We start from the raw sequence: 114,126 nt of genomic DNA on the forward strand, positions 1-114,126 counted from the left end.
GGATACCGGCCCCCAGCGCCCAAAAGCATCGTCCCGATAGACCAAAGACCGACGATGCATTAACATTCAAATTGGACCACTCGATGGGGGCACATCACCAGCTCTCCCAGCTTCAGGACGAAAAAATGAAGAATTTCAGCGGATTGAGCGCGAAGGAAAATCTCTTCACCTCTGGCATCGAACAACCGGCGTGTTGCCGTGACATAAGACGCAGTGCCAATTGCAACGGACCCCGAGCCGGAATCCGACGCAGCCATCGTGCGCTGCTCAGATCCGCCCTTGCCCTTCGAGATCTCTTGCGCTGGTTCTGCTGTTGGCCTGCGCATGACAGCCCCTACTCTCCCCTGACGCTCGCTTTCGCGGGCGGGCATACCTATCGATACAACCCTAGGGAAAACTTCACTGCCATCCAACTCTTTATGCGGGAGATTCAGCATTGGTCCACCGACTTCAGAAACAGGACGTCCTCGCCGATATGGGCGCAGTAGAGTTCGTCCATGACGATCGACTGCAATGTGCGTTTCGACTTCGCCGCAATCGTGAGGCGCGCCGCCCCGACCGTAAATCCCGCAGGCAACGCCGTGGACGGAAGCAATATGCCGATGCAGGCCGGGACGGTCATATGTGTCATGACAAGCCAGCCTTCACTGCCGAGCTGCACCTGGACGTGATCGAATACCGGATTGGGGGACCGTTCGATCGAAGTCAGATCCGCCAGGGCTTCGAGTTTGATCGGTTCGACAGAGGCCTGCGTCGGAAGCGGCGCCGCCTGCATGCGTCGCTCCAGGTTCAGGACCGTGCCAAAGGTCAGCCCATTGCCCAGGGACGTGCAATACAACCAATGTGAGCTGAGCGATTGGCCCGACTGAGAGACGCCGTTCCAGCTGTAACTCGCGCCGACCTGCAAGCGCGACACGGCACAGCCCGGCTCCAGATGCAGAAGATGCATGTGGGAGTGCATGATGCGCGCGCTCGAATAGGTGCCGGAGGCATTGAGCACCACCGGCTCTGCATCGCAAACGACACCGGGAATATAGGGAAACACCTGCACGGATGTGACAGTACGGCTTTCCATCCGGGCGGGTCCTTTGGTTCATTTGCAAGGGCGCTGCGTTCAGCTGTCTTGCAGCATGCGGCTCTCCGGCGCAGATTTCCTGAAATCAAACTGAAATCGCTCTGAAATCTCGCTGTGACCGCCACGGCACCCCACGGCCGAGGGTGGGACAAAGGCCAGGGAATGTCGTGCGTTATCAGATCGCTCGCGCCGCCCTTTGCAGATTTCGCCTGCGTTTCAGGATTATCGACGGCGGTGGTTCCAGACTGGGTGCTGTCAGCGGGTCAGCCCCGCGGCGTTCATACCTCAATCAGAACCCTCCGGTCCCAACGGATCCGGCCACCTGCGGGCCGCTTCGGAACCGGCGTCACAGAAAGGAAATGACGATGTCCGCCATTCAACCCAGTGACTGCACTATCTTTGTCCAGATTTGGGTCGACACAGATGCGCTGGTCAACGGTCAGACCACCGGGGTCTATCTCGTCGACAACAACCTCAATCACGGCAGTGCCAACGAAGGCAGCGTGAACCTGATGACCGCGGTGCCGGTCGGCACCAACATCTGCTGGTCCCTGCTGAACGTCGACCCGACCTCCGACACGATTCTGAGCATTCAGAACTTTGGCAACGCGGGTGTCTTCGGTGCCAGCGGCACGCCGCAGCAGGTCAATGCCACCACCTGGACCGGAACCGTGCAGGCACAGGGCGAAGACCGCTATGCGATCAATTTCTCCGCCCAGATCCCCGGCAAGTCCGGCATCACCACGTCGGTCGATCCGACGCTCAGCGTGCATTGAAGCAAGCCTCACCTCTGGAAAAAGGAAGTCAAAATGTCTGAAGCCGTCGCACAAGTCTCCACCGGCCGGAAGAGCGGCCTGCAACCCCAAACCAGTATCACCATCGCCGTGGATACCGCCTATGTTGCCGCGCAACAGGGGCAGAATGTGTCCAAGGGCATCTACATGATGGACAACCGTCTGCGGAATGGTTCGACCGGCGAGGGGACCCTCGAATTGAGCACCGTCTGCAACAACGGCGACCTGATCGGGTTCAACGTGGTGCCCATCAATGCCCTTGGCACCTCCGGCGATGAAGTCGTCATCACCGGCTTCACCGTATCCCAAGGGTCCGTGTTCACCGCTGCGGGCCAACCCCGCCAGCAGGAATCCCCCAAGGGGGAACCCCAGGGCGCCTATTGGGTTGGTCAGGCCATGCATCAAGGCGAACAAACCTACCAGATCCAGATCGAAGTGACCGTCGGCAAGCTGCAACCGGTCTCCTACTTCATCAATTGGGATCCGTTCATCACGGCCCGCTAGGGTCCTGAAGCGGGGCCGAAAGCGGAGGATGAGAAACGCCCATGTCGGCATTTGTATCCCCGGCGCGTCCCGTCTCGGCTGCCCTCACCCCTTCTGTGAGCATTGCAATCGCGGTCGACACGGCCGCGATTGCAGCCGTGCAGGACGGCAAAATCACGAGCGGCGTGTATATGATGGACAATCAGGTCCGCAACGGCTCTGGCCATGAGGGCCGCATCGACCTCCATACGGTCTGTAACGTGGGCGCATTGATCGGGTTTCAGGTGCTTCCGATCAACGCCGCAGGCACAAGCGGCGACAGCGCCACACTGACGTCCTTTGCGCTGCAAGGCGGTGATGATGTGTTCACCGGGGCCGGGCACCCCCGGGCCGAACCTCCGCCAAAGGGACTGGCACCGGGAAGCTACTGGATCGGACAGGCAATGGCCGCCGGGACCGAAGAATATCAGATCCAGATCGAAGTGACGGTTGGCGCCCTGCAACCGACCAGCTTTTATGTCACCTGGGAGGCGACACTCACCGCGTCCTGAAACGTTCGGCTGCGCGTCGCGTCAAACACCCCTCACGACGTCAGCAATGCTCCGGCGACCCTGAGGACTTTGGCGGCGTGGGCGTTGGCCTGATGCGCGGCCGCCTGCGGATCCTGTCCAGACAGATATGCCGCGATCCAGCCTGCGTTGAAGGCGTCTCCCGCACCGGTCGCATCGACGACACCCCCCGCCAGCATGGGCGGTGCGACCTGGCATCTGTGACCCGCCACATCCATCAACACGGGGTTTTCCGCATCCTTGACCACCACGACCTCGGCCCCAGCCTGGCGATAGCGCGCCAGGGTTGCCTCTGGGGTGTCATCCCCGAACAGCGCCTGTTCGTCGCCAAAACTCGGAAGAACACACCAAGACCGTGCCGCAGCATCGGACAAGACGTCACGGCACTGCTCGGCGCTGTCCCACAAGCGCGGGCGGATGTTTGGATCAAAACAGACACGCGCCCCGGATGCCGCGATCACGGCCCATAGCCGCACCCGGGCCTCCGGGGTCAGAATCGCCAGGGTGATGCCGGACAGATACACCAGCGCCGCCCCTTCCAAGGCCCGCGCCAGTGCTGCCTCATCGTCAGCCAGGCGACGCGCGGCGGAGTGGCTGCGCCAGTAGCTGAACACCCGGTCCCCCTGCTCCTGCCCAATCAGGTAAAGGCCCGGTGATGCCCCGGGCAGGCGCTGCACGTGATCGACACCGATGCCCGAAGCGGCGATGAAGTCGCGCATCCGGGTCGATGTCGCATCATCCCCGATGGCTGTCACATAGTTGATCTGATGCTGCTCATCCAACAGACGGCGCAGGTGCCAGGCGGTGTTGAACGTGTCCCCGGCAAACCCCATCCGGTAGAGCCCGCCGTCGACAGGCGCCATTTCCACCATACACTCCCCGATCACGGCAATGCGCATCATGTCGCCTCCACAAACCAGTCGCGTGCGTTCTCGTAGCAGATGCCCCGCACCAGCTGATGTAGCAACGCCTCGTCATCCGGCAGATGGCCGGTTTCCGACCAGCGTCCGATCATGCCGCAGAGCAGGCGCCGGAAATACTCATGCCGCGGGAACGACAGGAAAGAGCGGCTGTCAGTCAGCATGCCGAGAAAGGTGGACAACAGCCCGACCTGCGCCAGACTGCGCATCTGGCTTTCCATGCCATCCAGCGTATCGTTGAACCACCAGGCCGCGCCGGCCTGCACCTTGCCGGGGACGGATCCGTCCTGGAAGGTCCCCGCCGTGGCCGCCAGCACCGGGTTACGGCCCGGATCAAGCCCATAGAGCACCATCCGTGGCAATTGCCCATCGCGATCCAGCCGGTCCAGCAACCGGTTGAGCGGCCCGGCCATGTCGGTGTCGCGCAGCGAGTCGCCGCCTGCATCGGGACCGATGCGGTGCAGCAATCTGCTGGACCCGTTGCGTACCACGTTCATGTGGCATTGCATCACCAGCCCGCGCGCCGCATAGGCCCGCCCCAAGGCATCAAACAATGCCGCCCGGTGGACCGCGGCCTGCTCCGGCGAGACCGGGCGCCCGGCCCGCGCAGTCGCAAGCGCCGCGTCGAGCGCCGCCGCGCCGGGGATCTCGGCAGCATCGAGGTGATTGATGCCATGATCGGCCGCCTTGCAGCCATGGGCGACAAAATGGTCCAGACGCAGGAGCAGCGCCGCGACCAGATCCTCAAAGCTGCGGATCGGATGGGTCAGCGCTTCGAGGCGGTCGAGATACGCAGCGAACCCGTCCGCCTCGATCTGCACAGACTTGTCGGGCCGGAAGGTCGGGACCACCCGGATATCGGCGCCAGAAAGCGCCGCGTGATGCTCCAGCGTATCCAACGGATCATCGGTGGTGCCCACCAGTTCCACCTTCATCCGGCGCAACAGCCCCTGGGCGGAAAACCCGTCCTCGCCCAACTTTGCATTGGCCTGCGCCCAGACGCGATCCGCGGTGTCCGGTGACAGCACCGTGCCGTCCAGATCGAAATAGCGCCAAAGTTCGAGGTGGGACCAATGGTGCACCGGGTTCAGAACCGCGCGCGGCATGGCGGAGGCAAAGGCATCGAATTTCTCGCGCCAACTGGCCGCCCCCGTGACGCGCGCCTCGTCGATGCCGGCCCAGCGCATCACCCGCCATTTGTAGTGATCATGCGCCAACCACATTTCACCAAGCGTGTCCCACCGCCGGTCAGCCGCGATTTCCGCCGGCGGGAGGTGGTTGTGATAGTCGATAATCGGCAAATCCTGCGCGACCTCAAAATAGAGCCGCCTTGCGGTCTCCGTATTCAGCAGGAAGGACTGGTCTAGAAATCTGGCCATGGGTTATGTCGCCTCCATCAGAGCGGACAGGACGGAAGACAGCCCCTGCGCCTCGATCCGGTCATAGGCCGCCGTCACCTCACTTTCGAATTCAGGAGAATGCGCCAGCGTCGGCGGGACCACACCGGGCACCGCCAGCACCCCGGCAACCGGCCGGTCCGAGGCGGCAGCCGCGCGCAGCGCCTCCTGCCGGGGATCGGCGATCGGGGCAAGCCTTTGCAATCCCGTGACCCAGCAGGCGATGGCCACTGCCGCCACCGGCCACGGTCGCCCCGCTGTGATCGACTGCTCAACGGGCGCAAACAGCCGTTGGGGCATCTTGTTGCTCGTGTCGGTCGCAATCTGGTCCAGACGGTGATGCAGCCGGGTATTGGTGAACCGCGCAAGCAGATCCTCGGCATAGTCCGCAACATCCACGCCCGCCGGCAAATCCAGGGTCGGCGCTTGCTCTGCCAGCATCAGGCGCCGGACCGCCGCACACAGGGGCGCGTCCGTCATCGCCTCGGCCACGGTTTCATAGCCAAGAAGCTGCCCCGCCCAGGCAAGCGTGGTATGGGCGCCGTTCAAGAGCCGTAGCTTCATGTCCTCGAACGGCTCCACATCCGGGACGAGGAGTGCTCCACCGGCAGCGAAGGGCGGCGCTTCGCCGGCGAAGTCATCTTCGATCACCCATTGGCGGAAGGGCTCGCACAGGATCGCATTGGCATCATCACGCCCGAGTGCCTCTGCAACTTCGGCACGGCTGCTGTCGGTCATGGCGGGCACGATCCGGTCCACCATCGAGGAGGGAAAGCGCACTGTGCCTTCGATCCAGGCTGCCAGCTCCGGGTCCTGCGCCCGTGCAAATCCAAGGACGGCACGGCGGGTGAGCCTGCCGTTGGCCGGTTGATTGTCGCAGGACAGGATCGTCAGCCCCCCCTGCCCCGCGGCGCGCCGCCGTGCCAGCCCGGCCACAAGGACGCCGATCGCCGTGCGCGGCGCCTCAGCCCCCTCAAGGTCGGCCCGAATTCCAGGGTGGGTCAGATCGAGCGCACCACCCGACGTGCAATAGCCTTTTTCGGTGATGGTCAGCAGGATCACCGACAAATCGCCCGAGGCAATCAGGGCCGGCAGCGCGTCGGCCCCATCGCGCGCGGGGTGACAGGTACCGCAGAGCACACCAATCTCGCGCAACTGCGTCTGATCGCCATCCGCCTCGGCCACGTGATACAGATGATCCGCCTCCGCCAGGCGATCCAGGTCGTCGACACCGGAGTTCAGGCGCGCCGCGACCACTCCCCAGGTGCCTCCTGCAGTCTCGATTCCTTCTTGCAGGTAGACCATCGGATGCGCCCGCGCAAAAGCGCCAAACCCGATATGCAGGATGCGGGGTTTGAGGCTGGCCCGGTCAAGGGTGCTGGGATGTCTGATCACGCTCACAGGTGGATCCTCCCGTCAGGTTCAGTGGGGTTGGACAAGATAAGACTGCGGCGCTCCCCCGCGGGCAGCACCACCTCGGCGAGTGGGACATTCGGGGCGCCCGGCCCCTCGCGCTGCGTTAGAAGTGTGACTTCATCGGAGTCGCTGGACATCTCCAGGTGGGTGACACACCAGACGGGATCGACCGAGACACCATCGTCTTCGTACATAAGGCTCGTCCCCACCGCGTCGCCCGCCGCCGGAAACAGGGCAAGGCTGCGGCGAAGGTCCGCGGATGGCGCGGCGCGATCAGCACCTTCCGACAAGGGGATGACACTGCCACCACGCACAAAGAGCGGGATCGTCTCAAGCGTCACGGGCACCTCAAGCCATTGGCCGCCCTGGTGCCAGATCCCGGTGTGGAAATCCCACCAGCCCCCGGCATGCTCGGGCAGATAAACGGGGCGGCTGTCGACGCCCTTGTCCAGCACCGTCGCCACCAGAAGATCCCGCCCGAGCAGGAAGCTGTCAGTCTCCTGCCAGGCCTGCGGATCATGGTCAAAGTCAAGAAACAGCGGCCGCAGCATCGGTTCGCTCTGCGCCGCCGCCTGCCAGAGACAGGTATAGAGATAGGGCAAGAGCCTGTAGCGCAAGCGGATTGCGTTCCGGATCAGATCGGTGACCTCCGGATACATCCAGGGCTCGTTCACCGTCGCGTCATCGTTCCACGAATGGATGGTAAAGCGCGGGTGGAACACCCCGTTCTGGACCCAGCGCACGAACAGCTCCGGCTCGGGGCGCGGACCGGAGAAACCGCCGACATCGTGGCCGATGTTATAAAATCCCGACAGGCTCATCCCGAGGCCGGTGCGCTGGTTCCACCGCAGGGTTTTCCAGTCCGTCCGGTTGTCGCCACTCCAGGTCTGGGCATAGCGCTGCAACCCGGGCGCCCCGGACCGGCTGATCAGATAGGGACGTTTGTCCGGCGCTTGTTCCAATTGCGCCTCCATCGAGGCACGGGTCATCAGGATCGGCATCACCGGGCGCATCAGTGCAATATCGACTTCTTCGCCAAAGCCGGCACAACGGGCGTGGCGATCCCAGATCTCGTACTCATTATTGTCGTTCCAGGTCGACCCGATGCCGCGCGCCAGAAGCGCCGAGGCCACGTTGGCCTTCCACCACGCAACCGTATCCGGGTTGGTGAAATCGAGATGAGATCCTTCGTCATCCCAGAACACCGACCGCTCTGGCCCGCAGGCGGCATCGGCCTCGGCACTCGCGCGGATGAACAGACCCGCCTCCACCACCTCGTCATAGCGGGGGTGATCTTGCAACAGGCAGGGCTTGATGTTGGCGATCAGATGGATGCCTTGATCGGCAAACTTCGCCGCCATGCTCTCAGGGTCCGGCATCTTGTCATCGTTCCAGTTGAACACATACCGTTTGGCCCCGATGGAGGTGTAGCCCGACGACATCTGGAAGCTGTCGCAGGGTATCTGATGCTCTTCGATCCTGGCCAGGAACCCTTCGAGCTGCGCCTGCGCGTCGGGCGCGTCGGTATAGGACATGGTCGAGCCGGAGTAGCCCAGGCTCCAGCGCGGTGGAAACGCGGTGCCGCCCGTCAGTTGCTCCTGCCGCTTGACCAGATCCAGCAGCTGCGGCGCCCAGGACATGTAGAAATCGAGATCGCCATCCTCGGCCCGATAGGCACGATAGGGCGCGTGGTAATTGTCCAGCTCATTGCCGAGATCGAACCAGCAGCCGGCCAGATTGTCATAGAAGATCGACCAGCATCCCGCGCCCTGCGTGCGCGTCATCGTGAAGGGCACGTGTTTGTAAAGCGGATCGGTGCTTTCGGCGTCATAGCCCATCGCATCCAGATTTCGCATCTCATAGCGCTTGCCCGCGCGGTTCAGCGGCCCGGTTTTCTCACCCAGGCCATAGACCGGCTCACCCGCGGTACGGGACAGGAAATGCGCATGAGCGTGGTCGCGCAAGCCCAGGTGGAACGCCCCCGTCGCCCGATCCGTGGCGAAAGTCTGCCAGGCACCGTTGATCTTTGCCTCCCAGACCATCTGCAGCGGCTGCAGCACACGAAGCCGCAGCGTCTCTGTCGCGATGGTCAGCACGCCCTCTGCCGCCGAAACGACCGGTGGCGGGCATGTGAAACCTGAAAGATCTTCCCGCCGCCGCCCTTCCCAGGGGGCGTTTCCTCCCGGCGCAATCGTCCATGTGCGCCCAAGCCGCCAGGCTGCATCCTTTTTCAGCGACACGCGAAACAGCGCGTCCTCCAAAACGGAGATGTGCAGGAGGTGCCGTTCTTCGACACGCAGGGTGGCACCGGAGGCCGTCTCGGCCTCCAGCACCCATGATTTCAGGCATTTCATTATTGGTATCCCAACAGAACTCGCGGCAGGAACAGGCTGATCTCAGGCACGTAGGTCACCAGCATCAACAGACCGAACAACACCGCGTAAAAGGGCAACAGGGGGCGGATCACCTTGGCGATCGACGTGCCCCCCACCGAGCAGCCGACAAAGAGCGCCGACCCTACCGGGGGCGTGCAGATGCCGATGCAAAGGTTCAAGGTCATGACAACTCCGAAATGGACCGGATCCATGCCCAACCCTTGCACCACCGGCATGAAGATCGGCGTGAAGATCAGCAGTGCAGGCGTCATGTCCATGAAAGTGCCCACCACCAGCAGCGCGATATTGATCGCCAGCAGGATCGCCAGCGGATTCTCTGACAGCCCCAGCAGGAAGTCCGAAATCGCAAATGGAATACCACCAAAGGCCATCACCCGGCTCATCGCGATGGAGGCGCCGATCATCAGCAGCACGACCGAAGTGGTCACGGCACTTTCGATCAGGATCGCGGGCAGGTCCTTGACCGTGATTTCGCGATACCACACAAGCGCCAGCAGCAGCGTGTAGATCACCGCGGCGGCAGAGGCTTCGGTGGCGGTGAAAACGCCGGTGATGATGCCGCCCATGACAATGACGATCAGCCCGAGGGGCAGCGCCGCATCGCGGGCGGACACCAGCACCTCACGCAGCGCCGGGCGCGGCGCCACCGGGTAGCCGCGACGTTTGGCGATGATGCCTGCGACGATCATCAGCCCCAGCCCCATCAGGATACCCGGCAGATATCCGGCCACAAAGAGCGCCGCGATCGAGGTTCCGCCGGTGATCAGCGAGTAGACGATCAGCGTCGCGGAGGGCGGGATCAACAGCCCCGTCGGGCAGGAGGCAATGTTCACCGCCGCCGAGAATGCCGGATCATAGCCCTCTTTCTTCTGCAACGGGGACATGACACCACCGACCGCCGCCGCGGAGGCCACGGCCGAGCCCGAGATAGAGCCAAACATCATGTTTGCAATGACGTTGCAGTGGGCCAGTGCCCCGGGCAACCGCCCGCCAAGCACCTTCGCGAAGTTGATCAAGCGCATGGCGATACCGCCACGGTTCATGATGTTGCCCGCCAGAATGAAGAACGGAATGGCGAGCAGAGTAAAGCTGTCCAGCCCGGACGCCATCTGCTGCGCCACGATGAACAACGACTGATCGAAGCCCATGAACAGCAGGAACGTCGCGGTGGTGGCGATCCCGATGGAAAAGGCGATCGGAACCCCCAGCGCCATCAAGAGGGCAAAACTGCCGAACAGCAGGATAATGGCCAGTGTCATGTCAGTTCCGCCCTCAGTCCAGTGGTCCGCCCACAGGGGCGTCAGCCCCGGGGTCCGTCGTGCCCGGCCCATTTCGCCAAAGCTCAACCAGAAAAATCACGCAGTAGAAAAAGATAATCGCCCCGGCGAAAGGGATCGCGCCGTAGACATAGCCCATCGGGATTTGCAGGGCCGGAGTGACCTGCCCCGAGGCAAAGGTCTTGAGCACCAGCTGACCGCCGCCCTTGATCATGACCAGCGCCGCAAACCCCGCGATGGCGCAGAGACTGAACCCCTCGGCCACGCTCCGCGCCCGGCCACTGAGCTTTTGAGTCAACAGATCAATGGCCAGGTGACGCCGCAATCCCATCGTGTAGGCACCGCCGATCAGCGCAAGCCACATGAACAGGAACCGCGCCAGCTCATCCGTCACCGTGCTTGGCACGCCCAGGATGTAGCGGCTTATGACCTGCCAGCTGACGCAAGCCACCAGAACGACGAAAATCGCCGTGAGGACCGTCTTGAGCAATAGATCGACCGCCCACCTCATCTGCGGCCTGCCCTGCCCCAACGGGCTGATACGCTCCACGTCATAGGTCCCCTCCCCGCGACAACCATGTGAGATCTGCGCCAGACACTCGCGCAGGAATCCAAATTGGTCAACCAATTTCTAAAAACTTCCACACCCACGTTGCGATTTCGAAGTTTTGGTTGACTGAATCGAAAAGATGGGGAAGTTTCCTCGAATATTGGTCGACCAATTCTGACAGGTCAGACCAAAGCACCTTGGGAGGAGAGACCATGACCAAGACATTGACCACGGCCCTGTCCGCACTGGCGCTGGCGGCGTCTGCTGGCGTTGGCGCTGCCGCGACATTGAAACTGAACCACAATAACCCGCCGGATCACCCGGTTCACATCTCCATGCAGGTCATGGCCGACCGCGTGGCGGAACTGACCGATGGCGAGATCAAGATCCAGATTTTCCCGAATGCCCAGCTTGGCACCCAACGCGAATCCATGGAGCTGGTGCAGAACTGCGCGCTGGAGATGGCCCGCTCCAACGCCTCCGAGCTCGAAGCCTTCGAGGAGAGCTACTCGGCGCTGAACCTGCCCTACATCTTCTCCTCCGAAGAGCATTTCAACACCGTTATCACCGGCGACATCGGGCAGGACATCCTGAACGCCTCTGTCGATCAGGGGTTCCGTGGCGTGGCCTTCTACACCGAAGGTGCCCGCTCGTTCTATGCCCAGAAGCCGATCATGTCGCCCGCCGACCTGGAAGGCGTGAAGGTGCGCGTACAGCCGAGCCCCTCTGCCATCCGCATGGTCGAGCTGCTGGGGGGCAACCCGACCCCGATCTCCTGGGGGGAACTCTACAGCGCCTTGCAGCAGGGTGTTGTCGATGCGGCAGAAAACAATCCGACCGCGCTGACCACCGCCCGTCACGGCGAGGTCGTCACCGATTTCTCCCTTGATGAGCACACCATGATCCCCTCCGTGGTGGTGATCTCCAACTGTGCCTGGGACGCAATGACCGAAGCGCAGCAGGAAGCGCTGCGCACGGCGGCGCAAGACTCCATGGCTGCGCATCGCGAAGCGTGGAATGCGGCTTCTGCCGCCGCCATCGACGAAGCCAAGGCAACACTGAACGTGAACGTGCACGAGGTGGACAAGGCCCCCTTCGCCGAAGCTGTTCTGCCGATGCACGAAGAAGTCGCGGCGAAGTCGGAGCACCTCGCCGATCTGATCGATCGCATCAAAGCGGCACAATAAGCGATAGGCACAGGCACCATGCTGGAACGATCCGAACTCGCAGACAACGCGTTGCAGGCCCTGCACGACGAGGACTATGACCGTCCCTTCAACACGCAGAACCTCAACGCCGACACCTTGATCTTCACCCGTGGCCGCCAGGGGCAGTCGCTGGACGGGGACTGGAATTTCTGCGTCGATCTTCTGGACACCGGGCTTCGGCAGAAATGGTACGCCATGCTGCCCGAGGCTCCCGAGGACCGGATCGAGCCCTGGGATTATGATCCCTATATGGGCGAGACGGTGCCTGTGCCCTCCTGCTGGCAGATGCAAAAGGAGAAGTGGTACTTCTTCGAGGGCTCTGCCTGGTACACCCGCCCCCTCCTGCACGACCCTGCCCCAGACCGGCGGCAGGTGCTGCGGATCGGTGCGGCACAGTATGATTGCAAGGTGTTCCTGAACGGCGAATTCCTGGGCAACCACTATGGCGGCTCCACGCCGTTCTGTGTGGAATTGACCCAGGCCCTGAAGCCAGGCCAGAATTGGCTGATGCTCTGCGTCAACAACACCCGCACGCTGGACCGCGTGCCCATGCGCAACACCGACTGGTTCAACTACGGCGGTGTCTACCGGGAGGTGACGCTCTATGATCTGCCGCCGGTGGTGATCCGCGACCTGTTTGTCCGGCTCGAGAACGGCGCGATCCGTGCCTCTGTCGAGGTGGATGGAGACTGTGCCTCTGCCCGGTTGGCGATTCCCGAACTAGGAGTCGATACCGAACTGCCCCTGTCCGAGGGCAAGGGCGAGATCACCTTGGATGCCGCACCAGAGCTGTGGTCACCGGACACTCCGAAACTCTACGACGTGATCCTCAGTGCCGGAGGGGATCAGGTGCAGGACCGCGTCGGGTTCCGCACCATCGCGCGCGCGGGCACTGAAATTCTGCTCAACGGTGCGCCGATCTTCCTGCGTGGCATCTCTGTCCATGAGGATGACGCGACTCAGGGCAAGGTCACGGGTGAGACCGACATCCGCCGCCGCTTTGCCCACGCCAAGGAACTGGGCTGCAATTTCCTGCGGCTGGCGCATTACCCGCATCATGAACGCGCGGCAGAGATTGCCGACGAGATGGGCCTGATGCTCTGGGAAGAGGTCCCGGTGTATTGGGCGATTGATTTTGCCAATCCGGCCACCCGGCGTGATGCCGAAAACCAGCTGCGCGAACTCATCCGCCGCGACCGCAACCGCGCCAGCGTCATTATCTGGTCGGTCGGAAACGAGAACCCCGACACCGACGCCCGTCTCGACTTCATGCGCGGTCTTGCGGATCTGGCCAAGGCCGAAGACCCGACCCGCCTGACCTCGGCTGCCTGCCTGGTGAACCACGCCAAGCTGAAGATCGAAGACCGTCTGGCCGCGCATATCGACGTGATCGGCCTCAATGAATACTACGGCTGGTACGAAGAGAACTTTGACGAGCTGGGCGAGATCGGGCGCAACTCCGCGCCGGATCGCCCGGTTGTGATCTCCGAAACCGGCGCCGATGGCGACAGCACCGAACACGGACCCGAACGCGGGCTGTTCAGCCTTGCCTATCAGGACGAAGTCTACGCCAGGCAGATCGCCACCCTGCGCGCGCTGGACTATGTGAAGGGCATGTCGCCCTGGATCCTCTATGATTTCCGGGTCGAGCGGCGTCAGGGCATTTTTCAACGGGGCTGGAACCGCAAAGGATTGATCGCCGCCGATAAAGCGACGAAAAAACCCGCCTTTCACCGGCTCGCCGCCTATTATGCCGAACGCGCGGCAGAAGAAAGCCGCGCGACGCAAACCAGCGGGGAGACAGCATGAGCCAATACAGGCGCTATCAGGATGTGGCACAGGCCCTGCGGGTCGTGATCCGGGACGAAGGTTTTGCCGTGGGGGACCGGCTGCCGCCCGAACGGCAACTGTCGGAACGGCTGTCGGTGTCGCGCTCCCTGGTGCGCGAGGCGCTGATCATGCTGGAGATCGATGGTCTGGTGGAGGTCCGCAAGGGCTCCGGCATCTATCTCGCCGCTCCGTCTGCGACCACCGCACCGCCGGTGCGCGACGATATCGGTCCGTTCGAGCTGTTGCAGGCGCGGCAGCTTCTGGAAAGCTCGATCGCAGCCTTTGCCGCGGAAATGGTCACCAAGAACGACATCACCCGCATGCGCGAAGCCCTGGAGATGGAGCGCCAGCAGATCGAATCCGGCAGCGCCGACCACTCCGGAGACGAGCTCTTTCACCGTTTGATCGCCGAAGCGACACAGAATTCGGTGATGGTGGACATGGTCGACGAACTCTGGCGCAAGCGCGAACAAAGCCCGATGTGGGCCAAGCTGCACGACCGGATCTTTGACGCGGACTATCGACGTAACTGGCTGGAGGATCACCAGAAAATCCTCGCCGCGCTGCGCACGAAGGACAGAGACGGGGCGCGCGCCGCGATGTGGCAGCACCTCGCACATGTCCGTGAAACCCTGATGGAGCTGTCGGATGTGGATGACCCCGCCTTTGACGGCTACCTGTTCCAACCCATCTCCGCGCCGGGCTGACGGCGCAGTCCGGGCCTTTCCTGCCCACGAAAACAAAGAACAAGAGGATCGCATGATCGAAACCTGGCGCTGGTTCGGCCCCGATGACCCCGTGACGCTGGAGGATGTCCGCCAGGCCGGTGCGACCGGTATTGTCACTGCCCTGCACGACCAGCCGAACGGCACCGTCTGGTCCGTGGAAGCCATCACCGAGCGTCGCGACATGATTGCTGCAGCAGGTCTCAAATGGGAGGTGGTCGAGAGCGTTCCGGTGCATGAGGACATCAAGCGCGGCGCTCCGGGCTGGGAGGACAAGGCCGACGCCTGGGCGCAGTCGCTCCGCAATCTCGCCGCCTGCGGCATCCGGACCGTGTGCTACAACTTCATGCCGCTATTGGACTGGACCCGCACCGACCTGACCCATGCGTTGCCGGATGGCGCGCTCTGCCTGCGCTATGATGCGGTGGATGCAGCGGTGTTCGACATTCATATCCTTGGCCGAGAGGCCGCCGCGGCCGACCACCATCCTGAGATTGCAGCCCGCGCGGCGACACGCCACGCCGCGATGAGCGAAGCAGACTGCCAGCAGCTGACGCGGACCATTATCGCGGGCCTCCCCGGCGCCGAAGAGAGCTTCGACCTCGACAGCTTTCGCGCTCATCTGGCGATGTACGACGGGATCGATACAGCCCGCCTGCGGTCGAATCTGGCGGCCTTCCTGCGCCGTGTCGTCCCCGTCGCCGAAGAGGAGGGCGTCACGCTTGGGATTCATCCCGATGATCCGCCGTTCCCGATCTTTGGTTTGCCACGGGTGGTCTCCACGGCAGAGGACCTTCAGGCGATCCTCGACATGGTGGACAGCCCGGCAAACGGTCTGACCTTCTGCACCGGCTCGCTCGGGGTGCGTGCGGACAATGATCTGCCGGCAATGCTGACACGGTTCGGCCCGAGCGTGGCTTTCCTCCACCTGCGCGCAACCCTGCGCGAAGCCGATGGCATCAGTTTCCATGAAGCGCCGCATCTGGCGGGGGACGTGGACATGGTGGCAATCTGCAAGGCGGCCCTGGAAGCAGAAACCGCACAAGGGCGCGCGCTTCCGTTCCGGCCCGACCATGGGCATATGCTGGCCCATGACCAACGCACGGCCAGCACACCCGGCTACCCCTATATCGGCCGTCTCCGGGGTCTGGCCGAACTGCGCGGCATCCTGCACACGCTGGCCCACAGCGCCGCGATATAAAATCGGCGGTGGGGCCAGCGGGCGCGCCCTCTGGAATATTTGCTTGCGGCGGAGGACCACTCGCAGATCCCTGAGAAGCGGGAGCCGGGCCAGTCGATCTGTCCCGGGCCTCATCGCCACGGCCAGCGGCAGCTTGCCGCCACCCCCGGAAGACGCGGCGCCCGCCAGCACATGGCATCGGCGCTGCGTTTTGTCGCGCGGGGACACGACCTCATTTCCATCTGACAGATTCGCGGCGGGCGTATTTCAGGTTGTGTGCATCACAAAAATAGGAGCACAGGATTTTGTTCGCCTGCCTCACACCGGCAGCCCATCGCCCGCGCAGCAGACAAACCGGGCGGACGGCGAAAAAATCGCATGCGACGTCCTCGCCGGTCACGCCATAAAAATATCCATAAATCGCAATATATTATCGTGATCTAGGCCCGACGGGACCTGGCTGTCCAAAGACCTGATTCACAATCTAGCCCGTCCTAGTTCATGAAATTGGACGCCCCATTTTCGGTCAGTTTGTAACGCTTTTTCAGGTCGCCCCGCATTGCGGCGACAGGAAAGAGGATCGGCCCAATGACAACCCTGTGTCACATCGCGCTGTCCCCGGACGGTGGCACAAAGATACCTCTGCAAGAGCTCGGCCCCAGTCATGGGCTGACCCCGACCTCGGCCAAGATGTATGACCGTTTTTACGGATTGCAATCCGTCACGCGTCACCGGGACGCACAGACTGGGATGCTGTCCGCGGTCCTGCAAGGCGCCATCGACAGTTTGCCAGACCGCGGCCGGTCCGCGGGGCTGGTCGTGTATTGCAAGACCCAGACACACAACACGCGCACCGACCAGAACTGGCTGCGGCAGCTGGTCGATCAGCACGGGCTGGCCCATTGGGACGTGCATGCCTTGTCGATGACCAGCTGCGCCTCCGCGCTGGCCTGTCTTCATTTCGTCACGCAGTGCGGCACTCAGACGCCCGTCATCGTGCTGACCGGGGAAAAGGCCTTCCACCCTTCGGTGTCCCGCCTGACGGTCGGCCTGCTGGCGGAGGTTCCCACCGCAGCGGTTCTGAATGCCGGTCCCGGGTCCTGGCACGTGCGCGGCACAGCGGTCCGGCACCTGCCGCGATTTCACATCAACCCCGAAGCGATGGGCCCGGAGGACCGACGTGCCCTGCAACAGGCGTATGCGCCGGGGCTCACGCAGTTTGTGGCCTCCTTTCTGGATCGCCATGCGGCGGTACTAAGCCGCGACATGATCTTTGTGCCGCATAATCTCAACCGTCCGCTGACCGATGCCCTGATCCGGGCATTCGATTGGCAGGACCGGACGTTCCAGGGCGACATCGCAGGGACCGGTCATGCCTATTGCTCAGATCCGTTCGTCAATCTGGAGGCGGTTGTCTCAGACGCTGGCCCGGTCCAGCAGGTTCTGCTGCTGGCGGCAGGAACCGGCGTGACCTTCTCCGCCTGCTTGCTGGACCGAGATCCCCCCGCCTGCCCCGCCCCCTGATCCCACTCACTGCCCGAAGCATAAGGAAGCCTTCCATGAACAAGACCATTTCCACTGCCGTTTCCGAGGTTCTCTCCGAGGTTCTGGAACGCCCTGTTACCGGCATTCGCCCTGACATGCGGTTCGACCGGGACTTCGACCTCGACAGCTACATGTTCGTGCAGTTCCTCCTGGGCCTTGAGGACAAGTTGCCGGGGCTGCGGTTCGACCCCGAGACCATTGGTCAGGCCGGGTTCAACACCATGGAAAAACTGGTGGAGCACATCGAAGCAAGCCTTGCCCGGGGAGAGCAGGCACATGCTTGATTCAGCAACCGGCTCCCTCACGGAGCAGATCTTCGAGACCGCCCGGCGCGCGCCCCCGGCGCAGGCCCTGCAATCCGCGTGCCTGCTGGTCACCGGACGGGACGGTTTCCTCGCCGGTCGCAGCCATGCGATCCATCTGCCGGATACGCCACTGGTTGATCCGGCGGAGCCGGCAGCCGACGTCGGCACCCGATCCACGCGGACGGAACATGGCATCGCCTGTTTCGGGCTGGTGCTGTCGGAGGTCGCCCCCCGGCCGTTGCACCCGCGTCCGGCCTCGGCCGCCCTGGCGACCCTGGCCCTGCGCGCCGGGATCCTCGCGCACGCCATGGACATGGCCTTTGCCCATCTCGAAACCAGAGAGAGCCTGGGGCAGAAAACACTGCATCATCAGCTGATCAAGGCACGGTTTTCCGCAAGCAGCATGTTTGTGAACCAGCTGCGCCGCAAACTCATCCTGTCGGACCCCCGGGGCGACATCGAAGGCTGTGATCGGCTGCACACCGAGATCGACACACATATGGTGCAAATCGCCAAACTCATGGGCGGCCACGGCCTGCGTGAGGGCGCCGTACATGGGCTGGAGTACCTCTCGACCCTGATCCGTGCGACCCTGGTCCCGTCGTCGCACAGCGGGGTGTGACCGGATGGCGCGTCGTCCCAGTCTCGCCGAAGTTCGGCTCTTGGCATCCGGAACCTTGCCTGATCGCGCTTCGGCGCGTCCAATCCTGTATTCCTGCGACACCGGAGAGGACAGCGCCGCCCGAGAGCATCCATTCGACCCTTGCCTTCAGCAGCGACTGGACGCCTGGAAGCGCCTCCAGTCGTCCACGGATTCTACCCCGCCGGCGATGCATCTGTTCTCCAACGCGGACGCGTTGCCCGACCTGCATTCCCAACGGCTGCGGGAAGATTGGCGGCGCCTCTGCGCCGAAACGGATACTCCGCTACTGGTCTATCTGCACTGCGGCCATCAACCCGACACCCGAAGCCCGATCCTGCAATACCTGTTGCAGACGCTGGATCACCACGGGCCGGTGCATGCGCTGCGGGTGGAGTGTCGAAAGTCGCTGCAAGATGCGATGGCCCTCGCCCGCGCGATGACCGCGAACAGCAGCCTGTCGCTGGTGTTGCGCGATCCCACCGAGCGGCTCACCCCGCGACCGCGCCACACGCGCCCCTTGCGCTATGCGCTACTCGGCACCCGGGACCGCGCCGTTGATCTCAGCCAACGCCGGGCACAGGCCGCCGTCCCCCTCGCCGCAACGCCCATCAGGAGCCAATGATGCAACCCGCAACTCCCACCGCCGACGCCCTGCTCGACGCGGCCAGACCCACGGTCTGGCAAACGCTTTCCCGCATTCTGCTGCTTGCCATTCCCTTTGCCGTTGGTGCCGCCGCCACCTCGACGCTGAATCTGGGCAAAGTTGCGCTGCTGGCCCGTGTGCCGGACACCGGCGCATTGAACACGCTGTCGCTGTTGCAACCAAGCTTTATCCTGGCCTTGGCCATCATGGAGGGCTTGGCCATCACCGCGCAGGTGTTCAGCGCCCGCTCGCGTCACAATTGGCCCCGCCGTGGCACCCAGCGCGCGGTGCTGCGCCTGTGCCGCAATGGCGTGATCCTGTTCGTGATCGTCGCCGCAGTTGGCTATGCCGCGGCCGAAACTCTGCCTGTCCAGGACCCGGAGATCCGCCTGATCCTCGCGCATTTTCCGCTGTTCATGCTGTCGCTGGTGCCCTTCGTCGTGTTCGACATCTTTTATGGCGCCATGCGCGGACAAGGGAAGGTCCTGCTGGGGCTCGTGCCCTTTCTTGGTCTTGTCGCGATCGACCTGACCACAACCTACGTGCTGGTGTCACAATACGGCTGGGGGTTCGAAGCGGTTCTGATCGGCAATCTCGTTGGCCCGATCCTGATGCTGCCGGTCATCGCCCTGTTGTTGCGGCGCGAGCTGCGCGATGGGGAAGACAGCCCGGAAGAACCCTTCCGCATCCGCATCCGGCAGCTCCAGATCGGCGTCGGCATCCCCGTGTTCAGCTCGATCGTGGTGGGGTTTGTCAGCGCCTCGGTGGTGTTCCCGATCCTGTCCAAGATAGGCGAGGACAGCGCCTCTGCCTTCTTTGTGGTGCTGCGCTATCGTATCGCCTTCATGATCCCCGCAATCGCGATCGGATCCGCCATCGCGATCCTGGTCAACCAGCTCGCCGAGCAGGGTCAAACCGCCCAGCGCCTGCGCTATCTGATCATCGGTGTGCCCTTCATGCTCTGCCTGTATGCGATCGTGACCGCGCTGTTGCCACAGTGGACAGGGGCGCTCGATCTGCTGGTTCCTGAACAGGCCGAAGCGCTGCGCGCGGCCACCAACCAGATGTTCACCGAGCTGCTGATCACCTTCTTCCTGATTTCGGGTTCCGCCATGTTGCAGGTGATCCTGGAGCAGCTGGGGCGCGGTGTTCAGGTGCTGGTCATCACCTTCCTGATTGAGGCCGGGACTTGTGCCGCTGTACTCTGGGCGATGATGCAGGGCGCGGGCATGGGGCTCATCCTTGACGTCCTGATCGCGGCAGCAGCTGGCAGCTTTGGTCTCTTCGCGGTACAGTTCCTGCTGCTTCTGCGCAGCCTGGGGCGGGCCCATGCTGTTTGAACTCGCCTATCCCGGTCTCTGTGCGCTGGCGCTGTGGCGCCGTGCCATGCGCCGCCCGACACCTGCGGGGCCCATGTTCGCCTTTCGCGCTGTGCGGGGTCGGATGCGTCGGCAGGAGCTGAATGCACTGACCGCGCTCAACCCCGAATGGGGCGCGATGCTGGCGTTGCATCGGTTTGAACGCATGACCCCGGACACCGCCCAGGAGGCCCCGGATGCCCTTACCGCAGGCTGCCTTGCCGAGCGCCGGTTCGGACCGGAAAACGGGCCGCGCGTGCTGCTTCTGCACGGTTGGAATGCCCGAAGCGCCATGATGACGCCCCTGGCGCTGGCCCTCGCGGCGAGCGGCGCGCGCGTCATTCTGCCAGACCTGCCGGGAGAGGGCTGCAACCCGGCGCGCCCGATGAGTTTCAGCGCCAAGGCCCGGATTCTGGCCGCCCAGTATCGCGAAGAGGACATCGACACGGTCATCGGGCATTCCGCCGGTGGGTTGATCGCCGCGCAGGTGATCGAGGCCGGGCTGACTGCGGCCCGTCTGGTCACGATCTGCGCGCCGTATTCGATGGAAACGCTGCTGCGAGCGTATCTGTGTCGCATCTCAGCCCCAATCGCAGTGACCGATGCGCTGCTTTCGCGGGCAGCGCGCCGTGAGGGGCGCGCCCCGCATGAAATCGGACCGGAGCTTTTTGCCCGCATGGGATCGCGGCTCATGGTCATTCATGCCCGGCGTGACTGGCAGGTTCGCCTCAGCGAGGCAGAAGACATCTGTTCCATCGCGCCCGCCGCGCGCGCGCTGGTGCTGGACGCCTGCAACCACCACAGCATCCTCGATGACCCGCGCCTGTTCGAAGGCATTGTGTGCTTTGCACTGCCCGAAACCACGCGCCACCCCGCCTCGGCGCACGTGGGAACCCCACCGACGCCACCTGTCCGATCAGGTCCCCCCCGCGGAGGGCTACCATGCTGAACCTCCTCGATCTTTCGGTGGTGTTCCCGGCGCGACAGGAAAAGCTTGCTGACCTGGCCGACGACCTGTCGCTGTCACGCAACCAGATCCGGATGTATGATCGCTTTTTCGGGTTCGAAACCTTCCATTGCGACCACGCGGAACCGCTGCACCACCTGCTCGACCAGGCGGTGGGCGCCCTGATGGATCGCAACCAGAACCGCCAAAGCGCTCTCAGCCATGCTGTGCATTGTCACACGCTGCTCTCGACGCAGGTTTTTGACACGCCGGCGTCCAGCCATCTTGCGGCACTCGCCGCCGCGGGGGTCGAGGTCTTTGACGCCACGATGAACCACTGCGCAACCGGGCTGAGCATGCTGGGCATGCTGGATCACCTGCTCGGCCCTGATGATACTGGCCTGATCCTGATCGGAGAGAAGGCCTTTCACCCGGCGATCCGCGTGATCGAGAACACCACGATCATGGGCGAGGCCGCAGCCGCCTTGCTGGTCGGTCGCACCCCGGGGCCCTTTGAGGTGGTCGACACCTTTACCCGTCATGCCCCGCAATTCTGGAAAAACACCGGTCTGCGTGGCGAGAACTACCTCGATGGGTTTGACAGCGCCTATGTCCAGCTGGCCAGCAAGACGCTGCAGGACGCGCTTCGGCACTTTGGCCGCACCCCGCAGGATCTGCGATGGGTCATGCCGCATAATGTCAATGCGCCCTCCTGGTATCAGGTGGCCGAAGACGCCGGGATCGACACGCAGAAACTGCGCCTGTCGACCATCGGCTGCTATGGCCACTGTTTTGGTGTCGATCCCTTTCTCAACCTCTGGCGCGGCGCACAGGACGATGTGCTGCAGCCCGACGACGAGGTGCTCCTGTTCAGCATCGGCCTCGGCGCGACCGCATCCTGCGCGCTGTTGCGGGTGACGGACACACCTCTGCCTCTCTCATTCCCGCAAACTGGAGTTTCCCAATGACCGACATGACAGATGCCATCCTCGCCAGCCTGAGCGACATCGGCCTTGGACCTCAACGCATCGAACGGGCCAGATCAGGCGAGGCTCTGTTCGGGACCGGCGGTTTGCTGAATTCGATCGAGCTGGTCCAGTTCATCGTTGCCCTATCGGACCGCACGGGCATGGAAAGCTTTGAGTTCATGGAGAGCTTCGAAGGCGGCACAGGCGTATTCGAAACAATCTCGGCTCTGTCTGAATTCATCGCGGCGCGCAAATCCCACGATGTGGCGGTATGACGATGACGGGGTTCGAGATCCTGCCGCAGGACGCGGCGCAGCTTCACAACCTGGCAGACGCGGTCGGCACGCCCTTCTATGTCTATGACGCCGCAGCCATTCGTGGCCGCTATCGCGCATTGACGCGGGCCTTGCCGCAGGCGCAGTTCTTCTATTCGCTCAAGGCCAATCCAAACCTGAGCCTTGTGGGCCTGCTGGTGGCCCAAGGCTCCGGAACCGAGGTCAGTTCGCGGCTGGAGCTGGAAACCGCACTGGCAGCGGGATGCCCTGCCGATCAGATCCTGATGGTCGGCCCCGGCAAGGCCGAAGACGATCTGGAGCGGGCGGTATCGCTTGGCCTCAAGGCGATCGTCGCGGAATCTCTGCCCGAGCTCGAACAGATCAACCGGATCGCTGCTCGGGCAGAACGCACCCAGCCCATTGCCATGCGGGTGAACCCCGATTTCAAAGTCAGCGGCGCCCGACTGAACATGAGTGGACGGCCGACGCAGTTCGGGATCGACGAATGCGTCTTGGACACCGCGTTGCGGCGGGTTGAGGATCTCCACAACCTGCGTCTTGCCGGTTTGCATGTCTATATGGGGACCCGCATCCTGAGCCATGACACGATCTTGGCCAATACCTGCGGCATTCTCGAACTTGCGGCGCGTGTGGCCCGCGACCTCGCCGCGCCGCTGGAGTTTGTCGACATCGGCGGCGGGTATGGCGTGCCCTATTACGAGGACGAGAGCGCACTCGACCTCAATGCCCTCGGATCGGCGATGCAGCCGCTGCTGTCAGCCTTTGCAGAGACGCATCCGGACACGCGGATCGCCATAGAGCTTGGCCGCTACATGGTGGCCGAAGCCGGGCGTTTCGTCACCTCAGTGCGGCAGGTAAAGGCCAACAAGGGAGAGAACTTCGCGGTCTGCGACGGTGGGTCCAATGTCCACAGCGCCGCCGCGGGACAGGGCTTCATGCGTCGCAACTTCCCGGTTTCGCTGGTGCCGCACCCGTCCCGGAGCAACGCTGCCGATGGCCCTGATGCCCCCTGGAGCATTACCGGCCCCCTCTGCACCCCAATGGATGTGATCGCCAAGGATGTCGCGCTCGCCCCGCCCGCACCGGGTGATCTGATCTGCATCCACCAGTCCGGCGCCTATGGTGCAACCGCGTCGCCGGTGAATTTCCTCGGATTTGGCGCGCCGGTCGAGGTCATGGTCGATGAGGGCACCGCCACCGTCGTGCGCGAACGCCCCCGGGTGCAGGGATTTCTGGACGAGCAGATCCCCCGACCGATCTCCATACTGCCCGCGGCGCCGCATATCACCTTGCCCGCGCCCTTTGACCATCCGGCGCTGGAGCGGCTCGAAGATCTCCGCACGCTGTTTGAAACCACCGGTGGAAAGCTGGCAGAAGATCCGGACGCCTGGCGGGATCTCTGGGCCGATCCGCTGGTCAAGGCCCTGACGATGATCGGCGTGCCGGAGGCCTACAACGGCTTTCCCCTGGCCGAGACCTCCCTCGGTCTGGAGCGCTGTCCGCATGATCTGCATGTCGCACTGGTCGAACGGCTGGCGCGGTTTGACGCCGGTTGCATTCTTGCGCTGCAAGGTCCGTCGCTGGCGGGGGGCGCGCTCGAAGCGGTGGGGACACCCGCGCAGCAGGAGAGGTTCTTTTCCGCCTATCGCAGCGGCCCGCAAGGCACCTTTTTTGCGGTCACGGAGCCGGATGTCGGCTCCGATGCATCGGCGGGTGCCACCGTGCTGGAAACCTCCGGCGCAGGTTACGTGCTGAGGGGCAGCAAGATGCTGATCGGCAACGTGGCCCGTGCCCGGATCGGTATTGTCTATGCCAGGTTCGCGACCTCCGGGCGCAGTGCGCTGGTGCTCATCGAACCGGAAAAGGTGGCGGATCACCTCACCATCACACGCCTGCCCACGACCGGAATGTCCGGCGCCGACCTTTGTCGGCTCGACATTCACGATGTGCCGGTCGGCCACGAAGATCTTGTTGCCGCGCAATCCGAAAAGCCCTCTTTGCGGGACGGGTTCATGGCCATCAATGGCGTGTTCGAACGTTACCGCCCGGTGGTGGCTGCGCTGGCGCTTGGCAATGCACGCGGCATGCTGGACCGGCTCAGCCAGCACGGGCAGGCCAGCGCCTTTGCGGGCGAATACCGCACCCACAGCGCCCTGATCGCGGCCCTGGCAGAGATCTGCGCCGACGGTCTGCGCGGGCGGTCGCGCGGGCACCGGATCAGCGAGGTCAAGTTTCAGGCCGTGGCCTTCTCCGATGCGCTGGCCGCCCGGATCGCCCGCGATGCGCCCGCAGCCATGCTGACGGACCCGCTGCTGCGTCGCAAGATCCGGGATGCAAAGGGCTTTGAATACATGGAGGGGACCTCCAATATCCATATGCTCAATGCCTATCGCACCTATGTTGCGGGGGTGGCATCATGACCCTGCGCCTGGACCCGGCCAAGATCGTTGGCGCCAGCTTCGGCGGACTGGAACCGCCGGTCGCGGATGCGGCGGACCAGCATGCCTATTGGGAAGACTTCAACGCCCGTTTCTTTCGATCCAATGGACAGGAATACGATCCCGCCGCACAGAGCAATGTCGAGAACTGGTTGTCCGCGCCGGATCGGGCCTCCTTTGCCGCCATGGCGGAGGAGCTGCTGAACGAGCTGCGGCAGCACGACCCGCTGGAAGACGTCGATCTGGTCCTGCTGGCCCACTGGATGCCCGACCTGCACCTAGGTACCTCGGTCACCAATTTTGCCCTGCATTGGATGGATCGGCCCGACGGGTTCGGATTTGCCATCTCGGACCGGGGGCTGTCTGCTCCGCTGTTTGCCATTGACTGCGCCGCGCGTTACCTGACCCGCCAGGGCGGCCGCGCCTTGGTGATGACCATGGATCAGAAGCATCTGCTCTATCGCTCACCAACCGCCAAACAGCTGCAACCGGAGAATTCCGCCAGCCTGTTGCTGCTGGAGTCGGAGGCGCAATCCGGGCTTTGCTATCGGGGCTATCGCCGTCACATCCAGATCGAAGAGGCAGACCTGCCCGCGGTGCTGGACACCAGCTGCCGCGATCTCGGGCTTGATCCGTCGGCAACGGTGCTGATTTCCGATGACCGTCTCAGGGGCCTCGACGAGGGGTTCGCCGACTGGCGCCCGGCTCCCTCGAGCCAGATGTGCGCTGCGCCCCTGCGCGCGCTGATGGGGATGCCTGCGACGCGCAGCAGCCTGTTGATGACTTGGCAGGACCAGGAACTTTGCGTCGTGGGCTTCGCCGCAGAGGACGGAGGCACCTGATGCGCCTTGCGACCCTCGTCAGCCATGTGCCCTCCGCGCGCCTGGGCGCCGAAGAGATCATACGCGAAGCCGGCGGCAGCCCCGCCGAAGCCCGTGTGTTCGAGCGTATGTTCGGTCTGGATCGCGTGGCCGCCGTGCCCCCCGGGGAAACGCTGGAAGCCCAGTTCGATCTGGTGGTGCGCAAGCTCGCCGCCCGTCATCGCGGGCCGCTTCCCGACGCGCTGATCTATGCGCATGGGCAGCCGCTGCAATATGCGGTCGGACGCTCTCCGGTGCATCATCTCTGCGCCGGCCAGCCCCTCCTGGCGGAGATCGAGCGACGCTATGAGGTCGATCAGTACAATTGCGGCGGCTTGTTCTGGGCGCTGGACATGGCGCGCACCTTGTTGGTGACCGGACTGGCCCGCGCCGTTGTTGTGCTGGGTGGCGACAGCCATATCGGCCTGCCGCCGGGAGATCGCTACGTGCCCGGCTGTACCCTGATGGGCGATGCCTTCTGCGGCATGATCGTGGATCGGGCAGACGGCGGATTGCAACTGGGCGAGATTGCCATGTGCACGCACCCCCAGTTTGCACGCGGCCGCGCCGGCACCGCGACGGAAATGGGTGCGTTCTTCGCCGCCCACGCCGGGATCGTCCAGCAATCGCTGTCGCGGATCGGGTTCGATTGGGCAGGCGATTGCCCGCTTCTGCCACATAACGTCAACCGACTAGCCTGGCAGATGTTCTGCCGTGAGACCGGTCTGCCCGAGACCCGGCTGAGGCTGGGGCTGCTGCCCGACATCGGCCATTGCTACACCAGCGACCCATTCCTGTTGCTGGAGCGAGAGCACGCCGATCTGCGCCCGGGCAGGTCCTGCGCCATCCTGTCGATCGGCATGGGCGGCTTTGCAGGCGCCTGCATGATCACCCAGTCCCCCGTCTCTGCGCATACCAAGGAGCGCGCCACATGTTCGCAACTCATACCCTCCTGACCCATTTCCTGTCACAGGCGGCCCGAACTTGGCCACATGCGCCTGCCGTCAGCGACGCGCGACACACCCTCAGCTATCCGGAGCTGCAAGACGCCGCGACCCGCATCGCCCGGGCCCTGCATGCCCGGGGCGTGACCGCCGGTGACCGGGTGGTTCTGTCCTGCCCGAATTCGGTCGCCTTCGTCGCCGGCTACTGGGGCATCCTGGCCAGCGGTGCAGTTGCGGTCCCGCTGAACCCCGGCACGCCGGCGAGCAAATTCGCGTTTGTCTTGCAGGATTGTACCCCGGCGGCCATTCTCGCCGACCCGTCCACCAGCGACGTCGTGGAGACTGCACTGGAACGGACCGGGGATCCCATACCGGTGCTCTGCGCGGAAATTGACGCCTCTGTCACTGCCGTCTGCGCAACGCAGAACGCCTGCGAGGACCTGCCCACACCTTCGGTTCTGGATCAGGATCTGGCCACGATCATCTACACCTCCGGCTCCACCGGCACGCCCAAAGGGGTGATGCTGTCGCATCTCAACATGACCAGCGCAGCGCGGTCGGTGGCAAGTTATCTCGGCTACCACGCAGAGGATCGAATTTTCTGCGCCGTGCCGATGACCTTTGACTACGGGCTGCACCAGATCACCATGGCCGCATTGACCGGAGCAGAGATCTTTGCCGAACCGGGGTTCGGGCAACCGCTCTTTGCGCTTCAGCATCTGGCCCAAAGCCGGGCCACCGTCTTTCCCGTGGTCCCCACGATGGTGCCGTTGATTGCGCCTTTGGCCGACCGGTTCGACCTCGGTGCGGTCCGGCTGGTCTCCTCGACGGCAGCGGCGCTGCATCCGGAACTCATCGACACACTGGAAACCGCCCTCCCCGGCGCGACGGTGTTTTCCATGTACGGTCTGACGGAGTGCCACCGCTGCACCTACTTGCCGCCCTCGCAGCTGACCCACCGCCGTGACAGCGTCGGCATCGCCATCCCCAACACCGAACTCTGGGTGGTGGATGCCGAAGGACAGGCCCGGCGCAGAAACGCCACCGGGGAACTGGTCATTCGCGGATCGACGGTGATGACGGGCTATTGGAACAATCCCGAGGCCACTGCCCAGCGCCTGCGCCCCGGCCCCCTGCCCGGCGAGCAGGTCTTGTACACCGGCGACACCTGCCGGCTTGATGCGGAGGGATACCTCTATTTCGTCGGGCGCAATGACGACATCCTGAAGATCGCTGGAGAGAAAGTCGCCCCCTCGGAGGTGGAGGCGGCGCTGATCGCCCATCCCGCCGTCGCCGAAGTCTGCGTGCTTGGCGCCGACCACCCAGTGCAGGGGCAGATCTGTCTGGCACATGTCGCGCTGGCCCCCGGGGCGGAGTGTACCAGCCAGGATCTGGTTCAATGGTGCAAATCCCGCCTCGACAGCCATGCCGTGCCCGCCCGGATCGCGATCCACGCAGAAATGCCCCGCACCCAGAATGGCAAGCTCGACAGGGCCGCGTTGCACGCGCTTGCCCCGACCGCCGCCCCCAGATCCCGCGCCCGGCCTCTGAGCCCCGCGCACTGACGCCGCCCCGCCCATTCGACAGCTGAAAGGACCCATCATGACCACGCATATCGACACTCAGATCATTGACGCCATTGTAGAGCTTCTGGACATGGATGACGGCAGTTCGATCACGCCGGACACCCGGATCGAGGATGATCTCGGCCTCGACAGCGGCTTGCTGCTGGAGCTGTTCATGGCACTGGAAGAGCGTCTCCCGGCGCTGGAGATCGACCCCTCCGAGCTGCGCCCGGAACAGTTCTCCACCATTCAAAGCCTGTCGACGCTGATCGCGTCGTTCATGAAAGAGGATGTCCCGGCATGAAACCGCAGGCGGATGATCCACACCAGCTGCTCCGCGACATTCATCGCCGGTTTGCGGGGAGCGGTGCGGAGGCCTATCGCACCACGTCCGAGACGCTCAGCTTTGATCGCCTTTACCACGCCTCCCTGGCACTGGCGGAGAAACTCGCGCGCGTGCCGGACCCGAGGTGCAGCCGGCCCGTATTGATCTGGGGGCACAAGGACCCGCGCTACCTCGTCGCGTACTGGGCCTGCCTGCTGGCGGGTCGGCCCCTGGTGCCCACCGAACAGGACACCCCAGCTGAGCGGCTGCGCCAGATCGTGCAGACATGTGATGCGTCGGTGGTCCTGGTTGCCGACGCCGATCCGAATGCGCCCACGCAATTGCACAAGACGCTGACAGGGAGCGACGTTCCGGTCTGGAGCGTGGACCTCGATGCCGCGCCTGCGCAGGATCTGCCACCGCACGACGCCGCGCCGGATGACGTGGCCTATATCATGTTCTCCTCCGGCACGCTGGGCCAGCCCAAGGGCATTCAGGTCACCTATGCCAATCTGGCGGACTTCATTCGTTGGCAGGACCAACTTCTGGCAGGGGCCAGCTTCGACGGCGTGACCGGCAACATTCGCCATTGCTTTGATGTGTCCCTGTTCGAACTCTGGAATTCCTGGCTGCGGCTGCGGCCGATCACAGCGCTCAATCACGCTGATTTTGCCAACTCCACCGGCTATATCCGGCGCCTTGAGGCCGATCAGGTCGGGCTCTGGGTCTCGACCCCTTCGATCACCCGCCTGATGCTGCGCAATCGCCGTTTCAATGGCACCACCCTGCCCGCGCTTTCGACCTTTCTGTTCTGCGGCGAGGCCCTGACCAAGCCTGTCGTGCAGAGCCTGTTCGACCGGTTTCCGGGGTGCCGCGTGCTGAATACCTATGGCCCCACCGAATGCACCGTTGCCGTCACCGCGGTCGACATCACCGCAGATCATCTGGCAGCCCCGGAGGACTTGCCGATCGGATTTGCCCGCCCGGGAACCGCGTTGGTCGCAGATCCCGGCCCGGACCAGGGCGAGATCGAGATCCGCGGCGCGTCGGTCGGGCGTGGCTACCTGAAGCTGCCGGACAAGCAGGCGCGCGCCTTTCCCGCCCCCGGCTGTTACCGTACCGGGGACCGTGGGCAGCGCCGGGCGGATGGGCTTTGGTATTTTGGCGGGCGCATCGACCGCGAGATCAAGGTGCAGGGCATGCGCGTCGATCTGGACGACATCGAGGCCCATATCCGCCGCCAGCCCGGGATCGAGGACGCCGTGGTGGAGCCCTACATGCTGCGCGGCGAAGCCCGTGCGCTCAATGCCTACATCTTCGGCGACCACACCGCAGATGTGCTGAAGCAGCTTGCCGGTCAGATGTCCCGCGAACTGCCCCCCTATCTGGTGCCGCGCTTTTGGTACGCCGGCTTCGAAGCCAGCCTCAATCGCAATTCCAAGATTGACCGCGCCTGGCTCTCCGAAGCGGCCAGAACCGCAGACCATCGCCACGTGCACAGCCAACCCGATGCAGAAACGCTCAGCTGAGAGGACTTAGAGATGACAGAACCGCAGATCCCCGTATTCGACGCCAGCTCCGAGTTCCACCAGAACCTAGGCCTGCTGAAGGTCGCCGAAACCGCCATGCGCAAACTCGGCGACGTGGTGATGATACGGGCCAGCGAAAGCCGCCAGATGCTGCTGCTGACGGGAACAGAGAGTATCCGGTACTGGAAAAACCACCAGGGACAGTTCCAAACCGAACTCGGGGACATCGCCAGCAATGCCGGGACCACGCGTATTCTCATCGGCGACGCATTGGAGCGCCCGGAGAACGCGGCGATCTGGGACGCAAGCCGGAGTGGTCTGGCAGAGGTCAACGCCCGGTGGGATGACTGGGCGCACCGGAGCCTGACAACGGCGACCCGCGCGCTGGTGCGCGATCTTGCCCTCACTGCCGAGGCGCCTGTTGATCTGCGCCCGATCTGCTCCCTCTGGGCCGTGCGGGCACTTTGTCCGACCCTGTTTGGTGACGCCCTGCCCGACCAGGACATGGTCGACGGGTTGATGCAGATCGAACAGTTCTATTTTGCCATGAGCACCAAAGACGCCGATGAGATAGCACATCCCGAGAGGCTCGCCGAATTCCAGCAGGCGCGCGGGTTCCTGGACCGCGCTGTGCGTGCAGGCCTGGCCCAACTGAACGACGAGACCTCTACGGTTCTGGCCACGATGAACAAGTGCCTGCCGGAGACCCTCAGTGAGGAACAGCGGATCGACTTTCTGCGCCCGACATTGGGGCGCCTGCTGCTGGAAAAGCTCAACATTGACGGGCTCGGGCTGCTGTGGACCCTGTGCCATCTGGCGCAAAGCCCGGATCTTGTCCCTGAAATGGCACGGGAGGTCGGCGGGTGCGCGGATCTCTACGACGCGCCGGACACCGAAACCCCGCTGTGCTACTCGGTGATCCAGGAAGCGCAGCGCCTCTACCCCGAATTGCCCTTCATCTACCGGATTACGAGCAAGGAAATGGAGGTTCAGGGCTACAATGTGCCGCCGCGTACCACCATCCTGTTCGCCCCTTGGCTGGTTCATCGCGACGGGCGCTACTGGGACACCCCAAATCGCTTTGACGGTCACCGGTTCCTGACCCCGCCCGAGGATCGCAACTCCTACCTGCCGTTCGGGATCGGCCCGCGTGTGCGCAGCCGCAGCCGGTTTTTGCAGCATCAGCTGTCCGTCGCCGTGCGCGCGGTGGTGGCAGAGTTCGACCTGCAATTGGCCCCGGACTGCAAGCGCGGCAATCTGCGACCGATCCTGCGGTCCACCCTCGCCCCCCGTGGCGCGGTTCCGGTTGCCTTCAGGTATCGCACTGCCGCGACAGAGGCCGCAACCCTGGCGCTCTAGGCCCGGACCAACGGGTCGCAGGCAGGCTGCACCCTGACAGCACGATGCCACGGGGGACGCGCGCATCACACAGTCGTCGCCGCCCCCGGCTTCACCTTCTCACTTCACCGGAGGCCCCATGACAGAGAGTTTCCTATCCAAGATCCTCGCCCACATACGTTCGCACCCGGAGGCACCGGCGCTGGTCAGTGACGGCACCGTAGTGTCGTTTGGCGCTCTGGGGCGCCACGTGCGGGCCGTCCTCGACCTGCTGGAAACGGATGCAACCTCCGGGCTGGTGATGATCCAGGGGCACAAGGAACCTGGCGTGGTGGCAGCCATGCTGGCCTGCATGTGTGCCGGGCGGGGCTTTGTGTTCGTGGATCGCTCGAACCCGCCTGACCGGCTCGCCCGGATTCAACGGGTGGCAGACGCGCGGACCCTGTTCCACGCCAACGAAGCGCCCGAGGTGCACGCTGACGTGACCTTGCATCGCATTCCGCCCGCAGCGGATCAGGCGCTCGGCGAAACCGCCGCGCAAGATCGGGACCCAGCCGATCTTCTGTATGTGATCTTCACGTCCGGCAGCACGGGCGAACCCAAGGGCGTGCCGATCAGCCATGCAAACTTTGCTGCATTCCACGACTGGTACGGCCCGATGTTGCAGGACATCCCCGGGCACACGCTTGCCCCCTGGCAGAGCGCACATGTGAATCATGCCAGTCTCGCCTTTGACATGGGCATGCTGGATCTTTGGCCCGTGCTGGCACTGGGGCGTCCGGTCGTCCTGCTCGACCACCGGCACAACATCATGCCGCACAAGAATATCGAGGCCCTGATCGCCCATCCCGATAAGGTGGCCGTGCGCTCCTGGTTCTCGACCCCGTCGCTGTTGCAGCTGATGTGCACCGATCCCCGGTTCGACGCGAACACCCTGCCCGGGTTGCAGTGTTTCTTTGTCGGCGGCGAGGCTGTGCAACACCGCTTGGTGAAGGATCTGAAACATCGCTTTCCACAGGCCGACATCCGCCACGCTTACGGTCCCTCCGAGGGCACCTGCATGAGCCATGTGCATTGCCTCTCCGATGCCGAGATCGACCGTGGAGGGATTTTGCCCCTCGGGCCGGCGCTGGCAGAGAATGTGGTGCGGATCGTCGACGCCGATGGCACCGACGTTCCAGAGGGCACGCCGGGAGAGGTGGAACTGACCGGACCGCAGATCGTGACCGGCTACCTGCCAGCCGACCACCCCGGAAATGCGGCCTTCTCCCGTCACAAGGGTCAACGCTCCTATCGGACCGGCGATCTGGGCTATGTCGATGCCGATGGCAACCTGATCCTGCTGGGTCGAGCGGACCGGCAGGTGAAATGGAATGGCAACCGCATCGAACTCGACGAGATCGAGCGGGCGGCGCATAGCCTCGCGCAGGTTCAGAAGGCGGCCTGTCTGCCGGTTCGCGAAGCCGGGCAGCTGCGGGATATCATTCTCTTTGTGCAACCGGAATGCGGGCACAGTCTCGCTGCGACGGACTGTGCCCAGGCACTGAGTGCATTGCTGCCGCAGACCATGATCCCGCGCGACATCCGGGTCCGCGACAGCCTGCCGGTGACCGTGAATGGCAAAGTCGATTCTCGGGCCCTGCTTGCAGAGGCCACGTCCAAGATATCCGCCAAAGTGTGATCCGATGCGTCTCCGGGACGACCAACATCACGCTCAACCCCTTAATAAGCGGAGCAAAACGCCGATTAGGACGTCCTTCTTTGTGATTTAGGTCTCGCGTCCCGCCCTGATGTTCCAAGCTCGATCCATCCCGTCGCCCGAGTGCGACCAATCCGTCACCGGCCTGCCCCCCCGCGAGGAAAGCGATCCGAAATGTCCAATCCCGATGATCTCGAAACCAGGCTGCGCTCTCTCTCCATCGACAGGGCAGACGCTGCCCCAAGCACAGCCTCCGGTTCAGGATCCGAGCGCCGCGGCCGGCGTTCAGCGCCATTCTGGGTTTATGGTCTGGGTCTGGTCCTGTTGGCCGGGGGGAGTGCGCTCTATCTGTCTCCGGCGCTACAGGATCGCGCAATCACGCTGGCCGCCCCCCTTTTGGAGCCGGCCAAGCAGCTGCTGGACCAAGCCGATCCGGATCAGGCCGATCCGGGCACCCCTGCGACAGGTGCAGAGCCACCGGCCGCCGAGCGACACGCCCGGGCGTCCGCAGATGATGACACCGCCTCTGCCTCTGCCGCGCCACCCAAACCGGCACCGGGGCCGCGGATTGTCGGTTCAGGCTTTGTGGTTGCGCCCACTTCCGTCATTCTGATGTCGGAGATCGGGGGGCGGGTCGACAGTGTCGACGTGACAATTGGCAGCCGTCTGGATGCGGGCACTCCGGTGTTGAGGCTGGAGGACGGCAATGCCCGATTGGCCCTCGATCTGGCGCGCGAAGACATGCGGCTGGCCCAGGCTCGGCTCGACAGTGCCCGCGCCGACCATGCCGCCGCCGCAGCCCCGCTGCGCCGTCTGGAAACGCTGGAGGCCCGTGGCATCGGCAAACGCGCCGAGCTGGAAGACGCACAGCTTCAACTGGCCAGCCTCGGCCACGACATCTCGATCGCCCGCAGCCAACTTGAAACCGCACGGCTGACCCTGCAGCGGGCACAGAGCGATCTGGAAAAACACGTGCTGCGTGCCCCTTTCGATGCGGTGGTCGTGGATCTGCCAGCGGCCCCCGGCATGGCGGTTTCCTCCGGCATCAACGGCGGTGCCGACGAAGCCGGGCTGATGGAGCTGATGGACGTCAGCCAGCTCTATGTCGATGTCGATGTCTCGGAACGCAATATCGCCACGATCCGCCGCGATCAGATCGCCGAAGTGCGTCTCGATGCCTTTCCCGACCGGATTCTTGCGGCGCAGGTGTCGGCGATTGATCCGCGCGCCTCGCGGGAAAAAGCCACGATCCGCGTGCGCCTCAAGCTGGACACCACCGATCTGGACGGCGTGCGGCCCAATATGTCTGCCAAAGCTACTTTCACCAACCTCACGGACCGGGCGCTGGCCCAACTCCGGATCAACGGGAGCAACTGACCCATGACCCCTGTCTCATACGACATCGAACTCACCAACGTCTGCAAGAGCTACCCGCTGGGCAAGTCCCGCATTCCGATCTTCGATGATCTGACCATGTCCATTCCGGATGGCGATTTTCTCGCCATCATGGGGCCGTCGGGGTCGGGGAAATCCACCATCCTCAACCTGATCGGCGGCATCGATACGGTCGACAAGGGCCATGTCAGCATTGGCGGTACCATGCTCGACAAGATGAGCACCCGCGCCCTGACGCGCTGGCGGTCCGAGGTGATCGGCTTCGTGTTCCAGTTCTACAACCTGATGCCGATGCTGAGTGCCGCGCAGAATGTCGAGCTGCCGCTCCTGCTGACCGACCTCAGCGCGTCGGAACGGCGCGAGCGGGTGCATACGATCCTGGACATCGTCGGTCTGTCGGATCGGCACGATCACCTGCCGTCACTGCTGTCCGGCGGGCAGCAGCAACGGGTCGGCATTGCACGCGCCATCGCCAGCGACCCGCGCATCCTGCTCTGCGACGAACCCACCGGCGATCTGGACCGCAAATCCGCCGACGAGATCCTGGACCTGCTGCAACTGCTGAACACCAAACTGGGCAAGACCATCATCATGGTCACCCACGACGAAAGCTCGACCCGCGTGGCCAAACGCACCGTGTTCCTCGACAAGGGGCGTTTCGTGTCGGAGGAGGTCGCGCAATGCGCCTGAGCCCGTCCCTGCTGATCCGTCAGAACCTGACGCGCAAGCTCTTGCGCAGCGTATTGCTGATCCTGTGCATCGGCGTCGCCTTCTTCATCTTTGGCGTCCTGTCGAGCTTTCGCCAGGGGTTTGAAGGGGCCGGGTCACAGACCGCGCGGCTGGTGGTCGCCTCCAAGGTTGGCGGCAACGAGACGCTGCCCTTGTCCTATCTGCCGGAGATCGAAGCACTCGATGACGTGGCCGAGGTCACCCACATCACCCGCCTGCGCGCCTTTGTCGGCAACGAGCGCAACATCGTCGGTGCCAACGCGGTCGATCTTGAAAGCTACGCCCGGGTCTATGCCGACACCTATAATTTCACGCCCGACATGCTGCGCGCCGCCGAGGCGGATCGCACCGCCATTCTGGTCGGGCGCACCCTGGCCGACCGGATGGGCTGGCATACCGGAGACAGTGTGACGCTGACCAGCTTTGTGCACGCCCGCGACGGCGGGGATCGCAACTGGCGCTTCACCATTGCCGGGATTTTCGAGGGGGCCGAGATCACCACCGACACCAGCTTTCTGCTGGCGCGGTCCGATTATTTCCACGCCGCGGTCCTGCGCAATCGCAACCGGGTCGATCTCTACGGTATCAAGCCGCAGCCGGGCGCGGACACCGACGCCCTGTCCCGCCAGATTGACGCCGCCTATGCCAATTCCGGCGCCCAGACCCGGACCCAATCCGAAACCGCCTTCATGTCGGCCTTCCTGGAGCAGTTTGCCAACATCGCACTTTTGGTCCGGCTGATCGTCGGGGTCGCCTTTGCCACCATCCTGATGATCGTCGCCAATACGATGATCTTTGCCATCCGGGAACGCACGCTGGAGATCGGCGTGTTGAAAGTCCTCGGCTTTTCCGGCGGGCGGATCATGCGCATCGTTCTGGCGGAAACACTGGTGCTGTTTGCGCTGGGGCTGTGCCTCGGGCTCAGTCTCACGGCCGCGGTGATCCCCATGTTGGCCGATGCGCTGCAAAGCGTCGTGCCCGGCCTCTACCTCACCCCGCGCGTGATTGGCACGGCGGTGGCGCTGGCGGTGGGATTTGCCCTCGCCTGCGGCGCGCTGCCCTCGATCAATGCTCTTCGCCTGCCGATCGCGGCAGCTCTCAAACACAGGTGATCCAATGTTCGGTTTTCTCCGTCAATCCCTCGCGCTCTCGACCGCCAACCTGCGCAGCCTGCCGCGCCGGGCCTGGATTTCCCTGTCGATGGTGCTGTCCGTGACCCTCGTGGTGCTGGTGCTCCTGGGCTTTCTCGCCATGGCCAACGGCTTTCGCAAGACGCTGTCGTCGACCGGCGCCGACAACGTGGCGCTGGTGCTCAGTCGCGGTGCCTTCAGCGAGGCCCTGAGCCGGATCGAGACCCAGCAGGCACATCTGGTTGAAGAGGCCCCCGGCCTTGTTCGCACCGACGATGGCACGCCTCTGATCTCGCGGGAACTGGTGGTGCCGGTGGACGCGGTCGCACTGGACAGCAACAAGAATGAAACCCTGTCGCTGCGCGGTATCGACCAAACCGGCCTGACGCTCCGCCCCCGGGTGCAGATCAGCGATGGCCGCATGATGACCCCCGGCACTGCCGAGATCGTTGTTGGTGCGCGTCTGGCATCGCGCTACCGCAATCTGGCAGTGGGCGATACGATCACCTTCGGGCGCTCGCAATGGACCGTCGTCGGGCACTTCACGGCCGGGGGCAGTGTCTTCGAGAGCGAGCTGCTGGCCGATGCGGGGCTGGTGCAGGCGCAATTCAACCGCCCCAACCAGATCCAGTCCCTGCGCGTGCAACTCTCCGATGCAGCGCAGTTTGAACAGTTTCGCGCCTATGTTGAAGACGAGCTCGACATGGGACTGGCGGCACAGACCGAAAAGGCCTTCTATGCCGCCCAGGCCAGCGACATCAGCCGCATCATCCTGTTCCTGGGATGGCCCCTGGCGATCGTCATGGCCTTCGGCGCCGCGGTGGGTGCCATGACCACCATGTACAGTTCGGTCTCCGACCGGATGATCGAGATCGCCACCGTGCGCGCATTGGGGTTCAGCCGCAGCGCGGCGTTTGTGGCCACGCTTGTCGAAGCGCTGGTTCTGACACTGATCGGCTGCGCCATCGGTGTGGCGCTGGCCTGGATCGGGCTCGATGGCTGGAGTGCCTCGACAAAGGGCGGGGCCAATGCACAGTTGGCGTTTCAGCTCGCCCTTTCCTGGCCACAGGCGGTGAGTGCTGTGGTGCTGGCTCTTGCGATCGGTGCGGTCGGCGGCGGCTTGCCCGCATTGCGCGCCACACGTGTCCCCCTGCGCGCGGCAATGACCGGACGGGCCTGAGCCGATGGCACTGCCGCAGCCCTCGACCTCCCCCCCACCGCGTGGGATGCACCCAGAGCGTCCCCGCGCGGTGGTGATCGGTGGCGGCATTGCCGGTCTTGCCGCCTGTAGCGCGCTTGCCCCCCATGCCGCGTCGATCATTCTGATCGAGCCCGACGGCCTCCCCGACGGTACCACCTACAGGCGCCGAATCCCGCAGGCCCCGCATGTCCATGCGTTGCTGGACAGCGGCCGGCAGGCGCTGGAACAATTGATGCCGGGGATCGGGGCGGCGCTGCAACGGGCCGGGAGCCTGCCTCTCAAGGTCCGGTCGCAATGGCGCACTCACGATGGGCACGAATGGTGCACGCCCGAAGACACCGGTCCGATGGTGCTGAGCCAGAGTCGGCCGCTCCTCGAACAGGCGCTGCGGCAACGGGTGCGAAGGATACCACATCTGACCCTCATGTCCGGCCGTGTCCGGGGGCTGGTGACTCAGACGGGTGAAGACCCGCATTCGGCGCGTATCACCGGGGTCCATGTGCAGGACCCAGCGCAGCCCCCCTCCGCACCGGATCGCCCGGTCCCCGCAGACATCGTCATAGATGCCTCGGGGCGGGCCGGCGACAGTCTCAAATGGCTGGCGGCGGCGTCGGGCCGCCTCCCGCCGGAAGACACCCGGACACCTGACATCCGCTACTGCAGTGCTTTCTTTGACAGGACCGCGCAGGATGGTTCCACCGCCCTCAGCGCCTGGCTCCGCCCGGCACAGGCGCCCGGAACCCGCAGCCTGGTCATGGCACCGGTGGAACACAACCGCTGGATCATCACCCTGACCGGACGTTTCGGCGCCCAGATGCCGCGAGACGAGCAAAGCTTTCGCGAGCTGTTCGAGGCCACCGCCGGCGCAGAGCTGTCCGCCCGACTGGCAGATGCGCCGATGGTCTCTCGCCTGCGTGGCTTTGCGATCAAGACGGTGCGCTTCCGGCGCTTTGATCATATCGCAGAGGACCTGCCGACCGGATATTTCCCGATCGGAGACACCATCGCGACCTTCAACCCGCTGTTTGGACAGGGCATGAGCGTTGCCACGCTTCAGGCACTGTCGCTGCATAACACACTGACCCGCCAGCCGGATCTGGCAATGGCACAAAGCGCCTATCTGCAAGATGCCTGCCGGACTGCCGGCTGGGCCTGGAAAATCGGCGGCGCTGTTGATCGCGCCTACCCGCAGATGCGGCAACAGCCGGACCCTGAGTGCGATCACCTCGCCGAGCGGTTGCGGCTCGCCTTTTCCGCCTCCGTCATGCGCCCGGCGATGCGTGGCCAGATCGACCGCGTCCTGCATCTGCTTGATCCGCCAGACAAGCTCGACGTGCTCTGCAGCGAACTGGCCGAGTGACGCGTCGCGCCGCTTTGCGATCTCCCATCTCTTTGGCAAGGAATACCAAGATGAAACTTCTGACCACCGCTCCGCCTTCTGTCCGCTACGCGCCCGGTGCCTATCTCGATGCCGTGGGAACGCTGGCGCAATGGAATGAAACCGCCGGCGTTGAGGGGATGCTGATTTATACCGACAACAGCCTGATGGACCCGTGGACCGTCGCCCAGGCGGTGATGGACCGGACCCATCGCTTTGTACCGCTGGTCGCGGTTCAACCGCTTTACATGTCTCCCCTGGCTGCCGCGCGAAAGGTGTCCTCCCTCGCCTTTCTCTATGGGCGCAAGATGGCGCTCAACATGGTGGCCGGGGGCTTCGTCCGCGATCTGGAGCAGCTGGGCGACGCAACCGAGCATGATGCCCGCTATGACCGGCTGGTGGAGTACACGCAAATTCTACAGGCGCTGCTGCGCGGAGAATCTGTGACCTTCAGCGGCACATATTATCAGGTGACCAATCTGACGCTCTCGCCAGAGCTGCCGCCGGAACTCATGCCCGAGATTTACCTCTCCGGCGCATCTGAGGCCTGCGCGGCGGCAGCGGCGACCCTGGGGGCCACCCGCCTCAGCTATACCAAGCCGCCTCACGATCTCGAACCGCTTGCCCCGCTTCCCGGAGAAGGCCAGATCGGCCTGCGCTTTGGCGTTATTGCCCGTGAAACCTCCGAGGAGGCCTGGCAGGAGGCACGCCTGCGGTTCCCGGCGGATCGGCGCGGCCAATTCGCCCACAAGATGGCCCGGGGCACCACCGACAGCATCTGGCACCAGGAAATCTCGCAAAAGGCGGATGACCTGCACGAGGCGCGCGATGGTGCGTACTGGCTGTTTCCCCTGCGCAATTACAAGACATTCTGCCCCTATCTGGTCGGCAGCTACGGCGAGGTGGCGGCCTATGTCGGCCGGTATCGGGCCCTTGGCTATACCACGCTGATCCTGGACGTGCCGGAAAGCGAGGCGGAGCTTCGGCACAGCCTTCGCGCGGTGCAGCTCGGTGGTGCGCAGGTGCTGCGTCCCGAACCCGCCTCCTTCAGCTGATCGCGAGGCACCATGTTCAATCGCACCCTCTTCGACCCCGAGCACGACGCCTGGCGCGCCGAGGTGTCCCGTTTCCTGACCTCCGAGGTCGTCCCGCAGCATGATCGCTGGGTTGCAGACAAGAAGACACCGCGTGACATCTGGCGACGGGCTGGCGCGGCCGGGTTGCTGGGACGCGGGATGCCACGGCAATATGGCGGCGCGGGGCGGGATTTTCGCGACAGCGCCATCGTGATCGAGGAACTGGCGCGGCACCGTGTCCACGGGCTGTTCACCTGCCTGCAGAGCGATATCGTCGCGCCTTTCATTCTGCGGCTTGGTACGGACGCGCAAAAAGACCGCCTGCTCCCGGCCCTGTGCCAGGGCGAAACCCTCGGCGCGCTGGCCCTGACCGAACCGCAGGGCGGCAGCGCCATGTCCGATATGGCCACCACGGCCCGCAACAGCGGTGAAAGCCTGGTTCTGAACGGATGCAAGACACATATTTCCAATGGGTCAGTCGCAGATGTGGTGATCGTTGCCGCGCAGAGCGAGCGTGGTGCGATCGGCGACCAACCCGGACTGAGCCTGGTGCTGGTGGAGACCGAACGCCCGGGTATCAGTCAGCAAGCGATCCAGAAATGCGGCATGCCGGCATTGGATACCGGTCGGATCTCGCTGGAGGACTGTATCGTTCCGCGCGGCAACCTCCTCGGTGCCGAGGGCATGGGCTTTGTCTACCTGATGAGTTTCCTCGGGGTGGAACGGCTGGTCCTGGCCATCTACGCGCAGGGGTGCTGCGAGCGGATCTTGCAGGATCTGATCCGGGATTGCGACGCACGCCGCACACCGCAGGGCAGTCTTCTCGATCATCAAACCCCCCGGTTTGCCCTGGCGGACCTGTACAGCGAATGTGCCGTGAACCGCAGTTTCATCGACCAGTGCATTCCACAGGTGCAGGACGGTCGGTTTGACCCCAAGAGCGCCTGCATTGCAAAATTGCGGACCACCGCCACCCTGAAGAAGCTCGCCGCGCTGGGGGTACAACTGCGGGGGGCCGGCGGCATCAGCGGGGATAGCGGCGCCGCAGCGAGCCAGGATCTTCTCGATGCATCGGTGCAATCCATCTGGGGCGGCACCAGCGAGATCCTTCAGGATCTGATTGGCCGCAGCATGGCCAGTGGGCTATGAGTTGCGCGTTGCCGCCACTGCCGGTCGAGGTCTGGCATGTCCGGTTGCCCGATCAGCTGCGCCCTGAGGATCTGGCCCTGCTGGATCCTGAGGAACACGCGCGGGCCACAGCTATTTCGATGCCGGCGCACCGGGTGCAATATGTCGCCGCCCATGCCGCCCTGCGCCGAATTCTGGGAGCGGCCAGCGGATGCGCACCCGACACCTTGCGGATTCTCCGCGAGGCTCATGGACGCCCGGTGCTGCAAGGTCGCAACGCCCCGCATTTCAGCCTGAGCCACTCTGGCGCAGATGCGGCGATTGCCCTGTGCCGACACGCCCCGCTTGGGGTTGACCTGGAACAGCGCCGAGCGCGCCCCCGGGCGCGACAGTTGGTAGCACGGCTCTTTGCAGAGCCTGAACGCGCGCGCCTCCTGCCGCTCCGATCTGCGGAGTTTGACGCCGCCTTTGCCCGGCTTTGGGTCCTCAAGGAAGCCTATATCAAGGCGGATGGCCGGGGTCTGGCCTGCCCCCTCGACAGTTTTGCCATCGACCCTTTTGCGCCCCGTCTTCTTTGCAGTGACATGGAGGTCCCAATCCGCCCTCAACTCTCCTATAAGGAGTTGTGTAATAATATTGATAGCGCTTTAGTGGTATGGACCGCATACCCCGTTGAAATCAAACACCGGGTTCTGGATATGCGCGTTGATATGGGAAGGGCGGCCTGAGATGGACGTGTCATACAGAGGCCCGAATATGGCGATATGTACCGGGTCAGGATCGGGGCAGCCCGCTGCGTTCTGTGCCGCCGTCCTGCTGATGCCGCATGATCCAGACGACCGCCTTCAATGACCGGAGACTGAGGCCTTGCTGTTTTTCCCCCTGCCGTTCCTGACCGCGTTCTTCCTGATCTTCGTGATCATGCAGCTTGCCCGTTTCATCGGGCGGGGGCTTGATTGGGTGGTCATGCTGACCGTCGTGGGCTTTGCGTTGCAGTCGGTGCTGCTTGGCGTGTCCTGGGGCATTCAGGACATGCCCAAGATGCCGCTGATTTCGCTGGCGATCGCCTTGCCGCCCCTGACCTGGTTGTCGCTGAATGAACTGGCAGGCCGTACCGGGCGTTTCAGCCGCCCCGTCATATTCGGCGCGATCGCGGTGTTGCTGGCGATCACCAATGGCGCGTTCCTCCTCGGCATCGAGGATATCGTCGATACGATGTCGATTCTGGTCTACCTGCTGTTTGGCGGGCATCTGATCTGGTCGGGCATGAACCTAGATCTGGACTGGATGGCAAGCCGCCCCTTGCAGAGCCTCATTCCCACCCAGCGCGCCTATATGGTCGCGGGGACTATTTTGCTGCTTTCGGCCGGCGTGGACGTGATGGTCGCGCTGGATATCCGGCTCAACGACAGTCAGATTTCACCTGCACTGGTCGGATATTCCAACCTCACCTTCCTGCTTGCGCTGATCGTGGTGTTCTTTACCCGCCATGACGGCCCTGCCCCGGCGCCGCGGCCGCAGCCCACCACGCCGCAGGCCCAGTCCCTGTCGCCGGAGGACGAGACCAGCGCCGAAAGCATCCTTGCAAAGCTGGATCAGGAGATGGAAACCAACCATCTGTACCGAAATGAAAACCTGTCGCTGAACGAAATCGCACGCAAGATCCGCGTGCCCGCCCGACAGGTGTCCAGCGCCGTGAACACGCTGCGGGCAATGAATGTTCCGAAATACGTCAATACGTTCCGCATTCGCGATGCCTGCCGCATCCTTGAAGAAACCGACATGCCGGTGACCGAGGTGATCTTTGCCGTGGGGTTCACCACCAAATCCAATTTCAATCGCGAATTCCAGCGGGTGACCGGCCTCAACCCCAGCGCCTGGCGCAGCCGTGCCTGTACCACCTCCGAACCCCGCTCCGGCTCTGACACGGTCCGGGTGCAGGAAACCGCATCGGAGACCTGAGCCCCCAGGTCCGGAAACCCGATCTCGGACGTCCTTGATCGCGCATCAGGTCGCATACAGGGGGCGGAGGGGCCACACTCCATTGCACAGAAGACGGGGACTGCTGCCCCCTTGCACAGGAGCATTGGCATGAAACGCAAGACAAAGATCACGCTCGCCTCGATCAGCGCCGCCCTGGTGGTCCTGAGCGCCGCCCCGCGTCTGGTCCAGGCCGAGGACGATCAGTCCATTCCGTTATCCGCCGCCATTCGCACGGTCATACTGCATGGAGACGGCACCGCGCTGAAGCTGACCACTCATGCTGACGACGTGCGCGAGGCAAGGATAACCACCGAGGACAATATCGGCTGTGCTATTACATCGACCATAGAAACGGTTGGCGATCAATTGAAGATCTCAGTTGAAAAAGGCCGCATGCGCGTGGGGTTCTGGTGCGACCCCGATGTGACGCTGTCGCTTCCGGCCGGGCTAAGCCTGGAGATCGGCCTGACCAACCTCGCTGCGGACATCAAAGGGACCTACGATCAGGTCCAGATCCGCACCGGCCAATCGGTAATCGATTTCGATGGTGCAGCGGAGCATTTCACACTGCATGGGCGGCGTGCGGCGGTCCGTCTGAACTTCCCGCGCGACATGCCGCGCGAGGCCGTGGAGCTCGATGTTGATACCATTCTGTCACATGTCACCTTCAACGGCGCCTGATCAGACCCTGCGGCCTCGTCACGCCCCACAGCATGTGTGACCCATCCGGAGCCAGCAGCGGCACGGGGCCACGCCGCGCCCGGTTTCCTGAACACCACCTGCGCCGCGGGGCCATCGCCCCCCCCGGTCGGCGCAGGAGGCTTATCCATCGGGTACGGTAACCGGCATTGAAAACCCTGTTTTCACCCGATCCATCACCGCGCTGGTGCGGAACCGCAGTACGTTTTCTTCGGCAAAGAACTGACGGCGGGTGAAGTCATCATAATCGGCCATATCGCGCGCCGAGATGATCAGCACAAAATCAGCGTTTCCCGTCACATAGTAGCACTGCATCACCTCCGGTGCGGCGCGCATCTGCGCCTTGAAGCGGTCCAGATCTTCCATCCGCTCGTTTTGCAGCGTCACCTCGACAATCAGCAGCAACCCGCGTCCCACCTTGTCCGGGGCGAGCACGGTGATTTCGGATTCTACCACATCTGAGGCCCGCAACCGTGCCAAGCGTTTGCGGCAGGCATCCGGCGACAGCCCCACTTGCTTGGAGAGCGCCTCGGCGGTCATGCGGGCGTCGGACTGGATGGCCTCCAGTATCAGGGCGTCGAATCTATCCATACCGGCAGAATGGCGGAAATTCGGCCTCTGGGTAAGACGCAACGGTTCTGCCGGGCGGTATTCGGACCATTATGGCTTGGTTAGTATGATTTTCAGCCAGATCCGATCCGAGAAATCCGGGATACGTCACCGCAAGAGCGCTAGGCTGGACATCAAAGAACAGGAGCCCGCTTTATGCCCGTGACATTTGCCAACCCCCACCGTGGTCGGGGTCTCGCCCTCGACGCGCCGTTTCCTTGCGATGATGCAAAAGGGGTCGCCGATTTGCTGGGGCAATGCCCTGCGCATCAGGAAACACCGCTCCTGTCCGTGCCCACACTGGCCGCGCACTGTGGCGTTGCGCAGATCCACCTCAAGGACGAGCGCAACCGCATGGGGCTAGGCAGTTTCAAAGCACTCGGGGCCGCACATGCCATTGCCCGCACCGCGTGGGATGTGGTCGAGGATGGCGATTGGTCAAAAGCGCTGGCAGGGCGCACATTCGTCACCGCAAGCGCAGGCAACCACGGACTGTCCGTTGCCGCCGGGGCGGCCCTGTTTGGGGCGCAGGCGGTGATCTACCTAGCCGAAACCGTGCCCGAGAGTTTTGCCGCCCGCCTGCGTGCCAAAGGTGCCGAGGTAGTGCGCGAGGGAAACGATTATGAGGCCAGCATGGATGCGGCAGAGACGGCGGCGGCGCGCAACGACTGGACGTTGCTCTCTGACAGCTCTTGGCCCGGATATACCGAACTCCCTTATCTGGTGATGGAGGGATACCTGCAACTCGCGGCGGAGGCCGCTCAGCAGATCCCCGCCCCCCCGACACATATCCTGCTGCAAGCCGGGGTGGGCGGATTGGCGGCTGCGGTCGCCGCCCATGCGCGCAAGGTCTGGGGTGACACCCCGCAGATCATTGTCGTTGAGCCAGAGGCTGCCCCTGCCCTCATGGAGAGCATCCAGGCTGGCAAAGTGATCGATACACAAGGGCCGGTTTCTGCGATGGGGCGACTGGACTGCAAAACGCCGTCGATGATCGCGCTGCAGGGGCTGGCGCGCGATGCGGATCTGTTTGTCACCCTCAGCGAAGAGGAGGCTGATGCCGCCGTGGTCACACTCCAAAACCAAGGACTGGCCACAACCCCCTCTGGCGGGGCCGGGATCGGTGCCTTGATCGCCGGGCTTGATCTGCCCGAAGACGCCCGCGTTCTCGCGATCTTGAGCGAAGGGCCAGAGGATGCCTGAGACGTCGCTGATCTTTCCCGCGCTTGAATATCAAAACCGCATCACCCGGTTGCAGGACCGTATGGCAATAGCCGGGGCCGATGCGCTGCTGCTGAGCACGGCGGCGGATGTGTTTTACGTCACCGGTTTCCTGACCCGGTTCTGGGAAAGCCCCGCCCGGCCCTGGTTCATCGTGGTGCCCGTCTCTGGCGCTCCGGTGGCGGTCATCCCCTCTATCGGTGCCGCCTTGATGCAGCGCACATGGATCACGCAGGTCCGGACGTGGGATGCGCCTGACCCTGTGGATGACGGACTGAGCCTCTTGGTCGACACGCTGGCGTCACTGGTCCCAGAGCAGGGAAAAATCGCTCTACCCATGGGATTGGAGACACATCTGCGGATGCCGCTTGCAGGTTATCACGCCCTTTGCGCGCAGCTGGCCCCGCGACAGGTGATGGATGGCACTGATATTTTCCAGCGGGTGCGTGAGATCAAATCCGAGGCCGAAATTGCCAAGATCCGTACCACCTGCGCCATCGCTGGGCGCGCTTTTGATCGGGTGTCAGAGATCGCGGGCGTGGGCCGCCCGCTTGATCAGGTGTTTCGCGCATTTCAGGCTCTGTTACTGGATGAGGGGGCCGATTGGGTGAGCTATCTTGCTGGCGGCGCGGGCGCGGATGGCTACGGCGATGTGATCTCTCCGGCCACCGCGCAGCCGCTGGAGAAGGGCGATATTTTGATGCTCGACACTGGTGCGGTCCGCGAGGGGTATTTCTGCGACTTTGACCGCAACTATGCCATCGGTCCGGCCTCGGATCTGGCCAAACGCACGCATTCCGCGCTCTGGTCTGCGACCGACACCTGTCTTGAGGCGCTGCGTCCGGGGATGCTGGCGCGGGATGTGCATCAGATCCTGAGCGATGCGCTGATCGCGCAAGGGGCCACACCCGGTGCTGGACGGCTGGGCCATGGGCTGGGCGTGACGTTGACGGAGTGGCCGTCGTTCACCCCGAAGGACACCACGCCCCTGCGGGCGGGCATGGTGCTGACACTCGAACCCGGCGCAATGGTGGGGCCGGGTCGCATCATGGTGCATGAGGAAAACATCGTTTTGCGCGAAAGTGGTGCTGAGCTTTTGTCGCCCCGTGCGCCCTCTGACCTGCCGGAGCTTGGATGATGACATCCTTTCCGTATGAGATCACCGAAGACCCGCGCCCGCGTCTCGGGCTGGTTGCCTTGCAGGTGGATGAAACCATCGAAGAGGACTTCCGCCAGATGTTTCCTCAGCCTGCGGCACGGCTGCACATCAGTCGCGTTCCTTCCGGTGCGGAGCTGACGCCCGACACCATCGCCGCCATGGAAGAGGATTTGCCGCAGGCCGCGCGCCTGCTGCCGCCTGCCGCCCGGTTTGAGGTCATCGCCTATGGCTGCACCTCCGGCACCAGCCTGATCGGCGCATGCAGGGTGAAAGAACTGGTCCATGCCAATGCCACAACACACGCCGTCAGCGACCCGCTCAGCGCCGCGATTGCCGCGCTCCGGGCACTGAACGTGACGCGTGTCGGGATCGTCTCGCCCTATATCGCCTCCGTGGCCGCCCCGATCCGCGCAGGATTTGAAGCAGCGGATTTTGTGGTGCCCGACATGCTTGGCTTTGGCGAGGAGGTTGAGGCCCGTGTCGCGCGGATCGCACCTGCCTCCATCCGTGCCGCGGCCCATGCGCTTGCATCACGGGCTGAACTGGATGCGGTCTTCCTGTCCTGCACCAACTTGCGCACACTTGAGGTCATCCCGACGCTCGAAGCGGAACTGGGCCTGCCGGTGCTGAGTTCCAATCAAGTCCTCGGCTGGCACATGGCAAGCTTCGCGGGCCTTACCCTGCGGGATCTGGCGGTGCCGGGACAGCTTGGAAAAAAGGCGGCGCAGCTCTGAGCCACGCCGCCTGTTTGTCCTTAGCCCTGAGGGGCTACGTGTTCAGACGCGCACCATGTCGCGCGGCATCTCGGAAAAGATCTCCGCACCGTCTTCGCGCAGGATGACGATCTCCTCCAGACGGATGCCGAACTTACCCTCAAGGTAGATGCCCGGCTCGATCGAGAACACATTGCCCTCGGCCAGCACCACGTCGGAATTGGCGGCGATATAGGGCGGTTCGTGAATGTCGATACCAAGACCATGGCCGGTGCGATGCAGGAAACGATCGCCATAGCCTGCGGCGGTGATCACATCGCGCGCGGCCTTGTCGATATCGCTGGCCACAACACCCGGCTTGGCCACCGCGAGCGCGGCCTGAACGGCCTTCTCGACCACGTCAAAGACCTCCTCATACCCCTCTTCGGGCGCACCAAAGTAGCCGCAGCGGGTCATGTCGGAGGGGTAGCCATCCAGACGGCAACCGGTGTCAATCAGCACAGCAGAGTTGCGGGTCAACTGGGTGTCACCGGGCGTGTGATGCGGGAAGGCCCCAGACGCGCCAAAGCACACGGAGCAAAACTCCAGCGTCGCTCCGGCAGCGGCATATTCGGATTTGATCAGTTCAACGATCTCGCTCTCGGTGACGCCTTCTTTGAGGGCGGCAAACGCGGCCTTGACGGCCTTGTCATTGGTCAGATGCGCGGCTTTGATCGCGTGGTACTCGCTGTCGTCCTTGGAGGCTCGCAACAGGCTCACGGTGTCATCGGCAAAGCGACGGCGCGGCGTCTCCAGCGCATCCAGAAGGCGCAGCGAGAAATCGGTGCGCATGGTCTCATCTAGAACCACCGACACATTCGGGCGCGTCGCGCCGCAGGCCTCAAGAAGTGCGGCCAGAGCGGCATCCGGGCCTTCGTCATCACGCCATGGGTGGAACGGCAGGTCCGTGTCCTTGCGCGCGGCGGCGGCATTCAGCGCCGGCATCAAAAAACCCGCATAAGACTGGCTCACCAAGAGCATTACCGGGCGCTCATCGCCGTGAGGATGCACACCAGACAGCCACGCCATATGGCTGGAAGGGCCGAGAGCGACAAGGTCGGTGCCTGTCAGCTCCATACGGGCACGCAGAGCAGCGAGGCGGGCGGCGGTCAGCGGGAATTCGGTCATCGAAGGCTCCGGGATTATAGGGGGAGATAGGGGAAGCGGGCCACCAGCGCGGGCGGCCCGATCAGTTCACAGTTACTCTTTTTCCACCAGACGGTAGAACACAAAGTCAGAGGTCGCGCCGTTGACGTAACCCGAAACCGCCTCGTTCATGGCGACCTGATAGGCGGCCTGGAACATGATCACGATGGGCGACTCGGCTTGCACCTCTTTTTGCAGTTCGCGGTACATGTCGAGACGGGCATCCGCGTCGCTCTCGGACAGCGCTGCCATGGTTTTCTTGTTCATCTCTTCCGGCACGGCCCATGCGTTGCGCCAGGTGGTGGTCGCTGCATAATTGTCGTCAGAGTTGTCGGAATTATAGGCGAAGGCCTTGGCGTTGGAGTGCGGATCCATGAAGTCCGGGCCCCAATAGAGCAGCATCGCCTCATGGCTGCGCTCGCGGTATTTGGTGATCACCTGGCTCCCGGTGCCGGGCAGGATCTCAAAGTTGATGCCCGCATCGGCAAAGCTCGCTTGCAGCGACTGCGCCATATCGGTGAAGGGTGCCGCATTGATCACATCCAGCGACACGGTGATCGGGGTCTCGATGCCGGCCTCGGACAGGATGCTCTTGGCCTTTTCCGGGTCATAAGAGAACGGGGTCTCATCATACGAACCGGGGAAGCCTTTGGGCCAGAAGGCCTGATGCACTTCCATCTGACCTTTGATGATCGTATCGGTCATGCCTTTGTAGTCGACCAGATAGCGTGCCGCTTCCCAAACAGCGGGGGGCGTCAGGCTCTCGGTTTTCTGGTTGAACGACAGGAAGTGGACAGCCGCCTGCGGGAAGGTCTCGACCTTGATCTCGCCACTGTCGAGCGAAGCCACCTGATCCGGCGTCATGTTGCGCGCCAGATCGACATCGCCTTGCTCCAGCAGCAGCTGCTGAGTGGCGCTTTCGGCAACGTGACGGATGATCACGCTGTCGATCTTGGGCGCGCCGTTGAAATAGGTCGGGTTCGCCTGCATGCGTACCATCTGACCCGCAGAATAGCGTTGCAGCGTGAAGGGACCGGAACCGGCTGCATTGGCGTTGAGCCACGCATTGCCCATGTCGCCGTCAACTTCGTTTTCCTGCACCAGCTTGCTGTCGACGATGGATGCGGGGCGCGCAGCCAGGACGTTCAGCACAAACGCCGGAGAGAAATCGCCCGCGTATTTCACGGTGACGGTGTTGCCCTCGCCCGTGACCATCTCGCCGATGTTATCTGCCGTCCAGCCCAGTTGGGTCAGGATGAACGCCGGGGTCAGGTTCAGCTTCACCACGCGGGAGAAGGAATAGACCACGTCTTCTGCGGTCACCGGGTTGCCAGAGGGAAACGTCGCGCCATCGCGCAGGGTGAAGGTGATGGTCTTGGCGTCGGGATCGGTGACCCATTCCGAGGCCAGACCTGCCGCCAGAACCGTGGTGTCTTCGGCATCGTATTGAACCAGACGATCATAGAGGTTGGTGACCAGCTCGCCAGAGGTGAACTCATAGGCCTGCGCGGGGTCGATGGCGACGATATCGTCGATGTTCTGTGCCACCACCAGCACGCCCTCGGGCGTGTCGGCCAAGACGGCAGGTGCCGCAAGCGGCAACAGCAGCGCGCTGGCCAGCAATGTTGTCTTCAGATGTTTCACGGGAGGTCTCCTTGTTGGATGAAACTTCTAGTCAGTCTGTCGCGGTTTACGCGTTCTGTTTGTGGGACAGTTCCGGAAGCTCGATGGCGCCTTTGCGGTTGAGAACTGTCAACGTCCCGGTCCAGAGCAGCCGGGCGGTGTGATCGGTTGGGTTGCTCCATGCGTGCGGGGTATTGCCGCTGTAGTGCAGGCTATCGCCCGCGGTCATGGCGAAGGACTGGCCATCCAGCGTTTGCTGGATTTCCCCCTCAAGGACAAAGATGATCTCTTCGCCCTCATGGCTCACGGTTTCCGATACATAGCCAGACGGGATGTGCAGGATGTAGGACGACATCTCAGAGCCGGGAAAATCCGCGCCCAGCGCCTCGTAGCGCAGAGAGGAATCATCCAGCGCAAACAGCGGACGTGTTCCCGCACGGGTCAAACCGTCCGAAGGCTTCGATGCCGAAATGAAATAATCCAGCCCAACATCCAGCGCCGCTGAAATCTGCGCCAAGGTCCCAAGCGAAGGTGTTGCGTTGTCGCGCTCAACCTGACTGAGATAGCCGACCGACACACCGGATTTGTCGCAGAGCGCCTGCAAGGTCAGTTTCAATTGCTTGCGGCGCTTGCGAATCGCGGGGCCGACATTGGGCTCTTGTGGTGGTTTTTCACGCGGCATTTTTGTTCTTCACACTTTGGGTTGGACCCTGCGTCTGTAGCATCAGACAGGGTCACATTCCTGGATGTTGTCTCGCTCACGCTACAAAAAAAATTTTTGTCAGGCAAAAATTTTTTTGCACATTTCGAAAATTGTTTTATGCCTGATGCACCAACCACCGCGTCAGGGGCCTCTCTGGCGCAGAGTTTTCACGATGCCAGATCTCCCGGCTGCCGGGGGCTTTGGGAGGAAAAAAGGGGACCAGACCCTTGAGTACAGCCGCGCCTTCACACGCCGGGCTGAGGAAAACCGCCAGCGCATTTGGTGGCTTTGTCATCGTCACGTTCCTGACGTTTGTCGGATTGATGGCGATCACTTTCTTCATCGGCCGCGTGATCCCGATTGACCCGGTTCTGGCCGTGGTCGGAGATCGCGCCACGCAAGAACAATACGACGCCGCCCGCATCGCCATGGGGCTGGATCAGCCTTTGGTGGTGCAGTTCATCACCTATGTGGGCGATGTGTTTCAGGGTGATCTTGGCCATTCGGTGTCCACCAACCGCCCCGTCGCAGAGGATCTGGCGCGCGTCTTCCCGGCAACGCTTGAGATGGCAACGCTCGGCATTATCATCGGCGTTGGCATGGGCGTTCCGCTGGGTGTCTGGGCCGCAGCAAGGCAAGGCACATGGGTGGATCAGTTGATCCGCGTCTTTGCACTGCTGGGTTACTCTGTTCCCGCCTTCTGGCTTGGTCTTGTGGGACTGGTCGTATTTTACGCGGGCCTTGGCTGGGTCGGTGGTCCGGGACGTGTCGATATCTTCTACGAGGGTCTGGTCGAGCCGCACACCGGCCTGCTGCTGGTCGATGCCCTCATTGCAGGCGACATGGATGTGTTCTGGAGCGCATTGGATCACCTGATCCTGCCCGCCACCATCCTTGGGTTCTTCTCGCTGGCCTATATCGCGCGCATGACCCGCAGCTTCATGCTGGATCAACTCGGCCAAGAGTACATCACCACCGCCCGTGTCAAAGGCGTGTCGGAATGGCGGGTGATCTGGACCCACGGCTTCCGCCCGATCCGGGTGCCACTGATCACGGTGATCGGCCTTTCCTATGCGGCACTGCTCGAAGGCTCGGTGATGATCGAGACGGTCTTTAGCTGGCCGGGCATCGGCAACTATCTGACCGTGGCGCTGCTCAATGCCGACATGAACGCCGTCCTTGGCGCAACTTTGGTGATCGGTTCGGTCTTCATTCTCATCAACAAGCTGTCGGATGTGCTCTACCGCATTCTCGACCCGCGCAGCCGATAGGAGGGTGCCATGACAACGATGACAAACTGGCTGCTCGACGACTCCCCCAGCTCCCGCCTGCAAGCCTCCTTGGGTCACAGCTACCGTGTGACACGGATGCTGATGCGCAATCCGCTCGCTGTGGTCGGGGCGCTGATCCTCTTGGTGTTGATCCTGGCGGCCATCTTTGCGCCGTCGATCGCGCCTCACAGCCCGCTCGGACAAAACCTCGGTCAACGCCTGCTGCCCCCCTCTGCCGCGCATTGGATGGGCACCGATGAGCTGGGCCGCGACATCTTTAGCCGCGTCATTTACGGCGCGCGTATTACCCTGTTGATCGTGGCGCTGGTGGCGGTGATCTCCGCACCGCTTGGACTGCTCATCGGGGCTGTGTCTGGCTATTTCGGTGGCTGGACGGACAAGATCATCATGGGCGTGACGGATGTGTTCCTGTCGATGCCCAAGCTGATCCTCGCGCTCGCCTTTGTGGCGGCACTCGGGCCGGGGATTGAGAACGCGATCATCGCCATCGCCATCACATCCTGGCCTGCCTATGCGCGGATCGCACGCGCCGAAACACTGACCTTCCGCAACTCGGAATTCATCTCGGCCATGCGCCTGCTTGGAGCATCGCACACGCGGATCATCACTGGCCATGTGCTGCCACTGTGTACCTCGTCGATGATCGTGCGGGTGACGCTGGATATGGCCGGTATCATCCTGACCGCTGCGGGTCTGGGCTTCCTCGGCCTTGGCGCACAACCGCCGCTGCCGGAATGGGGCGCGATGATCTCGCGCGGTCGGGCCTTCATCCTCGATCAGTGGTGGGTCGCCACCATGCCGGGCTTTGCCATCATCATCGTCTCGCTCGGTTTCTGTTTCCTCGGTGACGGTTTGCGCGATGTGCTGGACCCCAAACAAGGAGGCAAATCATGAGCGATATGCCACTTTTGGAACTGGAAAACCTGCGCGTGAGCTTCCCCACGCCACAGGGGCGCATCGAGGTGGTCAAAGGCCTGTCCTTCACCTTGGGTCGCGAACGTCTGGGCATCGTCGGCGAAAGCGGGTCGGGCAAATCCATGACGGGCCGCGCGATCCTGCGGCTTGTGCGTAAACCGGGACGCCAGCAGGCTGATCGCATGATCTTTGATGGCATCGACCTGCAAGGATTGTCGGAACGCAAGATGCGCGACCTGCGCGGCGCGCGGATCTCGATGATCATGCAAGACCCGAAGTTCTCGCTCAATCCGGTGATGACCATCGGCGCGCAGATCGCCGAGGCACTCAAGACCCACGAGAACCTTGCCCGCAGCGAGGTCAAATCCCGCGTGCTAGAGATGCTGCATTCCGTGCGCATCAACGATCCCGAACGGGTGGTGAACCTCTATCCGCATGAGGTTTCGGGCGGTATGGGCCAGCGTATCATGATCGCCATGATGCTGATCCCGCGCCCGGATCTGCTGATCGCGGATGAGCCGACCTCAGCGCTGGATGTCTCTGTGCAGGCGCAGGTTCTGGACCTCATCGACGAGCTGGTGCGCGACAAGGGCATGGGGCTGATCCTGATCTCGCATGACCTCAATCTGGTGGCGCGCTACTGCGACCGCATCCTCGTGATGCACGCAGGCGAAGTGGTCGAGAGCTGCGCCGCCGAAGACCTGCACAAGGCCACGCACCCCTATACCCAAGGGCTGCTGGCGGCGGTGCCACGGATGGAAGAAACGCGCGAGGAACTCCCCGTCCTCGACCGCAGCGCATGGAGCGGCACATGAGCGCGATCATTTTGAAAAACCTCGATATCTCCTATGGCCACACCAAGGTGGTTGAGGGGGTAAACATTGAGGTCGCCGAAGGTGAAAGCTTTGCTCTGGTCGGTGAAAGCGGCTCTGGCAAATCCACGATCCTCAAGGCCATTGCAGGCCTCGCCCCGGATTGGAGCGGCGAGATCTCGGTGCTGGGACAGCCCCGCGGGCGCAACGTGGATCAGGGCTTTGCCACCCGTTGTCAGATGGTGTTCCAAGACCCTTACGGCTCGCTGCATCCGCGCAAATCCGTGGACACGGTGCTGAGCGAGCCGCTCAAGATCCATGGGCTAGGCAATCGCGATGCCCGCGTGATCGAGATGCTCGCTGCGGTGGGCCTCGATCAGCGGTTTCGGTTCCGCTATCCGCACCAGCTTTCGGGCGGGCAACGCCAGCGGGTCGCCATCGCGCGCGCCCTGATGCTGGAACCCAAGGTGATGCTGCTTGATGAGCCCACATCGGCGCTGGATGTCTCGGTACAGGCGGAGATCCTCAACCTGCTGAAGAAACTGCGCCGCGAGCAGGGGCTGACCTATCTGATGGTCACCCACAATCTGCCTGTCGTCAGCTTCATGTGCGACCGCATGGCCGTGATGAACAAGGGCCGCATCGTCGAGATCGCGCCCGCAACAGCGCTTCACGATGGCAGTTTCACCGACCCTTACACGCAATCCCTTTACGCCGCATCGGGCGGCAATCCAGACCGCAAGGACTAAGACATGACGGACACAAACACGGCGCGCCAAGATTTTGAAAAAGCGCTGTCAGAGGCCACCACCGAAGAGCAGGCTTATGACGCGCTTTGCGCGCTGACCAAGGCCACGGTGGGGGCAAAGCTGTTCACCGTGATGACCGCTGACATGGACGCTATGCTCGCCCGTCGCGTCTACACGGATGATGCGGAAAATTACCCCACAACAGGCACCAAGGAAATCGAGATGAACCGCTGGTTCGAGCAGGTTCATGGCCGTCACGAGACCTTTGTCTCCAACACTCTGGCCGATATCGACACCGTGTTCCCAGACGCGGAACTGATCGGCAAACTGGGCTGCGGATCGGTCATCAACCTGCCGGTGATCCTTGGCGGCAAGATGGTGGCCACGGTCAACATCCTACACGAAGAGGGGTATTACACGCCCGAGCGTGTCGCACAGGCGCATGAGGTCCTTCGCTTGCCCTCCATGGCCGTTGTTGCCGCAACAACCTGAGGCTGTCGCCCACGGGAGCAGCGGCGCGCGCAGCAGCTGCTCCCACACATTGGTCAATCTGCGGAATTTCACGATGTGACCACGCATGGCTTTACGGCTTCTTAAACGCAAACATGCAGTAATCCCGGCACGACAACTTGATGCCTCGGCGCTGAAACGGGCGCTCAGAAACAGGGATGCTGACATATGGTCAAAAAATTCGTCGAAATCGACCTGAAAGGCGCTGGCGAAGCCCTGATGAACCACTCGATCATCCTCAAGGTTCAACCGGAAACGCTTGAGGTTGTCGCCGCGAGCGACACTGCGCACGACGAATTTGCCCGCCTGCGCACTTCGGAACCCAGCACATTGACGGATCTGGTGGTCGATCAGGGATGTCTGCGCCGAGATATTGCGGCGACCGCCTCTGGCGCAGGCAGCGCCTCATTCAGGGTACGCCTGGAGGACACACCAACCTCTCCGCAATTCTTTGGCATCATGCAGAAATCACATGATGACCATGTCTTCCTGACCGGGGGCGTGGTTGAGCCGGACGAGGCGATACAGGGCTATGTCGCGGCGATCGACCGCGCCCAGGCCATCGTCGAATATGACATCGACGGCACCATCATGCGGGCGAACGAGAATTTCTGCGCCCTGACCGGTTTCAAGAAGGGCGATCTGATCGGGGCCCACCACAGCATTCTGTGGCCGAAACTACAGGACAAGCCGGAGCCGTACCTGACCTTCTGGGGCGATCTGTGCAAGGGCCATGGCGTCGAAGGCGAGTACCAGCGCGTTGGTCGCAAGGGCAACCAGATCTGGGTGCGCGCGGCTTTCAATCCGATTTTTGACCGCGAAGGCAACGTGGTCCGGATCATCGAATACGCCATGGACGTGACCGCCAGCAAACGTCAGTCTGCGGAAAGCGCCGGCAAAATCGAGGCCCTGAGCCGCAGCAGCGCGGTGATCGAATTTGACCTCGACGGCACAATATTGGAGGCCAACGCGAATTTTCTCGACCTGACCGGCTACACCCGGGACGAGATCATCGGCCGCCATCATCGCCTGTTCTGCGACCCTGCCACCGTAAAAAGCGCGGGCTACAGCAATTTCTGGAGCAAACTGGCCAGTGGCGAGCACGCCCGCGGCGAATACCGCCGCCTGTGCAAAGATGGCTCTCCGGTGTGGATTCAGGCTACCTACAACCCGGTCTACGGCCCTGACGGGGAATTGCTGAAGATCGTCAAATTCGCCACTGACGTAAGCGCCGAACATCAGCAACGCGCCGAGATGGAAGCCCGCCTGAATGCCGCCAACCGCAGTCAGGCGGTGATTGAATTCGACCTCGACGGGAATGTGCTGTGGGCCAATGACATCTTCCTCGACCTGACCGGCTATGCAAGCGACGAGATTGTCGGCCTGCACCATCGCGTCTTCTGCACCGAAGAACATGTGGCCAGCCGGGACTATGCAAGTTTCTGGCGCAAACTGAGCGCCGGGGAATTTGCAAGTGGCGTCTATCAGCGCCGGCGCAAGGACGGTAGCGATCTGTGGATCCAGGCCACCTACAACCCGGTGTTTGACCTCGATGGCAATCCTATCAAAGTGGTCAAATTCGCCAACGACCTGACAGAGTCCAAAAAACAATCCGTCGAATTCGAGGCTAAGCTGAACGCCGTCAGCCGCAGTCAGGCGGTGATCGAATTTGATCTCCAGGGCACGATCCTGAGCGCCAACGAGAACTTTTTGTACCTGATGGGGTATGATGCCGATGAGGTGATCGGGCAACGCCATGCCATGTTCTGCGAGCCGGACTATGCGGAAAGCGAAGCTTATCGCGAATTCTGGGCGCAACTGCGGCGCGGCAACTTTGCGGCGGGCGAATACCGCCGCATCGGCCGTGATGGCAAAGAGGTCTGGATTCAGGCGACCTATAATCCGATCTTCGACCTGCGCGGCGAACCGGTGAAAGTGGTCAAATACGCCAGCGACGTCACCGAGACCAAAAAACAGGCCGTGGATGCCAACAACAAGATCCAGGCCATGGACCGCAGCCAGGCGGTGGTGCAGTTCGACCTCGATGGCAATGTGATCTCGGCGAACGAGAACTTCCTCAGTGTCATGGGCTATTCACTGCGCGAAATTCTCGGTCAGCACCATTCGATGTTCTGCACTCCGGATTATCTGAAATCCCAGCAGTACCGGGACTTCTGGCTGGCGCTCAACCGCGGGGAATATCAGTCCGGACGGTACCACAGGGTCGGCAAGTTCAGCCGCGATGTTCATATCCAGGCCACCTACGCACCGCTCATGGACCTGCACGGGCAGCCGGTCGGTGTGATCGAATACGCCACCGATGTGACCGAACAGGTGGCGCGCGAACACCGTATCCGCGAAAAGGCGGAGGAAATGACCCGCGTTGTAGACTCGCTGAGCGAAGCAATCTCGGACATTTCCTTTGCCACCAGCGAGGCCCGCACCAAAGCCGGCGAGACCGAGCAGAACGCGAACCAGGGGTTCGAGGCGCTGAACCACACGATTGAAACGATCGAGTTGATGCAGCGCTCTTCGGGCGAGATCTCGGAGATCGTCAAGGTGATCGGCGAAATCGCGAACCAGACCAATCTCCTGGCGTTCAATGCGGCCATCGAGGCGGCCCGGGCCGGGGAGCACGGGGTCGGCTTCTCCGTCGTCGCCGAGGAAGTCCGAAAACTGGCCGAGCGCAGTTCCGAAGCCGCCCATAAGATCTCGCGCCTGATCACCGAGTCCGAAGTCCGTGTCGATCAGGGGACCACCCGCTCGGTCGCGGCGCGGGATGCCTTTTCTCGGATCGTTGAAAGTGTCGCCCTGACAGGCCAGTCGGTCGATCAGATTTCCTCGGCGGCGGAAAACCAGCTTGCGGCGTCGAAACAGGTCGTCGATCTGATCAGCCAATTGTCCGGCGACAACCGGGCGGCCTGAACCGATGTCAGACCGCGCAGCTGAACCGGACACCTGCGCCGACCCCGCGGACCAGCTGGTCGGCGTGGTCGAGATCGGAGGCATGCTGTTCGCAATCCCGATCCACCAAGTGCGCGAGGTCATTCCTGCGCCGGAGCGGTTTCAGCGCCTCCCCGGCCAACACCAGGATCTCCTCGGGGCGGTCCTGTTGCGTGGCAAGGCGATCCCGGTGCAAAGCCTGCACCAAAGGCTGGGCGCCGAAGCCAGCCTGCACACAGGCACCACGCCGGAAGACACGGCACAGGGGGCCACTCCGGCCGGCGGTGTCATCGTCGTCATCCGCGCCGAAGGACGAGTCGCCGGACTGCTTGTGGATTCGGTGCGCTGCCTGCTGCAACTGGGGGACACCTGGCATCAGAACCTCCCCGACAATGAAGACGTTCTGATCAGCGGCGGTTATATCTGCGAAACCAACGGGCATTTCTCGATGCTGTCGGTTCCCGAGTTGCTGAATGTGCCACAAGCACCGTCGGACGAGATCTCCGAAACCGCGCGCCAGCGGGCCCGCATCAAGCGCCTGCCCTATATCCGCTTCCGCGTGGGCGGGCGGAATTTCCTGATCGCCATGTCGGATATCGCCTCCACGGTTCCCACCAGTCCGCTCAGCCCCTGGCCGATAAACGGCAGTTCCTGCCTGGGTCTGATCCAGCGCCACGGTATGGAAATGCCGATGCTGGACACGCTGGAAAACCTCGGGTTCGCCAGTACGGGAGAGAGGCCGGAGGCGGCGGCAGGCATCATTATTGAATTTCCCGACGATCATGCGCTGGCCTTTCATGTCGACCAGGTTGTCAGTGTCATGAACATTGAGGCAGGCGCGGTCTATGATTTTCCGCCCAGCGTCACCTCACGCCGGGAGCTGTTCAGCGGTGTCCATATTGACGAACAGGATGAGCAGTGTCTGGTGATCGACGTGGCCGCTTGCCGACAGGACCCGGACCTGTTGCAACTGGCCGAAACATCACATCGCCTCAAGACCACGCCCCAGATCGCGGTCAAAGATGCCCAGGGCAAACCCTCGGACCACCCTGTCGGCACGGAACCGGCGTATGATGAAAACCGTCTCGCCGCGTTGCGCTCTGCGTCGGGGCGCTATCTGACGGTGTCCGCAGGTGGGGACTTTGCCGTCCCGATCGAAGCCGTAAGCGAGATCATGCGTCTGCCGAACAGCATCTCAGGGGCAGATTACGACGGCCACCTCGCCAACCTTTCCTATCAAAGCCGCCTGATGCCGGTCTATGACTGCGCGCGCCGCCGCGGGCACGGCGATGGCCAGTTCGGATCGGAGTCTGGCATAATGATCCTGGAAAAGGACGGTCATCACTACGGTCTCGCGGTGGAGGCCATGAAATCGATCGACATCGGACGCCTCAAGGGGTTTCGCCAGGCCGGTGGCGCTGCCAGCACCTGCCCGTCCGAGCAATTGGTCGAACTGGGGTTCGGAACCGCAAAACGTTTGGTTGCCGTTGACGATCCGACCAGCCTGCTGCCGTGACCCCCTCGGAGACTGCGCGCGACACGTGATTCATCCACAGGAAATGCCCCCCTGTGTGAATAACCATATATTGACAGTTCCCTAACAAAAGACGCAATATGCGGGTGCTTTGGTGCCTGCGGGGTGACTCGCGGGTGAAGAGGGAAGTCGGTGGAAATCCGGCGCTGCCCCCGCAACTGTAAGCGGCAAGCCTATCCTGGACCACTGATGCATGACCGGCATTGGGAAGGGGGACCGGGCGTCTGAGCCGCAAAGTCAGGAGACCTGCCAAAGCAACTGAACGACGACCGAGGCGGAGGGCCCGGACGCGTGGTTCGGTGCTTTGGTCAGCGCCGGGTTCTCGTGTCCGTTTTCGCCTGACCAGACATACGAGCAGATACCACCTGAGGGGACCTTGCAGATGAGCATCACTGTCTATTCTAAACCGGCCTGCGTGCAATGCACCGCCACCACCCGCGCGCTGGAGGCCAAGGGGATCTCTTTTGATCTCGTCGACCTGACCGAGGATGCCGCCGCCATGGAGATGGTCCAGGGGTTGGGGTATCGTCAGGCTCCTGTCGTTGTCGCAGGCGACGATCACTGGGCAGGATTCCGTCCCGACCTGATCGGCCAGTTGGCCTAAGGCACCAGAGTGACCGGGCTTGTCTACTACTCCTCCCGTTCGGGCAATACGGCCCGTTTGATGGAGCAACTGGGACTGGAGGCTCTGCGGCTGCCGCAGACAGAGCCTTTCCCGGACGTAGATGCGCCCTATGTTTTGGTCACGCCCACCTTTGCCGATGGCGAAGGGCGTGGCGCGGTGCCGAAACCGGTCATCAAATTTCTGAACAACGCGCGCAATCGTGCCCTTCTGCGGGGCGTGATTGCCGGGGGCAACCGCAACTTTGGCACCACCTTCGCCCTCGCCGGGGATGTGATTGCCAAAAAATGTAATGTCCCCGTCCTCTACCGCTTTGAGTTGGCGGGAACCGAAACAGACATCGCCCGCATCCGCGCGGGCCTCGCCCGGTTCTGGGCGGCACAGGAGCAGCAGACATGCTTGACGCAAGCGTAACCGCCGACCTCGACTATCACGCGCTGAATGCGATGTTGAACCTCTATGATGACGAGGGCAACATCCAGTTCGAGGCTGACCGCATGGCGGCCCGGCAGTATTTTCTTCAGCATGTGAACCAGAACACCGTCTTCTTCCACTCGCTGGACGAGAAGCTGCGCTACCTGGTTGAGGAAGGTTACTACGAACCCGAAGTGCTGGATCAATACTCGCTCAATTTCCAGCGCAAGATCTGGGATGCGGCCTATGGCAAGAAATTCCGCTTCCCGTCCTTCCTCGGCGCGTTCAAATATTACACGTCCTACACGCTGAAAACCCGCGATGGGCAGCGCTATCTGGAGCGCTACGAGGACCGCGTAGTGATGAATGCGCTGACGCTGGCGCGCGGGGATGAAAAACTCGCGATGAAGCTGATGTCGGAGATCATCGACGGCCGCTTCCAGCCCGCAACACCCACCTTCCTCAATGCGGGCAAAAAGGCGCGTGGCGAGTTTGTGTCCTGCTTCCTGTTGCGTCTTGAGGACAACATGGAGTCGATCGGGCGCGGCATCAACTCTGCCCTGCAGCTGTCGAAACGCGGCGGTGGCGTGGCCTTGATGCTGACCAACATTCGCGAGCATGGTGCCCCGATCAAAGGCATCGAAAACCAGTCTTCGGGCGTCATCCCGGTGATGAAGCTTCTTGAGGACAGTTTTTCTTATGCCAACCAGCTGGGCGCGCGTCAGGGCGCCGGCGCGGTCTATCTGAACGCGCATCACCCGGACATTCTGCGTTTCTTGGATACCAAGCGCGAAAATGCGGATGAGAAGATCCGCATCAAGACGCTGTCGCTGGGCGTGGTGATCCCGGATATCACCTTCCAACTCGCCAAGAAAAACGAGGACATGTATCTGTTCTCGCCGCATGACGTGGAAAAAGTCTACGGTCAGGCCTTCTCGGAAATCTCGGTCACCGAGAAATATCACGAGATGGTGGACAACCCGCAGATCCGCAAAAAGAAGATCAACGCCCGCGCGTTCTTCCAGACCATTGCCGAAATTCAATTTGAATCCGGCTATCCCTACATCATGTTTGAAGACACGGTGAATGCCGCAAACCCCATCGCGGGCCGCATTGCCATGTCAAACCTCTGCTCCGAAATCCTGCAGGTGAACGAGGCCTCCGCGTTCAACGACGATTTGTCTTATGCGCAGATGGGCACGGATATTTCCTGCAACCTCGGCTCCATGAACATCGCGCGTGCGATGGACGGTGGCGATCTGGCCAGCACCGTGGGCACCGCGATCCGCGCGCTCAATGCCGTGTCGGAAATGTCGAGCATCGATTCTGTACCCTCCATCCGCAAGGGCAACGAAGAAGGCCACGCTATTGGTCTCGGTCAGATGAACCTGCATGGTTACCTCGCCCGCGAGCGCATCCATTACGGCAGCGCAGAAGGGGTGGATTTCACCAATATCTACTTCTGCACCGTGCTGTATCATGCGCTCAGCGCCTCTAACGCATTGGCAAAAGAGAAGAAGGCAAAGTTCAAAGGCTTTGAAGACTCCGCCTATGCCGATGGCAGCTTCTTTGAGAAATATGTCGGTCAGGACTGGCTGCCGGAAACCGACCGGGTCAAAGAGCTGTTTGAGGCCGCAGGCATTGAGATCCCGACCCGCAAGGACTGGGAAGCGCTGCGCGACAAGGTGATGAAGCACGGGCTTTATAACCGCAATCTGCAGGCGGTGCCGCCCACTGGCTCGATCAGCTATATCAACTATGCCACCTCTTCGATCCACCCGATCACCGCCAAGATCGAGATCCGCAAGGAAGGCAAAATCGGTCGCGTCTACTATCCCGCGCCCTATATGACCAACGACAACCTCGAGTATTACCGCGATGCCTATGACATCGGTCCCGAGGCGATCATCGACACTTATGCGGCGGCAACGCAGCACGTCGATCAGGGGCTGTCGCTGACCCTGTTTTTCCCGGCGGAGGCCTCGACCCGAGACATCAACCGCGCGCAAATCTATGCGTGGAAGAAAGGGATCAAGACGATCTACTACATCCGCCTTCGCCAACAGGCGCTGGAAGGCACCGAGGTCGAGGGCTGCGTGTCCTGTTCGCTGTAAATCGGGAGGGGGCGCTGCCCCCGGCCACATCCGTGGCCTCCCCCGAGGTATTTTGGAAAAGATGAAGGGGCCCGCCCCCAAGCTGCTGAGATTGAGTGTATGAAAGACATGACCCAAGCCCGCGCCGTCCCGAAAGCGATCAACTGGAACCGGCTTCAGGACGACAAGGATCTGGAGATTTGGAACCGTCTAACGGTGAACTTCTGGCTGCCGGAGAAAGTGCCGCTGTCCAATGACATTCAGTCCTGGTCGCAGCTGACCCCGGACGAGCAGACCCTGACCATTCGGGTGTTCACCGGTCTTACGCTGCTGGACACGATCCAGAATGCCGTGGGTGCGCCGACGCTGATGCAGGATGCGATCACCCCGCATGAGGAGGCGGTGCTTAGCAATATCGCCTTTATGGAGGCGGTGCATGCGCGGTCCTATTCCTCGGTGTTCTCGACCCTGTGCCAGACCACTGAGGTGGATGAAGCCTTCCGCTGGTCGGCGGAGAATGAGCATCTGCAGGCCAAATCCCGGCTGATCCTTGACGAGTACGATGCCACCGCCTCGCCGCTGCGCAAGAAGATCGCCAGCGTGTTCCTTGAGAGCTTCTTGTTCTATTCGGGCTTTTATCTGCCGATGCACTGGTCAAGCCGCGCGCGCCTGACCAACACTGCCGACCTGATCCGCCTGATCATCCGCGATGAAGCCATCCACGGCTATTACATCGGCTATAAGTTCCAGCGCGGCATGGAGCGGTTGAGCGAGGCGGAGCGCAAGGAGCTGAAGGATTTCGCCTTTGGTTTGCTGTTTGACCTTTATGACATTGAGGCGCGCTATACAGAGCAGCTCTATGATGGGTTGGGGCTCACCGAGGATGTGAAGAACTTCCTGCACTACAACGCCAACAAGGCTCTGCAGAACCTTGGGTTTGAGGCGCTGTTCCCGGAAGAAACCTGTCGTGTGAACCCGGCAATCATGGCGGCGCTGTCGCCCGGATCGGATGAAAACCACGACTTCTTCTCCGGGTCCGGGTCGAGCTATGTGATCGGCAAGGCGGTTGCGACCGAGGACGAAGACTGGGATTTCTGACATACCAAGGCCGTCCGCGAACCGTCGCGGGCGGCTTTGTTTCATCTGCATGTGGCGGTCGGGACGTTGATCCGGTGCGGCGCTGATCCGTCAGCGGGATTGCCCTCATCCGCGAGGCCGGGGCCGCAACCGCACAGGTAAATGTGGCACGACGGCCCCCGCGCCTGGCAATTGCGACAGTGGCGGGGGCGGCGCGGGTGCTCACTGCCCCGCTGTTACGGTCCCTCTTGCAGCAGGACCCGTGTCACATCTTCGGAAAACTGCCGCGGTCGGCCTTCCATGATCACGGTGTGAGGGTCGGTCCGATCCCGCCGCACCGCAGGCATGCCGTGTTGCAACAGGACCTCTGCGCAGCCGCTCCAGTCCCCGCCTTCGACCGGACGATTGAGGGAAGCCCAGCAGAGCGTACCAGACACGTCATCCCCGAAACCATGCTCGGCACGCCAGGACGCCCCCCGCTCCAGCAGAAATCTGGTGAGCTCCCTGTCGCCCCGGAACACAGCTTGGTTGAGCGCACTTGCCGACCAGTCCCCGCCGATCGCTTCGATCGGCCAGCCGAGGTCCACCATGACCCGCACCGCAGCGGTTGCCCCGGCGGCGGCCAGCTCCGGCAAGAGGCGCAGATCACGCTCCTGCAACCGGGCAAACAGATCCGGGGCGTCGTCCAGCAACGCGCGTGCCGCGTCCAGGTCAGCCGCCGCACAGGCGGCAAGGAACTGATCCGTCTCTGACAGCTCCGCAGTGCCGCCAAGCAAGGTCGCCACTTCGGCGAGCCCGTGACGCAGGGCAAACGCCGCAGGTGTCATCCCCTCCTCATTCGTGGTGTCGGGATCGACACCTGCATCGAGCAAAGCTTGAAAATGCGACAGCGAACGGCGGCGGCGAATGGCGTGAAAATACAGACCAGAATGCGACAACTCGGGCGCTCCGGCGGCATGAGACAGCAGCATTTCAAAGGTACCGAGGTCATCAAAATCCAGACAGCGAAACAACGCGTTTGTCCCAGACACCTGCGCGCCCGCCGCCAGCAGCAGCGCGGTGCAGTTGGGCCGATCCAGCGAATGATAGAGCGATTCATTGTCATTCGGATCGGCTCCGGCAGCCAGCAGCAGTTGCGTAGCATCCGGGTCAAAACTCACCCCAGCCGCCCCGTAAAGCGCCGACAGAGGCGCTGTTGCATCCGGAAATTCGACAGACGCCGGTGGCCAGCGGCTTGCGATGGACTGGTTCGGATTTGCGCCTTCGGCAAGCAGCAGCCGGATCACGTCGAGGATCCCGGCGCGCCTGTCTGCAACCGTCAACAGACCGGAGTGACAGGCTGCAACCAGGGGCGGCAAGGACAAAGGCCCGCCCGCCGCATGGATCCAGCCCCAGTCGCGGAGGATCGCCGCGCGCACGGCCTCGACGTCGCCAACTGCGCAGGCGGTTGTCGGGCAGCCCGCCTCGATCTCCGGGTATTGCGTCAACAATCGTTCGGCGAGAGCCGGTCGGGATCTGTTCATGCCGCCAACAACCTCGCCGGCGTAGACAAAGCCCAGGAAAGCACGCCGCAGCGCTGACACATCACTGGATCTGAGCCGGGCCGCCTCGACAAAGGCTTTCAGGTCTCCCCAGGACGCAAAGCCATATTCACGCGCCAGGCAGGATTGTGCGTCATGCAACCGGTAGCCGGCTGCCGCAACCTCTGCCTGCGACAGGCCCCTGGCCGCGGGCAGGGATTGGCGCAGGCGCTGCAAGGCTGCGATGTCTTGCGCGCGATAACGGGCGTGCAGCTCCTTTGCCTGTCGGCGAAGCTGAGACAGATCGGGATTTTCGGGAAGCAGGTTCATATTGACCTCCGTGCAACTGGCGCCGACGACCCGCAATCCGGCAGCACAAAGGTTCATGAAACATGGGCGTTTCGCGTCAAGTGGGCTCTGCCCTTCCCGCGGGTCCGGATGCAGCTTGAACCGCACGGAGGGACAGTAGTCAGCCAATCAGAGACTGTCAAACCCTGAGCTTGGCGTTCGCCGCAATCAGATCTGCGGCCTTCTCGGCAATCATGACAACCGGCGACGCGGTATTGCCAGAGACAATACGCGGCATGATCGACGCATCCACCACACGAAGGCCGTGCAGCCCATGGACCCGGAGTTCCGGATCCACCACCGCCCCCGGATCGGTGCCCATCTTGCAGGTGCCAACCGGGTGAAAGATGGTTGTCGCGATGTCGCCGACGGCACTCAGGATATCCGCGGTGCTATGGCAATGCGACCCGGGCAGGATTTCCTGCGGCGCGTAGCCGGAGAGCGCCTGCGCCGTCATGATGTTTCGCACCTGTTTGATCGAAGCCAGCGCAACCGCCCGATCGCTTTCGGCCGACAGGTAGTTCAGGCGGATTTCCGGCTGTTGTGACAGATCGGTGCTCTGGATGTGAGTTGATCCCACGCTTTCAGGCCGCAGGTTGCACACCGAAACCGTGATCGCAGGGAACGGGTGCAAAGGATCCCCCAGCTTGTCGGTTGACAGAGGCTGCACATGATACTCCAGATCCGGGGTCTCAATATCCGGGCGGGATTTGGTGAACATGCCGAACTGGCTCGGCGCCATGGACATTGGTCCACTGCGGGTCAGGCCGTATTGCAAGGCGATCCGGGCCTTACCAATGAAACTGTTCGCCATCGTATTCAGGGTTTGGGCATTCTCCACCTTGTAGACGGTGCGGATCTGCAAGTGATCCTGCAAATTCTTGCCCACCCCGGGCAAGGCATGCGCGACAGAGAGGCCCTGGTTCGCCAGCACGTCCGGACAGCCGATCCCCGACAACTCCAGCAGTTTGGGCGAATTGATTGCGCCTGCGGCCAGCAGCACCTCCGCCCGTGCAGCGGCGTGATGGGTCTGCCCCCGCCGCTGATAGATCACGCCCGTGACACGACGCCCCTCAAGAACCAGCCGAGCGGCATGTGCTTCGGTCACGACATGCAGGTTCGGACGTTTCATCGCAGGGCGCAGGAACGCCTTGGCCGTGTTCCAGCGCACCCCTTTGTGCTGGTTCACTTCGAAGAACCCCGACCCTTCGTTGTTGCCATCGTTGAAATCCGCGCGCGGCAGGATGCCAAATTCAGCGGCGCCGCGCTGCACCGCGTCGAGGATGTCCCATTTCAGACGCTGGCGCGCGACCTTCCACTCGCCGCCAGCGCGATGCATGTCGCTGTCGCCCGCGTGATGATCCTCGGATTTCAGAAAATAGGGCAACACGTCCTCCCAGCCCCAGCCGGGATTGCCAAGCTGTCGCCAGAGGTCATAGTCAGCCGCCTGCCCGCGCATGTAGATCATGCCGTTGACCGAACTGCATCCCCCCAGCAATTTGCCCCGCGGGTAGGTAAGGCTGCGTCCATTGAGCCCCGGTTCCCGGGCCGTCTTCATCATCCAGTCGGTGCGGGGGTTGCCGATACAGTAGAGATACCCCACCGGAATGTGCACCCAGTGATAGGCGTCGCTCTTGCCCGCCTCAAGAAGCAGCACCCGCCTCTTCGGGTCAGCACTCAGCCGGTTTGCCAAGACACAGCCCGCGGTGCCGCCCCCGACAATGATATAGTCGTAGGTATCATGCGACGAGGAAGACTGCGGCATATTCATCTGACCTTTGCAAAACCACCGGGCCTCGTGGGGCACGACTGCGGGACCGCGTGTGGAGACCTGCACGGGCATGTCCCGCACGCGGCCCAGGATGGGCTCTGTTCAAGTAGTGCGCGAGCACGGCGCACTCTGCAAGAGGGCGCGCCCTGTTGTCGATGAAGCCCCCAATGTAGCGCCCCGGATGTCGCATACCGCCGATACGCGGAGCGCGCGGGGTCGAGTCCCTGACGACCGAGATGCAAACGTTTACACACGCGTAGTTCTCTGCTTAGGTTTCGACTTAAATGTTTCCATCGAGCCCCCCATCCAAGATTGGGCAAGTTGGTGCGGGCCTGCACCCAAGGGCCTTTCCTTGGCTGCGGCGCAACGGGCGGGTCGACATTTTCACACATCTGGGTGCACTCGGATATACGCAAGTCGAGGGCTTTGCCGGAACGCGGCAACACTGAGGAGGACGCTTGGCCGATGACCAAACCTGAAAAACGACTGAAACTTGGCATGGTGGGCGGCGGTCAAGGCGCCTTTATCGGCGGTGTGCACCGTATCGCGGCCCGGATTGACGGCAAATGGGATCTGGTGGCGGGGGCCTTGTCTTCCGACGCCAGCCGCGCGGCCGCGTCCGCGGCAGAGCTCGGGATCGCGGGCGAACGCAGCTATACCTCTTTCGAGGAGATGGCCCGCGCCGAAGCCGCCCGCGCGGATGGGATCGACGCAGTCGCGATCGTCACGCCCAACCACCTGCATGCAGCGCCTGCGATCGCCTTTCTCAACACGGGTATTCATGTGATTTGCGACAAGCCCCTCGCCGCAACACAGGCGCAGGCCGAGGCCCTGAGCCAGGCCGCGCGGGCATCGGATGCGCATTTCATCCTGACCCATAATTATACCGGCTACCCGCTGGTCCGCCTCGCGCGTCGCATGGTTGCCCGGGGCGATCTCGGGACGCTCAGGGTGGTTCAGGTGGAGTATGCGCAGGACTGGCTGGCCGAAGACACGCAGACCAAGCAGGCCGACTGGCGCACCGACCCCACCCGTGCAGGCGCAGGTTCGATCGGCGACATCGGCACCCATGCCTATAACCTCATGTCCTTTGTGACCGGGTTGAAACCACAGGCGCTTCTGGCGGAGTTGCACAGTTTCGTGGCTGGGCGGGCCGTGGATGACAACGCCCACATCCTGTTGCGCCTGCAAGGGGGCGCTCGCGGTAATATCTGGGCCAGCCAGGTGGCGATCGGCAACGAGAACGGCTTGCGCTTGCGCCTGTACGGCGACAAGGGCGGGCTGGAATGGGCGCAAGAGGATCCCAACCGGATGTGGTTCACCCGCTTTGGCGACGCGCCGCAGCTGCTCACACGGGGTGCGGGCGAGGCCACCGAGGCCACGCGCGTCCCACCGGGCCATCCGGAGGGCTATCTCGAAGGGTTTGCCACCCTCTACGGCGACGCCGCCGAGCTGATCTCCGGCCGCGATACCGGTGCCCTCTTGCCCGGTCTACAGGATGGATTGGACGGGATGTGGTTCATTGCCGCCTGCCTTGAAAGCTCCCGCGCTGGGGGCAGATGGGTGGTACATCCCGAGGCCAGCTGACGCTTGCCCGACCAGGGACAGGGCGGGTGGCCACTACGGGTGATTTCACGCCATCCGGACGTTTGGAACCACACGGTCCGGAGCGCAGTGTACTGAGGGGGCAACTGCCCCCCTTGAGGGCACTGCGCCCCGCCTATTAGCAGGAATGCGCGTTTTTCACAGTGCCCTCAGTTCGATGGTCGGCGAATGCCGCCGCAGCGCCTAGAGCACGGCACCGTCAAATTGGCGCAACTCAACACCATCTTCCTGCAACGCCTGACACACCGCAGCCGCAATCGAGACAGCCGTGGGCGTGTCCCCATGCAGGCAGATCGTGTCAATCCGGGTCTCGATGCGCTTGCCGCTCTCGGTAATGATGGCCCCCTCGCGAACCATTTCGACCATGCGCTGACCGGCGCGGGCGGGATCATGGATCACGGCGCCGGGCTGGCTGCGGTCGACCAGGGTTGCATCATCATTGTAGGCCCGATCGGCAAAGATCTCGCAGGCCGCCGCACAGCCAAGATCCTCGACCGCTTTCTGCTGGGCGGTGCCTGCCAGCACCATGATGATGATGTCGGGCGCAACCGACAATGCGGCCTCGTAGCAACAGCGCGCCATCTCGATGTTCTCAGAGGCCATATTGGCCAGCGCACCGTGCAGCTTCAGGTGGCGCACCTCGCCACCGGCGGCGCGCGCCATGCCCTGGGCCGCCCCGAGCTGGTAACGCACCATATTGGCCAGCGACGGAAATGGCACCTGCATGCGTTGACGCCCGAACCCGTGCAGATCGGCAAAGCCGGGATGCGCGCCGATCCCGGTGCCCTTGGCGGTCGCGCGCTGCATCGTCGCCGCCATCACGTCCCAGTCACCGGCATGGAAACCACAAGCGATATTGGCCGATGTGACAATGTCCAGCAGTGCCGCATCGTCCCCCAGCGTCCAGGCTCCGAAGCTCTCGCCCATATCCGCGTTCAAATCGACGGTTCGTGTCATGTCAGCTCCTTACAGCACGTCTTCGTCACCGGCGATCACGCCGCTGATCAGTTGGTATGATAGCAGATCCGGCATAGTTCTCGGGTCACGGATCAGCGGAAACCGCTGGCGCGCAAGCCCCGCGCGACGTTCCGCGTCCTCGCGCTCGGCGGCCAGCGCCTCCTCCAGAGACACGAACTGAAACCGCAGCGGCGCCCCGGCGGCAGCCTGGGCCAGCACCGGCAAGTCACAGGGCAGCACCGTTCCGATCCGCGGATAGCCGCCGGTCGTCTGACACTCGGCCATCAGCACAAACGGCGTACCGTCGCCGGTGATCTGGATGTCTCCGGGCACGATCACCTCGGAGAGCACGGTGCGCCCTCCCTCCAGCTCAATGCCCCGGCCCTCGCACTCCAGCGGCACGCCCATCCGATTGCCCCGGGCACTGCGGCGAAACGCTGTCGCCTCGAAGCGCGCCAGCTCCGCTGCCGGGAATAGCTCGGTTTGCAGGCTGGGCACCACACGGACAGAACCGCCGTCAAAGCGATCCGGGCGCGGCAATCCAAACCCGGTGTGCGTCCCCTCGTCCGGCCCGATGATCAGGACGTCGCCCGCGGCCAGCAGGGCACCGATACCGGCACTCAAATGGGCCGATCCCGCCCCGAGACGGGGCGTCGACGCAATCCCGCCGCCGACATGCAGATACCCGTAGCTGCCCGAGGTGGCCGCCCCAATGCTGAGGCGCGCCCCGGCGGGCAACAGGTGACTGGCGTTCCACGCCACCGCAGTGCCATCGATGGATGCCCGCATCGGGGCTCCGGTCAGGGCGATCCGCAGATCCTCCTGCGCCTCGAACTCGCCCCCCCTTGCGGCCATCTCCAGCGCCGCATACTCCGCCGATTGTCCAAGCAGCGCCGCGCCCTCTGCCAGCGCCAGACGGTCCATGGCGCCGCCACGGGACAAACCGTATTCGAGCCAGCCCGAGCGGCCCGCATCCTGTACCGTCATCCCGGGCCCGGCTTGCAAAATGGTGAGTGTCCGGCTCATTCCAAAGCCTCCGCACTGGCGCCGCCCAAGGGGTCGCGGCGCAGGGCCTCTAGCTGCTCGGCCTTGATCGCCGCGAACTGGACCTCATCGCCGGGGCGCAACAGGAACGGCTCGTCCGCCTCTGGTCGAAACAACCGAACCGCCGTCTGTCCCACATGCATCCAGCCGGTTGGTGTCGACACCGAGAACAAAACCAGCTGCCGGATGGCAACCGCCAGCGCCCCCTCGGGAATGCGCGAGGTCAGCTGGCTTTGGCGCGGGATGTCCCAGGCTTCGGGCAGCTCGCCAAGATAGGGCTGTCCCGGCGCAAAACCGATGGTCTGCACCCGGACCCGCGCCCCGGTGAGGGAGGCAACCGCCTCCTCCTCGCTGAGACCAGTCGCCGCCGCAGCCTGTGGCAATTGCGGCGCAAGCTCGGTGCCAAAAACCGCGGGAATACGCCACAAGCGCCGCTTGCCGGGCAGATCAGCACCATACCAGTCCCGCGTCCGCAACAGTTGCTCCAGTCGGCTGCGCAATGTGGCGTGATCGAGGTGGACCGTGTCGAAGCGCAGATAGGTGGACACCAGCGAGGTCGAGACCTCCTCGATCCCCTCCCAGCTTTCGGTGGCAAGCGCGGCGCGGAATGCCAGCGCCGCGCGATTGGCTGCCTCGCTCAGACGCGCGCCAAAACTGACCAGCATGCCATCGACGCCAACGGTCCTGATCTTGGGAAAGCGCTCCTGCATATCGCTGCGTGTCTCTGCCATCCGGGTCACATCTGCTCCGGCAGGTAGGTGACGATGGATGGGAACACCACGATCAACACCAGTGCGAGGATCATCAGGAAGAAGAACGGCAGCGCCGCCCGCGCCACGGTCAGGATGTCGCGCCCGGTCAGCGATTGCAGGACAAACAGGTTGAAGCCCACCGGCGGCGTGATCTGCGACATCTCCACCACGATCACCAGGAAGATCCCGAACCACAGCGGATCAATACCGGCTTCCAGAACCATCGGCATGATCACGGAGGCGGTGAGCACCACCACCGAAATCCCATCCAGGAAGCAGCCCATGATGATGAAGAAGACGGTGAGGGCCGCCAGCAGCGTGAAGGTCGACAGCCCCTGTGCGCCGATCCATTCAGCGAGGCTGCGCGGGATGCCGGTGAACCCCATGGCCACGGTCAGGAACGAAGCGCCCGCCAGGATGAAGGCGATCATGCAGGAGGTCACCGTCGCCCCCATCAACCCGGAGACGAAGCTTTCCCGGTTCAGCGAGCCCGACACCCAGGACAGGCCCAGCGCCAGCACCACACCTACAGCCGCGGCATCGGTGGGGGATGCGATCCCCGCATAGATCGACCCGATCACGCCGCCGATCAGCAAGAGCACAGGCAGCAGGCGGCGGGCGCGCATCAGCCGCTCGGTCAGGCTGGTCCGCATGTCTTCGATCGGCAGCTGGTCGCGGTTCAGCAGTGCCCAGATCACCACATAGCCGACAAACAGGCCCACCAGCAGAACCCCCGGCAGGACACCTGCCACAAACAGCCGGGCGATCGACTGTTCGGTGGCAACGCCATAGACGATCAGGATGATCGACGGCGGGATCAGCAAACCCAGCGTGGCGGAGCCTGCCAGCGTGCCAATGACCAGTTTCTCCGGATAGCCCCGACGGGACAGCTCCGGGATCGACAGTTTGCCGATGGTGGCCGCGGTTGCGGCCGAGGATCCGGACACCGCCGCGAAGATCCCGCAGGCAAAGACGTTCACATGCAACAGCTGCCCCGGCAAGCGGTTCATCCACGGTGACAGGCCGGTGAACATGTCCTCGGACAGACGGGATCGGAACAGGATTTCCCCCATCCAGATAAACAGCGGCAACGCGGCCAGGGCCCAGGAATTGCTGTGCCCCCACATTGTCGTGGCCATCACCAGCCCCAGCGGGGCTTCGGTGAACAGGGCCATGGCGGCGATACCGACGCCCAGGAGCGAGAAGGCCACCCAGAGACCGGAGCCGAGAAACAGGAACAGCAGCAATAGCAGAATGATGGAAAGCGCGGTGATCGACATCGGAACCCCCTATTCGCCCAAGAGATTTTCGCCTTTTCCCTCCCAGGAGGGAAAAGCACCGCGCAGGACGCAGACCAATTCGTCGGCCAGCGCCAGCGTGAGGATGGCAAGACCCAGTGCGACCGGGCTCTGCGGCAACCACAACGGGACCGAGACCATGCCAGCGCTGCGATCACCGAATTCCAGCGATTCCAGCAGCAGCAACCCCATGTACCAGGTGGCATAGCCGCTCATTACAAGGGCAAGGCCAATCACCACGATTTCAAACAGGCGACGCACGCGCGGCGACAAGGTGTTGGTCAGCAAGGTCACCCGGATGTGGCCTCCTGCACGCAAGGCATAGGCCAGCGCCAGAAAACTCGATGCTGCGAGGAAAAAACCGGTGAAATCCGAATAGGAGGGAATGGTGAGCCCCACTCCGACACCCCAGATCGCCGCAGACACCTTGTCCGCGAGGTTCAGGATCACCTGCGCAAAAACCAGCGCCACGATGGCAACGATGAAGAAAGCTGCCAGCCCCCCCGCCGCACGATAAATCAAATCAAGCACAGGCCGCATGGTGCCCTCCCCCTGTCCTGCCTGCGGGCGCGCCTTGCGCACGCCCGCAGATCGTTGGTTTATTGCTGGTAGGCGTTCAGAAGCGAGGCGCCCGCCTCACCAGCGTCGGCTTTCCAGCTTTCCAGCATTTCCTCACCAATGCCGCGCAGCCCCTCGATCAGCGCGTCGGACGGGGCGGAGACGGTGATGCCGTTTTCCTTCAGGACGGCCACTTTCTCTGCCGTTTCGGCCTGGCTCATCTCCCAGCCGCGGGCCTCGGCCGCCGCTGCCGCGTCCAGGACGGCGGTGCGGGTATCTTCATCCAGACGGCGGAAGGCCCGTTTGTTGACCACCACGATATTCTTCGGAATCCACGCCTGAATGTCGGTGTAATGGGTCAGGAAGTCCCAGGCCTTGGAGTTCACGCCGGTCGAAGGCGACGTGATCATCGCCTCGACACGTCCGGTGCTGAAGGCCTGCGGGATATCGGGCACTTCCACCTGTGTCGGGGCGGCGCCCGCGAGGTTGGCAAATTGTTCAAGTGTCGCATTGTAGGTGCGGAACTTCAGCCCCGCGAGATCCTCGACACTGGTGATTTCCTTGGTGGTGTACAGCCCTTGCGGCGGCCACGGCACCGCATAAAGCGCCATCAGCCCCTGCTCATCCAGCAGCTCGTCGATGACATCCTTCTGCGCTGCCCAGAGGCGCTCTGCCTCTTCATAGCTGGTGGCCAGGAACGGCAGCGAGTCCGCCCCAAAGGCAGGGTTGTCATTGGCCAGCAGGGACAGGAAGAATTCCCCGATCGGGACCTGGCCGCTGCGCACGGCCTTGCTGATTTCCGGATGCTTGAAGAGCGAGCCCGCGGAATGGACCTTGATTTCCAGTTCGCCGTCCGTCGCCTCTGCGACATCGCTGGCGAATTCCGTGATGTTGACGGTGTGGAACGTGGCATCCGGATAAGGTGTCGGCATGTCCCATGTGGCGGCCTGAGCCGAAATTGCAGCGCCAGCAAAAGCCGCAAGAGCGCCGCCAAGAATACGAGTGATCTGCATGTTGTCCTCCCAATGCGATTATTGAATTATTGATGGCATTACGTTGGCATTTTGTCAACGTTTCGCAAGTGTAATCGCATTGAGGCGTCAACCTGGGCTCTGTTTTTGCCTCTCGGGCTGCTTGATCTCATTGGAATGATGTAGTTTTATACAAAGACGCCAGCGAAACGCTGACGTTTTGTGCATTTGGAAGGGGCCACCGTGACCAGCAACACTCAGGACGGGCGCCGAATCGTATCCTCGCGCCATCTCGCCGAAGGAGAAGGATGGGAACTGTCCGAGCTGGAATTCGGCATGATCGTCGCCTACAACGCCTTTTCGCGCTGGATGACCCGCTGCATGGCCGCCGCCGGTCAAGCGGACCTCAGCCCGCTGGACATCCTGATCCTTCACAATGTGAACCACCGCGGCAAGGACAAGCGCCTGTCCGACATCTGCTTCCTCCTCAATATCGAGGACAGCCACACGGTGAATTACGGCCTGCGCAAATTGCTGAAGGCGGGGTTTCTGACGTCCGAGAAGCGCGGCAAGGAAGTGTTCTATCGCACCTCCACCGAAGGCGCGGCCCTGTGCGACACCTACCGCGACGTCCGGCGGCAATGCCTGCTGGACGGGCTTGCGGGGGCAGAACTCTCGGGCAGCGAATTACGAGACCTTGCCCGAAGCCTGCGGGCCCTGTCGGGCCAGTACGATCAGGCCAGCCGGGCCGCGGCCTCGCTTTAGCCGTTTGGCCTTTGGTGGCCACTCCTGCGTTGCGATGCCAGCCGGTCAGCCAACGCGATGCAAGCGGCCACCGGTCAGCTCGAACCCCGTTGGCGCGATCTCGGCCCGAAATCCAGCATCATGGCTGACCAACAGGCAGGCTTGCGGCAGGCTCTTGAGGATCTCCACCAACCGGGCCTCGTTTTCGACATCCAGCGCGTTGGTCGGCTCATCCAGCAACAACACCTCCGGCTCCATCGCCAGCACCGTCGCCAGCGTGATCAGACGCTTCTCCCCGCCCGACAGCCGGTGGGTGATCCGGTCCCGCAGGTGGCTCAGCCCGATCTGCGCCAGCACCTGATCGACGATCTCCAGCGCTTCGTCACGGCTTTTGCCCAGGTTCAAGGGACCAAAGGCGATGTCTTCGGCCACGGTCGGGCAGAACAGCTGATCGTCGGGATCCTGAAACACATAGCCGACGCGGCGGCGCACATCCTGAAAGTCGCTTTCCTGCCTGCGGGCTTGCCCGAAGGCGATGACCTCGCCCTTTCCCGGCGACAGCAAGCCCACAATGAGTTTGAGCAAGGTCGATTTCCCCGCGCCATTCGGCCCGATGATCGACAGCCGTTCGCCGGGATCGAGCGACAGGGACACATTGCTCAGAACCGGGGGCTGCCCGGGGTAGGTGAAAGACACGTCGTTGAGTTCAAGCAAAGGCATGTCGAACCTCGATTCCGATCAGCACCAGCACACCCGCGACCATTGCTGCCACAAAGAGCCAGTCCTGACGGGTTGTGCGAAAGTCTTGAAGCAGGACGAACCGCCCGGTGAAGCCACGGCATTTCATGGCGCCCAGCACACGTTCAGAGCGCTCCAGCGCCCGCACCAGCATCATCCCCACCAGATATCCAAAACTGCGGTAGGTGTGCCAGTTCGTGCCCGGGCGAAATCCGCGAATTTTCATCGCGGCACGCAGGCGAGTGTATTCTTCGCGCAGGGTTTCGATGTAGCGGATGGTGAACATCAGCAATTGCACCAGGCGCTCGGGCACCCGCAGCGCCAGCAGCCCGTGCCCCAGGGTCACCGGCTCCATCGATCCGGCCAGACACATCAGTGCCAATATGACTGCATTGGCGGTCAGCGCGATCTCCACCGCCTGCCAAAGCCCCTGCCATGACGCCGCCATGCCAAACAGGGTGAACATCGGCGTCCCCGGCACCGTGAAGGGCAGCAACACCAGCATGAACAGGATGAACCCGTCCATCCCTGCCATCCGCTTGAGAGTGCGCCGCACCGGCAGTCCCGACAGCGGCAACAACAGCGCCGACATCGCCACCGCGCAGACCAGCGCGGCAAGATCGGAGAGCGCCACCACCACCACGGCAAACACCACAGCCACCACGATCCGCACCCGTGGATCCAGGTCCATGATGCCAGACGTGGCAAAGCTCCCCCCCGTCGTCCGCAGGGTCTTTTCGCCAGAGGTCAGCCGGTGACCCATCGTTCAGGTCGCCAACCGGCGCCGTGCGGCAAGGTAGAACCCCAGCCCGAACAGGCCAAAGATATACCCGATACCACCCAGGATCGTTTGAAAGTCATTTTTCTCGCGGTAGGCGGCAATCTCCCGGCGCAGCGGGCGCATTTCATCGCGCACAGCCTTGGCAATGGCGGCGCGCTCGTCCTCTGTCAGGGCCGCGATGGTCACCGCTGCCGGTTCCTCTGCCTGTGGCGCGTTTGCGACCGTAGGTGCCGCCGCCCCCGAAGACGCGCCGCTATCCTGCGGGGCAACACCGAGGAGCGCGGCCACATCCGAGGCCGCCATCTGAACCTCGCCGACATGCCCGGCGCCCATGTCGGCCTTGAACACATGGGTGACCGGCTCAGTGGGCGCATAGACAAAGAACCCGTCTTCGTCGGTGACCGCGTCTCCCAGTTTGGCCCCGGTCGTGTCAAAGACCTCGATCACCTGCCCCACAGCCATGTCACCATTTGAAAAACCGAGCTCACCCTCAATGACATCGCCGGATTTGAAGACCGAAAAGATCACCTTGTGCGCCAGCACCGGAACCGGTGTCAGCGCAAGGATGAAAACGAGTAGAAGCCTGTGACACATCATGCTTGCCCGGTGACTGTGGTGAACAGGTCAGGGCGTATCTTGCTGACCAGGTAAACGGCGGCCCCGGTGAGCAGCCCCTCGATGACCATGATCGGCAGATGCGCAAAGAAGACCAGCTTTGCCGCCGGCAAGAAGGCGTCGCCGGTCAATGCCAGGGAAAGCGCGACAAAGATCGTGGTGGCGGCAACGGCAAAGGCGCCGCCGATCCCCGCCCAAACCGCTCCGCTCTTGGGGGTGCCGCGTTCAACCATACGCCCGAACAACAGCCAGGCCAGGACCGCTGGCCCGGCGATATTGAGCGTGTTTATTCCCAGCACGGTGAGACCGCCAAATCCAAAGAACACGGCCTGAAGCAGCAGGCCCACGAACAAGGCCGGGAACGCGGCCCAGCCGAGGATCATCCCGGCCAGACCATTGAGGATCAAATGCACCGATGACGGGCCGATCGGCACATGGATCAGCGAGGCGACAAAGAAGCAGGCAGACAGCATGCCGGTGGCGGGAATGCGCTCCAGCGTCATTTGCTTCAACCCCAGCGCAATGCCCCCTGCCGCGAGAACCGCGCCGCCGATGACAACCGGATTTGACAGGGCTCCGTCAACGATGTGCATCGATCACTCCATATCGTAGGCGCGGATCCAGAACACGGCGTCCTGGCTCAGTTCCTTGCCCTCATGTTCCGTCACCGGGCCCGATCCCAGGGCGGCAAAGCCCCACCAGCCTGCTTTGGGAACACCAAAGGTGAAATAGCCGTTCTCGTCGGAGATGGCGACGATGGCGCCCCCCGGCATGGTGCCGACGGTTGGTTCTGTCGTGGAAAAGCCCTCGATGTCCGGCACGGCGGCGACATATTCAATCTCGATCTCGACACCGGCGGCAGGTTCCCCCTCGCGCAGCACCTGGCCGGTAAAACTCGATCCCGCAACGACGTTGTAGGGTTTGACCAGCGGCACGATCTCGGTCGCGAGGCCAACGGGGGTCATCCAGTCGGTTGGCAGCTCATTGCGGTTGAACACCACCTTGGTCAGCTGCTGGATATAGATATCCTCGCTCTCTTCGTAGTAGGGCACGGGTTCCGTCACCAGCACATAGTCGCCGGAACGCTTCACCGGCAGCGAGGCCTTGAAGGCCGCGCCTTCGTTCTCTGCGCCTTTGAAAGGGGCCGCCTCAAGGCGATCCGCCAGGTCGGTCTTTTCGCCATTGTGGATCATGTAGAACGCCTCGGGCGTGTCCATGTCCATCACGTGGCCGTTCTCGAACGGATGCCAGAAGACCACCGCGAGCGGCACATCGCCGGGGCGTACGATCTGGGTCTGATCGGCGTAGGGCAGCACAAAATGGGCCTGTGCGGCAAGCGGCAGGAGCGCGGCCAGCGCCGCGGCGGAAAACAGTTTCTTGGTCATGTCATGCCTCTCAAACAGGTGGGAAACCCACGGGTGAAAGGACAGACGGGATGTGAGACACGGGATTGATCGGGCACGATCAGCCGAGCCTGACGCGCACCCCGGCGTCCGCTTCAAGACGGATCGGTCTCCCGACCCATGTGCGCGGCAGGTCTCCTGGCTCGCGGGGCATGATGCAAACCGGCCTTCCCAGGACAGATCCCAGTGGCATTATCGGTCGCACGTCCCGCTTACAGTTGCGGGGGCAGCCACGGATTTGGTCCCTTTTGGGTACGCCGCACCGTGTTCCCTTTTACTCCCACCGCGAGATGTCGCCCGCCGTGGAACCGTTCACGCCATTCTTATGGAAACCGCAAGAGATCTTGTCAATTGCATATAGCGCCCGCGCGCCTGGCACGTCCGCCTCAAGGTCATGAATGGGAACGGGGCTGTCTGCTCTCCTTGAGAGTGCAAGTCTTTGCAAGTTCCTCCTACAGAGCACTGTCGCCCGTCGCCTCAAGGCCACTGCACATGGCGCCCCTTTCGCAGACCTGCGCCCGTTGCGCGCCGGCTTTCATCGCGCGAAGATCAGGATCCGGCGATACCAAACTCCGCAGGTGCCAGCGCAATATCGCGCACCGTGTACTGGTCCAACGTCGCGAGGAATGCGGATCGGGCCTCCGCCAATGGGGAGATCAGCTTGCAGCAACCCGAAATGGTACAGCGGTTGGTCGGACGCATGCATTCAACAAGATCAAAATCCGTTTCCATGTGACGCACCAAATCGCCCAGCCCGATCGCGTCGGCGTCACGTGCAAGCCGCAGCCCCCCTGCCCGCCCGCGCTGAGCGATCAGAAACTGCCCCTTGGTGAGCGCGTTGACCACCTTCATCACCGTGCTGCGCGGCAGGCCGTAGACCTCGACCACCTGATCGATCGTGAACAGGCGGGGGCCGATCGAGGTTGCATAGATCATGATGCGCATCGCCACGTCAGTGGTGTCATTCAATCGCATATGTGTTCCTTTCCGCGCCCCGCAAGCGCCTCGGGCAATGGGCTGGTATCCGGGACAGAATGTCGCAAACTAAAAACATACCTATGTATGGCATCTTTTTCATCCGCTTTATAGGTTCCGATCATTGGCATCTTTAAGGCAGGAGAATAGAAATGGCCACACCTCTCACCGAAAACACGCTCAGGATCATCGATGCGACCGCCCCGGTCGTCGCGGCGCATATCGACGAAATCGTGCCCTGCATGTATCGCAGGCTGCTTGCGGAACCCAGTATCCGGGCGTTGTTCAATATGTCCCACCAGCAAGGGGACTCGCCGCAGCACAAAGCACTGGCCGGGGCGCTGGTCGCCTACGCCACACATATTCGCACCCCCGACGTTCTGTGCGACGCCATCGAGCGGATTGCCCAGAAACACGCCGGTCTGCAAATTCTGCCCGAGCATTACCCTCATGTTGCAGATGCGTTGCTCGGTGCCGTCTCCGAAGTGCTCAAGGACGCCGCAACGCCAGAGGTCCTCGCCGCCTGGGGAGAGGCCTACTGGGTGCTTGCCGATACGCTGATTGCGCGCGAAGAACAGCTTTATGCCGACGCCGAGACCCAGACCGGGGGTTGGCGCGGCTGGCGGCGCTTTCAGGTGGTCTCCAGAACCCGTGAGGCAGAAGACATCATGTCCTTTGTTCTGTGCCCCGTGGACAATGGCCCCGTCATGCGGCATCGCCCGGGTCAGTATCTCAGCTTTCGCTTTGTGCCTGCCCCCGGCGAAGAGTGCCGGCGGAACTATTCGATTTCTTCGGCTCCCGACGGCAAGAGCTATCGGATCACCGTAAAACGCGAGCCAAACGGGCGCATTTCCAACTGGTTGCACGAGAGTGCCGAGATCGGAACCGAGGTCGACGTTGCCGCACCGTCCGGAGAGTTCTTTCTGGACCCGGCGCACAAGCGTGAGGTTGTGCTGCTCTCCGGCGGGGTCGGCCTTACACCGATGGTCGCGATGCTCGAAAGCTATGGCCGGGAAGATCTCCGGATGATTTCCGTACATGCCACACGGGATGACCGGCACCATGCGATGCGCGAGACGCTCCGGAACCGGGCAACCGAAAGCTACGTGTTCTACGATGTCGCGTCGGAGCAGGACCTGCACAGTGGTATTCGGCGCGGTCGGATCGACCCGAAATGGCTGATCGAGATCAGCGATCCCACAGCCGCCGACTATTTCATCTGCGGTCCGGCGGGCTTCATGCAGGCGATGGTCGATGGGCTCAAGGCGGCGAATGTTCCAAGCTCCCGTATTCACTACGAGTTCTTTGGTCCCGCCGCGGCGCAGATCGGCTGACCATCGGCAAGGGGATACCCAACCGCGACGGCTGGGTATCCCCCACTCCCTGAAGCGGTGCACCCTGCTACCGCGCCGGTGCTCCGGTTGGGCGTTTTTGCGCGACCCGGGGCGCTGCAAGCCAAGGTCCGATCCGCCATGTCAGCACTGCGAGGGATCCGGTCCACAGAATTGCCGACAGGTCGATGCCGGTCAGCGAGATCACTTCGAAGCCATACCCCAGCCCCCGCATCAGCGTGGCCACAAGGATTCCGAGAAACGCGAGGTTCAGAGCCAGGCCAGCTACCAAGGGACGTCCCGTATGGCCCATGGTGGCCCGCATCATGACGGCGACTGTCATCCCCCCGATTGCACCAATTCCAAGAACATGCGCGCCACTGTCCGCCCCGGTGACGCCCAGCGCGGAACCGGCGAGCAATGCAAACCCCAACGGGGCCATGAGGTAGGACAGATGCAGCATCACCAGCAACGGAGAACGCCAGGACCGGGCGCCACACCAACGCAACAAACGCCACATATGCAGCGCTGCGGCGAGCAGGCTCAGGCCCGCGCACAGCGGATCAGCGGGGGCCGCGCCCCAACAGGCCAACGCAACAGCCGCAACGACAAGACACAGGCCATCAAATGCCCCAAACGGCGTCGGCAGGCGTGTCTCACCACGCTGAACCAACCAGTTGCGGGTAAAGCTCGGGATGATGCGCCCGCCGATCAGGAGGATCAGAAAGACCAGCAGCGCAATCCCCAGTCGACGCCCGTGGTCCGCACCGCCCTGCGCCCAAGATTCGAGATGAAAGCCCACATTGGCGACCCACAGCAGCGTCACCGGAAACAGCACCTTCAGGTTGCGCCAGTTCCGCCCTGCCACGATTTCGCGCGAAATCATCAGCACCACCGCCAGGAGAAAGAGCTGATCGACCAGCATCACGGCCATGGGGCCAAGGGCCATCAGCCCCGCCATCGCGCAGCGCCCCGCGATCCAGATCGCCACCAGCAGCACCAGCGGCCAGCCACGTGTCGGCAGCCGGCCGGTCCAGTTTGGCACCGCGGTAAAGAGAAACCCGGCCACCACCGCCGCGCCGTAGCCGAATACCATTTCGTGGACATGCCAATCCACCGCCCCCAGCGGGCTCCTCAATACAACCGCGCCGCGCCAGACCAGCCACCACAGCGGGATCACGATAATTCCAAACAGCGATGCGGACAGGAAGAAGGGCCGAAAGCCGTAGGAAAACAGGGCCGGTCCGGTAAATGGGTCACGCGTGGACATGGGAACCTCTCTTTCACGTCAGGCGGGCGGCGCCAGTGGCACCGCCCGGTAGGGTCGAACAACGCAGGGGCGCGCGTCATTCAACCTGTGCAATGAGATCGGCCATCCGTGTCTTGGCCTTGCCGCGTTGCTTGACCCCCGTGGCCGCCTCCAGGTTCACCGCCTCGCCGACCTGGATCAGCGCGACCATGCCCATGCCATAGTGCGGCGTGCATTTGATGCCATAGAGACCTTCCTGTTCGACGGGGAGCTCGTATTCGACATTGAACTTCGACTTGAAGGGAGACACGCCCTCGGGCAGCATGCCCTTGATATCCTCGACGTTGTGTCCCTTGTCGGTGGGTAGGAATTTCACCACGTCCCCGGGCTGCGCCCTGACAAAGGCCGGTTCAAAGACCATTGCCCCGGCCTCACCCTTGTTGAGCATCTTGACCTCGATCGTCTCTGCAGTGACCGATCCGGCGGCCAGAACAAGCGCTGCTGTCATGGTAAGTTTTGTGAGCATCGGAATGTCCTTCTCGTTTCCGGTTGCATATTCGGCGACTGGTATGCGTTAACGCTGGATACGAAACGTTGCTTTGCATCAAACTTCCGAGCTGAAACCATGTCCAAACTCGACGAAAGCCTTCTGATCGGAATGCCGCCCTTCTCGCGTCTGAGCCGGGCGCAAATCCGCGAGATCCTGGATCATGCAACGTCGCGCCGATACGACGAAGGCGCGACCATTTTCAGCGAAGGTCAGGAGGCAGACCGGTTCTTCCTGTTGCTCGACGGGTTTCTGCGGGTGGTGCGTTCGACACCGGATGGTGATCAGGTCATCGTCCTGCATATTTCTCCGGGGCAGTTGTTCGGCATTGCGCCGGCGCTCCAGCGCGACACCTACCCCGCCAGTGCCGTCACAGCCGCCGAATCCATTGCCCTGTCCTGGCCCGTCAACCTGTGGCCGGAGTTCAGCGCCACCTACGAGGGCTTCGCCACGGAAAGCTACAAGACCCTCGGCCGGCGGCTTGGTCAGATCCAGGAAACCCTGACCGAGATGGCGACGCAGGCGGTCGAGAAACGTGTGGCCAGCGCCCTTCTGCGCATGGTCAATCAGAGCGGGCGCAAGTCCGACGCCGGCATCGAGATCGCCTTTCCGGTTACTCGGCAGAACATCTCGGACATGACGGGAACCACCCTGCACACCGTCAGCCGGCTACTGTCGGCCTGGGAAAGAAACGGCGTGGTCTCCTCGCGGCGCAAGCATATCGTGGTCACGGACCCGCATGCGCTGGTCCTGCTGAGCGGCATTCAGAGCTGACTTGCAGCCCGGGCGAGACCGTTCACCTCCGCCCTGAAGGTGGCCTCATCGAGATCATACGCCTGACAGGCCTCCGTGATGGTGTGAAAGGGTGTGATCGGGCACCCCGGACAGAGCATGCCCCGGCGCAGGAACGCCGCCGCGGTCGCCGGACAGATCCGAAACAGATCTGACAGCGTCAAGTCGGGGTCATCCAGGTCTGGCAGGGCCGTTGGTGGTCTTTTCATAGCCACATGTTGCCCGCATCTTTCGCCGTCTTCTTTGCGTTTGCACAAAAAGCGGCCCGCCGCATCGCGATAGGCATGGCCTATCCGAAACCAATCGTCGGGACCGCGACATGTCAGAATTGCTCACCAAATCGCGGGCCAGGAACGTGTTCTACGGGGGATCCATTTTCTTCGTGGTCGTGTTCGTAGCCCTGACGGCGCAAAGCCACCGTCATATTACCCAAATCGCCACAGCCGGCATGCCTCTGACCGATGAGGTGCGCCATGGCAAACACATCTGGGAACGTCATTCCTGCATCAACTGCCACACACTGCACGGCGAAGGCGCCTATTTCGCGCCGGAGCTGGGCAACGTGATGACCCGCTGGGGCGCTCTGGACGACCCCGAACTGGCCTATGAAATCCTGGATGGCTGGATGGAGGCGCAACCTTCGGGCATCGAGGGGCGCCGTCAGATGCCCCATTTCGACATCACCGAAGAGGAAATGCGCGCCCTGGCGGAATTCCTCCGCTGGGCCGATCAGACCGACACCCAGAACTGGCCGCCAAACGACGCCGGCTGAGGGAGATCAATCATGAAATATCAATCGCAAAAGGTGGCTTACGCCTATTTTCTCGTTGCCATGGGCCTGTTCGCCATTCAGGTGCTGGGCGGGTTGCTGGCCGGCTGGATCTATGTCGCGCCCAACACCCTGTCAGAACTGCTGCCCTTCAACATCATCCGGATGATCCACACCAATGCCTTGATCGTCTGGCTGCTGCTCGGGTTCTTCGGGGCGGCTTATTATCTGGTGCCGGAGGAATCCGAGCGCGAGATCTTTTCGGTAAAGCTGGCCTATATCCAGCTGGCGATCCTGGTGGTCGGGACCCTCGGCGCGGTCGGCTCCTACCTCGTCGGGATCCATGGCGGACGTGAGTTCCTGGAGCAGCCGCTCTGGGTTAAGGTCGGCATCCTCGTGGCCGCCGTGATCTTCCTCGTGAACATCTCGCTGACCTTTCTCGCCGGCCGCAAGACGGCGATCACCAATATCCTGATGGTGGGGCTGTGGCTCTTGTGCCTGTTGTGGGTCTTTGCCTTCATCAACCCCGACAACCTCAGCCTCGACAAGATGTACTGGTGGATGGTTGTGCACCTCTGGGTCGAAGCAACCTGGGAACTGGTCATGGCCGCGATCCTCGGCTTCCTGATGCTGAAGCTCACCGGCGTGGACCGCGAGGTGATCGAGAAGTGGCTCTATGTCATCGTCGCCACCGCGCTGTTTTCCGGCATCCTCGGCACCGGGCACCATTTCTACTGGATCGGCACCCCCGGCTATTGGCAGTGGATCGGTTCGATCTTCTCGACCTTCGAGGTGGTCCCCTTCTTCGCCATGATGTCCTTCGCCTTCGTCATGGTCTGGAAAGGCCGCAAGAACCACCCCAACAAGGCTGCGCTCCTGTGGTCTCTGGGCTCTTCTACCGTCGCTTTCTTTGGCGCGGGCGTCTGGGGGTTCCTGCACACGCTTCACGGGGTGAACTTCTACACCCACGGCACCCAGATCACCGCCGCACATGGCCACCTGGCCTTTTACGGTGCCTATGTGGCCCTGAACCTCGCCATGTTCAGCTACGCCATGCCCCACCTCAAGGGGCGCGATCCCTACAACCAGGTGCTCAACATGGCATCGTTCTGGCTGATGACCGGCGGCATGTCCTTCATGACCTTCACGCTGACCTTCGCTGGCACCATCCAGACGCATATGCAGCGCATCGTCGGCGACTACTACATGGATGTGCAGGATCAGCTTGGCCTGTTCTACATGATGCGCTTCGGCTCGGGCGTGGCCGTGGTCCTTGGTGCCATCCTGTTCATCTACTCCATGCTCGTGGTGCGCCGCGAGATCGTGAAACCCGGCCCTGTGGCCGTTGCTGGAGAGTGATCCATGAAAGACCTGACTCACCCCGACCTGCCCTTCTATCACGCGCAATCCGATGAATGCGCGGTGTTCGAAACCGCCCATGCCAAGGGTCTGCCCCTGCTTCTGAAGGGGCCCACCGGCTGCGGCAAGACCCGGTTCGTGGAACATATGGCAGCACGATTGGGCCTGCCCCTGCACACCGTCGCCTGCCATGACGACCTGAGCGCGGCCGATCTGATCGGGCGCTACCTGCTCAAGGGCGGGGAAACCGTCTGGACCGACGGCCCGTTGACCCGCGCGGTTCGCGACGGCGGCATCTGCTACCTCGACGAGGTGGTGGAAGCCCGCAAGGACGTGACCGTGGTCTTGCACCCGCTGACGGATGACCGGCGCAGACTGGTCATCGACCGGACCGGCGAAGAGCTTGAGGCGCCAAAGCCCTTCATGCTCGTGGCGAGCTACAACCCGGGCTACCAGAACATCCTCAAGAAGCTGAAACCCTCGACCCGCCAGCGCTTCGTATCCATCGGTTTTGAGTTTCCCGCCCCCGAGGTGGAACAGCCGGTGGTCATGCGTGAAAGCGGGCTGGACGAAGCGCGCGCAGCCACATTGGTGCGCCTGGCGGGAAAAATTCGCAGCCTCTCGGGTATGGATCTCGAAGAAGGCGTGTCCACCCGTCTGTTGATCTACGCGGCCACGATGATTGCCGACGGCATGGCGGTGAACCGTGCGCTGGAGACCGCGATCATCGCGCCGCTCAGCGACGACCCGGACACGCAACAGGCGCTGCGCGACCTCGTCGCGGTGCTCTACGGGTGACGACGATGCTGCATGTCCTCGACCTCATGGAACCCGAAGAGACTGTTGGCAACCTCTGGCATGACATGGCGACCGGCTGGGGGCGGTCCGGGCACGACGGCACCCGCGCCGTGCGGTTTGAGGACGTGCAGCGCTCGGCAGCCACGCTGTTTCGTGCACTCGGCGGCTCGGCAGGCACCGAAGTCTGCGCCGCGCCGTTGGTCACCTGCGGGCACCGGCCGGATCTGATCCGTCGTATCGCCACCCCGCAGGAGCGGGCACATGTCGCCGACTATGACGGCGACCGTCTGCGTCTGCCCCCCGTCATCGACAGCTTCCCCACCCGGGACCTGAACCGGGCCTGCTATCTCTGGCTGGCGGCGCTTGCGGCCCATGTCGAGATCCCGCCTCCGCTGACCGATCCGCTTGCGACGGACCGCGCCGAACTGACAGAACTCGCCCGCGCCTCCGACGCCGCCTTCGCCGCCTGCCCCGGTCTGCGCCAGCCCTATGCCGCCATGTGCCGGAATGTCGTGGCCCAGCGCACACGTCCGCCCCTCCCGCGGTGCGAGGCGGGGCTGGAACGGCTGATTCTGGACCAACTGTCCGGGATTTCAAAGACCGATCCCTGCCTCGATTGCCCCGCGCCGCGCGGATATCGCAGCTATGCCCCGGTGCCGATCTGGCTCCGGCTGCGGCATGGCACCCCCACCGGCAAGCCAGACAGCGCCCCGGCGGAGACCGCCGCGCCCGCCATGGCGGTTTCGGCCCGCAAGGACGCCTGTCGCGAAGACCGCGAACAGGCCAATCGCAATGACAGCTTCATCATCCATCGCTTCGAAACCATCATGTCCTGGGCCGAAAGCCTGAACATCAACCGGATGGTGGACGATGATGACACAGACAATGCCGCCAAGGCCGCCGAAGACCAGGATCACCTGACACTGTCACAGACCGTCCGCCGTGCGGCCACGCGCCTTCGGCTGTCGTTGGACCTGTCGCCGCAGGACGCGGAACACGAACAGCTGGCCGGGCGGTTCACCTATCCGGAATGGAACCGCCGGACCGGAGCCTACATGCCAGACCACGTGCGCGTGCTCGAAGCCGATGCGACGGCCTGTACCGCCTATGCGCCGGACCCGCGTCTGGTTGCGCGGGTAAAACGCCAGTTCGCGCCCTTGCAGCCACGTCGGGTCATGCTGCCGCGCCAATTGGACGGTAGCGATCTGGATCTTGATGCCGCCGTCACCTCGCATGTCGACATCGCCTGTGGGCGCGAGGGCAGCGACCGGATCTGGCAGTCCAGTCGTCCGATGGCCCGTGACCTGTCGGTGGCGATCCTGATGGATTGTTCCCGATCCACGGAGGCCGCCCTGGGACCCTCCTCCGTCATCGAGATCGCACGAGAGTCGCTATCGGCTCTGGCCAACGGCATCGATACGGCAGGCGACCGGTTGGGGATCTGGGGCTTTTCCTCGCTGCGCCGAGACCGGGTGTTCCTGCATCGCGCCAAAGCCTTTGCGGACCCTATGACCACCGAGGTCACCGCCCGGATCGGCGGGCTGACCCCCGGGCACTACACGCGCCTCGGCGCCGCGATCCGGCATGTCTCCGCCCGATTGGCGGAAGAAGGCGCCACGCGCCGCCTGCTCCTGGTGCTGACGGATGGAAAACCCAATGACCTGGATCACTACGAGGGCCAGCACGGCATCGAAGACAGTCATATGGCTGTGCGCGAAGCCCGCGCGCTGGGGCAGGCCGTGCACGGCGTGATCGTCGATCAGGACGGGCAGGACTGGTTTGCCCGCATTTTCGGGCGCGCGGGCTTTACCCTTTTGTCCAATCCCGCACGCCTGCCCCGGGTCCTGCCCGATATCTACCAAACCCTGACCATGGAGATCTGATGTGATACGCTTCATCTGCTTGCTGCTCGTGCTGCCGCTCCCGGCCCTGGCCACCGGCTTCGAACGCCCGATCCCGCAGCCCCAAACGGAAACGGCCGAATTCTGGTTCCTGGTGGGCTCGATCGCACTCGTCATCGCGCTGGCCGCCGTACAGTTTCTGGTGCACCGCAAATGAAACCATCCTGGACGCTGCTGCTTGGCCTCTATCCCTTTGCGGCGGGGGCTATGGGGGTGAACCTGTTCTTTGCCTCGCTCATCGGTTCCTGGCTGGGCTGGCCGGTGCTGACACCATGGCACTCCGCCCTCGGTGGCCTGGTGATCGGCCTGCCCGCCACCTACAGTTTCGCCTGCCATATCACCCGGCTGATGGAACAGGCCGACAAGTCATGACGGGCTGGAGCGAATATACGCTGGCGCTGGCTCTGTTCACCGGCAGCCATTTTGTCCCGCGGATCGCGGATCTGCGCGGCCGGATGATTGCCAGCATCGGGCGCAGCACCTATTTCGCCCTCTACGGCGCTCTGTCGCTGGTGCTCCTGATCTGGGTCGTCGGCGCAGCGATCCGGGCCCCCTGCCTGGAGGTGTGGCCGCAACAGCCCTGGTCCCGCTGGGTCCCGAACCTGGCAATGCCGCTGGCGCTGATGCTGGGATTCTGCGGGGTTCGACTGCGCCAACCGTTCACCCTTGGCGCACGGCGCGGTGTCCGCTTCGACCCCGCCGATCCCGGCTTTGCAGCGGTCTCGCGCCACCCGCTGCTGTTGGCGCTGACACTCTGGGCCGGGGCTCATCTGGTGCCGAACGGCGAGCTCGCAATGGTGATCCTCTTTGGCAGCTTTGTCGCGATGGCGCTGCTGGCGATCTGGGCCTTTGACGCCCGCGCGCGGCGCGTATTGGCACATGATGCCGAGCCTTTCTTTACCCGAACGGCGCTGTTCTCGCTGCGGCCGCTGACCTCGGTTGAATGGCTGCGTGGCAATGCCCGGCGCCTCGGCTGGCGGGCGTTGGCCGGGTTGGCGCTGTGGCTGGCCGCCCTGCATCTGCATGCCGTTTTCACGGGTGTCCCCGCTTTCCCGACCTGAACTTGATCCCGCGCAAAGTCTGCCGGCTGAAAAACCTGCAAACCGGGTGCATGAAACATCTTGATCGCCTCAGACGCCTCGGGCTCTTTGACACCCGGGTGCCCCGCTACACCTCCTATCCGACCGCACCCGTCTTTGCACCGCAGGTCGGTGCGCCGTTTCAGGCGCAGGCGCTTGCCGCGCTTCCGGCGACGGAACCGGTGTCGGTTTATGTCCACATTCCCTTTTGCGAGCGATTGTGCTGGTTCTGCGCGTGCCGCACGCAGGGCACAAAGAGCCTGTCACCCGTCGAAAGCTACATCGGCACATTGGAGCAGGAACTGGCCTTGGTGAAGGCCAGTTTGCCAGCAGGGCTGCGCATGGGACGCATGCATTGGGGCGGCGGTACACCCACGATTTTGCCGCCAGATCTGATCCGTCGGCTGGCCCGGGCGGTAAAAGCAGTGTTTCCACCAACGGAGGATTGCGAATTCTCGGTCGAAATCGACCCGACAATGGTGGACCGCCACAAGATCGACGCGCTTGCGACCGAAGGCATGACCCGCGCAAGCATCGGCATTCAGGACTTCGACCCGCTGGTGCAGCACGCGATCGGACGGCAGCAGTCCTTCGAAGAGACGCAGACCTGCGTCGCGGATTTGCGTGCCGCAGGTATCACCTCGCTCAATGCCGATCTGGTTTATGGGTTGCCCCACCAGGATACTGCCCGCCTGCAGGACACGGTGAGCAAGGTGCTGGCGCTCTCTCCCGACCGCATCGCACTGTTCGGCTATGCCCATGTCCCCTGGATGTCCAAACGGCAAAAGCTGATCGACGAGGCCGCCTTGCCCCAGGAGATGGCGCGCTATCAGCTTGCGGAACTGGCCGCTGAGCGGTTCCGCAACGCGGGGTTCCAGAGCATCGGAATCGATCATTTCGCCCACCCCGCGGACAGCTTGTCCCGCGCGGCCGACACAGGCCATCTGCGGCGCAATTTTCAGGGCTATGTCGATGACACCTGTGCAACGCTCATCGGGCTCGGCGCGTCGTCGATCTCGCGGCTGCCGTCGGGGTACGTCCAGAACGCGCCGGCCACCCCTGCCTATACGCAACGCATCGAGGCCGGGCAGCTTGCGGGTGTGCGCGGCCATATACTGCGCGATGACGATCTGCTGCGCGCGCGGGCCATCGAGATGATCATGTGTGATTTCTGCCTTGACCTGCCCCTGCTCCGACAACGTTTCGGCACGCGCGCCGATCAGCTGTGCGCCGAGATGCACGCAATCGCGCAGCGGTTCGGTGATCTTCTGTACATCGAGGACGACCGGCTGATCATCACGCCCGAGGCGCGCGCCCTGACCCGGATCGTTGCAGGCGCGTTCGACAGCTATAATCCGGACGGTGCGCGCTACAGTCAGGCCTCGTGACGGTCGGGAACCTCTGCTGACAGACGTCTGGGGCACACAACGGCCCGCCCTGCGCCCAAAGCCCCCAAGCGGACGCACAGGGGCGCGGGTCGGATCACAACGGCACCGGGGTGGCGGGTCGCGGGGCATCCTGCGGGCCGGCTTGCCCGACAGCCGACGCGCCCAGGCCCGCGATATCGCCTACATTTGCCCCACGTCTGCCAGCGTGAAACGAGCGCCAAAGCTTGCTCTGGCGCAACGTTCCGACGGGGCACAGGCTCTAGACTCGTCTCCAGCAGCAATCCTAGCAAAGAGGAACTTGACGATGCTGACGAGAAGAGCCGCGCTGATGGGAGCCGCCGGTCTGGCCTCAATCCCCGTCCTCGCAAAGGCAGCCAAAGCCGAAGAAATCATGGACACCTCGATGGCAGCGCCAGTCGATCTGTCGAACCTGAAGCGCATTAAACACAAGCTGGTGCGCCCGCCCATGGTGCACGCCCACGAGCAGGTCGCGCCAGCCGAACCGCGCATCGTCGAATTCGACATGCAGATCGTCGAAAAGGAAGTCCAGGTCGACAACGGGGCCTATCTTCAGGCCATGACGTTTAACGGGTCCATCCCCGGGCCGCTCATGGTGGTGCACGAAGGCGACTATGTGGAGCTGACGCTCTACAACTCACCAGAGAACATGATGCAGCACAACATCGACTTCCACGCAGCCACCGGTGCGCTGGGTGGCGGGTCTCTTACGCTCGTGAACCCGGGCGAAAAAACAACGCTGCGCTTCAAGGCAACCCGCCCCGGGACCTTCGTCTATCACTGCGCCCCCGGTGGACCAATGATCCCATGGCACGTCGTCAGCGGCATGTCGGGCGCAATCATGGTGCTGCCCAGAGGCGGCTTGACCGACGAAAACGGCGCCGCTGTGCGCTATGATCGTGTGTTCTATATCGGCGAAAACGACTTTTACATCCCGAAGGACGCCAACGGCGACTACAAACGTTTCGAGGACATCGGAGACAGTTACCCCGATACGCTGAACGTCATGAATGGGCTGATCCCCAGCCATGTCGTGTTCAATGGCAAGGTCGGCGCGCTCACCGGGGACAATGCGCTGCACGCCTCGCAGGGAGAAAAGATCCTCTTTGTGCACAGCCAGGCCAACAGAGACAGCCGTCCGCACCTGATCGGCGGGCATGGCGACCTCGTGTGGGAGACCGGAAAATTCAACAACCCACCGGAACGTGACCTTGAAACCTGGTTCATCCGGGGCGGATCGGCGGGGGCTGCGCTCTACGAATTCCTGCAGCCGGGCGTTTACGCCTATGTGAACCACAACCTGATCGAAGCGGTCAATCTCGGGGCGACAGCCCATGTGGTGGTGGATGGAGACTGGGACAATGACCTGATGGAACAGGTACAGGCGCCGGTCGAATACAACGCCGCCTACGAAGGCAAGACCGCGTTGCCGTGACCCGTGCGGCGCTGTCGCACGTCAACGCGATCACACAGGAGCCGGCGGTCGGAAACCCGACCGTCGCGCTCGCTGAACGGAGGTGCCCCGGATGAAGGCCCGCATTCTGACCTGTGCGGCAGTTGGCGTCGCGGTTGCCCTGACCCTTTGGCCGGCGCGGCAGGAGCCGCCATTTGCGCCGCCCCCATTGATCCAGATCCCGCACGGCACAGTCGCCTGGGCACCGCTGGGGAATTTCTCTCATGCGGGCAAGGCTGGCACCCCACGACCCGTCACAGTGGCAGTGCCCTCGTTCGAGATCATGAAATATCAGGTCAGCCGGAGGCAATATCGCGCCTGCGTGGCGGATCAGGTCTGCGCTGCCGCCCCCGGCAACGGCACCGGCAACAGCACCGACAGCGCGCTGCCGCAAACGCAGGTCAACTGGCAGGACGCCACCACCTTTGCCACATGGTATTCTGAGCGCACCGGCGAAAACTGGCGCTTGCCCACAGAAACCGAATGGCAACTTGCTGCCGCCGAACGCTGGGGCGATGCCGAAGCGGACCGCTCAGAACTCGATCCCGGGGACCGGATGCTCGCGCGCTATGAACGGGGATTGCTGCTGCGCGGCACGGCAACCTCCCGATTGCGCCCCGCCGGTGGCTTTGGCGAGAACAGCTTTGGCCTCGCGGATGTCGCCGGCAATGTCTGGGAATGGACAAACGGCTGTGTCTGGAGCGGGCGCCTGCGGGCGGATGGCTTGGTTTTGGACCCGGAGACTTATTGCGGTGTCCGCATTGCCGGTGGGCTGCACAGGGCTGCGGTGGTGGACTTCATCCGCGATGCCAGCGTGGGCGGCTGCGCGGTGGGATTGCCGCCTGACCATCTCGGCTTCCGCCTGGTGCGGCAGAACTGATCTGCCTGTACCGACGACGTCGCATGGCCTGCGTTGCACGGGCGGGTGGTCCCCCATACACGGTGGGGCGCCAAAGGGTCGCCGCCAATGCATCCCTGACAGCCTGAAATCCGGCGCGGCCCCAAACCTCAGGACCCGCAGCGGTGGTCATGGTCCGGATCAGCGCCGGGCACCGGATCATAGCCGGCGCCACCGAAAGGATGACAGCGGCCGATCCGGCGCAGCATCAACCATGTGCCTTTGATGGGACCGTGCCGCTCCAGCGCCTCTAGTGCATAGGCCGAACAGGTGGGCTGGTAACGGCAGTTGAAACCGACCCAGGGGCTGAAGAGCAGCCGGTAGCCACGCACGGGCAAGGCAATGAGGCGGGCGAACAATTGCATACGCAACAGATAGGTTGCAGTGACCAGAGGTGCAACAGTGCGGCAAGCGCAGGGCGATCCACCGGAGTCCGCGCCGCGCCAGCGGCGCCGGGCCCAACGGGAGGACTTGCATTTTCAATGCTGGTCCGACGGGCGGGAGCCCCCCCGGTCCTTCAGGCCCCGTGGATCTTGCGCAGCGCGTAGACAAAGTCGCGTTGCATCTGATCGAAGGGGCAGGTCGTGGTTTCTCCGGCGCGTCCGATCAGCACGTAATCCCAGCCAGGTTTGCCGTGTTCTTTCAACAGCAGTCGCGCGATTTCGCGCAGGCGGCGCTTGGCGCGGTTGCGGGTGACCGCGTTGCCGACCTTCTTGGAACAGGTAAATCCAACCCTGAACGGCCCATCATCGCCGCGCTTGCGTCCCTGCACCATCATCGACCGCGTGCCCTGTTTGCGCGCACGCGCAGCCGCGAGGAAGTCACCGCGTTTGGTCAAAAGCTCCATTCCCGCCCGAATCTTGGCAGGCTTGGACGGGCGCGGGGCACGGCTTGTCTTGGGGGTGGCAGATGCACAAACGGACACCGCCGGAGGCTGTGTTCCCTGGTCAGCTTTGCCGTCCATGGGAGCCTCCGGCGGTGTCATATCCGTCAGAACCGGTCGTCTGAGCGCGAAACTTATGCGCTCAGGGACTTACGACCGCGTGCGCGGCGTGCGTTCAGGATTTTGCGGCCTGCTTTGGTGGCCATACGCGCACGGAAGCCGTGGCGGCGTTTGCGAACCAGGTTCGAAGGCTGATAGGTGCGTTTCATCGCTCCGGTCTCCAATTGTCTGTCATCGGGTACGGCGCGGAATCGCCCCCCGGGGTCTATCTCGAAGCCCGGTCTCTAGACCCCGGATGCCCTCCTGTCAAACCCAATGGGCGCATTTTCCGTCCCCGGCGCCACAAAACTGTCAAAAAACAGCAACGAGGGCGCATGGCGTGACCAAATGACCTCCGCCAGCCGTGCCTGACAGCCCGCTCTTGTCCCACAGGGAATCACCAGAACGCAAATGTTTCAATTCCCGTCCCCGAAGGCCCGGATCATCACGAAACCGCGCCATGGCTTCAAGCGGGCGTGAGAGTGGCTGCGCCGCCCTCGCCAGACCCGCATCTTCGACGTAGAGCAAGACAGAGACATCGGTGCCCCGGCGCCGTGCGCCCAAAAGGATCTGAGCATGATGAGCAACCCCTCCTCTCCCCCTCCGCAGAAGCGATGGCTTCGGCAGGTGCCCTTTGCCCTCCTGGCGCTGGCTGCGCTTGTGGGGGCGGTGACGCTCGGAGATGTGCTGTCCTTCGAGACCCTGAAAGAGAACCGTTCGGACCTGCTGGCATTCCGGGACCAGAATTATGCCGCACTGGTGCTGGCGTTCCTGGCCGCCTATATCGTGATCGTCGCCTTCTCGCTGCCGGGCGCAGCGGTTGCCTCGGTCACCGGTGGTTTCCTGTTCGGCCTGTTTGCAGGCACGATCTTCAATGTGGCGGCCGCCACCATCGGGGCGATCGGGATCTTTCTGGCGGCGCGCTGGGGACTGGGCGCGACCCTTGCTGCCCGGATCGAGGCCAACGGAGGCCGCATTCAACGGTTGAAAACCGCCCTTCACGACACCGAGATCGAAGTTCTGCTGCTTCTGCGCCTGGTTCCGGCTGTTCCCTTCTTTGTGGCCAACCTGCTGCCCGCGCTGGTGGGGGTGAAGCTCTGGAACTTCTTCTGGACCACCGCGGTGGGTATCATCCCCGGCGCCATTGTCTTTACCTGGATCGGTGTCGGGCTGGGGGATGTGTTTGATCGGGGCGAAACCCCCGACCTCACCCTGTTCTGGGAGCCGCATGTGATTGGCCCCATCCTCGGGCTTTGCGCACTGGCAGCCCTGCCCATTCTGGTTAAGGCCATCCGCGGCAAGACGGAGATTTGATCCATGAACACCACGACCTGTGATCTTCTGGTGATCGGCGCGGGATCCGGTGGCCTGTCGCTGGCTGCGGGCGCAAGCCAGATGGGAGCGGATGTGATCCTGCTCGAAGCGCATAAGATGGGCGGCGACTGCCTGAATTACGGCTGCGTGCCTTCCAAGGCGCTGCTGGCTGCAAGCCATATCGCCCATGCACAGGCGAATGCTGCGGCCTTTGGGGTCGCCAACCACGCCCCCGAGGTGGACTACCCCGCCACCAAGCACCACGTGCAGCAGGTGATCGACACCATCGCCCCCGTGGACAGCCAGGAGCGGTTCGAGAGCCTCGGTGTCCGCGTGATCCGCGCCCATGGCCGCTTCGTCAGCCCCGCAGAGGTCGAAGCCGGAGACACCCGGATCCGGGCCCGCCGGATTGTGATTGCAACCGGGTCCCGCCCCTTGGTGCCGCCGATCCCGGGTCTGGAGGATGTCCCCTACCTCACCAATGAAACACTATGGGACCTGAAGGAACGCCCGGCACATCTGATTATCATCGGCGGCGGCCCCATCGGCCTGGAGATGGCGCAGGCCCATTGTCGCCTGGGCAGCAAAGTCACCGTACTGGAGGCGCAGAGGGCACTGGGTCGGGACGACCCCGAAGCTGCGGCCTTGGTGCTTGACCGTCTGCGCGGCGACGGCATCGACATTCGTGAACAGACCGCGGCAGAGGCCGTGCGACAACAGGGGACAGAGATCGTGGTCGACACCGGCGCAGGCCCTGTCACCGGCTCTCACCTCCTGGTGGCGGTCGGGCGTGCGGCAAATACGGAAGGGCTCGATCTGGAAGTGTCCGATGTCGAGGTCACCCCTGCCGGCATTCATGTCGACGCGGGCCTGCGCACCACCAACCCAAAGGTCTATGCCATCGGTGATGCGGCCGGCCAGGGGCAGTTCACCCATCTGGCGGGCTATCACGCCAGTGTCGTCATTCGCACGCTGCTGTTTGGCCTGCCCGCCAAGATCAAAACCGATCATATCCCGCGTGCGACCTACACCGATCCGGAACTTGCACAGGTCGGGCTGACCGAGACCGAAGCCCGCGACCGATACGGGGACCGCCTAGAGGTCGCCCGGTTCGACTACACCCACAACGACCGCGCCATCGCCACGCGCCAGACCGCCGGTTTCATCAAGGTGATGGTGGTCAGGGGACGCCCCGTCGGCGCTACCATTGCCGGCCACCAGGCAGGTGAATTGATCGCAACCTGGTCACTGGCCATCGCAAATCGCATGAAGATGAGCCAAATGGCCGCAATGGTTGCGCCTTATCCGACGATCGCGGAACTTAACAAACGGGTCGCAGGCGCGTATTTCTCCCCGAGACTATTTGAGAATGCTGGCATAAAGCGGGTTGTCCGTCTGGTACAGCGCTGGCTACCCTGAGACACCACCGGGACGAAAACGGGGACGCATGTTAAACACGCTTTCGGGCCGATTCCTGATCCTGACAACGGTCTTCGTCATGTTGGCCGAAGTCCTGATCTTTGTCCCCTCCATCGCCCGGTTCCGTCAGGATTATCTCGAAGATCGCCTGGAACGCGCGCAGATCGCATCGCTGGCCTTGCTTGCAGATGATATGATCGAAAGCGATCTGGAGCGCGAACTGCTGGAAAACGCGGGCGTTTACAACGTGGTGCTCCGCCGCGACGAGATGCGCCAGCTGGTGTTGTCCTCCCCCATTCCGCGTCCCATCGGCGGCACCTTCGACCTGCGCGACGCCGGAGCCTTCACGCTGATCGGTGATGCGATGATGCGCCTCGCCACGCCGCAAAACGACATCATCCGGGTGATTGGCGCGCCGGTGCGTGATGCCGGCCTTCTGATCGAGATCACGATGGAAACCGGCCCGCTGCGCATGGCCATGATCGACTACGGGTTGCGAATTCTGGTCTTGTCGGCGGTCATTTCGGTTCTGACAGCCGTGCTGCTGTTCATCGCGGTCCGGATGGTGCTGGTGAAGCCGATCAAGGGCGTCATCGGCTACATGCAGCGATACGCCGCCGCGCCCGAAGATGCCCGCGGCATCATCACGCCCAAGGCGGGCGTGATCGAACTGCGCGAGGCCGAGGAGGCATTGCAAAAACTGCAAACCGAGCTGACCCATGCGCTGAAGCAACGCGAACGGCTGGCGCAATTGGGCGGTGCGGTTGCCAAGATCAGCCATGACCTGCGCAACATCCTCACCTCGGCCCAGCTGTTCACCGACCGCATCGAGATGAGCGAAGACCCCCTTGTGCGGCGGCTGGCCCCCAAGCTGGTGAACTCCATCACCCGCGCGGTGTCCCTCTGCGAGGGCACATTGGCGTTTGGCCGTGCGGAGGAACCTGCGCCCACATTCAGCCGGGTGTGCCTCAGTGAGATTGTCGATGATATCGCCGAAAGCGAGAACCTCGTTGCCTCCGACGTGACGGTCGAAATCGTGAATGCGGTTCCGTTGCCGACCATGATCCGCTGTGACAAGGAGCAGATCTTTCGCGTGATCATGAACCTCGTGCGCAATGCCCGTCAGGCAATCATTGCGACAGGTCGTGACGGGCGCATCACCGTATCCCTGCGCGAGCAGGACGATGCCTGGTGGATACTGGTCACCGACAACGGCCCCGGCCTGCCCAAGAAAGCCCAGGACAATCTCTTCACCCCGTTCCAGGGCGGGGCGCGCAAGGGCGGCTCCGGTCTCGGTCTGGCGATTGCCGCCGAACTGGTCAAGGGGCACGGTGGTCAGCTCAGCCTCGGCGCGACCGGCCCTGACGGCACCGTCTTCGAGATCTGCCTGCCCAAGGGCGACGGCGCAGTCTAAGCTCAGCCCCCATCGCCCGCGCCTCCCAGGCGTTGGCGAACCCCTGCCGGGTCACGGATGCCCTGAAGGCGCCGCGTAGCTCCCCGCGAAAAAAGTTATGATTTGGGGTTGCACCCACCGAAGCGCAGAGATAAACCCCGCTCTCAGTGGACCGATAGCTCAGCTGGATAGAGTACTTGACTACGAATCAAGGGGTCGGGGGTTCGAATCCTCCTCGGTCCGCCACTTCCAAAATGTTGAACGTCAGACGAAATTGACCTAGGCGTCATAAACTGTCCCAATCCGCTGTTTTTGCCGTGTGGCTTGTTGCGTTGATCTGACCTTCCTTTTGGAAAATCAGGGCTGATTTGCAGGTTCAGTCTTTGAGCCCGCCTGTTTCTGCTGATCTGCCCCAAGTTTCAAGCGGCGGGCGAACGCGGGAGGGGGCGAGGCAATGCTATTCGACCGGGTTGGTGCGGCCCGCAGGCGTAGCCGAGGACACGGCCCGGTCTAATCGGATTGCCCGAGGGGGAGGGCAGCGCCCTCTCCCTGACGGCCAAGGGCGTTTGGCTTGTCCAAATCCCACTGGCCCGCAAAACATAAGCGGCGGTGTCATCAGCCCTGCCTCCGTGTTGCGATCCTTCAATATTGAAAACTGAGTTCACAGGTTGCGGGACCGAACCGCTAGTGCTGATACCTGCATCGATGGCCATAGCCAGCCTGGACACGGCATTCATGCATGGAGCAGCAATACTTTTGCTGTAAGCGCGAACGGTCTCCCGAGAGCGTACCGTCGAACAGCTCCGGTGACCAGGACGATGCTGCGCTCAGCTCAGACGTCAGCGAAGCGCAGATGGCGCTCTTTGCAAAGTCTTGGAAACTGCCAGCTGGAAGGCGGTCCCATGCTGCACGAGCAACGGATGGATCAGACCTTCGCTGCAAGTGCAGCCACCAACCTTCATCGAACAGACGGGATGCGGGTCGAAATCCGCTGCGTTCGCGCACGCTGTTGTTTTGTGCGCCTTGCGGTCATTTGCTTTGTTCTGGGCACCAACCACTGACAACTCCAAAGGTCGCAGCCATAATCGAGCCGGACAATCTTGCCTTTCCTCGATGTGTGCATGAAGCAATCTTGCGTGTTTGCAGGCTGCTTACTGAGGTTGTTCTGTGCGATGCCTAAAGATGCCTGCTCGCGAATAGGAAACCCAGCCAGATTTGTGAAGCGAATACAGCGAACGTCGTGAGGCCGGTTTCAGTTCGATTTCGGCTTGTGGTCGTAGGGGCTGTCGGGATCGAAATCGAACCGGTCGGGCAGCCGCAAGCCGCTATTCAGGTGATGTTCTACCGCCATAACCGACACACCGTCGCGATAAAGCCAGGGGTCGCGTGTGTCGCGCTGCCAATCCTCCATTTGTCGGCGGAACTCCGATAGCCGCTCGGCATGTTCGGGCGCTTCGGTGAGGTTGTGGACCTCCTGTGGATCGACCTCCAGATCGTAAAGCTCTTCTGGCGGCCGGCGAACATAATCGCGCAGGGGTCTTTGCCCGATCATCACCGGATCGACGCGCCGGATGCCTTGCCAGGAAAGTGAGCCATAAAGGTCGCCAGAAAACGGGAAGTCCAGCTGCCATGCCACATTGCGATGATACTTGTAGCGGGGGGTGCGCAGGAACCGCGTTGGCCAATAGTTGGTGATTTCATGAAACGTGTGAGAACCAAAGACGATGTCCCAACCGGACCGCATGTCCGCTGCCTCGAGGATGGGCAGCAGCGACCGGCCTTGCCGCTTGCCCTGTGATGTCTCGGCCCCTGCAACATCCAGAAAGGTCGGCAGGAGATCGGTGAAGGACACAAGATTGGGGTTGGCCACACCTGCCCTCTGACCGGGCCTGTGAATGATCAGCGGCAGGTGCACGCCCGCATCAAAGAGTGTGGTCTTTGAGTTCAGAAACGGTGCGCCATTGTCCGACAGAAACACCACTAGCGTCTCCTCGGCCAAGCCGGCCGCGTCGAGCGCGTCGAGCACCTGCCCCACCCCCCGGTCAAGCCGATGGACCGAACGGTAATAGGACGCCAGTTCGTTGCGCACCTCGGGCAAATCGGACAGGAAAGGCGGAACATGGACGTCTTCGGGGGCGAAAACCGGGTCTTCGGCCCCGAATGCGTCGTTGCCGAACCCGCCGCGGGTCTCGTCGCGGTGCGGGTCAACATAGCCGATGGTCAGAAAGAACGGTTGCCCGTCGGCCCGGCGATCGCTGAAATAGGCGCCTGCCTTTTGGGCGACCCACCCCACATCACGGGTGTCGCTTTCTGCGCGGTATGTCCAGGGATACACCTCGGACGGGCCCACATGGACCTTGCCGATGATGCCCGTGTGATAGCCGGCTTCGTTCATAAGCGCGGGCGCGGTGGGCACATCTGCGAAGGTCATGAAATGGTGGTAATCGTGGTGCAGGCCGTATTGGCCCGTTTGATGGGTGTGAAGGCCAGTATAGATAACCGAGCGGCTGGCCGAGCAGGACGCGGTTGAGGTGAAGGCCATGTCGAAGCGTGTGCCGCGTGCGGCCAGCGCATCAATATGGGGCGTGCGGATTGCAGGTTCACCATAACAGCCCGTCATGCGGCCCAGATCATCTGCGATGAGGAGAAGTATGTTCAAGCCGCTCTCCTTAGGCCAGAAGCTCGGACAGCTGGAACGCGCCCGTACTGCGTGGAAAAATCCGGATCACAGCGCTGGCCACAGCGCTGCCTGCGCGCAGACAGGTTTGCAGATCCAGCCCGACCTGAAGGGCTGCTAAAAAGCCTGCGTTGAACGCATCCCCCGCGCCGATCGTGTCGAAGATATCGGCACGCGGGCTTGTCGCGGAGACAGTCTCCCCATCGCGCAGCGCAATCGCGCCGTCCGGCCCGCATTTGACCACCAGCACGGAATCCTCCGGCAGCTGGCCTACCATGGCGTCGAGCCCGCCTTCGACACTGTCTGCCCCGGTCAGTCCCACCAGCTCTTTGTCATTGATGAGCACCAAGGCGCTTTCGGCGATCCAGCTCTGCACCAGCGCGCGGGTCGTGTCTGTCCAGCCGTCGCCCGGCCAGCCCGGGTCGATGGCGATTTGTGCCCCCCCCGCGCGCAAGTCGCGCATCAGCGTCAGACTGTCCCGCGTCAAGGCTGGCAGTGCAAAGGCTCCCGACATCATGGCCAGAGCCCCGTCGAGGGGCCAGTCGGCCAGCCCCGCGCGCACCTGCGCCATGTCGAAACGATCCAGATGGCCGGGTGTCGAAAAGAAGGTGCGCTCTGCGCCCGGATGCAGCAGGCCGAATGTGACAGACGTGGGGGCCTCAACCCGCGCGATCCGGTCCAAAGGGGCTGCGAAGGCTTCTGCTATCATGGTTCCGACGGCATCCGAACCGGCCGAAGCGATCAACCCCGACACAGCACCAAGCCGTTGCAATACGAGCGCCGTGTTGGCCGCGGAACCGCCAATGCGGCTGTCTGCGCGGTCCAGGAAGATTTCGGTCCCCTGTTCGGGCCAGTCAGCCAAAAGCCCGCCCACAAGATCCAGATTGGCATTGCCAATGACAGCGATGGGAAATGGTGCGGCTTTCATCAGGCGACCTCGGCGCTGGCAACCTTGGAAGACCGGCGCGGCAGGCCCGCATCAGGCAGGCGGCGCGCGGCGGCACTGACAAGGATATCCTGAATCACCGGCAGCGCTGCAACCGCCAGAGCAAGGCCCTTTTGCGGGGTGAGCGGCACGGTAAGCGCACCGCGCACGGGAGCCCGCCCCGAAGCATCGATAATGATCGGCGCGATCCCGTGCGCCACACATTCCTCGGCCAAAAGCGAGAGGTCGTCGCGGTCCTGGCATTGACCGCGCAGCAGGATCACCGCGCTCTCTTGGTCGATCATCTCGAACGGGCCGTGGCGAAACTGCCCGGCCTCTAGCCCCAAAACCGGCAGGCGGGCGATTTCCATCAGGCACAGCGCGGCGGCGTCCATCACCCCCTGCGCCCCGCACCCCCTTGCGACCATGATCGCAACGGGTGCAGGGACCAACCGGTCAATAGCGGCATCGGCCTCGGTCGGACGCGACGGTGCCCCCGCCGCAAGAGCGACCTCGGCGGCCGAGATATCCTGCCCCAAGGCCTCAAGAATGGCCGCATGCAGCCCCAGTGTGATAAGCTGCGAGCGTGTCGCGGCATAGGCAAGCTCGCGCCCGCCCACGCCCACAAGGGAGGGCAGTTCCGTCGCAAGCGGGCTGTCCGCCTCAAGTGTCAGGCCATAGGCCACGGGGCTCACCATCCCGCGCTCGATCAGGTGCAGCACCTCGCCCGAGCGGCCCGATTGCGAGGTGACCAACATTGCGGGATCACCGGGCAACGGTGCGCGCATGTATTCCGAAACCACATGCTCCGTCGTATCAAGCCCCGCGGCGCGGTAATAATCCCCCACCGCACGGTTGATCCAGTGCGAGCCGCCCATGCCCAGAAGCGCCAATCGCCCCCGCGCGCGCAACGCCTCGGCGATGGGCCTTGCACTGTCCCGCGCCGCCCGCAAAGAGGCCAGCGCATCACTGTGTTGCCGCGCCATTTCTGTGCGCAGTTGGTCGATACCTTTGCTCATGGTTATTCTCAGCCCGAAACAGGCTGCCCTTTCGCATCAAACAGATGAATGGAAGCCGGATCAGGCGTCAGATGCACAGCCTCTCCGGCCTGAACCTCCGCCCGGCCCTCGATCCGGACATTGACGGTCCCGATCCCCTCGACATTGACATGGACGAAGGTATCAGAGCCCAGCCGTTCGGTCAGTATCACGCGGCCGCGCCAATCGCCGTTTTCATGGTCCAGCGCGATATGCTCGGGTCGAATGCCATAGCATTCTGCGCCGTGGGCTTGCGCAACAGCACCATTCAGGAAATTCATCCGCGGGCTTCCGATGAACCCTGCCACAAACTGGCTGGCGGGCCGTTCGTAGAGTTCCATCGGCGTGCCCACCTGTTCGACAACCCCGCCGTTCAGCACCACGATCCGGTCCGCGAGCGTCATCGCCTCGACCTGATCATGGGTAACGTAGATCATCGTTGTGTCTGGCAAACGCTGGCTCAATCCGGCGATTTCGAGCCTTGTATCCACCCGCAGGGCTGCGTCGAGGTTCGACAGCGGCTCATCAAACAGAAACACACGGGGATCGCGGGTGATCGCACGGCCAATGGCCACACGCTGCCGTTGCCCCCCCGAAAGCTGTTTTGGCTTGCGGTCTAGCAGCCCTTCGATTTGTAGCATCTCCGCAGCTTTCTCGACCCGCGCCTTGATCTCGTCTTTGCCGAGCTTGGCCTGTTCCAGACCGAAAGACATGTTCTCGAACACGGTCATATGCGGGTAAAGCGCATAGGATTGGAAAACCATCGCGATCCCCCGCTTGGCGGGCATCTCATCATTCATAGGTTTGCCATCAATCAGCAGATCCCCGCCAGAGATGTCCTCAAGCCCGGCAATCATGCGCAGAAGTGTGGACTTGCCACACCCCGAGGGGCCGACAAAAACAACAAACTCCCCTTTCTGAAGCGACAGATTGATGTCGCGCAGCACCTCGACGTTCCCGTAAGATTTGGACACGTTGATAAGTTCGACAGTCGCCATGGTTTATCCTTTCACAGCACCGGCGGTCAGGCCGGACACGATCTTGCGTTGAAATACGAGGACGAGCGCCACCAAAGGCAGGGTCACGATGACCGAAGCCGCCATGATGTTGCCCCATGGGATCTCGAATTCGCTGCGCCCCGAAATGAGAGCAATTGCGACCGGGACCGTGCGCTGGCTGTCCGTCGACAAAAAGGTGAGCGCAAACAGAAACTCGTTCCACGCGTGGATGAAGGCAAGAAGCCCCGTCGTTACCATCGCAGGCCACATCAGGGGGAGGAACACGCGGCGAATGATGGTGAACGACGAGGCTCCGTCCATGATCGCTGCCTCTTCGATCTCGACCGGGAGGTTGCGCATGAACGTCGTCAGCACCCAAACCGTAAAGGGCAAGGTAAAGATCATGTAGGAGAACACGAGGGACCAGAGGGAGTTGAACAGACCGAAGTAACGTATGACCTCAAAAAGCCCGGACAGCACCGCGATCTGTGGGAACATCGACACGGACAGGACCGTGAGCAACAGCAGCCCCCGCCCCCGGAAGTGGATGCGCGACAGGGCAAAGGCGGCGGTGATCGCGAGGAAGAGCGACAGGATGACCACCACACTCGCCACGAAAACAGAATTCAGGATCTGCTTGCCGAACACGCCCCCGGACAGCATGGCCTGATAGTTTGCGAAGTTCAGCGCCTTTGGCAGGTAGTTCACTTCAAACAGCGCCTGCCCATCCTCGAGCGAGGTAAGGATAGCGTAGTAGAAAGGGAAGATCGCCTGCAGAACGATGATTGCGACAAGGGCGTAGAAGCCCGCAGTTTGCCAAAGAGCAGGTTTCATGAGCGTTTACCTTCCAGATCCATGCGAGTGGCCATGATGAACGTGATGGTGATCAAGGCGATCACAACGAACAGCAACGTGGATGCGGCCGAGCCATAGGCGAATTGGTCAAAATCAAAGAGATTCTCACGCGCATAAACAGACATGGTCCGCGTCGCATCGGTATTGGGTGTCAAGACATAGACGATGTCGAAGACACGCAGCGCATCGAGAGCACGGAAGACCACCGCCACAAGGACCGCCGGCATGATCAATGGCAGCGTCAAGCGGCGGAACACGCGCCAGGCCGGCACACCGTCAAGCTTAGCAGCCTCGTAGATGTCACCCGGCACCATCTGAAGCCCGGCCAGAATAAGCAGCGCCATAAAGGGCGTCGTCTTCCAGATATCGACAATCATCACGGCGACCATTGCGGTCTCCGGTGAGGCGGTCCAAGCGATAGGTTCGGAAATCAGACCGAGCGCCATGAACATATCATTGATGATCCCGAACTGGTCATGCAGCATCCAGGCCCACATCTTGGCTGAAACGATGGTCGGGATCGCCCACGGGATCAGAACAGCCGCGCGGACAAATGCACGGCCCCGAAATTGCTGGTTCAGCACCAGCGCGATGATGAGGCCAAAGACAGTTTCGAAGGAAACCGAAACGGCGGCAAAAAGGATCGTGTTCCAGACAGAACGCCACCAGCGGGGATCGGCCAGCAAGCCATAATACTGTCCCTCGCCGTCGCCGAAATCGACATATTCCAGGTAGTTGCGGAACCCCACCCAGCGGGCTTCGCTCATCAGGTCGAGCGACGCATCGGTGAAACTGAACCAGATCGTGCGGCCAAGCGGCCAAGCGGCGACGATCAGGAGCATCACAAGCATCGGCGCCAGAAACAACCAGGCCGAGCGGGTGCGGCTTCGAGATAGGCGCGATCTTTGTTCTGTTTTAGCCATGGCTGCCTCCGTTGTGGTTTCCGGGCGGCCATACCGCCCGGAACAGGTTCCTAAAATCAGGCTTTACCAGCGCGGCCCGCGCAGGCGTTTCAGCTCGTTTTCGAGGCGGGACAGGTTCGTCGCCGCATCACCATCGCCGGACATGGTGTTGTGAACAGCTGTCCAGAACGCCGCCGAGACTTCGTTGTATTTGCGCAGTGTCGCGGCCGATGGACGCGGCAGGGCATTGTCGACCACAGGCTTCCAGAGGGGGATGAACTCCTGCTGCTCGGCCACTTCAGCGTCTTCGTAGACCGCATTCAGCGTTGGTGGACGCGATGTGACGATCGCGCGTTCCTTCTGGTTTTCATAGTTGGTGAGGAAACGCGCCAATTCGATCGCGGCTTCCTGGTTCTCGGAATAGCGCGAGACCCCCAAATTCCAGCCACCCAGCGTCGCGGACGAGGACATGCCCTCACCGCCGGATGGAAGCGTCGTCACTGCGAAGCTGTCGCGCACCGGGCTGTCTTCGCCTGCGGCGAGTGCGTAGGCGTAGTTCCAGTTGCGCATGAAGACCGCATTGCCAGACTGAAAGACACCGCGTGCGTCTTCTTCCTTGTAGTTCAGAACACCCTCAGGGGCGATGCCGCCGACCCAGCTGGCCGCAAGGTCAATCGCCGCGGCGGCTTTCGGGTTGTTGATGTTGATGGACCCGTCCAATTCGACAATCCGGCCACCGCCGGAGCTGTTGATCCATTCCTGCGCATTGCAGGTCAGGCCTTCGTAAGCCGCGCCCTGAAAGACGAAGCCCCACATGTCGGTGTTACCCTCTGCCCGTTCGCCATCCATGACGACCTGCGCCGCCTCGGTCAGCTCCTGCCAAGTGGTCGGGACCTCTTGGTCGTATTTCTCCAGAAGGTCTGTCCGATAGTAGAGCGCAGGCGCGCCAAGGAACATCGGCAGCGCGACCAGCTTGCCATCCACTGTCTGGCTTTCGATCGCAGCGGGCACAAAATCGTCCACGATATCTGCCACATGAGGCGTTAAATCTACGAAATGCGACGCCAGCTGCGGTGCCCAGATCACATCCAGCCGGTAGACGTCGATATCGCTCGATTGTGCCGAAAGCCAGAGCCGATACTGACCGAACTGATCGGTTGTGCTTTCCGGCATCGAGACGATCGTCACAGTATGACCCGTCTCCGCTTCGAAACGATCAAGTTGTCCGCGCAGGACCTCTTGGTCTCGGCCAACGGAGCCGTGGACAATCGTCAGATCCTCTGCGATCACACCGGTCGCCAAGAGCGTCGTTGTCGCGATCCCGGTCATGAGATTTCTAAAGTGTTTCATGTTTTCCTCCTGTCATGATTTTGGTCTTGGTCTTTTTTTTGCCCTCACCTGACGAAAATCGGTGAGGTCCAGGCCATCTGGCCGCTTTGCTGTCGCAACCGCAGATAGATCGTGTCGCCCGCATCCAGCCGCCCCAGCGGGACAGTGCCCTGCCATTGCCAAAGCTCCGCCCGAGCAAGCTGGTGAAACCGCCAGGCAGGGGTATCGATTGCCCCCAAATTGCCCGACTTGGCCCCCTCGAACAGACGCGCGGCAGGGATCGCGATATCCTGCCCGCACAGCCGCGCATGGATCACCGCATCCCCGGACAATGCGGCGCGCAGCATCAGGCCTTGCGTCGCGGGAGTTGTATTGTTGGGGTTGGCTTCAGCTGTGACGGAGAAGGTCACGCGTTGCCCGTCCGACTGGATCGTGGGTATCGCGTGGCCACTGTCCTCGCCTTCGAGTGGCGAGACGATCTCGCGGCCGCGAAAGCGCGGCTCAACCGCGCGGATCTCACCGCCCTCGAGCCTGAGTGTACCATCCCAGTCGTGCCGCATTCCCCGCGCGCCCCAGCCCATTTCCAGATGGATCAAGGTCTCGTCGCTTTCTGCGTCGATGGGTGATGGCGTGATGGCGGGGCTGATGCGATGCGAAAGTTGCCCATTGCGGATCACGTCGATGCAGTCGATGGCTCCGCCTGCCACGGCCTCAATCGCCAACTGTGCGTCAGACCCAGCCGTGACCGTGCCGCCCTGCACCGTTTCGCCGATCTGCGCCAATAGATGGATACGGTCGCCGGTTAGCGCATTGGTCCGGCGCGCGCGCATCGCATCCCAGAACGAGTCACGGGCATGTGCGGGGGCATAAAGCGCCATGCGGCCATGTCCGTAGGAGCCGGGAAAGCCACTGTGGTGGTCGGTGTTACCGATGATGCCGAACTGGTGTCCCTGCTCCAGCCCGTAAGCCATGGTTGAATGTCCGTCTACCGGCCCCATGGAATGAAGATAGCCGCGCTCGGTCTCGGACGCTTCAGCGCAGCCATGCATCGAGAACATTTCGACAAAAGGGGACAGATCGGGGTCGAAGGTGGCCCAATTGATCCCCCGCGCGCCTGTGCGGTAACCAATATGGTGCGGAAAGGCGAGAGCCCTGTCGCCGTAGCGCGCCGAAAGCGCCGCCTTGAGCCCGGCCGGATCGTCAGCCAGCTCCAGCGGCCCGTCCGCCAGATCCGCCAACACGATTGTGTAGTCGCCGTGTGCGCCGGAATGAATCTCGTATCCCGGGAAAACGGTGAAGGCACCGGGCCGGTCCGCCCTGCGCAATTTGTCGTAGTGCCCGGGCCAGGCCGCGCGCAGCTTGGCAAAGCCTTTGACGTGGAAATCGACGATATGTGCGATCGAAGGGTCGCCCACCGGCATGTCCGGCCAATGGGCGTGGCCCGTGATCGACACGAAATCAAGCTGCAGCGCCGCCTTAGTCAGCGCATCCGGGAAGGAACCGTGGCCATAGGAAAGGTCGGAATGGTTGTGAATGTCACCGTAGAACGGGGCAAGACCGAGCGAGGTGGCACGGGGGCACAAGCGATCTGGCAGGGGGGCATTGATCATTGTGCTACCTCCGCCACGGACAGCTTGCGCGGGTCAACCGGGCGGCCGCCCTCGGCAAGACTCATCTGCGCTGCCTTCACCAGCCGCAGCGAGTCCACACCTTCGGCCACGCCCACCGGTGGTGTTTCGCCTTTCAGAAACCGCTCAAGCTTGCGCACCAATTCCCGATCAGCCCCGTAATGAGACGAGCTGCGATCAGGATTCGGGTGGTGCACCATAGAACGGGCGCGACCATGCTGTTCAACGAGGTCGATGTCACCGCTGTGCCGCTCCATCCGCAAACGGCCACTCTCTCCGATGATTTCGAGTGTTTCCTGATCCGTCGCCCACGGACCGAAGATTGCGAAGAACAATGTTGCGACAAGGCCGCTGTCGTATTGCACAGTGACCACGGCGTGGTCGTCGATGTCCGCACCCGGATGATAGACGCAGGTGTCGTTGCGATCATGGACCTCCTCTGCGGTTTGCCAGCTGACATTGGGAACGCGGCCGACGCCTTCGAACTTGTCGATCAGCGTCTCGTGGCGGCGATAGGGGCAATCGCGGTCGCATTCGCTACAGCGCGCGGCCGCGGTCGGATCGGGGGTAAAGATACCCGACACACCACCCGTCGCCGAGACCTGAACAGGCTGGGCCCCATCAGCGATCCAGTTGAGCACGTCGAAATGATGCGATCCCTTGTCATTCAGCGCACCGCCCGACCGCGCGCCGCTGCGATGCCACAGCTGCAAATAGCGCGTGTAAGGAATGACCGACCGAAGCAACACCATGCGCGGGGTGCCGATACGTCCGCCATGGGCAAGACGCACGGACTCGATCCAGGGCTGTTCGTAGCGACGGGTGAACCCCATCATGATCGGCTGGCCCGACCGCTGCTCGGCCTCTGCGATTTCCTCGGCATCGCTCAGCGTCACCGATATGGGCTTGTCCAGGTAGACCCGCTTGCCGTGGGCCACCGCCCGTTCGACGGGTTCACGATGGCTGTCAGTGTGGGTTGTCACAATAGCAAGGTCCACCGCCGAATCCGCAGTCGCTTCATCGAGCGTCGCGAAGACCCGAACCTCGTGGTCCAACCCGACGGACCTATACACCGTACTCAGGTGTGCGGCGGCAAGTTCGGCACGGTCGGCCAGACGGTCGAACACGCCGATTACCCGCAGCCCCGTATCGCGCGCGGCCTCGGCGATGCGGCTGCCGATGAAATAGACGCCGCGCTCACCGGCCCCGATGATGGCAATTCCAAAGCTGTCATCCGATTTTGACATCAAAGCCCCCAGTATGTCTTCTTGGGGCGAGCCTAAGTGAGTATAATTAGCCCAACAACGATAGCTATACTCACCCTTCAGGCCAATGTCGCATCGTGCCGTTGGATTGAACCATTCACGACCGTGTAGATCGGCAGATAATGGGTGCGTGGCGGTTCCTTGCTGCCCTTGATCCGCGCAGTGACAACCGTTTCGAACAGATCGAGTTTTTCGCGGTCCGAATTGCCGACGATGTCAAAACGGCTGACATGTTCGGACGGGACATCGACGCTGCCCAGAAGCAAAAGGCTGACATCCTCACCCAGTTTCAGGTTCTTTTCTTGCAATACAGCATCCAGCAGCCGCCCTTCGACCAGCCCCCAGATAATCAAAGCGGTCGATGCAGCGGCATCCGATGGGCTTTCGGGCAAGGCACCGACGAGGTCCGAGTGACGATAGGACCCCGGAAGCGCCGCTACGGTGTGCAGACGGGGATGCGGTGCAGGGCCTTCCCACCCGCTGAGCAGCAGAAATTCGCGCCGTGCCATTGCGATCTGGCGTGCGTCATGTGCAGACGTCAAAAAGCCGATCCGACTATGCCCCCGATCCTGCAGCATCCGGTATCCGACCGACAGCGCTTCGCGCCAGTTGGTTCCGATGACATCGGCATCTATGCCCGTCAGCGACACACCATCGACCACGAGCGCATCGGCACAATCAAGGATACGCGCAAGGAACCTGACCGAGACGACCTCGAAATTGGTCTGCAAAAGACAGCAACGAAAGCGCCCCTGACGTTCCAGAAAGCTTTCGCCCTCCGCCTCATCGACGAAGGCTTTCATTTCCACGCGGTAGCCGTTGCGCCGCAGGCGGTTAACAAGCTCCACCAGTAGCCTGCGGGCAAGACGGCTTTCAGAGGCTCTGTAAAGGATCAGACAATCGGCATTGAAGACGGCTTCGGGTTCATCCGGCTGCTGGGCGATATGCAACCCCGCGCCCGGTCGGGCAGTTATCTGACCGTCCTCGATCAGCGGTGCGAGCACCCGTTCTACGACCCGCTGCGAGGTGCCAAACTCGGACATCAAGTCGCGCACCCGCGGCAGCCGATCACCGGGCTGCCCCTCGGCGATCTTTCTTTTTAGCTTGTTCCTGACTGCGGCGTCCTTGGACATCTTGCTTTTAGTTTTCATGCTGGGCCAGTGGCGGGGCCTGTCTTCTGTTTCGCCAGAAAGAATAGTCCGATGCCCCCTCGAAATGAAAGCGCGGCCCATGACATTGATGAAATCTTCGCTTCGCACTTTGGCCAAAGTTAATGCGCGAGGAGCCCAAATCTACGCAGCCGATCCACGATCAACCGGAGTACGCAATGCTCTGCAATGCATTGAAAGAACTTATAAGTTCCATCTAGACACCATCAGATAGAAGCATCTGCCCCTTTCGAAGGGCGGATCTGGCTCAGGTTTCTGGGACTTTCGTGCAGATCGCAGTAACACGTAATCATGGCCTCACACCGGACTTGCGGCGCGGCATCGGGTTGCAGGGATACCGCACCTCGTGCCCGACGCCAGATGACATCAGCCAGCCCTAAGCGGACACGGTCCGCATGGCACGTCGCCCTACCAGCATTCGAAGCTGGGCGGGAAGAGGGCCTTCGCTGCGTGCAGTACTCAGGTCCAGTGTGTAGAAAGAGCAAACCGATCATGACAGAATGTCGAACCAGCCCTAACCGTGGCCTATGCATCCGACCTCGCGGGCGCTGACACGCCCCACACAATGTGCCCAGACGATGCCCCTTGTACGGCATCCACAAGAAAATGAGCCAAACTACGACGGGAAACCGATGATCCTGCCTCGGGCAATGCCCCATTCACCGTACGATACTCCGTCTCATCGGCGTCGGTTAGAAAACCGCATCGCGCGATGGTCACGTCAAGATCGGCGGCCTTCAGGATCTGCTCCATCAGGCTGGCGCTTGTGACAACACTGCGCACCACGATCTTCAACAAGCGGTCAATCCATCGTCGGGGTGGAAAGAGAAGCGCACTCGACGTGACGACGACCTTTTTGAGACCGGTTTGCCGAGACGCTTCGACAATTGCGTTCGCTGATCGATAATAGATGGATGTCGCAGTCTTGGTCGGACGTCTGCCGCCAAGAGTTGAAATAACCGCGTCCTGACCGCGGAAGACCGCGGTCAGAAACTTCGGGTCGCAAGGGTCGCCGACCACGACTTTCAACCTGTGATGCCTTAGCTCCGGTCGTTTGGCTTTGGACCGGACTACAGCAGTGATGTGAGCGCCTTCATCAAGTGCGCGGCGCAGCACATGTACCCCAGTGCGTCCGTTCGCGCCGAGAATGACAAGTTTCATTATCTGCCTTTCTTTATTTGGCCCGGGTTGCCCCGTGCCGAGACTTTCATTGCGGGAACCGGAAAACCCGGAACCAAGGATGGGGAGCCGGTCCCGTTGATGTCCGGCGAGTTTTCCGGTGTACTTAACAATCGCCAGGCGCGTACGAGTTCACGCCCTACGCGCGACCCAAACTCCAAGGATCGTCAGCCCCGCCGAAAGCGCGATTGGAAAAGTCAACGGCTCCGCAAACAGAACAGCCGCCAGCAGCACTCCCACGACGGGTTGCCCGAATTGCAGCGGGGCGACCTTGCCTGCTCCGACCTGGCCAAGCGCCCAGAACCACAGGACATAGCCTACCACCGTGACCAGAAGGACCAGGAACAAGAGCGCCAGAACACTGCTCTGACTGACCTCCGTCCAGTTCCATGCAATTGCACGTGGGCCGATGAACGGGAGAAGGACAAGCGAGCCCGCAACCAGGCTCCAAAAGGTCGTGGGCCACTGTCCGATCCGCCCTGAGGATCGGCCTCCAAAGACGTAGCCGACGCTTGCAAACAGCACTGACAAAAGAACGGTAAAATCACCAGCGATGCTTGACGATGCAGCCGACGCTGTTGGCGCCCCTCGATAGAGCAGCAAGAACCCAACGCCGGTGATCGCCATTGCCGCCCCGATCCACCATATGGATCGAGGCCAGCTTCTGGTGATGATAAAGCTGACAAGACCCGTGAATACCGGCGCTGACGCGAGGATCAGTGATGCGTGCATGACCGAAGTATTCGCCACGCCTATGCTTAGGAGCACGGGATAGGCCGCAAAGCCCGCGACCCCTCCGACAAGAAGCTCTATTCGTGCGGACAGGTCACGTGGCAAGGCGGACCAAAAGCGGCCAGCTAAGGGGGTCAGAAAAAGTGCTCCGAGGATGGTCCTTAATCCGCCGATGAGATCGGGCGGCACATCGCGCGCGGCAATCGCCGTTGCTGCTGGGGATGCCCCCCAAATTATGACAGCACCGATGGCCGCCAGTGCGGGGAGAAAGGCGCTGGCTGGGGATCTCGTATCGCAGTTTGACATCGTCGTCCCCCTCAGCACGCTGGCGTGCGGCCATCGAGAACCTCGGCGAATGCATGGAGGTCGATGTTTGCGCCGGTTTGAATCAACCCCACCTTCTTTCCGGCGAAGCGGCTTTGGTGCTTCAGCAATGCAGCAAGGGGCGCGGCACCAGCCCCCTCAACGAGATTATGCGTATCGGTGTAAAGCGCGCGCATTGCTTCCGCGATTTCGCGATCACTGATTTTTAGGACGTCACTCGC

108 protein-coding genes, 1 tRNA gene and 2 riboswitches (1 of these 111 only partly in view) are annotated in these 114,126 nt (G+C 62.6%); of the genes, 65 read left to right on the forward strand and 44 right to left on the reverse strand.

Features of this window, described 5'->3' with window-relative positions; genetic code table 11:
* Positions 1-430: 430 nt before the first annotated feature.
* Positions 431-1,075 carry a hypothetical protein gene (locus MHM88_RS02930; RefSeq protein WP_239319154.1) on the reverse strand — a complete coding sequence of 215 codons (645 nt, stop codon included), beginning with the start codon at positions 1,073-1,075 and terminating at the stop codon, positions 431-433.
* Positions 1,076-1,440: 365 nt separating this feature from the next.
* On the opposite strand from MHM88_RS02930, the gene MHM88_RS02935 reads away from it, so the two are divergent.
* The 3 genes from MHM88_RS02935 to MHM88_RS02945 are packed head-to-tail and all read left to right on the forward strand — an operon-like array spanning position 1,441 to position 2,903.
* Positions 1,441-1,851, forward strand: a complete 411-nt coding sequence (locus MHM88_RS02935; protein WP_239319152.1) for a hypothetical protein — start codon at positions 1,441-1,443, stop codon at positions 1,849-1,851.
* Between the two features lie 33 nt (positions 1,852-1,884).
* Positions 1,885-2,373, forward strand: a complete 489-nt coding sequence (locus MHM88_RS02940; RefSeq protein WP_239319150.1) for an AidA/PixA family protein — start codon at positions 1,885-1,887, stop codon at positions 2,371-2,373.
* 41 nt (positions 2,374-2,414) lie between these two features.
* Positions 2,415-2,903 carry a hypothetical protein gene (locus MHM88_RS02945; RefSeq protein WP_239359808.1) on the forward strand — a complete coding sequence of 163 codons (489 nt, stop codon included), beginning with the start codon at positions 2,415-2,417 and terminating at the stop codon, positions 2,901-2,903.
* A 32-nt stretch (positions 2,904-2,935) separates the two neighbouring features.
* Here the strand turns inward: MHM88_RS02945 and MHM88_RS02950 are convergent, their stop codons facing one another.
* The 6 genes from MHM88_RS02950 to MHM88_RS02975 are packed head-to-tail and all read right to left on the reverse strand — an operon-like array spanning position 2,936 to position 10,838.
* Positions 2,936-3,823, reverse strand: coding sequence for a sugar kinase (locus MHM88_RS02950; protein ID WP_239359810.1), 888 nt, complete (start codon positions 3,821-3,823; stop codon positions 2,936-2,938).
* Positions 3,820-5,220 (reverse strand): glucuronate isomerase, encoded by a 1,401-nt coding sequence (gene uxaC, locus MHM88_RS02955; protein WP_239359812.1) that lies wholly within the window; start codon positions 5,218-5,220, stop codon positions 3,820-3,822. The genes MHM88_RS02950 and uxaC overlap by 4 nt, the downstream gene beginning before the upstream one ends.
* A 3-nt stretch (positions 5,221-5,223) precedes the next feature.
* On the reverse strand, positions 5,224-6,639 hold the full coding sequence (locus tag MHM88_RS02960) for a mannitol dehydrogenase family protein (RefSeq protein ID WP_239359813.1): 1,416 nt from the start codon (positions 6,637-6,639) through the stop codon (positions 5,224-5,226).
* A complete protein-coding gene (locus MHM88_RS02965; RefSeq protein ID WP_239359814.1) occupies positions 6,636-9,008 on the reverse strand; it encodes a glycoside hydrolase family 31 protein in 2,373 nt (790 codons plus the stop codon). Before MHM88_RS02965 ends, MHM88_RS02960 begins: the two co-directional genes overlap by 4 nt.
* Complete coding sequence (locus tag MHM88_RS02970; RefSeq protein ID WP_239359815.1) at positions 9,008-10,309, reverse strand: TRAP transporter large permease; 1,302 nt, start codon at positions 10,307-10,309, stop codon at positions 9,008-9,010. Before MHM88_RS02970 ends, MHM88_RS02965 begins: the two co-directional genes overlap by 1 nt.
* Before the next feature lie 13 nt (positions 10,310-10,322).
* Entirely contained in the window at positions 10,323-10,838 is a 516-nt protein-coding gene (locus MHM88_RS02975; protein ID WP_239359816.1) for a TRAP transporter small permease, read from the reverse strand.
* Positions 10,839-11,089: 251 nt separating this feature from the next.
* Between MHM88_RS02975 and MHM88_RS02980 the strand changes: the two genes are divergently transcribed.
* From MHM88_RS02980 to MHM88_RS03125, 30 genes are all read left to right on the forward strand, one after another.
* Complete coding sequence (locus MHM88_RS02980; protein ID WP_239359818.1) at positions 11,090-12,064, forward strand: TRAP transporter substrate-binding protein; 975 nt, start codon at positions 11,090-11,092, stop codon at positions 12,062-12,064.
* A gap of 18 nt (positions 12,065-12,082) precedes the next feature.
* Positions 12,083-13,894 carry a glycoside hydrolase family 2 protein gene (locus MHM88_RS02985; protein WP_239359820.1) on the forward strand — a complete coding sequence of 604 codons (1,812 nt, stop codon included), beginning with the start codon at positions 12,083-12,085 and terminating at the stop codon, positions 13,892-13,894.
* Positions 13,891-14,622, forward strand: coding sequence for an FCD domain-containing protein (locus tag MHM88_RS02990; RefSeq protein WP_239359822.1), 732 nt, complete (start codon positions 13,891-13,893; stop codon positions 14,620-14,622). The genes MHM88_RS02985 and MHM88_RS02990 overlap by 4 nt, the downstream gene beginning before the upstream one ends.
* Positions 14,623-14,674: 52 nt before the next feature.
* Entirely contained in the window at positions 14,675-15,841 is a 1,167-nt protein-coding gene (gene uxuA, locus MHM88_RS02995; protein WP_239359824.1) for a mannonate dehydratase, read from the forward strand.
* 567 nt (positions 15,842-16,408) lie between these two features.
* Positions 16,409-17,344, forward strand: a complete 936-nt coding sequence (locus tag MHM88_RS03000; RefSeq protein ID WP_239359826.1) for a 3-oxoacyl-[acyl-carrier-protein] synthase III C-terminal domain-containing protein — start codon at positions 16,409-16,411, stop codon at positions 17,342-17,344.
* Between the two features lie 35 nt (positions 17,345-17,379).
* Complete coding sequence (locus tag MHM88_RS03005; RefSeq protein ID WP_239359828.1) at positions 17,380-17,649, forward strand: acyl carrier protein; 270 nt, start codon at positions 17,380-17,382, stop codon at positions 17,647-17,649.
* Positions 17,642-18,292: a hypothetical protein gene (locus MHM88_RS03010; protein ID WP_239359830.1), complete on the forward strand. Its 651-nt coding sequence runs from the start codon at positions 17,642-17,644 to the stop codon at positions 18,290-18,292. Before MHM88_RS03005 ends, MHM88_RS03010 begins: the two co-directional genes overlap by 8 nt.
* Before the next feature lie 4 nt (positions 18,293-18,296).
* Entirely contained in the window at positions 18,297-18,935 is a 639-nt protein-coding gene (locus MHM88_RS03015; RefSeq protein ID WP_239359832.1) for a hypothetical protein, read from the forward strand.
* A complete protein-coding gene (locus MHM88_RS03020; protein WP_239359834.1) occupies positions 18,935-20,296 on the forward strand; it encodes a hypothetical protein in 1,362 nt (453 codons plus the stop codon). Before MHM88_RS03015 ends, MHM88_RS03020 begins: the two co-directional genes overlap by 1 nt.
* Entirely contained in the window at positions 20,286-21,263 is a 978-nt protein-coding gene (locus MHM88_RS03025; protein ID WP_239359836.1) for an alpha/beta fold hydrolase, read from the forward strand. The genes MHM88_RS03020 and MHM88_RS03025 overlap by 11 nt, the downstream gene beginning before the upstream one ends.
* A complete protein-coding gene (locus tag MHM88_RS03030; protein ID WP_239359838.1) occupies positions 21,257-22,228 on the forward strand; it encodes a 3-oxoacyl-[acyl-carrier-protein] synthase III C-terminal domain-containing protein in 972 nt (323 codons plus the stop codon). Before MHM88_RS03025 ends, MHM88_RS03030 begins: the two co-directional genes overlap by 7 nt.
* Positions 22,225-22,503 (forward strand): hypothetical protein, encoded by a 279-nt coding sequence (locus MHM88_RS03035; RefSeq protein ID WP_239359840.1) that lies wholly within the window; start codon positions 22,225-22,227, stop codon positions 22,501-22,503. The genes MHM88_RS03030 and MHM88_RS03035 overlap by 4 nt, the downstream gene beginning before the upstream one ends.
* A complete protein-coding gene (locus tag MHM88_RS03040) occupies positions 22,500-24,944 on the forward strand; it encodes an acyl-CoA dehydrogenase family protein (RefSeq protein ID WP_239359846.1) in 2,445 nt (814 codons plus the stop codon). Before MHM88_RS03035 ends, MHM88_RS03040 begins: the two co-directional genes overlap by 4 nt.
* Positions 24,941-25,804 carry a hypothetical protein gene (locus MHM88_RS03045; RefSeq protein WP_239359848.1) on the forward strand — a complete coding sequence of 288 codons (864 nt, stop codon included), beginning with the start codon at positions 24,941-24,943 and terminating at the stop codon, positions 25,802-25,804. Before MHM88_RS03040 ends, MHM88_RS03045 begins: the two co-directional genes overlap by 4 nt.
* A complete protein-coding gene (locus MHM88_RS03050; RefSeq protein ID WP_239359850.1) occupies positions 25,804-26,778 on the forward strand; it encodes a hypothetical protein in 975 nt (324 codons plus the stop codon). Before MHM88_RS03045 ends, MHM88_RS03050 begins: the two co-directional genes overlap by 1 nt.
* Positions 26,754-28,331 carry a class I adenylate-forming enzyme family protein gene (locus MHM88_RS03055; RefSeq protein ID WP_239359852.1) on the forward strand — a complete coding sequence of 526 codons (1,578 nt, stop codon included), beginning with the start codon at positions 26,754-26,756 and terminating at the stop codon, positions 28,329-28,331. Before MHM88_RS03050 ends, MHM88_RS03055 begins: the two co-directional genes overlap by 25 nt.
* Positions 28,332-28,368: 37 nt before the next feature.
* Positions 28,369-28,635 (forward strand): phosphopantetheine-binding protein, encoded by a 267-nt coding sequence (locus MHM88_RS03060; RefSeq protein WP_239359854.1) that lies wholly within the window; start codon positions 28,369-28,371, stop codon positions 28,633-28,635.
* Complete coding sequence (locus MHM88_RS03065) at positions 28,632-30,185, forward strand: AMP-binding protein (RefSeq protein WP_239359856.1); 1,554 nt, start codon at positions 28,632-28,634, stop codon at positions 30,183-30,185. The genes MHM88_RS03060 and MHM88_RS03065 overlap by 4 nt, the downstream gene beginning before the upstream one ends.
* A 12-nt stretch (positions 30,186-30,197) precedes the next feature.
* A complete protein-coding gene (locus MHM88_RS03070) occupies positions 30,198-31,544 on the forward strand; it encodes a cytochrome P450 (protein ID WP_239359857.1) in 1,347 nt (448 codons plus the stop codon).
* Positions 31,545-31,662: 118 nt separating this feature from the next.
* Positions 31,663-33,204, forward strand: coding sequence for an AMP-binding protein (locus MHM88_RS03075; protein ID WP_239359858.1), 1,542 nt, complete (start codon positions 31,663-31,665; stop codon positions 33,202-33,204).
* A 192-nt stretch (positions 33,205-33,396) separates the two neighbouring features.
* Entirely contained in the window at positions 33,397-34,599 is a 1,203-nt protein-coding gene (locus tag MHM88_RS03080) for an efflux RND transporter periplasmic adaptor subunit (RefSeq protein ID WP_239359859.1), read from the forward strand.
* Positions 34,600-34,602: 3 nt separating this feature from the next.
* The gene (locus MHM88_RS03085; protein ID WP_239359860.1) at positions 34,603-35,307 is read left to right on the forward strand and encodes an ABC transporter ATP-binding protein; all 705 of its coding nucleotides are present in this window, start codon (positions 34,603-34,605) and stop codon (positions 35,305-35,307) included.
* Positions 35,298-36,458: an FtsX-like permease family protein gene (locus tag MHM88_RS03090; RefSeq protein ID WP_239359866.1), complete on the forward strand. Its 1,161-nt coding sequence runs from the start codon at positions 35,298-35,300 to the stop codon at positions 36,456-36,458. The genes MHM88_RS03085 and MHM88_RS03090 overlap by 10 nt, the downstream gene beginning before the upstream one ends.
* 4 nt (positions 36,459-36,462) lie before the next feature.
* The gene (locus tag MHM88_RS03095) at positions 36,463-37,656 is read left to right on the forward strand and encodes an ABC transporter permease (protein ID WP_239359868.1); all 1,194 of its coding nucleotides are present in this window, start codon (positions 36,463-36,465) and stop codon (positions 37,654-37,656) included.
* Between the two features lie 4 nt (positions 37,657-37,660).
* Positions 37,661-39,037: an NAD(P)/FAD-dependent oxidoreductase gene (locus tag MHM88_RS03100; protein ID WP_239359870.1), complete on the forward strand. Its 1,377-nt coding sequence runs from the start codon at positions 37,661-37,663 to the stop codon at positions 39,035-39,037.
* 50 nt (positions 39,038-39,087) lie between these two features.
* Positions 39,088-40,110, forward strand: coding sequence for an LLM class flavin-dependent oxidoreductase (locus tag MHM88_RS03105; RefSeq protein WP_239359872.1), 1,023 nt, complete (start codon positions 39,088-39,090; stop codon positions 40,108-40,110).
* Positions 40,111-40,122: 12 nt separating this feature from the next.
* Positions 40,123-41,280 (forward strand): acyl-CoA dehydrogenase family protein, encoded by a 1,158-nt coding sequence (locus MHM88_RS03110; protein ID WP_239359878.1) that lies wholly within the window; start codon positions 40,123-40,125, stop codon positions 41,278-41,280.
* The gene (locus MHM88_RS03115; protein WP_239359883.1) at positions 41,277-41,987 is read left to right on the forward strand and encodes a 4'-phosphopantetheinyl transferase superfamily protein; all 711 of its coding nucleotides are present in this window, start codon (positions 41,277-41,279) and stop codon (positions 41,985-41,987) included. Before MHM88_RS03110 ends, MHM88_RS03115 begins: the two co-directional genes overlap by 4 nt.
* A 139-nt stretch (positions 41,988-42,126) precedes the next feature.
* A complete protein-coding gene (locus tag MHM88_RS03120) occupies positions 42,127-43,221 on the forward strand; it encodes an AraC family transcriptional regulator (RefSeq protein ID WP_239319097.1) in 1,095 nt (364 codons plus the stop codon).
* Positions 43,222-43,350: 129 nt separating this feature from the next.
* Positions 43,351-43,923: a hypothetical protein gene (locus MHM88_RS03125; RefSeq protein WP_239359884.1), complete on the forward strand. Its 573-nt coding sequence runs from the start codon at positions 43,351-43,353 to the stop codon at positions 43,921-43,923.
* A 141-nt stretch (positions 43,924-44,064) separates the two neighbouring features.
* On the opposite strand, the gene MHM88_RS03130 is transcribed toward MHM88_RS03125, so the two are convergent.
* Positions 44,065-44,532, reverse strand: a complete 468-nt coding sequence (locus MHM88_RS03130) for an Lrp/AsnC family transcriptional regulator (RefSeq protein WP_239359885.1) — start codon at positions 44,530-44,532, stop codon at positions 44,065-44,067.
* Between the two features lie 174 nt (positions 44,533-44,706).
* Here MHM88_RS03130 and MHM88_RS03135 point away from each other — a divergent pair, with 174 nt between their 5' ends.
* From MHM88_RS03135 to MHM88_RS03145, 3 genes are read left to right on the forward strand one after another with little or no spacing between them, the layout of a single operon-like run.
* The gene (locus MHM88_RS03135; protein ID WP_239359886.1) at positions 44,707-45,753 is read left to right on the forward strand and encodes a pyridoxal-phosphate dependent enzyme; all 1,047 of its coding nucleotides are present in this window, start codon (positions 44,707-44,709) and stop codon (positions 45,751-45,753) included.
* Positions 45,746-46,909, forward strand: a complete 1,164-nt coding sequence (locus tag MHM88_RS03140) for a Xaa-Pro peptidase family protein (RefSeq protein ID WP_239359888.1) — start codon at positions 45,746-45,748, stop codon at positions 46,907-46,909. Before MHM88_RS03135 ends, MHM88_RS03140 begins: the two co-directional genes overlap by 8 nt.
* Positions 46,909-47,664, forward strand: a complete 756-nt coding sequence (locus MHM88_RS03145) for an Asp/Glu racemase (RefSeq protein WP_239361112.1) — start codon at positions 46,909-46,911, stop codon at positions 47,662-47,664. Before MHM88_RS03140 ends, MHM88_RS03145 begins: the two co-directional genes overlap by 1 nt.
* A gap of 42 nt (positions 47,665-47,706) precedes the next feature.
* On the opposite strand, the gene MHM88_RS03150 is transcribed toward MHM88_RS03145, so the two are convergent.
* From MHM88_RS03150 to MHM88_RS03160, 3 genes are all read right to left on the reverse strand, one after another.
* A complete protein-coding gene (locus MHM88_RS03150) occupies positions 47,707-48,810 on the reverse strand; it encodes a Xaa-Pro peptidase family protein (protein ID WP_239359890.1) in 1,104 nt (367 codons plus the stop codon).
* A 72-nt stretch (positions 48,811-48,882) separates the two neighbouring features.
* A complete protein-coding gene (locus tag MHM88_RS03155; RefSeq protein ID WP_239359892.1) occupies positions 48,883-50,472 on the reverse strand; it encodes an ABC transporter substrate-binding protein in 1,590 nt (529 codons plus the stop codon).
* Positions 50,473-50,518: 46 nt separating this feature from the next.
* Entirely contained in the window at positions 50,519-51,133 is a 615-nt protein-coding gene (locus MHM88_RS03160) for a helix-turn-helix domain-containing protein (protein WP_239319088.1), read from the reverse strand.
* 248 nt (positions 51,134-51,381) lie between these two features.
* Between MHM88_RS03160 and MHM88_RS03165 the strand changes: the two genes are divergently transcribed.
* From MHM88_RS03165 to nrdF, 11 genes are all read left to right on the forward strand, one after another.
* Complete coding sequence (locus MHM88_RS03165) at positions 51,382-52,425, forward strand: ABC transporter permease (RefSeq protein WP_065328471.1); 1,044 nt, start codon at positions 51,382-51,384, stop codon at positions 52,423-52,425.
* Positions 52,426-52,434: 9 nt separating this feature from the next.
* Positions 52,435-53,340 carry an ABC transporter permease gene (locus MHM88_RS03170; protein ID WP_239359894.1) on the forward strand — a complete coding sequence of 302 codons (906 nt, stop codon included), beginning with the start codon at positions 52,435-52,437 and terminating at the stop codon, positions 53,338-53,340.
* Positions 53,337-54,176: an ABC transporter ATP-binding protein gene (locus MHM88_RS03175; protein WP_239359896.1), complete on the forward strand. Its 840-nt coding sequence runs from the start codon at positions 53,337-53,339 to the stop codon at positions 54,174-54,176. The genes MHM88_RS03170 and MHM88_RS03175 overlap by 4 nt, the downstream gene beginning before the upstream one ends.
* The gene (locus MHM88_RS03180; protein ID WP_005622795.1) at positions 54,173-54,922 is read left to right on the forward strand and encodes an ABC transporter ATP-binding protein; all 750 of its coding nucleotides are present in this window, start codon (positions 54,173-54,175) and stop codon (positions 54,920-54,922) included. The genes MHM88_RS03175 and MHM88_RS03180 overlap by 4 nt, the downstream gene beginning before the upstream one ends.
* Before the next feature lie 3 nt (positions 54,923-54,925).
* Positions 54,926-55,414 (forward strand): GAF domain-containing protein, encoded by a 489-nt coding sequence (locus MHM88_RS03185; RefSeq protein WP_239359898.1) that lies wholly within the window; start codon positions 54,926-54,928, stop codon positions 55,412-55,414.
* A 186-nt stretch (positions 55,415-55,600) separates the two neighbouring features.
* The gene (locus tag MHM88_RS03190; RefSeq protein ID WP_239359899.1) at positions 55,601-58,357 is read left to right on the forward strand and encodes a PAS domain-containing methyl-accepting chemotaxis protein; all 2,757 of its coding nucleotides are present in this window, start codon (positions 55,601-55,603) and stop codon (positions 58,355-58,357) included.
* 4 nt (positions 58,358-58,361) lie between these two features.
* Positions 58,362-59,891, forward strand: coding sequence for a chemotaxis protein CheW (locus tag MHM88_RS03195; protein ID WP_239359901.1), 1,530 nt, complete (start codon positions 58,362-58,364; stop codon positions 59,889-59,891).
* A 93-nt stretch (positions 59,892-59,984) separates the two neighbouring features.
* A riboswitch (cobalamin riboswitch) is annotated at positions 59,985-60,178 on the forward strand.
* Positions 60,179-60,291: 113 nt separating this feature from the next.
* Positions 60,292-60,513 (forward strand): glutaredoxin-like protein NrdH, encoded by a 222-nt coding sequence (nrdH, locus tag MHM88_RS03200; RefSeq protein ID WP_239319080.1) that lies wholly within the window; start codon positions 60,292-60,294, stop codon positions 60,511-60,513.
* A 9-nt stretch (positions 60,514-60,522) separates the two neighbouring features.
* Entirely contained in the window at positions 60,523-60,945 is a 423-nt protein-coding gene (nrdI, locus tag MHM88_RS03205; protein ID WP_239359920.1) for a class Ib ribonucleoside-diphosphate reductase assembly flavoprotein NrdI, read from the forward strand.
* Positions 60,927-63,059, forward strand: a complete 2,133-nt coding sequence (nrdE, locus tag MHM88_RS03210; RefSeq protein WP_239359922.1) for a class 1b ribonucleoside-diphosphate reductase subunit alpha — start codon at positions 60,927-60,929, stop codon at positions 63,057-63,059. The genes nrdI and nrdE overlap by 19 nt, the downstream gene beginning before the upstream one ends.
* A gap of 99 nt (positions 63,060-63,158) precedes the next feature.
* Positions 63,159-64,136: a class 1b ribonucleoside-diphosphate reductase subunit beta gene (gene nrdF, locus MHM88_RS03215; RefSeq protein ID WP_239319077.1), complete on the forward strand. Its 978-nt coding sequence runs from the start codon at positions 63,159-63,161 to the stop codon at positions 64,134-64,136.
* A 215-nt stretch (positions 64,137-64,351) separates the two neighbouring features.
* On the opposite strand, the gene MHM88_RS03220 is transcribed toward nrdF, so the two are convergent.
* Together MHM88_RS03220 and MHM88_RS03225 are read right to left on the reverse strand one after the other, a co-directional pair.
* Positions 64,352-65,965: an ankyrin repeat domain-containing protein gene (locus MHM88_RS03220; RefSeq protein WP_239359924.1), complete on the reverse strand. Its 1,614-nt coding sequence runs from the start codon at positions 65,963-65,965 to the stop codon at positions 64,352-64,354.
* Positions 65,966-66,122: 157 nt separating this feature from the next.
* Positions 66,123-67,748, reverse strand: coding sequence for a GMC family oxidoreductase (locus tag MHM88_RS03225; RefSeq protein ID WP_239359926.1), 1,626 nt, complete (start codon positions 67,746-67,748; stop codon positions 66,123-66,125).
* 471 nt (positions 67,749-68,219) lie between these two features.
* On the opposite strand from MHM88_RS03225, the gene MHM88_RS03230 reads away from it, so the two are divergent.
* Positions 68,220-69,341, forward strand: a complete 1,122-nt coding sequence (locus MHM88_RS03230) for a Gfo/Idh/MocA family protein (protein WP_239359928.1) — start codon at positions 68,220-68,222, stop codon at positions 69,339-69,341.
* 201 nt (positions 69,342-69,542) lie between these two features.
* Here the strand turns inward: MHM88_RS03230 and MHM88_RS03235 are convergent, their stop codons facing one another.
* The 6 genes from MHM88_RS03235 to MHM88_RS03260 are packed head-to-tail and all read right to left on the reverse strand — an operon-like array spanning position 69,543 to position 74,981.
* Positions 69,543-70,316 carry a LamB/YcsF family protein gene (locus tag MHM88_RS03235; protein ID WP_239359930.1) on the reverse strand — a complete coding sequence of 258 codons (774 nt, stop codon included), beginning with the start codon at positions 70,314-70,316 and terminating at the stop codon, positions 69,543-69,545.
* Positions 70,317-70,325: 9 nt separating this feature from the next.
* Positions 70,326-71,342: a biotin-dependent carboxyltransferase family protein gene (locus MHM88_RS03240; RefSeq protein WP_239359932.1), complete on the reverse strand. Its 1,017-nt coding sequence runs from the start codon at positions 71,340-71,342 to the stop codon at positions 70,326-70,328.
* A complete protein-coding gene (locus MHM88_RS03245; protein WP_239359934.1) occupies positions 71,339-72,091 on the reverse strand; it encodes an allophanate hydrolase subunit 1 in 753 nt (250 codons plus the stop codon). Before MHM88_RS03245 ends, MHM88_RS03240 begins: the two co-directional genes overlap by 4 nt.
* Before the next feature lie 5 nt (positions 72,092-72,096).
* Positions 72,097-73,392: a TRAP transporter large permease gene (locus MHM88_RS03250; protein ID WP_239319065.1), complete on the reverse strand. Its 1,296-nt coding sequence runs from the start codon at positions 73,390-73,392 to the stop codon at positions 72,097-72,099.
* A gap of 9 nt (positions 73,393-73,401) precedes the next feature.
* On the reverse strand, positions 73,402-73,950 hold the full coding sequence (locus MHM88_RS03255; protein WP_239359936.1) for a TRAP transporter small permease: 549 nt from the start codon (positions 73,948-73,950) through the stop codon (positions 73,402-73,404).
* A gap of 59 nt (positions 73,951-74,009) precedes the next feature.
* Positions 74,010-74,981: a TRAP transporter substrate-binding protein gene (locus MHM88_RS03260; protein WP_239359937.1), complete on the reverse strand. Its 972-nt coding sequence runs from the start codon at positions 74,979-74,981 to the stop codon at positions 74,010-74,012.
* A 201-nt stretch (positions 74,982-75,182) separates the two neighbouring features.
* On the opposite strand from MHM88_RS03260, the gene MHM88_RS03265 reads away from it, so the two are divergent.
* Positions 75,183-75,704 (forward strand): winged helix DNA-binding protein, encoded by a 522-nt coding sequence (locus tag MHM88_RS03265; RefSeq protein WP_239319058.1) that lies wholly within the window; start codon positions 75,183-75,185, stop codon positions 75,702-75,704.
* 45 nt (positions 75,705-75,749) lie between these two features.
* On the opposite strand, the gene MHM88_RS03270 is transcribed toward MHM88_RS03265, so the two are convergent.
* The 6 genes from MHM88_RS03270 to MHM88_RS03295 all read right to left on the reverse strand — a co-directional run bounded on the left by MHM88_RS03270 (position 75,750) and on the right by MHM88_RS03295 (position 80,195).
* Positions 75,750-76,403 (reverse strand): energy-coupling factor ABC transporter ATP-binding protein, encoded by a 654-nt coding sequence (locus MHM88_RS03270; protein ID WP_239359938.1) that lies wholly within the window; start codon positions 76,401-76,403, stop codon positions 75,750-75,752.
* Entirely contained in the window at positions 76,390-77,184 is a 795-nt protein-coding gene (cbiQ, locus tag MHM88_RS03275) for a cobalt ECF transporter T component CbiQ (RefSeq protein WP_239359941.1), read from the reverse strand. Before cbiQ ends, MHM88_RS03270 begins: the two co-directional genes overlap by 14 nt.
* A 3-nt stretch (positions 77,185-77,187) precedes the next feature.
* Positions 77,188-77,799, reverse strand: coding sequence for a cobalt ABC transporter permease (locus tag MHM88_RS03280; RefSeq protein ID WP_239359943.1), 612 nt, complete (start codon positions 77,797-77,799; stop codon positions 77,188-77,190).
* Entirely contained in the window at positions 77,796-78,410 is a 615-nt protein-coding gene (cbiM, locus tag MHM88_RS03285; protein ID WP_239319054.1) for a cobalt transporter CbiM, read from the reverse strand. The genes MHM88_RS03280 and cbiM overlap by 4 nt, the downstream gene beginning before the upstream one ends.
* A gap of 3 nt (positions 78,411-78,413) precedes the next feature.
* Positions 78,414-79,202 (reverse strand): DUF4198 domain-containing protein, encoded by a 789-nt coding sequence (locus MHM88_RS03290; RefSeq protein ID WP_239359945.1) that lies wholly within the window; start codon positions 79,200-79,202, stop codon positions 78,414-78,416.
* Positions 79,203-79,330: 128 nt separating this feature from the next.
* A riboswitch (cobalamin riboswitch) is annotated at positions 79,331-79,548 on the reverse strand.
* 221 nt (positions 79,549-79,769) lie between these two features.
* A complete protein-coding gene (locus tag MHM88_RS03295) occupies positions 79,770-80,195 on the reverse strand; it encodes an Rrf2 family transcriptional regulator (protein WP_239359955.1) in 426 nt (141 codons plus the stop codon).
* A 152-nt stretch (positions 80,196-80,347) separates the two neighbouring features.
* Here MHM88_RS03295 and hmpA point away from each other — a divergent pair, with 152 nt between their 5' ends.
* Positions 80,348-81,529, forward strand: a complete 1,182-nt coding sequence (gene hmpA, locus MHM88_RS03300; RefSeq protein WP_239359964.1) for an NO-inducible flavohemoprotein — start codon at positions 80,348-80,350, stop codon at positions 81,527-81,529.
* 67 nt (positions 81,530-81,596) lie between these two features.
* Here hmpA and MHM88_RS03305 read toward each other — a convergent pair whose 3' ends face one another.
* Both MHM88_RS03305 and MHM88_RS03310 read right to left on the reverse strand, forming a co-directional pair.
* On the reverse strand, positions 81,597-82,796 hold the full coding sequence (locus tag MHM88_RS03305; protein WP_239359972.1) for an NnrS family protein: 1,200 nt from the start codon (positions 82,794-82,796) through the stop codon (positions 81,597-81,599).
* A gap of 76 nt (positions 82,797-82,872) precedes the next feature.
* A complete protein-coding gene (locus MHM88_RS03310) occupies positions 82,873-83,301 on the reverse strand; it encodes a pseudoazurin (RefSeq protein ID WP_239359976.1) in 429 nt (142 codons plus the stop codon).
* 99 nt (positions 83,302-83,400) lie between these two features.
* On the opposite strand from MHM88_RS03310, the gene MHM88_RS03315 reads away from it, so the two are divergent.
* The gene (locus tag MHM88_RS03315) at positions 83,401-84,096 is read left to right on the forward strand and encodes a Crp/Fnr family transcriptional regulator (RefSeq protein WP_239359978.1); all 696 of its coding nucleotides are present in this window, start codon (positions 83,401-83,403) and stop codon (positions 84,094-84,096) included.
* Here MHM88_RS03315 and MHM88_RS03320 read toward each other — a convergent pair.
* On the reverse strand, positions 84,087-84,323 hold the full coding sequence (locus MHM88_RS03320) for a DUF1858 domain-containing protein (protein ID WP_239359979.1): 237 nt from the start codon (positions 84,321-84,323) through the stop codon (positions 84,087-84,089). The genes MHM88_RS03315 and MHM88_RS03320 overlap by 10 nt on opposite strands.
* 110 nt (positions 84,324-84,433) lie before the next feature.
* Here MHM88_RS03320 and MHM88_RS03325 point away from each other — a divergent pair, with 110 nt between their 5' ends.
* The 10 genes from MHM88_RS03325 to MHM88_RS03370 all read left to right on the forward strand — a co-directional run bounded on the left by MHM88_RS03325 (position 84,434) and on the right by MHM88_RS03370 (position 93,759).
* On the forward strand, positions 84,434-84,886 hold the full coding sequence (locus MHM88_RS03325) for a cytochrome c (protein ID WP_239359980.1): 453 nt from the start codon (positions 84,434-84,436) through the stop codon (positions 84,884-84,886).
* 12 nt (positions 84,887-84,898) lie between these two features.
* Complete coding sequence (locus MHM88_RS03330) at positions 84,899-86,242, forward strand: cbb3-type cytochrome c oxidase subunit I (RefSeq protein ID WP_239359986.1); 1,344 nt, start codon at positions 84,899-84,901, stop codon at positions 86,240-86,242.
* Positions 86,243-86,245: 3 nt separating this feature from the next.
* Complete coding sequence (locus MHM88_RS03335; RefSeq protein ID WP_239359987.1) at positions 86,246-87,040, forward strand: CbbQ/NirQ/NorQ/GpvN family protein; 795 nt, start codon at positions 86,246-86,248, stop codon at positions 87,038-87,040.
* A 5-nt stretch (positions 87,041-87,045) separates the two neighbouring features.
* A complete protein-coding gene (locus MHM88_RS03340; RefSeq protein ID WP_239359988.1) occupies positions 87,046-88,923 on the forward strand; it encodes a nitric oxide reductase activation protein NorD in 1,878 nt (625 codons plus the stop codon).
* A gap of 1 nt (position 88,924) precedes the next feature.
* Positions 88,925-89,098: a hypothetical protein gene (locus MHM88_RS03345; RefSeq protein ID WP_239361191.1), complete on the forward strand. Its 174-nt coding sequence runs from the start codon at positions 88,925-88,927 to the stop codon at positions 89,096-89,098.
* Positions 89,095-89,313, forward strand: a complete 219-nt coding sequence (locus MHM88_RS03350; protein ID WP_239359989.1) for an NnrT protein — start codon at positions 89,095-89,097, stop codon at positions 89,311-89,313. Before MHM88_RS03345 ends, MHM88_RS03350 begins: the two co-directional genes overlap by 4 nt.
* Positions 89,310-90,002, forward strand: a complete 693-nt coding sequence (locus MHM88_RS03355; protein ID WP_239359990.1) for an NnrU family protein — start codon at positions 89,310-89,312, stop codon at positions 90,000-90,002. Before MHM88_RS03350 ends, MHM88_RS03355 begins: the two co-directional genes overlap by 4 nt.
* Positions 90,003-90,052: 50 nt before the next feature.
* On the forward strand, positions 90,053-91,408 hold the full coding sequence (gene hemN / locus MHM88_RS03360) for an oxygen-independent coproporphyrinogen III oxidase (protein WP_239359991.1): 1,356 nt from the start codon (positions 90,053-90,055) through the stop codon (positions 91,406-91,408).
* A gap of 304 nt (positions 91,409-91,712) precedes the next feature.
* Positions 91,713-92,861 carry a copper-containing nitrite reductase gene (gene nirK / locus MHM88_RS03365; protein ID WP_239359992.1) on the forward strand — a complete coding sequence of 383 codons (1,149 nt, stop codon included), beginning with the start codon at positions 91,713-91,715 and terminating at the stop codon, positions 92,859-92,861.
* 91 nt (positions 92,862-92,952) lie between these two features.
* Entirely contained in the window at positions 92,953-93,759 is an 807-nt protein-coding gene (locus MHM88_RS03370; protein ID WP_239359993.1) for an SUMF1/EgtB/PvdO family nonheme iron enzyme, read from the forward strand.
* Positions 93,760-93,887: 128 nt separating this feature from the next.
* Here MHM88_RS03370 and yidD read toward each other — a convergent pair whose 3' ends face one another.
* From yidD to rpmH, 3 genes are all read right to left on the reverse strand, one after another.
* On the reverse strand, positions 93,888-94,142 hold the full coding sequence (gene yidD / locus MHM88_RS03375; RefSeq protein ID WP_239319028.1) for a membrane protein insertion efficiency factor YidD: 255 nt from the start codon (positions 94,140-94,142) through the stop codon (positions 93,888-93,890).
* Between the two features lie 152 nt (positions 94,143-94,294).
* Positions 94,295-94,762: a ribonuclease P protein component gene (gene rnpA, locus MHM88_RS03380; RefSeq protein WP_239359994.1), complete on the reverse strand. Its 468-nt coding sequence runs from the start codon at positions 94,760-94,762 to the stop codon at positions 94,295-94,297.
* A 32-nt stretch (positions 94,763-94,794) separates the two neighbouring features.
* The gene (rpmH, locus tag MHM88_RS03385; protein WP_005980833.1) at positions 94,795-94,929 is read right to left on the reverse strand and encodes a 50S ribosomal protein L34; all 135 of its coding nucleotides are present in this window, start codon (positions 94,927-94,929) and stop codon (positions 94,795-94,797) included.
* A gap of 406 nt (positions 94,930-95,335) precedes the next feature.
* Between rpmH and MHM88_RS03390 the strand changes: the two genes are divergently transcribed.
* From MHM88_RS03390 to MHM88_RS03405, 4 genes are all read left to right on the forward strand, one after another.
* Positions 95,336-96,073, forward strand: a complete 738-nt coding sequence (locus tag MHM88_RS03390; RefSeq protein WP_239359995.1) for a TVP38/TMEM64 family protein — start codon at positions 95,336-95,338, stop codon at positions 96,071-96,073.
* 3 nt (positions 96,074-96,076) lie between these two features.
* A complete protein-coding gene (locus MHM88_RS03395) occupies positions 96,077-97,492 on the forward strand; it encodes an NAD(P)/FAD-dependent oxidoreductase (protein ID WP_239359996.1) in 1,416 nt (471 codons plus the stop codon).
* Positions 97,493-97,520: 28 nt separating this feature from the next.
* The gene (locus tag MHM88_RS03400) at positions 97,521-98,906 is read left to right on the forward strand and encodes a sensor histidine kinase (RefSeq protein ID WP_239359998.1); all 1,386 of its coding nucleotides are present in this window, start codon (positions 97,521-97,523) and stop codon (positions 98,904-98,906) included.
* Positions 98,907-99,054: 148 nt separating this feature from the next.
* A tRNA-Arg gene (locus tag MHM88_RS03405) sits at positions 99,055-99,131 on the forward strand.
* 1,006 nt (positions 99,132-100,137) lie between these two features.
* On the opposite strand, the gene MHM88_RS03410 is transcribed toward MHM88_RS03405, so the two are convergent.
* The 13 genes from MHM88_RS03410 to MHM88_RS03470 form a co-directional block, all read right to left on the reverse strand.
* Positions 100,138-101,544 (reverse strand): sulfatase, encoded by a 1,407-nt coding sequence (locus MHM88_RS03410; protein WP_239360000.1) that lies wholly within the window; start codon positions 101,542-101,544, stop codon positions 100,138-100,140.
* Between the two features lie 10 nt (positions 101,545-101,554).
* Entirely contained in the window at positions 101,555-102,490 is a 936-nt protein-coding gene (locus tag MHM88_RS03415) for a carbohydrate kinase family protein (RefSeq protein WP_239360001.1), read from the reverse strand.
* Entirely contained in the window at positions 102,490-103,506 is a 1,017-nt protein-coding gene (locus MHM88_RS03420) for an SIS domain-containing protein (RefSeq protein WP_239360005.1), read from the reverse strand. Before MHM88_RS03420 ends, MHM88_RS03415 begins: the two co-directional genes overlap by 1 nt.
* 8 nt (positions 103,507-103,514) lie before the next feature.
* Positions 103,515-104,522 (reverse strand): ABC transporter ATP-binding protein, encoded by a 1,008-nt coding sequence (locus MHM88_RS03425; protein ID WP_239360007.1) that lies wholly within the window; start codon positions 104,520-104,522, stop codon positions 103,515-103,517.
* A gap of 3 nt (positions 104,523-104,525) precedes the next feature.
* Positions 104,526-105,356 carry a carbohydrate ABC transporter permease gene (locus tag MHM88_RS03430; RefSeq protein WP_239319006.1) on the reverse strand — a complete coding sequence of 277 codons (831 nt, stop codon included), beginning with the start codon at positions 105,354-105,356 and terminating at the stop codon, positions 104,526-104,528.
* The gene (locus MHM88_RS03435) at positions 105,353-106,300 is read right to left on the reverse strand and encodes a carbohydrate ABC transporter permease (RefSeq protein WP_239360008.1); all 948 of its coding nucleotides are present in this window, start codon (positions 106,298-106,300) and stop codon (positions 105,353-105,355) included. Before MHM88_RS03435 ends, MHM88_RS03430 begins: the two co-directional genes overlap by 4 nt.
* A gap of 63 nt (positions 106,301-106,363) precedes the next feature.
* Positions 106,364-107,629, reverse strand: a complete 1,266-nt coding sequence (locus tag MHM88_RS03440) for an ABC transporter substrate-binding protein (RefSeq protein WP_239360009.1) — start codon at positions 107,627-107,629, stop codon at positions 106,364-106,366.
* Positions 107,630-107,673: 44 nt separating this feature from the next.
* Positions 107,674-109,218: a hypothetical protein gene (locus MHM88_RS03445; protein WP_239360010.1), complete on the reverse strand. Its 1,545-nt coding sequence runs from the start codon at positions 109,216-109,218 to the stop codon at positions 107,674-107,676.
* Positions 109,215-110,483: a Gfo/Idh/MocA family protein gene (locus MHM88_RS03450; protein ID WP_239360011.1), complete on the reverse strand. Its 1,269-nt coding sequence runs from the start codon at positions 110,481-110,483 to the stop codon at positions 109,215-109,217. Before MHM88_RS03450 ends, MHM88_RS03445 begins: the two co-directional genes overlap by 4 nt.
* Before the next feature lie 77 nt (positions 110,484-110,560).
* A complete protein-coding gene (locus MHM88_RS03455; RefSeq protein WP_239360018.1) occupies positions 110,561-111,652 on the reverse strand; it encodes a GntR family transcriptional regulator in 1,092 nt (363 codons plus the stop codon).
* Between the two features lie 543 nt (positions 111,653-112,195).
* A complete protein-coding gene (locus tag MHM88_RS03460) occupies positions 112,196-112,831 on the reverse strand; it encodes an NAD(P)-binding oxidoreductase (protein WP_239360020.1) in 636 nt (211 codons plus the stop codon).
* Positions 112,832-112,981: 150 nt separating this feature from the next.
* Positions 112,982-113,887: a DMT family transporter gene (locus MHM88_RS03465; protein ID WP_239360022.1), complete on the reverse strand. Its 906-nt coding sequence runs from the start codon at positions 113,885-113,887 to the stop codon at positions 112,982-112,984.
* Positions 113,888-113,898: 11 nt separating this feature from the next.
* On the reverse strand, positions 113,899-114,126 hold the 3' portion of the coding sequence (locus MHM88_RS03470; protein WP_239360033.1) for a threonine dehydratase. 747 nt of this gene lie beyond the right edge of the window; the window shows 228 of its 975 coding nt (coding positions 748-975); its start codon lies beyond the right edge, outside the window; the stop codon is at positions 113,899-113,901.

This window comes from Epibacterium sp. MM17-32 (assembly GCF_022348205.1).
Lineage (GTDB): Bacteria > Pseudomonadota > Alphaproteobacteria > Rhodobacterales > Rhodobacteraceae > Epibacterium.

Excerpts from the sequence above, each read along its gene's own strand:
- MHM88_RS02930 (WP_239319154.1), bottom strand. The coding sequence starts at position 1,075 with ATGGAAAGCCGTACTGTCACATCCGTGCAGGTGTTTCCCTATATTCCC.
- MHM88_RS02935 (WP_239319152.1), top strand. The coding sequence starts at position 1,441 with ATGTCCGCCATTCAACCCAGTGACTGCACTATCTTTGTCCAGATTTGG.
- MHM88_RS02940 (WP_239319150.1), top strand. The coding sequence starts at position 1,885 with ATGTCTGAAGCCGTCGCACAAGTCTCCACCGGCCGGAAGAGCGGCCTG.
- MHM88_RS02945 (WP_239359808.1), top strand. The coding sequence starts at position 2,415 with ATGTCGGCATTTGTATCCCCGGCGCGTCCCGTCTCGGCTGCCCTCACC.
- MHM88_RS02950 (WP_239359810.1), bottom strand. The coding sequence starts at position 3,823 with ATGATGCGCATTGCCGTGATCGGGGAGTGTATGGTGGAAATGGCGCCT.
- uxaC (WP_239359812.1), bottom strand. The coding sequence starts at position 5,220 with ATGGCCAGATTTCTAGACCAGTCCTTCCTGCTGAATACGGAGACCGCA.
- MHM88_RS02965 (WP_239359814.1), bottom strand. The coding sequence starts at position 9,008 with ATGAAATGCCTGAAATCATGGGTGCTGGAGGCCGAGACGGCCTCCGGT.
- MHM88_RS02970 (WP_239359815.1), bottom strand. The coding sequence starts at position 10,309 with ATGACACTGGCCATTATCCTGCTGTTCGGCAGTTTTGCCCTCTTGATG.
- MHM88_RS02975 (WP_239359816.1), bottom strand. The coding sequence starts at position 10,838 with ATGAGGTGGGCGGTCGATCTATTGCTCAAGACGGTCCTCACGGCGATT.
- MHM88_RS02980 (WP_239359818.1), top strand. The coding sequence starts at position 11,090 with ATGACCAAGACATTGACCACGGCCCTGTCCGCACTGGCGCTGGCGGCG.
- MHM88_RS02985 (WP_239359820.1), top strand. The coding sequence starts at position 12,083 with ATGCTGGAACGATCCGAACTCGCAGACAACGCGTTGCAGGCCCTGCAC.
- MHM88_RS02990 (WP_239359822.1), top strand. The coding sequence starts at position 13,891 with ATGAGCCAATACAGGCGCTATCAGGATGTGGCACAGGCCCTGCGGGTC.
- uxuA (WP_239359824.1), top strand. The coding sequence starts at position 14,675 with ATGATCGAAACCTGGCGCTGGTTCGGCCCCGATGACCCCGTGACGCTG.
- MHM88_RS03000 (WP_239359826.1), top strand. The coding sequence starts at position 16,409 with ATGACAACCCTGTGTCACATCGCGCTGTCCCCGGACGGTGGCACAAAG.
- MHM88_RS03005 (WP_239359828.1), top strand. The coding sequence starts at position 17,380 with ATGAACAAGACCATTTCCACTGCCGTTTCCGAGGTTCTCTCCGAGGTT.
- MHM88_RS03010 (WP_239359830.1), top strand. The coding sequence starts at position 17,642 with ATGCTTGATTCAGCAACCGGCTCCCTCACGGAGCAGATCTTCGAGACC.
- MHM88_RS03015 (WP_239359832.1), top strand. The coding sequence starts at position 18,297 with ATGGCGCGTCGTCCCAGTCTCGCCGAAGTTCGGCTCTTGGCATCCGGA.
- MHM88_RS03020 (WP_239359834.1), top strand. The coding sequence starts at position 18,935 with ATGCAACCCGCAACTCCCACCGCCGACGCCCTGCTCGACGCGGCCAGA.
- MHM88_RS03025 (WP_239359836.1), top strand. The coding sequence starts at position 20,286 with ATGCTGTTTGAACTCGCCTATCCCGGTCTCTGTGCGCTGGCGCTGTGG.
- MHM88_RS03030 (WP_239359838.1), top strand. The coding sequence starts at position 21,257 with ATGCTGAACCTCCTCGATCTTTCGGTGGTGTTCCCGGCGCGACAGGAA.
- MHM88_RS03035 (WP_239359840.1), top strand. The coding sequence starts at position 22,225 with ATGACCGACATGACAGATGCCATCCTCGCCAGCCTGAGCGACATCGGC.
- MHM88_RS03040 (WP_239359846.1), top strand. The coding sequence starts at position 22,500 with ATGACGATGACGGGGTTCGAGATCCTGCCGCAGGACGCGGCGCAGCTT.
- MHM88_RS03045 (WP_239359848.1), top strand. The coding sequence starts at position 24,941 with ATGACCCTGCGCCTGGACCCGGCCAAGATCGTTGGCGCCAGCTTCGGC.
- MHM88_RS03050 (WP_239359850.1), top strand. The coding sequence starts at position 25,804 with ATGCGCCTTGCGACCCTCGTCAGCCATGTGCCCTCCGCGCGCCTGGGC.
- MHM88_RS03055 (WP_239359852.1), top strand. The coding sequence starts at position 26,754 with ATGTTCGCAACTCATACCCTCCTGACCCATTTCCTGTCACAGGCGGCC.
- MHM88_RS03060 (WP_239359854.1), top strand. The coding sequence starts at position 28,369 with ATGACCACGCATATCGACACTCAGATCATTGACGCCATTGTAGAGCTT.
- MHM88_RS03065 (WP_239359856.1), top strand. The coding sequence starts at position 28,632 with ATGAAACCGCAGGCGGATGATCCACACCAGCTGCTCCGCGACATTCAT.
- MHM88_RS03070 (WP_239359857.1), top strand. The coding sequence starts at position 30,198 with ATGACAGAACCGCAGATCCCCGTATTCGACGCCAGCTCCGAGTTCCAC.
- MHM88_RS03075 (WP_239359858.1), top strand. The coding sequence starts at position 31,663 with ATGACAGAGAGTTTCCTATCCAAGATCCTCGCCCACATACGTTCGCAC.
- MHM88_RS03080 (WP_239359859.1), top strand. The coding sequence starts at position 33,397 with ATGTCCAATCCCGATGATCTCGAAACCAGGCTGCGCTCTCTCTCCATC.
- MHM88_RS03085 (WP_239359860.1), top strand. The coding sequence starts at position 34,603 with ATGACCCCTGTCTCATACGACATCGAACTCACCAACGTCTGCAAGAGC.
- MHM88_RS03090 (WP_239359866.1), top strand. The coding sequence starts at position 35,298 with ATGCGCCTGAGCCCGTCCCTGCTGATCCGTCAGAACCTGACGCGCAAG.
- MHM88_RS03095 (WP_239359868.1), top strand. The coding sequence starts at position 36,463 with ATGTTCGGTTTTCTCCGTCAATCCCTCGCGCTCTCGACCGCCAACCTG.
- MHM88_RS03100 (WP_239359870.1), top strand. The coding sequence starts at position 37,661 with ATGGCACTGCCGCAGCCCTCGACCTCCCCCCCACCGCGTGGGATGCAC.
- MHM88_RS03105 (WP_239359872.1), top strand. The coding sequence starts at position 39,088 with ATGAAACTTCTGACCACCGCTCCGCCTTCTGTCCGCTACGCGCCCGGT.
- MHM88_RS03110 (WP_239359878.1), top strand. The coding sequence starts at position 40,123 with ATGTTCAATCGCACCCTCTTCGACCCCGAGCACGACGCCTGGCGCGCC.
- MHM88_RS03115 (WP_239359883.1), top strand. The coding sequence starts at position 41,277 with ATGAGTTGCGCGTTGCCGCCACTGCCGGTCGAGGTCTGGCATGTCCGG.
- MHM88_RS03125 (WP_239359884.1), top strand. The coding sequence starts at position 43,351 with ATGAAACGCAAGACAAAGATCACGCTCGCCTCGATCAGCGCCGCCCTG.
- MHM88_RS03130 (WP_239359885.1), bottom strand. The coding sequence starts at position 44,532 with ATGGATAGATTCGACGCCCTGATACTGGAGGCCATCCAGTCCGACGCC.
- MHM88_RS03135 (WP_239359886.1), top strand. The coding sequence starts at position 44,707 with ATGCCCGTGACATTTGCCAACCCCCACCGTGGTCGGGGTCTCGCCCTC.
- MHM88_RS03140 (WP_239359888.1), top strand. The coding sequence starts at position 45,746 with ATGCCTGAGACGTCGCTGATCTTTCCCGCGCTTGAATATCAAAACCGC.
- MHM88_RS03145 (WP_239361112.1), top strand. The coding sequence starts at position 46,909 with ATGACATCCTTTCCGTATGAGATCACCGAAGACCCGCGCCCGCGTCTC.
- MHM88_RS03150 (WP_239359890.1), bottom strand. The coding sequence starts at position 48,810 with ATGACCGAATTCCCGCTGACCGCCGCCCGCCTCGCTGCTCTGCGTGCC.
- MHM88_RS03160 (WP_239319088.1), bottom strand. The coding sequence starts at position 51,133 with ATGCCGCGTGAAAAACCACCACAAGAGCCCAATGTCGGCCCCGCGATT.
- MHM88_RS03170 (WP_239359894.1), top strand. The coding sequence starts at position 52,435 with ATGACAACGATGACAAACTGGCTGCTCGACGACTCCCCCAGCTCCCGC.
- MHM88_RS03175 (WP_239359896.1), top strand. The coding sequence starts at position 53,337 with ATGAGCGATATGCCACTTTTGGAACTGGAAAACCTGCGCGTGAGCTTC.
- MHM88_RS03180 (WP_005622795.1), top strand. The coding sequence starts at position 54,173 with ATGAGCGCGATCATTTTGAAAAACCTCGATATCTCCTATGGCCACACC.
- MHM88_RS03185 (WP_239359898.1), top strand. The coding sequence starts at position 54,926 with ATGACGGACACAAACACGGCGCGCCAAGATTTTGAAAAAGCGCTGTCA.
- MHM88_RS03190 (WP_239359899.1), top strand. The coding sequence starts at position 55,601 with ATGGTCAAAAAATTCGTCGAAATCGACCTGAAAGGCGCTGGCGAAGCC.
- MHM88_RS03195 (WP_239359901.1), top strand. The coding sequence starts at position 58,362 with ATGTCAGACCGCGCAGCTGAACCGGACACCTGCGCCGACCCCGCGGAC.
- nrdH (WP_239319080.1), top strand. The coding sequence starts at position 60,292 with ATGAGCATCACTGTCTATTCTAAACCGGCCTGCGTGCAATGCACCGCC.
- nrdE (WP_239359922.1), top strand. The coding sequence starts at position 60,927 with ATGCTTGACGCAAGCGTAACCGCCGACCTCGACTATCACGCGCTGAAT.
- nrdF (WP_239319077.1), top strand. The coding sequence starts at position 63,159 with ATGAAAGACATGACCCAAGCCCGCGCCGTCCCGAAAGCGATCAACTGG.
- MHM88_RS03220 (WP_239359924.1), bottom strand. The coding sequence starts at position 65,965 with ATGAACCTGCTTCCCGAAAATCCCGATCTGTCTCAGCTTCGCCGACAG.
- MHM88_RS03225 (WP_239359926.1), bottom strand. The coding sequence starts at position 67,748 with ATGCCGCAGTCTTCCTCGTCGCATGATACCTACGACTATATCATTGTC.
- MHM88_RS03230 (WP_239359928.1), top strand. The coding sequence starts at position 68,220 with ATGACCAAACCTGAAAAACGACTGAAACTTGGCATGGTGGGCGGCGGT.
- MHM88_RS03235 (WP_239359930.1), bottom strand. The coding sequence starts at position 70,316 with ATGACACGAACCGTCGATTTGAACGCGGATATGGGCGAGAGCTTCGGA.
- MHM88_RS03240 (WP_239359932.1), bottom strand. The coding sequence starts at position 71,342 with ATGAGCCGGACACTCACCATTTTGCAAGCCGGGCCCGGGATGACGGTA.
- MHM88_RS03245 (WP_239359934.1), bottom strand. The coding sequence starts at position 72,091 with ATGGCAGAGACACGCAGCGATATGCAGGAGCGCTTTCCCAAGATCAGG.
- MHM88_RS03250 (WP_239319065.1), bottom strand. The coding sequence starts at position 73,392 with ATGTCGATCACCGCGCTTTCCATCATTCTGCTATTGCTGCTGTTCCTG.
- MHM88_RS03255 (WP_239359936.1), bottom strand. The coding sequence starts at position 73,950 with ATGCGGCCTGTGCTTGATTTGATTTATCGTGCGGCGGGGGGGCTGGCA.
- MHM88_RS03260 (WP_239359937.1), bottom strand. The coding sequence starts at position 74,981 with ATGCAGATCACTCGTATTCTTGGCGGCGCTCTTGCGGCTTTTGCTGGC.
- MHM88_RS03270 (WP_239359938.1), bottom strand. The coding sequence starts at position 76,403 with ATGCCTTTGCTTGAACTCAACGACGTGTCTTTCACCTACCCCGGGCAG.
- cbiQ (WP_239359941.1), bottom strand. The coding sequence starts at position 77,184 with ATGGGTCACCGGCTGACCTCTGGCGAAAAGACCCTGCGGACGACGGGG.
- MHM88_RS03280 (WP_239359943.1), bottom strand. The coding sequence starts at position 77,799 with ATGATGTGTCACAGGCTTCTACTCGTTTTCATCCTTGCGCTGACACCG.
- cbiM (WP_239319054.1), bottom strand. The coding sequence starts at position 78,410 with ATGCACATCGTTGACGGAGCCCTGTCAAATCCGGTTGTCATCGGCGGC.
- MHM88_RS03290 (WP_239359945.1), bottom strand. The coding sequence starts at position 79,202 with ATGACCAAGAAACTGTTTTCCGCCGCGGCGCTGGCCGCGCTCCTGCCG.
- MHM88_RS03295 (WP_239359955.1), bottom strand. The coding sequence starts at position 80,195 with ATGCGATTGAATGACACCACTGACGTGGCGATGCGCATCATGATCTAT.
- hmpA (WP_239359964.1), top strand. The coding sequence starts at position 80,348 with ATGGCCACACCTCTCACCGAAAACACGCTCAGGATCATCGATGCGACC.
- MHM88_RS03305 (WP_239359972.1), bottom strand. The coding sequence starts at position 82,796 with ATGTCCACGCGTGACCCATTTACCGGACCGGCCCTGTTTTCCTACGGC.
- MHM88_RS03310 (WP_239359976.1), bottom strand. The coding sequence starts at position 83,301 with ATGCTCACAAAACTTACCATGACAGCAGCGCTTGTTCTGGCCGCCGGA.
- MHM88_RS03315 (WP_239359978.1), top strand. The coding sequence starts at position 83,401 with ATGTCCAAACTCGACGAAAGCCTTCTGATCGGAATGCCGCCCTTCTCG.
- MHM88_RS03320 (WP_239359979.1), bottom strand. The coding sequence starts at position 84,323 with ATGAAAAGACCACCAACGGCCCTGCCAGACCTGGATGACCCCGACTTG.
- MHM88_RS03325 (WP_239359980.1), top strand. The coding sequence starts at position 84,434 with ATGTCAGAATTGCTCACCAAATCGCGGGCCAGGAACGTGTTCTACGGG.
- MHM88_RS03330 (WP_239359986.1), top strand. The coding sequence starts at position 84,899 with ATGAAATATCAATCGCAAAAGGTGGCTTACGCCTATTTTCTCGTTGCC.
- MHM88_RS03335 (WP_239359987.1), top strand. The coding sequence starts at position 86,246 with ATGAAAGACCTGACTCACCCCGACCTGCCCTTCTATCACGCGCAATCC.
- MHM88_RS03340 (WP_239359988.1), top strand. The coding sequence starts at position 87,046 with ATGCTGCATGTCCTCGACCTCATGGAACCCGAAGAGACTGTTGGCAAC.
- MHM88_RS03350 (WP_239359989.1), top strand. The coding sequence starts at position 89,095 with ATGAAACCATCCTGGACGCTGCTGCTTGGCCTCTATCCCTTTGCGGCG.
- MHM88_RS03355 (WP_239359990.1), top strand. The coding sequence starts at position 89,310 with ATGACGGGCTGGAGCGAATATACGCTGGCGCTGGCTCTGTTCACCGGC.
- hemN (WP_239359991.1), top strand. The coding sequence starts at position 90,053 with ATGAAACATCTTGATCGCCTCAGACGCCTCGGGCTCTTTGACACCCGG.
- nirK (WP_239359992.1), top strand. The coding sequence starts at position 91,713 with ATGCTGACGAGAAGAGCCGCGCTGATGGGAGCCGCCGGTCTGGCCTCA.
- MHM88_RS03370 (WP_239359993.1), top strand. The coding sequence starts at position 92,953 with ATGAAGGCCCGCATTCTGACCTGTGCGGCAGTTGGCGTCGCGGTTGCC.
- yidD (WP_239319028.1), bottom strand. The coding sequence starts at position 94,142 with ATGCAATTGTTCGCCCGCCTCATTGCCTTGCCCGTGCGTGGCTACCGG.
- rnpA (WP_239359994.1), bottom strand. The coding sequence starts at position 94,762 with ATGACACCGCCGGAGGCTCCCATGGACGGCAAAGCTGACCAGGGAACA.
- rpmH (WP_005980833.1), bottom strand. The coding sequence starts at position 94,929 with ATGAAACGCACCTATCAGCCTTCGAACCTGGTTCGCAAACGCCGCCAC.
- MHM88_RS03390 (WP_239359995.1), top strand. The coding sequence starts at position 95,336 with ATGATGAGCAACCCCTCCTCTCCCCCTCCGCAGAAGCGATGGCTTCGG.
- MHM88_RS03395 (WP_239359996.1), top strand. The coding sequence starts at position 96,077 with ATGAACACCACGACCTGTGATCTTCTGGTGATCGGCGCGGGATCCGGT.
- MHM88_RS03400 (WP_239359998.1), top strand. The coding sequence starts at position 97,521 with ATGTTAAACACGCTTTCGGGCCGATTCCTGATCCTGACAACGGTCTTC.
- MHM88_RS03415 (WP_239360001.1), bottom strand. The coding sequence starts at position 102,490 with ATGAAAGCCGCACCATTTCCCATCGCTGTCATTGGCAATGCCAATCTG.
- MHM88_RS03420 (WP_239360005.1), bottom strand. The coding sequence starts at position 103,506 with ATGAGCAAAGGTATCGACCAACTGCGCACAGAAATGGCGCGGCAACAC.
- MHM88_RS03425 (WP_239360007.1), bottom strand. The coding sequence starts at position 104,522 with ATGGCGACTGTCGAACTTATCAACGTGTCCAAATCTTACGGGAACGTC.
- MHM88_RS03430 (WP_239319006.1), bottom strand. The coding sequence starts at position 105,356 with ATGAAACCTGCTCTTTGGCAAACTGCGGGCTTCTACGCCCTTGTCGCA.
- MHM88_RS03435 (WP_239360008.1), bottom strand. The coding sequence starts at position 106,300 with ATGGCTAAAACAGAACAAAGATCGCGCCTATCTCGAAGCCGCACCCGC.
- MHM88_RS03440 (WP_239360009.1), bottom strand. The coding sequence starts at position 107,629 with ATGAAACACTTTAGAAATCTCATGACCGGGATCGCGACAACGACGCTC.
- MHM88_RS03445 (WP_239360010.1), bottom strand. The coding sequence starts at position 109,218 with ATGATCAATGCCCCCCTGCCAGATCGCTTGTGCCCCCGTGCCACCTCG.
- MHM88_RS03450 (WP_239360011.1), bottom strand. The coding sequence starts at position 110,483 with ATGTCAAAATCGGATGACAGCTTTGGAATTGCCATCATCGGGGCCGGT.
- MHM88_RS03455 (WP_239360018.1), bottom strand. The coding sequence starts at position 111,652 with ATGAAAACTAAAAGCAAGATGTCCAAGGACGCCGCAGTCAGGAACAAG.
- MHM88_RS03460 (WP_239360020.1), bottom strand. The coding sequence starts at position 112,831 with ATGAAACTTGTCATTCTCGGCGCGAACGGACGCACTGGGGTACATGTG.
- MHM88_RS03465 (WP_239360022.1), bottom strand. The coding sequence starts at position 113,887 with ATGTCAAACTGCGATACGAGATCCCCAGCCAGCGCCTTTCTCCCCGCA.